Origin of the sequence: Cytobacillus sp. Hz8 (genome assembly GCF_042263505.1) — a bacterium.
Taxonomy (GTDB): Bacteria; Bacillota; Bacilli; order Bacillales; family Cytobacillaceae; genus Bacillus_BE.
The window spans coordinates 1-115343 of the sequence record NZ_JBHKFI010000008.1 but is presented as its reverse complement, the minus strand read 5'-3'; the positions used below and the strand labels follow the sequence as shown (position 1 = coordinate 115343).

At 36.7% G+C, this 115343-nt stretch carries 115 protein-coding genes, 1 tRNA gene, 4 pseudogenes and 1 riboswitch (1 of these 121 running past the window's edge); of the genes and pseudogenes, 44 read left to right on the top strand and 76 right to left on the bottom strand.

The annotated features are described in order from the left end of the window. Together ACE38V_RS11885 and ACE38V_RS11880 are read right to left on the bottom strand one after the other, a co-directional pair. Positions 1–238 carry the 5' portion of a FecCD family ABC transporter permease gene (locus tag ACE38V_RS11885; protein WP_375841460.1) on the bottom strand. 818 nt of this gene lie to the left of the window's left edge, so the window shows 238 of its 1056 coding nt (coding positions 1–238); the start codon lies at positions 236–238; its stop codon lies beyond the left edge, outside the window. Next, positions 235–1239, bottom strand: coding sequence for a FecCD family ABC transporter permease (locus ACE38V_RS11880; protein WP_375841459.1), 1005 nt, complete (start codon positions 1237–1239; stop codon positions 235–237). Before ACE38V_RS11880 ends, ACE38V_RS11885 begins: the two co-directional genes overlap by 4 nt. Positions 1240–1434: 195 nt before the next feature. Here ACE38V_RS11880 and ACE38V_RS11875 point away from each other — a divergent pair, with 195 nt between their 5' ends. Continuing rightward, positions 1435–2412 (top strand): ABC transporter substrate-binding protein, encoded by a 978-nt coding sequence (locus ACE38V_RS11875; protein ID WP_375841458.1) that lies wholly within the window; start codon positions 1435–1437, stop codon positions 2410–2412. Between the two features lie 260 nt (positions 2413–2672). Here the strand turns inward: ACE38V_RS11875 and ACE38V_RS11870 are convergent, their stop codons facing one another. From ACE38V_RS11870 to ACE38V_RS11860, 3 genes are all read right to left on the bottom strand, one after another. Then, complete coding sequence (locus ACE38V_RS11870; protein WP_375841457.1) at positions 2673–3845, bottom strand: FtsW/RodA/SpoVE family cell cycle protein; 1173 nt, start codon at positions 3843–3845, stop codon at positions 2673–2675. Between the two features lie 226 nt (positions 3846–4071). Next, complete coding sequence (locus ACE38V_RS11865) at positions 4072–4833, bottom strand: DUF4931 domain-containing protein (RefSeq protein ID WP_375841456.1); 762 nt, start codon at positions 4831–4833, stop codon at positions 4072–4074. A 184-nt stretch (positions 4834–5017) separates the two neighbouring features. After that, a complete protein-coding gene (locus ACE38V_RS11860) occupies positions 5018–5776 on the bottom strand; it encodes a FixH family protein (RefSeq protein WP_375841455.1) in 759 nt (252 codons plus the stop codon). A 278-nt stretch (positions 5777–6054) separates the two neighbouring features. On the opposite strand from ACE38V_RS11860, the gene ACE38V_RS11855 reads away from it, so the two are divergent. From ACE38V_RS11855 to ACE38V_RS11845, 3 genes are all read left to right on the top strand, one after another. Next, positions 6055–6246, top strand: a complete 192-nt coding sequence (locus ACE38V_RS11855) for a hypothetical protein (RefSeq protein ID WP_375841454.1) — start codon at positions 6055–6057, stop codon at positions 6244–6246. A gap of 49 nt (positions 6247–6295) precedes the next feature. Next, positions 6296–7042 carry a (S)-benzoin forming benzil reductase gene (locus ACE38V_RS11850; RefSeq protein ID WP_375841453.1) on the top strand — a complete coding sequence of 249 codons (747 nt, stop codon included), beginning with the start codon at positions 6296–6298 and terminating at the stop codon, positions 7040–7042. A 72-nt stretch (positions 7043–7114) separates the two neighbouring features. Beyond that, positions 7115–7267 (top strand): hypothetical protein, encoded by a 153-nt coding sequence (locus ACE38V_RS11845; RefSeq protein WP_375841452.1) that lies wholly within the window; start codon positions 7115–7117, stop codon positions 7265–7267. Between the two features lie 723 nt (positions 7268–7990). On the opposite strand, the gene ACE38V_RS11840 is transcribed toward ACE38V_RS11845, so the two are convergent. The 5 genes from ACE38V_RS11840 to ACE38V_RS11820 all read right to left on the bottom strand — a co-directional run bounded on the left by ACE38V_RS11840 (position 7991) and on the right by ACE38V_RS11820 (position 14028). Continuing rightward, positions 7991–11116 (bottom strand): MMPL family transporter, encoded by a 3126-nt coding sequence (locus ACE38V_RS11840; RefSeq protein WP_375841451.1) that lies wholly within the window; start codon positions 11114–11116, stop codon positions 7991–7993. Continuing rightward, positions 11116–11580 carry a MarR family winged helix-turn-helix transcriptional regulator gene (locus ACE38V_RS11835; protein WP_375841450.1) on the bottom strand — a complete coding sequence of 155 codons (465 nt, stop codon included), beginning with the start codon at positions 11578–11580 and terminating at the stop codon, positions 11116–11118. Before ACE38V_RS11835 ends, ACE38V_RS11840 begins: the two co-directional genes overlap by 1 nt. Before the next feature lie 184 nt (positions 11581–11764). After that, complete coding sequence (locus ACE38V_RS11830) at positions 11765–12499, bottom strand: amino acid ABC transporter ATP-binding protein (RefSeq protein WP_375841449.1); 735 nt, start codon at positions 12497–12499, stop codon at positions 11765–11767. Positions 12500–12515: 16 nt separating this feature from the next. After that, on the bottom strand, positions 12516–13217 hold the full coding sequence (locus ACE38V_RS11825) for an amino acid ABC transporter permease (protein WP_375841448.1): 702 nt from the start codon (positions 13215–13217) through the stop codon (positions 12516–12518). Next, a complete protein-coding gene (locus tag ACE38V_RS11820; protein WP_375841447.1) occupies positions 13204–14028 on the bottom strand; it encodes an amino acid ABC transporter substrate-binding protein in 825 nt (274 codons plus the stop codon). Before ACE38V_RS11820 ends, ACE38V_RS11825 begins: the two co-directional genes overlap by 14 nt. A gap of 265 nt (positions 14029–14293) precedes the next feature. Between ACE38V_RS11820 and ACE38V_RS11815 the strand changes: the two genes are divergently transcribed. Both ACE38V_RS11815 and ACE38V_RS11810 read left to right on the top strand, forming a co-directional pair. Continuing rightward, positions 14294–15088, top strand: coding sequence for a TIGR00266 family protein (locus tag ACE38V_RS11815; RefSeq protein ID WP_375841446.1), 795 nt, complete (start codon positions 14294–14296; stop codon positions 15086–15088). Between the two features lie 114 nt (positions 15089–15202). After that, positions 15203–15275 (top strand) — tRNA-Lys (locus tag ACE38V_RS11810). Between the two features lie 63 nt (positions 15276–15338). Here ACE38V_RS11810 and ACE38V_RS11805 read toward each other — a convergent pair. Then, positions 15339–15569, bottom strand: coding sequence for a hypothetical protein (locus tag ACE38V_RS11805; RefSeq protein WP_375841445.1), 231 nt, complete (start codon positions 15567–15569; stop codon positions 15339–15341). A 150-nt stretch (positions 15570–15719) separates the two neighbouring features. On the opposite strand from ACE38V_RS11805, the gene ACE38V_RS11800 reads away from it, so the two are divergent. Then, entirely contained in the window at positions 15720–16160 is a 441-nt protein-coding gene (locus ACE38V_RS11800; RefSeq protein WP_375841444.1) for a ferritin-like domain-containing protein, read from the top strand. 42 nt (positions 16161–16202) lie between these two features. Here the strand turns inward: ACE38V_RS11800 and ACE38V_RS11795 are convergent, their stop codons facing one another. The 13 genes from ACE38V_RS11795 to ACE38V_RS11735 all read right to left on the bottom strand — a co-directional run bounded on the left by ACE38V_RS11795 (position 16203) and on the right by ACE38V_RS11735 (position 31265). After that, positions 16203–17564, bottom strand: coding sequence for a PFL family protein (locus ACE38V_RS11795; protein WP_375841443.1), 1362 nt, complete (start codon positions 17562–17564; stop codon positions 16203–16205). 70 nt (positions 17565–17634) lie between these two features. Further along, entirely contained in the window at positions 17635–17910 is a 276-nt protein-coding gene (locus ACE38V_RS11790) for an ACT domain-containing protein (protein ID WP_375841442.1), read from the bottom strand. Positions 17911–17999: 89 nt separating this feature from the next. Then, a riboswitch (glycine riboswitch) is annotated at positions 18000–18077 on the bottom strand. Positions 18078–18182: 105 nt separating this feature from the next. Continuing rightward, a complete protein-coding gene (locus tag ACE38V_RS11785; protein WP_375841441.1) occupies positions 18183–19613 on the bottom strand; it encodes an amino acid permease in 1431 nt (476 codons plus the stop codon). 259 nt (positions 19614–19872) lie between these two features. Further along, the gene (gene pepF / locus ACE38V_RS11780) at positions 19873–21753 is read right to left on the bottom strand and encodes an oligoendopeptidase F (RefSeq protein ID WP_375841531.1); all 1881 of its coding nucleotides are present in this window, start codon (positions 21751–21753) and stop codon (positions 19873–19875) included. A gap of 576 nt (positions 21754–22329) precedes the next feature. Next, positions 22330–23094, bottom strand: a complete 765-nt coding sequence (aroD, locus tag ACE38V_RS11775) for a type I 3-dehydroquinate dehydratase (RefSeq protein WP_375841440.1) — start codon at positions 23092–23094, stop codon at positions 22330–22332. Between the two features lie 27 nt (positions 23095–23121). Next, positions 23122–23460 carry a DUF1516 family protein gene (locus ACE38V_RS11770; protein WP_375841439.1) on the bottom strand — a complete coding sequence of 113 codons (339 nt, stop codon included), beginning with the start codon at positions 23458–23460 and terminating at the stop codon, positions 23122–23124. Positions 23461–23863: 403 nt separating this feature from the next. Next, on the bottom strand, positions 23864–24553 hold the full coding sequence (locus ACE38V_RS11765) for a response regulator transcription factor (protein ID WP_375841438.1): 690 nt from the start codon (positions 24551–24553) through the stop codon (positions 23864–23866). 48 nt (positions 24554–24601) lie between these two features. Next, positions 24602–25522 carry a sensor histidine kinase gene (locus ACE38V_RS11760; RefSeq protein ID WP_375841530.1) on the bottom strand — a complete coding sequence of 307 codons (921 nt, stop codon included), beginning with the start codon at positions 25520–25522 and terminating at the stop codon, positions 24602–24604. 543 nt (positions 25523–26065) lie between these two features. Further along, positions 26066–26968: a hypothetical protein gene (locus ACE38V_RS11755; RefSeq protein WP_375841437.1), complete on the bottom strand. Its 903-nt coding sequence runs from the start codon at positions 26966–26968 to the stop codon at positions 26066–26068. 157 nt (positions 26969–27125) lie between these two features. Beyond that, complete coding sequence (locus tag ACE38V_RS11750) at positions 27126–27782, bottom strand: response regulator transcription factor (protein WP_375841436.1); 657 nt, start codon at positions 27780–27782, stop codon at positions 27126–27128. After that, complete coding sequence (locus tag ACE38V_RS11745) at positions 27779–30118, bottom strand: sensor histidine kinase (RefSeq protein ID WP_375841435.1); 2340 nt, start codon at positions 30116–30118, stop codon at positions 27779–27781. Before ACE38V_RS11745 ends, ACE38V_RS11750 begins: the two co-directional genes overlap by 4 nt. Positions 30119–30165: 47 nt before the next feature. Next, a complete protein-coding gene (gene comX, locus ACE38V_RS11740) occupies positions 30166–30330 on the bottom strand; it encodes a competence pheromone ComX (RefSeq protein WP_375841434.1) in 165 nt (54 codons plus the stop codon). A 20-nt stretch (positions 30331–30350) separates the two neighbouring features. Continuing rightward, positions 30351–31265, bottom strand: a complete 915-nt coding sequence (locus ACE38V_RS11735; protein ID WP_375841433.1) for a polyprenyl synthetase family protein — start codon at positions 31263–31265, stop codon at positions 30351–30353. Between the two features lie 305 nt (positions 31266–31570). Here ACE38V_RS11735 and ACE38V_RS11730 point away from each other — a divergent pair, with 305 nt between their 5' ends. Continuing rightward, positions 31571–33007, top strand: coding sequence for a PAS domain S-box protein (locus ACE38V_RS11730; RefSeq protein WP_375841432.1), 1437 nt, complete (start codon positions 31571–31573; stop codon positions 33005–33007). A 61-nt stretch (positions 33008–33068) separates the two neighbouring features. Here the strand turns inward: ACE38V_RS11730 and ACE38V_RS11725 are convergent, their stop codons facing one another. From ACE38V_RS11725 to ACE38V_RS11715, 3 genes are read right to left on the bottom strand one after another with little or no spacing between them, the layout of a single operon-like run. Continuing rightward, positions 33069–34049 (bottom strand): ABC transporter permease, encoded by a 981-nt coding sequence (locus ACE38V_RS11725; RefSeq protein ID WP_375841431.1) that lies wholly within the window; start codon positions 34047–34049, stop codon positions 33069–33071. Next, a complete protein-coding gene (locus ACE38V_RS11720) occupies positions 34042–34959 on the bottom strand; it encodes an ABC transporter ATP-binding protein (RefSeq protein ID WP_375841430.1) in 918 nt (305 codons plus the stop codon). Before ACE38V_RS11720 ends, ACE38V_RS11725 begins: the two co-directional genes overlap by 8 nt. An 11-nt stretch (positions 34960–34970) precedes the next feature. After that, the gene (locus ACE38V_RS11715) at positions 34971–35747 is read right to left on the bottom strand and encodes an SGNH/GDSL hydrolase family protein (RefSeq protein ID WP_375841429.1); all 777 of its coding nucleotides are present in this window, start codon (positions 35745–35747) and stop codon (positions 34971–34973) included. A 242-nt stretch (positions 35748–35989) separates the two neighbouring features. On the opposite strand from ACE38V_RS11715, the gene ACE38V_RS11710 reads away from it, so the two are divergent. Then, positions 35990–36187, top strand: coding sequence for an IDEAL domain-containing protein (locus ACE38V_RS11710; RefSeq protein WP_375841428.1), 198 nt, complete (start codon positions 35990–35992; stop codon positions 36185–36187). Positions 36188–36241: 54 nt separating this feature from the next. On the opposite strand, the gene ACE38V_RS11705 is transcribed toward ACE38V_RS11710, so the two are convergent. The 4 genes from ACE38V_RS11705 to ACE38V_RS11690 form a co-directional block, all read right to left on the bottom strand. Continuing rightward, complete coding sequence (locus ACE38V_RS11705) at positions 36242–37180, bottom strand: sensor histidine kinase (protein ID WP_375841427.1); 939 nt, start codon at positions 37178–37180, stop codon at positions 36242–36244. Between the two features lie 21 nt (positions 37181–37201). Then, positions 37202–37951 (bottom strand): ABC transporter permease, encoded by a 750-nt coding sequence (locus ACE38V_RS11700; RefSeq protein WP_375841426.1) that lies wholly within the window; start codon positions 37949–37951, stop codon positions 37202–37204. Further along, entirely contained in the window at positions 37944–38867 is a 924-nt protein-coding gene (locus tag ACE38V_RS11695; RefSeq protein ID WP_375841425.1) for an ABC transporter ATP-binding protein, read from the bottom strand. Before ACE38V_RS11695 ends, ACE38V_RS11700 begins: the two co-directional genes overlap by 8 nt. An 81-nt stretch (positions 38868–38948) precedes the next feature. Further along, positions 38949–39644, bottom strand: coding sequence for a response regulator transcription factor (locus ACE38V_RS11690; RefSeq protein WP_375841424.1), 696 nt, complete (start codon positions 39642–39644; stop codon positions 38949–38951). 76 nt (positions 39645–39720) lie between these two features. Here ACE38V_RS11690 and ACE38V_RS23250 point away from each other — a divergent pair, with 76 nt between their 5' ends. Next, on the top strand, positions 39721–40095 hold the full coding sequence (locus ACE38V_RS23250; protein WP_483863916.1) for a SunI/YnzG family protein: 375 nt from the start codon (positions 39721–39723) through the stop codon (positions 40093–40095). A 51-nt stretch (positions 40096–40146) separates the two neighbouring features. On the opposite strand, the gene ACE38V_RS11685 is transcribed toward ACE38V_RS23250, so the two are convergent. Both ACE38V_RS11685 and ACE38V_RS11680 read right to left on the bottom strand, forming a co-directional pair. Beyond that, positions 40147–42144: an ABC transporter permease gene (locus ACE38V_RS11685; protein ID WP_375841423.1), complete on the bottom strand. Its 1998-nt coding sequence runs from the start codon at positions 42142–42144 to the stop codon at positions 40147–40149. After that, entirely contained in the window at positions 42131–42898 is a 768-nt protein-coding gene (locus ACE38V_RS11680) for an ABC transporter ATP-binding protein (protein WP_375841422.1), read from the bottom strand. Before ACE38V_RS11680 ends, ACE38V_RS11685 begins: the two co-directional genes overlap by 14 nt. Positions 42899–43082: 184 nt before the next feature. On the opposite strand from ACE38V_RS11680, the gene ACE38V_RS11675 reads away from it, so the two are divergent. Both ACE38V_RS11675 and ACE38V_RS11670 read left to right on the top strand, forming a co-directional pair. After that, positions 43083–43754, top strand: coding sequence for a response regulator transcription factor (locus ACE38V_RS11675; RefSeq protein WP_375841421.1), 672 nt, complete (start codon positions 43083–43085; stop codon positions 43752–43754). Next, complete coding sequence (locus ACE38V_RS11670) at positions 43751–44761, top strand: sensor histidine kinase (protein ID WP_375841420.1); 1011 nt, start codon at positions 43751–43753, stop codon at positions 44759–44761. The genes ACE38V_RS11675 and ACE38V_RS11670 overlap by 4 nt, the downstream gene beginning before the upstream one ends. Positions 44762–44841: 80 nt before the next feature. Here the strand turns inward: ACE38V_RS11670 and ACE38V_RS11665 are convergent. Then, a pseudogene (locus ACE38V_RS11665) lies at positions 44842–45000 on the bottom strand (efflux RND transporter permease subunit); the annotation flags it as partial. 200 nt (positions 45001–45200) lie between these two features. Between ACE38V_RS11665 and ACE38V_RS11660 the strand changes: the two are divergent. Genes ACE38V_RS11660 through ACE38V_RS11645 form a run of 4 tightly spaced genes read left to right on the top strand, consistent with a single transcriptional unit; the run spans position 45201 to position 47150 of the window. Continuing rightward, entirely contained in the window at positions 45201–45530 is a 330-nt protein-coding gene (locus tag ACE38V_RS11660) for a PadR family transcriptional regulator (protein ID WP_375841419.1), read from the top strand. Next, complete coding sequence (locus ACE38V_RS11655) at positions 45527–45925, top strand: permease prefix domain 1-containing protein (RefSeq protein WP_375841418.1); 399 nt, start codon at positions 45527–45529, stop codon at positions 45923–45925. Before ACE38V_RS11660 ends, ACE38V_RS11655 begins: the two co-directional genes overlap by 4 nt. Before the next feature lie 13 nt (positions 45926–45938). Beyond that, entirely contained in the window at positions 45939–46577 is a 639-nt protein-coding gene (locus ACE38V_RS11650) for a hypothetical protein (RefSeq protein WP_375841417.1), read from the top strand. Positions 46578–46601: 24 nt separating this feature from the next. Further along, a complete protein-coding gene (locus ACE38V_RS11645) occupies positions 46602–47150 on the top strand; it encodes a hypothetical protein (RefSeq protein ID WP_375841416.1) in 549 nt (182 codons plus the stop codon). 48 nt (positions 47151–47198) lie between these two features. On the opposite strand, the gene ACE38V_RS11640 is transcribed toward ACE38V_RS11645, so the two are convergent. The 13 genes from ACE38V_RS11640 to ACE38V_RS11580 form a co-directional block, all read right to left on the bottom strand. After that, positions 47199–47807, bottom strand: a complete 609-nt coding sequence (locus tag ACE38V_RS11640) for a DedA family protein (RefSeq protein ID WP_375841415.1) — start codon at positions 47805–47807, stop codon at positions 47199–47201. A gap of 50 nt (positions 47808–47857) precedes the next feature. Continuing rightward, complete coding sequence (locus ACE38V_RS11635) at positions 47858–49765, bottom strand: ABC transporter permease (protein ID WP_375841414.1); 1908 nt, start codon at positions 49763–49765, stop codon at positions 47858–47860. Next, positions 49740–50510 carry an ABC transporter ATP-binding protein gene (locus ACE38V_RS11630; RefSeq protein ID WP_375841413.1) on the bottom strand — a complete coding sequence of 257 codons (771 nt, stop codon included), beginning with the start codon at positions 50508–50510 and terminating at the stop codon, positions 49740–49742. The genes ACE38V_RS11635 and ACE38V_RS11630 overlap by 26 nt, the downstream gene beginning before the upstream one ends. A 99-nt stretch (positions 50511–50609) precedes the next feature. Next, on the bottom strand, positions 50610–51587 hold the full coding sequence (locus ACE38V_RS11625) for an ATP-binding protein (protein WP_375841412.1): 978 nt from the start codon (positions 51585–51587) through the stop codon (positions 50610–50612). Then, positions 51584–52285 (bottom strand): response regulator transcription factor, encoded by a 702-nt coding sequence (locus ACE38V_RS11620; RefSeq protein WP_375841411.1) that lies wholly within the window; start codon positions 52283–52285, stop codon positions 51584–51586. The genes ACE38V_RS11625 and ACE38V_RS11620 overlap by 4 nt, the downstream gene beginning before the upstream one ends. A 408-nt stretch (positions 52286–52693) precedes the next feature. Then, a complete protein-coding gene (locus ACE38V_RS11615; protein WP_375841529.1) occupies positions 52694–53239 on the bottom strand; it encodes a YobA family protein in 546 nt (181 codons plus the stop codon). A gap of 598 nt (positions 53240–53837) precedes the next feature. Continuing rightward, positions 53838–55514 (bottom strand): acyl-CoA dehydrogenase family protein, encoded by a 1677-nt coding sequence (locus ACE38V_RS11610; protein WP_375841410.1) that lies wholly within the window; start codon positions 55512–55514, stop codon positions 53838–53840. A gap of 14 nt (positions 55515–55528) precedes the next feature. Next, positions 55529–57046, bottom strand: a complete 1518-nt coding sequence (locus ACE38V_RS11605) for a class I adenylate-forming enzyme family protein (protein WP_375841409.1) — start codon at positions 57044–57046, stop codon at positions 55529–55531. 5 nt (positions 57047–57051) lie between these two features. Beyond that, entirely contained in the window at positions 57052–57429 is a 378-nt protein-coding gene (locus tag ACE38V_RS11600) for a MerR family transcriptional regulator (protein WP_375841408.1), read from the bottom strand. 467 nt (positions 57430–57896) lie between these two features. Continuing rightward, positions 57897–58058, bottom strand: coding sequence for an MFS transporter (locus ACE38V_RS11595; protein ID WP_375841407.1), 162 nt, complete (start codon positions 58056–58058; stop codon positions 57897–57899). A 14-nt stretch (positions 58059–58072) separates the two neighbouring features. Beyond that, complete coding sequence (locus ACE38V_RS11590) at positions 58073–58270, bottom strand: hypothetical protein (protein WP_375841406.1); 198 nt, start codon at positions 58268–58270, stop codon at positions 58073–58075. Positions 58271–58423: 153 nt separating this feature from the next. Next, positions 58424–58744 carry a MarR family winged helix-turn-helix transcriptional regulator gene (locus tag ACE38V_RS11585; RefSeq protein ID WP_375841405.1) on the bottom strand — a complete coding sequence of 107 codons (321 nt, stop codon included), beginning with the start codon at positions 58742–58744 and terminating at the stop codon, positions 58424–58426. Positions 58745–58850: 106 nt separating this feature from the next. Beyond that, entirely contained in the window at positions 58851–59477 is a 627-nt protein-coding gene (locus ACE38V_RS11580) for a phosphatase PAP2 family protein (protein WP_375841404.1), read from the bottom strand. Between the two features lie 218 nt (positions 59478–59695). On the opposite strand from ACE38V_RS11580, the gene ACE38V_RS11575 reads away from it, so the two are divergent. From ACE38V_RS11575 to ACE38V_RS11560, 4 genes and pseudogenes are all read left to right on the top strand, one after another. After that, positions 59696–60151: a MarR family winged helix-turn-helix transcriptional regulator gene (locus ACE38V_RS11575; RefSeq protein WP_375841403.1), complete on the top strand. Its 456-nt coding sequence runs from the start codon at positions 59696–59698 to the stop codon at positions 60149–60151. A gap of 318 nt (positions 60152–60469) precedes the next feature. Continuing rightward, positions 60470–61405: an LCP family protein gene (locus tag ACE38V_RS11570; protein WP_375841402.1), complete on the top strand. Its 936-nt coding sequence runs from the start codon at positions 60470–60472 to the stop codon at positions 61403–61405. 120 nt (positions 61406–61525) lie between these two features. Continuing rightward, positions 61526–62856, top strand: a protein-coding gene (locus ACE38V_RS11565; RefSeq protein ID WP_375841401.1) for an IS3 family transposase whose coding sequence is annotated in 2 segments (ribosomal slippage) — positions 61526–61907 and positions 61907–62856 — 1332 coding nt in all. Because the reading frame shifts where the segments join, the coding sequence is not laid out codon by codon here. 24 nt (positions 62857–62880) lie between these two features. Further along, positions 62881–63351: pseudogene (locus ACE38V_RS11560) on the top strand (response regulator transcription factor); the annotation flags it as partial. 277 nt (positions 63352–63628) lie between these two features. On the opposite strand, the gene ACE38V_RS11555 reads toward ACE38V_RS11560, so the two are convergent. From ACE38V_RS11555 to ACE38V_RS11530, 6 genes and pseudogenes are all read right to left on the bottom strand, one after another. After that, the gene (locus ACE38V_RS11555; protein ID WP_375841400.1) at positions 63629–63799 is read right to left on the bottom strand and encodes a hypothetical protein; all 171 of its coding nucleotides are present in this window, start codon (positions 63797–63799) and stop codon (positions 63629–63631) included. Between the two features lie 21 nt (positions 63800–63820). Further along, the gene (locus tag ACE38V_RS11550; RefSeq protein ID WP_375841399.1) at positions 63821–64144 is read right to left on the bottom strand and encodes a hypothetical protein; all 324 of its coding nucleotides are present in this window, start codon (positions 64142–64144) and stop codon (positions 63821–63823) included. Then, positions 64141–64347, bottom strand: a complete 207-nt coding sequence (locus ACE38V_RS11545; protein WP_375841398.1) for a helix-turn-helix transcriptional regulator — start codon at positions 64345–64347, stop codon at positions 64141–64143. The genes ACE38V_RS11550 and ACE38V_RS11545 overlap by 4 nt, the downstream gene beginning before the upstream one ends. A gap of 118 nt (positions 64348–64465) precedes the next feature. Further along, complete coding sequence (locus ACE38V_RS11540) at positions 64466–64678, bottom strand: hypothetical protein (protein WP_375841397.1); 213 nt, start codon at positions 64676–64678, stop codon at positions 64466–64468. 2 nt (positions 64679–64680) lie between these two features. Further along, a pseudogene (locus tag ACE38V_RS11535) lies at positions 64681–65265 on the bottom strand (transposase); the annotation flags it as partial. A 172-nt stretch (positions 65266–65437) separates the two neighbouring features. Then, positions 65438–66334: a LysR substrate-binding domain-containing protein gene (locus ACE38V_RS11530; RefSeq protein WP_375841396.1), complete on the bottom strand. Its 897-nt coding sequence runs from the start codon at positions 66332–66334 to the stop codon at positions 65438–65440. A gap of 264 nt (positions 66335–66598) precedes the next feature. Between ACE38V_RS11530 and ACE38V_RS11525 the strand changes: the two genes are divergently transcribed. From ACE38V_RS11525 to ACE38V_RS11485, 9 genes are all read left to right on the top strand, one after another. Continuing rightward, on the top strand, positions 66599–67801 hold the full coding sequence (locus ACE38V_RS11525) for an MFS transporter (protein ID WP_375841395.1): 1203 nt from the start codon (positions 66599–66601) through the stop codon (positions 67799–67801). Between the two features lie 949 nt (positions 67802–68750). Next, complete coding sequence (locus tag ACE38V_RS11520; protein WP_375841394.1) at positions 68751–69551, top strand: CPBP family intramembrane glutamic endopeptidase; 801 nt, start codon at positions 68751–68753, stop codon at positions 69549–69551. 135 nt (positions 69552–69686) lie between these two features. After that, positions 69687–70109, top strand: coding sequence for a VOC family protein (locus ACE38V_RS11515; RefSeq protein ID WP_375841393.1), 423 nt, complete (start codon positions 69687–69689; stop codon positions 70107–70109). 263 nt (positions 70110–70372) lie between these two features. Continuing rightward, complete coding sequence (locus ACE38V_RS11510; protein ID WP_375841392.1) at positions 70373–70606, top strand: hypothetical protein; 234 nt, start codon at positions 70373–70375, stop codon at positions 70604–70606. Positions 70607–70613: 7 nt separating this feature from the next. Next, positions 70614–70973: a hypothetical protein gene (locus ACE38V_RS11505; protein WP_375841391.1), complete on the top strand. Its 360-nt coding sequence runs from the start codon at positions 70614–70616 to the stop codon at positions 70971–70973. Beyond that, a complete protein-coding gene (locus ACE38V_RS11500) occupies positions 70973–71110 on the top strand; it encodes a hypothetical protein (RefSeq protein WP_375841390.1) in 138 nt (45 codons plus the stop codon). The genes ACE38V_RS11505 and ACE38V_RS11500 overlap by 1 nt, the downstream gene beginning before the upstream one ends. A gap of 150 nt (positions 71111–71260) precedes the next feature. After that, complete coding sequence (locus tag ACE38V_RS11495) at positions 71261–72205, top strand: hypothetical protein (RefSeq protein ID WP_375841389.1); 945 nt, start codon at positions 71261–71263, stop codon at positions 72203–72205. Between the two features lie 156 nt (positions 72206–72361). After that, positions 72362–72529 carry a hypothetical protein gene (locus ACE38V_RS11490; RefSeq protein ID WP_375841388.1) on the top strand — a complete coding sequence of 56 codons (168 nt, stop codon included), beginning with the start codon at positions 72362–72364 and terminating at the stop codon, positions 72527–72529. Positions 72530–72641: 112 nt separating this feature from the next. Further along, a complete protein-coding gene (locus ACE38V_RS11485; RefSeq protein WP_375841387.1) occupies positions 72642–73133 on the top strand; it encodes a CBO0543 family protein in 492 nt (163 codons plus the stop codon). A gap of 143 nt (positions 73134–73276) precedes the next feature. On the opposite strand, the gene ACE38V_RS11480 is transcribed toward ACE38V_RS11485, so the two are convergent. Beyond that, positions 73277–74185 carry a PhzF family isomerase gene (locus ACE38V_RS11480; RefSeq protein WP_375841528.1) on the bottom strand — a complete coding sequence of 303 codons (909 nt, stop codon included), beginning with the start codon at positions 74183–74185 and terminating at the stop codon, positions 73277–73279. 464 nt (positions 74186–74649) lie between these two features. On the opposite strand from ACE38V_RS11480, the gene ACE38V_RS11475 reads away from it, so the two are divergent. Beyond that, the gene (locus tag ACE38V_RS11475; protein WP_375841386.1) at positions 74650–74838 is read left to right on the top strand and encodes a DUF4083 family protein; all 189 of its coding nucleotides are present in this window, start codon (positions 74650–74652) and stop codon (positions 74836–74838) included. A 795-nt stretch (positions 74839–75633) separates the two neighbouring features. Here the strand turns inward: ACE38V_RS11475 and ACE38V_RS11470 are convergent. The 3 genes from ACE38V_RS11470 to ACE38V_RS11460 all read right to left on the bottom strand — a co-directional run bounded on the left by ACE38V_RS11470 (position 75634) and on the right by ACE38V_RS11460 (position 77309). Next, positions 75634–76086, bottom strand: coding sequence for a VOC family protein (locus tag ACE38V_RS11470; protein WP_375841385.1), 453 nt, complete (start codon positions 76084–76086; stop codon positions 75634–75636). A gap of 178 nt (positions 76087–76264) precedes the next feature. Then, positions 76265–76426 carry a hypothetical protein gene (locus tag ACE38V_RS11465; protein WP_375841384.1) on the bottom strand — a complete coding sequence of 54 codons (162 nt, stop codon included), beginning with the start codon at positions 76424–76426 and terminating at the stop codon, positions 76265–76267. A 244-nt stretch (positions 76427–76670) separates the two neighbouring features. Continuing rightward, positions 76671–77309: a TetR/AcrR family transcriptional regulator gene (locus ACE38V_RS11460; RefSeq protein ID WP_375841383.1), complete on the bottom strand. Its 639-nt coding sequence runs from the start codon at positions 77307–77309 to the stop codon at positions 76671–76673. A gap of 180 nt (positions 77310–77489) precedes the next feature. Between ACE38V_RS11460 and ACE38V_RS11455 the strand changes: the two genes are divergently transcribed. Then, positions 77490–78389 carry an SDR family oxidoreductase gene (locus ACE38V_RS11455; RefSeq protein ID WP_375841382.1) on the top strand — a complete coding sequence of 300 codons (900 nt, stop codon included), beginning with the start codon at positions 77490–77492 and terminating at the stop codon, positions 78387–78389. A 192-nt stretch (positions 78390–78581) separates the two neighbouring features. Here ACE38V_RS11455 and ACE38V_RS11450 read toward each other — a convergent pair whose 3' ends face one another. Continuing rightward, a complete protein-coding gene (locus tag ACE38V_RS11450; protein ID WP_375841381.1) occupies positions 78582–78881 on the bottom strand; it encodes an ArsR/SmtB family transcription factor in 300 nt (99 codons plus the stop codon). Between the two features lie 100 nt (positions 78882–78981). Between ACE38V_RS11450 and ACE38V_RS11445 the strand changes: the two genes are divergently transcribed. Next, positions 78982–79335: a nuclear transport factor 2 family protein gene (locus ACE38V_RS11445; protein ID WP_375841380.1), complete on the top strand. Its 354-nt coding sequence runs from the start codon at positions 78982–78984 to the stop codon at positions 79333–79335. A 1115-nt stretch (positions 79336–80450) separates the two neighbouring features. Here ACE38V_RS11445 and ACE38V_RS11440 read toward each other — a convergent pair. The 4 genes from ACE38V_RS11440 to ACE38V_RS11425 form a co-directional block, all read right to left on the bottom strand. After that, complete coding sequence (locus ACE38V_RS11440; protein WP_375841379.1) at positions 80451–81374, bottom strand: stage II sporulation protein P; 924 nt, start codon at positions 81372–81374, stop codon at positions 80451–80453. Next, positions 81364–81903: an RNA polymerase sigma factor gene (locus tag ACE38V_RS11435; RefSeq protein WP_375841378.1), complete on the bottom strand. Its 540-nt coding sequence runs from the start codon at positions 81901–81903 to the stop codon at positions 81364–81366. Before ACE38V_RS11435 ends, ACE38V_RS11440 begins: the two co-directional genes overlap by 11 nt. 910 nt (positions 81904–82813) lie before the next feature. Then, complete coding sequence (locus tag ACE38V_RS11430; protein WP_375841377.1) at positions 82814–83305, bottom strand: hypothetical protein; 492 nt, start codon at positions 83303–83305, stop codon at positions 82814–82816. Positions 83306–83371: 66 nt separating this feature from the next. Further along, on the bottom strand, positions 83372–84349 hold the full coding sequence (locus ACE38V_RS11425) for an NADP-dependent oxidoreductase (protein ID WP_375841376.1): 978 nt from the start codon (positions 84347–84349) through the stop codon (positions 83372–83374). 175 nt (positions 84350–84524) lie between these two features. Here ACE38V_RS11425 and ACE38V_RS11420 point away from each other — a divergent pair, with 175 nt between their 5' ends. Next, positions 84525–85097 (top strand): TetR/AcrR family transcriptional regulator, encoded by a 573-nt coding sequence (locus ACE38V_RS11420; RefSeq protein WP_375841527.1) that lies wholly within the window; start codon positions 84525–84527, stop codon positions 85095–85097. A gap of 387 nt (positions 85098–85484) precedes the next feature. Here the strand turns inward: ACE38V_RS11420 and ACE38V_RS11415 are convergent, their stop codons facing one another. Next, the gene (locus ACE38V_RS11415) at positions 85485–86072 is read right to left on the bottom strand and encodes a GrpB family protein (protein ID WP_375841375.1); all 588 of its coding nucleotides are present in this window, start codon (positions 86070–86072) and stop codon (positions 85485–85487) included. A 103-nt stretch (positions 86073–86175) separates the two neighbouring features. Beyond that, positions 86176–86853: a hypothetical protein gene (locus ACE38V_RS11410; RefSeq protein ID WP_375841374.1), complete on the bottom strand. Its 678-nt coding sequence runs from the start codon at positions 86851–86853 to the stop codon at positions 86176–86178. Positions 86854–87256: 403 nt separating this feature from the next. On the opposite strand from ACE38V_RS11410, the gene ACE38V_RS11405 reads away from it, so the two are divergent. The 4 genes and pseudogenes from ACE38V_RS11405 to ACE38V_RS11390 form a co-directional block, all read left to right on the top strand. Beyond that, complete coding sequence (locus ACE38V_RS11405; protein ID WP_375841373.1) at positions 87257–88492, top strand: IS110 family RNA-guided transposase; 1236 nt, start codon at positions 87257–87259, stop codon at positions 88490–88492. Between the two features lie 1358 nt (positions 88493–89850). Next, positions 89851–90312, top strand: a complete 462-nt coding sequence (locus ACE38V_RS11400) for a hypothetical protein (protein ID WP_375841372.1) — start codon at positions 89851–89853, stop codon at positions 90310–90312. Positions 90313–90378: 66 nt separating this feature from the next. After that, positions 90379–91329: a hypothetical protein gene (locus ACE38V_RS11395; RefSeq protein ID WP_375841371.1), complete on the top strand. Its 951-nt coding sequence runs from the start codon at positions 90379–90381 to the stop codon at positions 91327–91329. A gap of 582 nt (positions 91330–91911) precedes the next feature. Next, a pseudogene (locus ACE38V_RS11390) lies at positions 91912–92199 on the top strand (VOC family protein); the annotation flags it as partial. Between the two features lie 380 nt (positions 92200–92579). Here the strand turns inward: ACE38V_RS11390 and ACE38V_RS11385 are convergent. Together ACE38V_RS11385 and ACE38V_RS11380 are read right to left on the bottom strand one after the other, a co-directional pair. Further along, positions 92580–92747 carry a hypothetical protein gene (locus ACE38V_RS11385; RefSeq protein ID WP_375841370.1) on the bottom strand — a complete coding sequence of 56 codons (168 nt, stop codon included), beginning with the start codon at positions 92745–92747 and terminating at the stop codon, positions 92580–92582. Positions 92748–92927: 180 nt separating this feature from the next. Beyond that, positions 92928–94463 carry a hypothetical protein gene (locus tag ACE38V_RS11380; RefSeq protein WP_375841369.1) on the bottom strand — a complete coding sequence of 512 codons (1536 nt, stop codon included), beginning with the start codon at positions 94461–94463 and terminating at the stop codon, positions 92928–92930. 507 nt (positions 94464–94970) lie between these two features. Between ACE38V_RS11380 and ACE38V_RS11375 the strand changes: the two genes are divergently transcribed. The 3 genes from ACE38V_RS11375 (at position 94971) to ACE38V_RS11365 (ending at position 97434) form a co-directional block, all read left to right on the top strand. Then, positions 94971–95825 (top strand): helix-turn-helix domain-containing protein, encoded by an 855-nt coding sequence (locus ACE38V_RS11375; protein ID WP_375841368.1) that lies wholly within the window; start codon positions 94971–94973, stop codon positions 95823–95825. Continuing rightward, entirely contained in the window at positions 95822–96709 is an 888-nt protein-coding gene (locus tag ACE38V_RS11370; protein ID WP_375841367.1) for a tyrosine-type recombinase/integrase, read from the top strand. The genes ACE38V_RS11375 and ACE38V_RS11370 overlap by 4 nt, the downstream gene beginning before the upstream one ends. Positions 96710–97272: 563 nt before the next feature. Further along, positions 97273–97434 (top strand): hypothetical protein, encoded by a 162-nt coding sequence (locus ACE38V_RS11365; protein WP_375841366.1) that lies wholly within the window; start codon positions 97273–97275, stop codon positions 97432–97434. A gap of 56 nt (positions 97435–97490) precedes the next feature. Here the strand turns inward: ACE38V_RS11365 and ACE38V_RS11360 are convergent, their stop codons facing one another. From ACE38V_RS11360 to ACE38V_RS11345, 4 genes are all read right to left on the bottom strand, one after another. Then, the gene (locus ACE38V_RS11360; RefSeq protein ID WP_375841365.1) at positions 97491–97847 is read right to left on the bottom strand and encodes a hypothetical protein; all 357 of its coding nucleotides are present in this window, start codon (positions 97845–97847) and stop codon (positions 97491–97493) included. A gap of 51 nt (positions 97848–97898) precedes the next feature. Then, positions 97899–98804, bottom strand: a complete 906-nt coding sequence (locus ACE38V_RS11355; RefSeq protein WP_375841364.1) for a recombinase family protein — start codon at positions 98802–98804, stop codon at positions 97899–97901. After that, positions 98794–100218 carry a recombinase family protein gene (locus tag ACE38V_RS11350; protein ID WP_375841363.1) on the bottom strand — a complete coding sequence of 475 codons (1425 nt, stop codon included), beginning with the start codon at positions 100216–100218 and terminating at the stop codon, positions 98794–98796. Before ACE38V_RS11350 ends, ACE38V_RS11355 begins: the two co-directional genes overlap by 11 nt. Before the next feature lie 493 nt (positions 100219–100711). After that, positions 100712–103324 (bottom strand): hypothetical protein, encoded by a 2613-nt coding sequence (locus ACE38V_RS11345; RefSeq protein ID WP_375841362.1) that lies wholly within the window; start codon positions 103322–103324, stop codon positions 100712–100714. A 1001-nt stretch (positions 103325–104325) separates the two neighbouring features. Between ACE38V_RS11345 and ACE38V_RS11340 the strand changes: the two genes are divergently transcribed. Further along, the gene (locus ACE38V_RS11340; RefSeq protein ID WP_375841361.1) at positions 104326–105333 is read left to right on the top strand and encodes a C40 family peptidase; all 1008 of its coding nucleotides are present in this window, start codon (positions 104326–104328) and stop codon (positions 105331–105333) included. Positions 105334–105443: 110 nt separating this feature from the next. Here the strand turns inward: ACE38V_RS11340 and ACE38V_RS11335 are convergent, their stop codons facing one another. Both ACE38V_RS11335 and ACE38V_RS11330 read right to left on the bottom strand, forming a co-directional pair. Then, positions 105444–106655, bottom strand: coding sequence for an efflux RND transporter periplasmic adaptor subunit (locus ACE38V_RS11335; protein WP_375841360.1), 1212 nt, complete (start codon positions 106653–106655; stop codon positions 105444–105446). 15 nt (positions 106656–106670) lie between these two features. Continuing rightward, positions 106671–107333 (bottom strand): hypothetical protein, encoded by a 663-nt coding sequence (locus ACE38V_RS11330; protein ID WP_375841359.1) that lies wholly within the window; start codon positions 107331–107333, stop codon positions 106671–106673. Positions 107334–107603: 270 nt separating this feature from the next. On the opposite strand from ACE38V_RS11330, the gene ACE38V_RS11325 reads away from it, so the two are divergent. After that, positions 107604–109229, top strand: a complete 1626-nt coding sequence (locus ACE38V_RS11325) for an SWIM zinc finger family protein (RefSeq protein WP_375841358.1) — start codon at positions 107604–107606, stop codon at positions 109227–109229. Beyond that, positions 109222–112053 (top strand): DEAD/DEAH box helicase, encoded by a 2832-nt coding sequence (locus ACE38V_RS11320; RefSeq protein ID WP_375841357.1) that lies wholly within the window; start codon positions 109222–109224, stop codon positions 112051–112053. The genes ACE38V_RS11325 and ACE38V_RS11320 overlap by 8 nt, the downstream gene beginning before the upstream one ends. A 199-nt stretch (positions 112054–112252) precedes the next feature. On the opposite strand, the gene ACE38V_RS11315 is transcribed toward ACE38V_RS11320, so the two are convergent. From ACE38V_RS11315 to ssb, 4 genes are all read right to left on the bottom strand, one after another. Further along, positions 112253–112765 carry a hypothetical protein gene (locus ACE38V_RS11315; protein WP_375841356.1) on the bottom strand — a complete coding sequence of 171 codons (513 nt, stop codon included), beginning with the start codon at positions 112763–112765 and terminating at the stop codon, positions 112253–112255. Between the two features lie 101 nt (positions 112766–112866). Beyond that, positions 112867–113346, bottom strand: a complete 480-nt coding sequence (locus tag ACE38V_RS11310; RefSeq protein WP_375841355.1) for a hypothetical protein — start codon at positions 113344–113346, stop codon at positions 112867–112869. Positions 113347–113763: 417 nt separating this feature from the next. Beyond that, positions 113764–114009, bottom strand: coding sequence for a hypothetical protein (locus tag ACE38V_RS11305; RefSeq protein ID WP_375841354.1), 246 nt, complete (start codon positions 114007–114009; stop codon positions 113764–113766). Positions 114010–114110: 101 nt separating this feature from the next. Next, positions 114111–114476 carry a single-stranded DNA-binding protein gene (ssb, locus tag ACE38V_RS11300; protein ID WP_375841353.1) on the bottom strand — a complete coding sequence of 122 codons (366 nt, stop codon included), beginning with the start codon at positions 114474–114476 and terminating at the stop codon, positions 114111–114113. 282 nt (positions 114477–114758) lie between these two features. Between ssb and ACE38V_RS11295 the strand changes: the two genes are divergently transcribed. Then, complete coding sequence (locus ACE38V_RS11295) at positions 114759–115181, top strand: YwpF-like family protein (RefSeq protein WP_375841352.1); 423 nt, start codon at positions 114759–114761, stop codon at positions 115179–115181. Positions 115182–115343 lie beyond the last annotated feature (162 nt).

Genomic DNA, 115343 nt, shown 5'->3' with positions numbered 1-115343 from the left:
CAACGATAATTCTCGGCAAACGAAAGGAAAAAACAACAAGTTTGTCCATATCATTTCCCCCACCAAAAAGAACTTTTAATACGGTTAGAGGAGTTAGATTCATTTCTCCCAGCCCTATGCTTAATATAAAAACAGCTACTGTCACTATGAGCATTACCCAAAAAGTTCTTGTCGCTCTTTTATCGATTAAAAACGAAAGCCTTCCCTTAAAAATTCTCAGGCTTTTATACTGTCTCATTTTCCATTGAACCCCCTTCTTACAATATAAAGAAAGAATGGAGTCCCAATGATGGCAGTCATTACCCCTACCGGCACCTCACGCGGCATAATCACATATCTCGCTAAAATGTCAGCAATTAAAAGAAGGATTGCCCCAAGAATTCCTGCATAAGGAATGACCCATCTGTGATCGATTCCCACAATCGACCTTGTGACATGCGGAATAACAATGCCAATAAATGCAATAGGTCCTGCTGTCGCAACTGAACTACCGGCAAGAAGAATAACGATGATGGCAACAGCCATTTTGACCATTCCTGTTCTTAACCCTAATCCTTTGGCTACATCCTCTCCCATTGCTAACACATTCATTTTCGATGAAATCAATAATGATCCAAGAAAGCCAATACCGAAATACGGGAGAGTAGCAATCAATACTTCTAATTTTCTCCCTTGAACAGACCCAGCCAGCCAAAACAAAACTTGATCGAGCACTGCATCATTCAATACTAGAAAGCCTTGTGAAAAAGAAGAAAGCATTGCTGCCATAGCAGCTCCGGCTAACGTTAACTTCATCGGGGTTAACCCCCCTCTGCCAACAGTGCCAATTGTATAGACTCCAAGAGCAGCAACTGCTGCCCCCAAAAATGCAAACCATGCTGTTGATTGTAGGCTCGATACCGAAAATAAAGTGACGGCAATAACAACGGCAAAACTGGCACCTGCGTTAACACCAAAAATTCCAGGCGATGCTAAAGGATTTTTGGTCAGGGTTTGCATCAGAACTCCAGATATTGCAAGGCTACTACCAACAGCTGTAGCAATGAGGGCTCGTGGAAATCTGACTGTTTGAATAATAATTTGTTGATTGGTGCCATTATTATTTGTAAATGCTTCCCATGCCATTTTCCAAGTTGTATTAGTATAACCGTATATAATACTTGCACACATTAATAATAGTAAGATGAACCCTGCTAGTATTAATCCAAGCAATCGCTGTGCATTACTCTTTAATAACATATTTCTTTACCTTTCCCTCGTCTTGATGATAAATAACTTGACTATTTCACTTTTAGTCTATTTTAACAAGCCATTTATGTCAATGACTTTGAAAATCATTTTCAATTAGTAGTTGACAATGCAGTTCCTTCAAATTATGATTAATTTCGTAATCGAAAATGATTATCAATTACAACAACTTTAGGAGGATCTAACGTGAAAATCATTAAATCATTATTTTCTATTATTTCTATATTGGCGGTATTTGTATTAGCCGCTTGTGGAAATAATTCTGATGGGCAAAATGCAAAAGATACAAACAATAATTCAGCCTATACAGTTAAACACGCAATGGGAACAACCACAATCAAACAAACACCAAAAAGAGTCGTAATTTTAACCAATGAAGGAACTGAAGCCCTATTGGCATTAGGCATTAAGCCTGTTGGTGCGGTTCAATCTTGGTTAGGAAATCCTTGGTATGACCATATTAAAAATAAAATGGATGGCGTAGCGGTAGTTGGAACGGAAAGTGAAGTAAATCTTGAAAAAATTGCCTCCTTACATCCTGATTTAATTATCGGCAATAAAATGCGTCAGGAAGCGCTCTATGATAAATTAAATGCCATTGCTCCCACGATATTCTCTGAAACTTTAAGAGGAGATTGGAAGGATAACTTTAAGTTGTATGCCAAAGCTTTAAATCGTGAAGATAAAGGAAATGAAGTTCTTAGTCAATTTGACCAGCATGTAACTGATGTAAAAGAAAAACTGGGAACTCAGGTGAACCAAGAGGTTTCTGTTGTTCGTTTCCTAGCAGGCAACGCCCGAATTTATTACACCGATTCCTTCTCTGGAATCATCTTTAATGAATTAGGATTTAAGCGTCCTAAGGCGCAAGAAGAGCTTTTCACTGCTGATAACAAACTCGGTAATCTCGCTATTGAAGTAGGAAAAGAAATGATTCCTAAAATGGATGGAGACCTTCTCTTCTATTTCACCTATACACCTGAAGGAGATAAGTCAGCTGTTGATACAGAAGTAGAATGGACAAATGATCCCCTATGGAAAAATTTAAATGCAGTGAAAAATGGAAAAGCATACCAAGTAAGTGATGCTATTTGGAATACTGCCGGAGGAGTACTCGCTGCAAATCTAATGCTTGATGATATCGAAAAATTATTGGTTAAATAATGATCTCTTAACTTTGAAATAGATAGCTCCTTTCCCCTATTAGGAGCCCCCCTTTTTTAGAACCTGTCCCCACAGGTTCTTTTCATTTCTTTCGCTATTCATTTTATCCCACTCTTAACAGACATTTTGACTCCCACTTCAAGATTCTTGAGAATACGAAGAATATAAGTGGGAGATCAACTGTCTGTAAAGGTCCGATAAGTTCAACAACTATGGTAATAAGAAAAGCAATGATTAAAGAGAGGAGAAAGCCTCACCCTTTAATCACTGCTTGCAAACATATACTTTTTATAATGATACCGAATCGAGAAAATGAGGCTAATCGCCAGCATATTCCCCCATAGCGAGCTGCCTCCATAACTAACAAAAGGAAGCGGAATTCCCGTAATCGGCAATAAACCAATCGTCATGCCAATATTTTGAAAGACGTGGAAGGTGATCATACTGATAACCCCCACACAAATGTAGGAATTATATTGATTCTTCGTACCCATTCCAACTTTTGTAATGTGGTAAATCAAAAGAAAGAATAAACTAATGACTACACTGGCCCCAATAAAACCAAATTGCTCGCCGATAACGGTGAAAATGAAATCCGTATGACTCTCTGGTAAATAAACCTCTCTTGTCCCATATCCTTTACCTGCTGTTTCACCAGACCCGATCGCAAGGAGCGATTTTGTTAATTGAAATCCTGTTGTGCTTTGATAGTTATAGGGATCTAACCAGGAATAAATGCGACCAAATTGATATTCTTTTACCCCTAAGTATTTTTCTAAAATTTCCGGCTTCGCAAGAACAAAATAAAAAATAGTCGATATCAGCATAATTCCAAAGCCAAAAATCGGCGTCAATATTTTCCATGAAATACCGGAAATAAAAATCATTCCCACCATTATCGCAATAAATACAAGAGAAGTCCCTAAATCCGGCTGCTGCATAACAAGCAGTAAGGGAATAAAGGTAACAATGCCAATTTTCACAAGCAACCAAAAATCAGTTTTCAACGTCTTTACCCGGTTCTTTTGATGGTGTTCATCAATAATTCGGGCGAGCGCCAAAATAATAAATACTTTAACAAATTCAGAAGGCTGAAGCGATCCCATAGCAGGAACTTTATACCAACTTTTCGCCCCGTTAATAACAGGGGCAATACTGCTTGGAGCGATAATTAAAAACGCAAGCAAAAACAACCCAAAACCATAGACATACCAAGTCAGCTTCCTAAGCTGTTCAGAATCAAGAGTAATAACAGCGGCAATAATTCCCGTACTGGCGATATACCAGAGAATCTGTTTTATGAGGAAATTATCCTTATATTGTCCTGTTGTTTGCGCACTATAAATAGCAATACAGCTTGCCAAAAATAATAAAAGTAAAATAAAGATTAAACTGAAATCCAATCGGGATTGTATATTCTTATTTGAAGCCATGCTTTAAACTCCTTCGATGAGAAAACCATTTTCATGTACCTATTATATCCTAAAATGTTTAAACCATTGTGATTTATTAACAAATCAAACAATAGAGGAATGGTTTCACGTAAAAAAATATTACTACAACTCATCATTATATTTTTAATATGGACAAAGCACAACTTTTTTTAGTGAATGGGTATTATTACATTTTCATATCATACATAGATCACGATCACCATCATCATATAAAATATTTCTTTTGGATATCATGAACCATCCATTCCAGATTATCTGGGACTTGCGGAATGGAGTATCCGATATAAATAGGGGTGGTTACAAATCGCGGGACAATCTTTGCAAAGATTTGATGATCCATATGATAAAAAAAGATATTATAACTGGAACAATGATAAGGAAATGCATTTAGCGTATAATGGGTCGCAATTTGCAAAAAAAAGGCAAAATGCTGAATTCCTCTTAAATCATTCATTTTCACATTCATTTCCGTAAATCCAATCCGAGGCTGATCAGAAATCTTGAAAGTGACCCCTTCTTCTTCATGAATCAAAAATCCTTCAAAATCCCTAGGATGCACATTTTCCTTGTAATCAATCTCCTTTAAACCCACAATTTGCATATGTGGGTGGGCAATCGAGCCACCAGATAACGGACCATGATTTTTGAAAAAAAGAACTGATTGATATTCCCCGCTCTCTTCCATTGCAAGCCAATGTCGAATGCCAAACTGTAATAATTTCATTAAATATTCCTTAGAATAACGGGAGATTTCTCCATGACAATCATCCGTTTCAATTAATACCGTTTGAAAAGAATCCTCCAACACAGGATATTTATTTTTCAGTAAAATCATCGAGTCATACACATCGATGATTCCATTTAGCTGATTGGTTGCACAAAAGGGGCAACTTATCTCTTTGTTGCGAATACTATCAGGCTTTTCCTTTCCAATTGACGTCTTAAATAATAAATGATTATATTTCATCCTCAATTCCTACCTTTAACCTTTCTTTATTTTTATATTAGAGTAAAATATGATGATTGACGAGTTTTATGCTAAAAACTTGGCGATATATTTGGACTCTTCTCCTTTCATTAGGAGACCCGCCTTGCGACAAAAGAAGCGAATCACTTCTTTAAGCGATTCGCCCCTAGTTTTCTATACTTTATTAAACCGTAACGGCTTCTTCCTGATGCTCGTGTAAACCTTCGTTATTTTCAACATGAATCTTAATCATATATTTTCCTTTAGAGGGAAAGGTGACCTCTCCTATGTATTCTCCTTGTTTTCCTGATTGAGTTATCACCCAATTAGGAACCGTTTCTCCGTCTTTTAATATCTCGTACTTCACATAAGCATTATTAATTGGAGTTTCACTTTTTTCGATATGAACGGATAAATTATATTTAACATTAGCTTGAAAATGCTCAGGTTTTATTAAATGAATAGTGATATCCCCATGATGATGTTGTTCTGCCTCAGCGTCATGATTTTCCTGTGTGCTATGGTGATCATGTGTTACTTCAGTTTCTCCTATTTGAATCGCTTGCTTTGGCATGGAATGCATGCTACGTGCCGTCACATGGGATTGTATATAATACGTTCCATTATGCTCAAATGTTTGGTTCATTTGATATAATCCATTCTTTGTATGCTTGGCTGCAACCGTTTTACTTGTATCCTTGTCGCCATCCATCCAAATCTCAAATTTTACCTCATCTGCATCATCCACTGGCTGATCATTCCGTGTTACACGAACGGCAATTGGAACCTTTTCGCCAACTTCCACTTTTTCTGGCATTTCAATCTTTGCATTAATTAAAGCTGCCATATCGCCATCAGTTTGCTCCGCTTGTTGATCATCTTTTTTCCCACAAGCAGTTAAAATGACTAACAGACAAGCCATAATAATAAAATATTTCTTCACATGATTCCCTCTTTCTTTTCAAACTTAATAATATTTTAACTATTACTATAGTAATTAATTGTGATAGAAGTAAGAAATATTGATATATATTTTACATCATTTCCATCCTTTCAGTCTTATACACAACCTATTTTGACTGAGTATGGGTCAATGATAATTTAATTAAAAATTCGGAAATATCAATGTTTTCATCTTGAAAATCGAATAGAAGAGTGATAACACTAAAATATACGAAATAGTTGAAAAATTTAAATTTAGAGAAAGAAGCGTCGATAAGGATGAAAAAAGGATTGAAGGCGCCGCATTATTGCTTAATCTGGACGGTAATAAGTACGATTGGATTTTATTATGTTGTTGGTCTTTCTCCATTAACTATTGCTTGTTTTAGCGCGGGAGTTATTTTATCCACCTTAAATTTTATTGAGGACGAAATGAAATTTTACGAAAAGGAGAATAATAGTTTAAAATAGCGATTGATTATATTATTTTTCATAAAAATAAGTTCGAGGTGAAGTCAAAATGAAACTCGCGATCATCACAGGTGCTTCAAAAGGACTAGGTTATGCGATCACTGAAAAATTAATGGAAGAGAAATTTGCGGTTATCACCATTTCAAGAACGGAAAACAAACAGTTAAAATCAGCTGCGGAAAAGCTAAAGCTATTTTATCAATTTTTCTCTTGTGATTTTACGCAATTAGATGAGATTGAAAATGCGTTCCAGCAAATTGGCAAGATTATGACATCTACAAGCTTTGATTCCATCTATTTATTTAATAATGCTGGTGTCGTTGAACCGATTGAAGCCATTGGACATTTAAATTCTCAAGCCCTGATTTCCAATATTCAAGTTAATTTAATGGCTCCAATGCTGATTACTAATATCATGCTCGAATGGGTTAATGCCCCATTAACCATTATCAATGTAACATCAGGGGCTGCAGAACGCCCATTTCATGGATGGAGTGCCTATTGTAGTACGAAGGCAGGAATCAATATGTTTTCACAAACCTTTGCCCTTGAACAGGAAATATCCGAAGGGAAACATAAAATCCTTGCCTTCAATCCCAGCATAATGGATACAGAGATGCAATCAGCCATTCGTTCTTCCTCAAAAGACGCTTTTCATTTACTAGAACAATTTCAAGATTATAAAAAAGAAGGAATGCTGCGAAGCCCGGAAGTCGTTGCCAATGCTTTAATACAATTTGTTTTAAAGGATGATTATAAGAGTGGCCAAGTCTATCATGTTAATGACTTATTATAAGATTTCTACATATTCTTTGCCTATAAACACCAAACTATTACTGTTCAATAATAAAAAGGAGTTTGGTGAGATATGACAAAAATATCGAACAAAGGAAGCAAAAATCAAAATTCGCCAAAAGCAGAAAATAGGCAAACAGAATTTTCTCAAGAAATCTCTGGCGATAACAGCAAAGGAAATAAGAGAAATAAAGATCAAAAAGCGAAAACTGATACAAATCAATAAACGAAAAAAGAGCCAAAAGCGTCATCTCTCCATATAAGTCTATGGATTGTCGTTTTATTGGCTCTTTAACATGTGAGGGACCATGAATATATTTAGCAATCGCGAATAAATGTGGGAGATCGCGAACAAATTTAGCTATCGCGAATAAATGTCCTGTTTTCGCGAATAAATTTTAAAAGTCGCGAATATTTTCCTGAAAGTCGCGAATAAAATTTCATTTTCGCGAATAAGTGCTGTGCACCCCTCTTCTTCGCAATAAAAAATGAATGAAATCGCGAGTATTTTTGAAGAATCGCGAGAAAATCGTAATTTTCGCGAATAAAACTTTATTTTCGCGAGCAAAATCCAAAAATCGCGAACAAATGTGAGGGACCGCGAACAAATTTAGCAATCGCGAATAAAAGCCCCGTTTTCGCGAATAAATTTTAAAAGTCGCGAATATTTTCCTGAAAGTCGCGAATAAATTCTTATTTTCGCGAATAAACGTCTTTTTCTATCTTATTTTTCATAGAGAGATATCCCTGAGAATCCATAATGAAACCTTTTTTGTAAAAATCAACTCAATTTCCTATATAAAAGGAGCATTTCTCATCGATGGATACGAGTTACTACTTCATTCTTGATGAAAATCAGCTTTCTCTCTCTCATACTCCAGTGTAAATATAAAAAAACTGCCCCCCAAAGCCAACGATACATAGCTTTAGTGGACAGCCTTATTTTCACTTATTTAAAGTTTTTGTTAATAAATGGCCACCAATTGGCCTTGCCGAATAATTTTGCCATTACTGGAATAAATAGCGGCAAAATGATAAATCCATAAAGGAATAAACCGACCAGAACAATCGTTGCAATTTGTAAGAGAGAAAGGACACCTGATGGCATCATCGCTGCAAATGTTCCCCCTAAAATTACGGCTGCCGAAATAATGACGGTACCCATTTTTCTCATCGAATGCAAGATGGCATCACGAACCGGCATCTCTTTATATTCATTAAAGCGATCCATTAAGAAGATACTATAATCGATTCCAAGTGCAATCAGAATGACAAAGCCGAAAAATGGAACTGCCCAACCTATCCCTTCATAGCCGAGAATATTAACAAAAATTAATTCGCTTATCGCCATAGACGTATAATAAGTTAAAACCAACGATACCAATAAATATAGTGGCATCACGAATGAACGAAGCAAGAAGAAAAGGATTATCCCAATTCCTACTAACATGAGCATGACCGTACGGGAATAGTCATTATTTGATATTGTTCGTAGATCCGCATTAGTGCTTGTAATTCCTCCTACCGCGATGGTTGCATTTTCAAGCTTCGTACCCTTTGTTACGCGATCAATTGTAGATTTTATTGTTGGAATGTTATTAATGGCCTCATTAGAATAAGGATTTTCTTTAAAGATGATATCCATTGTCATGACTTTATGATCAGCTGACATATACGTATCTAGTACTTTAGCAAAATCTTTACTTGTCAGCAATTCATCTGGAATATACATTCCTACTGTGTTTCCATCAGCAGTAGAAAGCTTTGATAAGTAATCCTGTGCACTTCCTATCCCTTTATGGACCTCATCTAAACCATTTGCACTTTGGTTTAGTCCATCGGTCAAATCAGTCATTTGATCTCCTATGTTAGCGAAACCATCCAATAACTGTTGTTGACCGTCGTTGATACTGGACAAGCCGTTAGATACCTGCGGAAGCTTCCCAATAACTTGATTTTGACCATTGGCAGCTGCTGTTAATCCTTTTTCTAGCTGATCAAGTCCTGCAATCAATTGGGTCATTCCATTATTTAATGCCTTCTGTCCGCTTGTAATTTTCGCAAATGACTGATTAGCTTTTTTTACCCCAGCAGTTGCTCCAGCAAGAGATTGATTTAATTGCGACATGCCTGCAGATAACTGGGAAGTGGTGGCTTGTGCCTGCTGCATAGCACCTTTAATAGCTTGATATCTTTGATCTGAACTTAACCCCTCGTACCTGGCATCACTTTCAAGGCTAGGGAAAGCTTGCATGGCTCCACTTAAGCCTTTTGACAAACTTGCTAAGCCGTTTGCCACCTCTTCATATTTATTTTCAATGACAGAAAGTCCGCCTGCTGCCTCTTCATAACCAGCTAAAAGTTGTTCACTTCCAGCTTGTAATTTTACGGCATTCGCTCGAATCTCCTCTAACCCTTTTTTCGCTTCATCTGAGCCCATAGAGCCTTTGCGAATCCCATCTTCAATTTGACTTAAACCCATTTGCAGCCCACCCATACCGGATTGCAATTGATTTGTTCCGCTAATCAAGCCATTAATGCCGTCCGTTGCTTGATTCAGCTTCGGAACGGATTTAGTCATTTCAGTTCCAGCTTGATGAAGCCCATTACTGATTTTTTGAATTCCATCATTCCCCTTACCCAAGCCATCCCCTAAAGTTTTAGCCTGATTAGAAACGAATAAATCATCAATTTGGTCTCCGAGTGGACGACTGACAGAACGTACCTTATCAACCTCATCTAATTTATTCAATTCTTGCGTAATTTTTTCAGCTAGGCTAATATACTCTGAATTATTCATCGCATCATCATTTTTTATGACAACCTGTGCCGCCATGGACTGACCTGGTCCAAAGCTATCCGCAATTAAATTGAAGGCATTTACTGCGGGAGAGTTATCTCCTGCTTCTTCTAAAGAGTTATAAGATAATGTCCCATCATAGGTTACTAGAAAAGGGACCGTGACGCAGGCAACAATCAGTAATGTAATGATGGGACGGGCAAGTGCAAAACGTCCTATCGTACCCCATAGTTTACTTTCCTTATGCTCAAGCTGTCCCTTAGATGGCCAAAACATTTTCCTACCTAATACCGACATAAAGAATGGGACAATTGTCGCAAGAGCCACAAGAAGAATAGCTACGCCAATAGCGACTGCTGCAGCAGATTGATATAATTTAAACGTTGATAACCCAATCGCAGAAAACCCAATCATAACCGCAACCGCACTAAAGAGGACCGTTTTTCCCGCAGTACGGTATGTTTCAACAATTGCATCTGTTAACGTTTCATGTCTTGAAAATTCCTCTTTAAAACGGCTTAATAATAAAATACAGTAATCCGTTCCAAGGCCAAATAGCACGGCGACAAGGAATATCTGAGTATATGAAGAGATTGGAAAATTAACCTTGTCTACTAAAAAGGAAACTACTGATTGTGATGCCAAATACGTAAAACCAACCGTAATTAATGGCACAAAAGGAGCGATAACGGAACGGAAGACTAAAAGCAGCACGGCTAAAATAAAGACAACGGTAATTCCTTCAGTTTTCTTCAGTCCTGCCTGTGCATTATCGTTTAAATCTTCGCCAATCATCCAACTGCTAGTAAAATAGTGATCCACTTTAATATCTTTTAAAGTTTTATAGAGTAGGTTGGTTTCCTTTTTCGCACTTTTGTCTCCCAGTTCTACTGTTAGTGCTGTTAAAATAGCCCTTTGGTCCTTTGAAACCAGCTGTGATTCTAAATCCTTTTCTTTTAAAGAAGACGTTATTTCTGTAATTCCTAATTGATCTTTATTTGCTTCAAGCTTATCTATCGCTTTTTTAACTTCATCCAGTCTGTCCCCAGTTAGCTTTTTGTCACTATGAAAAATCAAAGCAACCTGAGATTCATCTGCATTCTTCATTTTATCTAAAATGTTTTGTGCCTGAGCAGAGGAATAATTATCAGGTACATTAAGATCTCCTTTTTCACGAACAAGATTCGCCATATTCGGGGCTGTGAACATAAGAATTGCCACAACAGCCATCCAAGCTAGCAAAATAAACCATTTTCCTTTAATTATCGCTCTCATCATTTTTCCTCCAGGTTATCTTCCTTAATGTCCAATAAAATATCCGAAAGCTTTTCATACGTATGCAAAAATGCTTCGATTTCATCTGCCTCCAAGTTCTTTAAAAACATAGCGACTAAGCGGTTAATTTTCTTTTCTGTTTTCGCAAAAAGCTCACTCCCCGTTTTTGATAAAGATAAGTAAACGATACGACGATCAGCGGGATCCCGCTTTCTCTCAACTAATCCTTTATCTACAAGGCGATTAATAATCGCAGTTATGGCACTTTTCTTCACTTCAAAAATCTCTGCAAGCTCTGTTGATGTTATTTTCGAAGATCGATGGATATGCCGCAGTATGTAAAACTGATCATCAGTCAAATCATTCGCCATTTGCCCTTTTATCAACGCCCCTGCTCTTTTCGCGACGATAAACGAGACTTGCGTATAACGGTTGATAAGCTCTTTTATACGTTCTTCCTCCATAGACTTCACAACCTTCATATTTGTTAAATCATTTAACTATTAACGTTTTTAACTATAATGATGAATAGCTTGTTTTGTCAACTAATATAGATCGTTGTTTTTCCCTTTAAATAATATTCATCACTATTTTGAGCTATACAATAAAAAATACTCGCTCCACTTTGGAAAACGAGTATTTTTAAAATTATTGGATTAAATTTAAGAACTGTTTTGTTCGTTCTTCTTTCGGGTTGGTAAATATTTGCTCCGGATTACCCCTTTCGATGATAACCCCGCCATCCATAAAGATTACTTCATCGGCAACCTCTTGAGCAAAGCGCATTTCATGAGAAACGACAATCATCGTTTTTCCCTCATCGGCTAAATCCTTCATGACCTTCAAAACTTCCCCGACTAGCTCAGGGTCAAGAGCTGAGGTTGGTTCATCAAAAAGCATTACCTTTGGCTCCATGGCTAAGGCCCTTGCAATTCCAACACGCTGTTGTTGACCTCCTGAAAGCTGAAATGGATAGAAATCAAGCTTATCTCCTAAGCCAACCTTCTTCAACAATAGTTCTGCTCTCTTTCGTGCTGCATCCCTTGCTTCTTTTTTAACCGTCATAGGACCCTCCATGACGTTTTCCAAAGCTGTTTTGTGGGGAAAAAGATTATATCCTTGAAATACCATTCCTGTTAAGCGCCGAAAAACAGGGATTTGCTTTTTATCAATTTTCTTTGAAAAATCAAGCACTTGGTCCTCGATTGAAATGATGCCTGAAGTTGGCTCCTCCAATAAATTCAAACAGCGCAACATGGTTGTTTTTCCAGAACCAGATGGCCCAATAATAACAATGACCTTCCCTTTTTCAACATTAAGATCAATCCCTTTTAATACCTCTAATTGATCAAATTTCTTATGAAGTCCTTTAATTGAAATCATGTTATTCCCTCCCCACTTATCTTGAAACATAACGATCAAATCGAGATTCTAGTTTTCCTTGAGCAATAGATAGGAAGAAACAGATAATCCAATATAAAAGTGCAGCTTCACTATAGAGTAAAAGAAATTCATAGTTAGTTGAAGCAATCTCCTGTGCTTTTCTGAACATTTCCGTTAACAATATCAAGGAAGCTAGCGAAGTATCCTTGACTAAGCTAATAAAAGAATTGGATAGCGGTGGAACTGAAACTCGAGCTGCCTGTGGCAAAATAATTCTTCTCATCGTTTGTGCATAGCTCATTCCAATCGAATATCCAGCTTCCCATTGCCCCTTTGGAATGGAAAGAATCGCAGCGCGAATAATTTCAGAGGAATATGCCCCTACGCTCAATGAAAAGCCGAGAATAGCAGCTGGAAAAGGATCAATTACGACTCCAATTGTTGGTAACCCATAGAATAAAATAAATAATTGCACTAATAATGGAGTACCGCGAATGACGGACACATACACACGCGCAATAATTTCCAATATTTTAATTCCAGAAATTCTTGCTAAAGCAGTTAATACGGCAAGTACTAATCCCAAAACAAAAGAAATAAGTGTGAGTGGAATAGTATACAAAAGAGCTCCCTTCACCAAAGGGAGAAGGGAACTTTGTGCTATTGTCACTAATCGGTCTAATCTCTCAGGGTCTGCAAATATACTACTTAAGTACATCTTCACCAAACCATTTCTTAGATATTTTTAAATACGTACCATCATCAATCATGTCCGCTAAAGCATCATTAACTGCAGCTACAAGAGTATCGCTACCCTTTCTGAACATGATTCCACTTTGAGAAGCATCTTTGTGAATCGCTACTTCTTTAATTGGAGCATCTGGTTTTTTCTTCTTGTAATCTAAATAAGTTAAATTGTCATTAATCGTTGCTTCTACACGGTTAGAAGAAAGCAATTCAACTGCTTGGTTAAACCCTTCAACTCCAACTAGCTCTGCCCCAAAGGATTTCGCCATATCTCCATAATTGCTTGTAAGTGATTGAGCTGATTTTTTTCCTTTTAAGTCATCAAAGCTCTTGATGTCCTTATTACTTTTATTCGTAATAAGAACTGCTTTAGATGTAATATATGGAGTTGAGAAATCATATTTTTCTTGACGGTCTGGACGAATTCCAACTTCATTAACAATCATGTCAAAACGCTTTGCATCTAATCCAGCAAACATGGCATCCCATTGAGTTTCTTTGTATTCTGGCTTTACTCCAAGACGTTTTGCTACTTCGTTTGCAATATCAACATCAAATCCAGTAAGCTTACCATTATCATCATGATAAGTGAATGGCGGATATGTACCCTCAGTACCAATTAAAATCTTGCCTTCATCTTTAATCTTTGCAAGTAAATCTCCATTGCTTTCCGTCTTCTTCTCAGCTTTGTCTGCTGTATCTTTATCATCATTCGTACCACATGCAGCTAATACAAGTGTAAAACTTAAGAGCAATACGAAAAATAGTGATAGCTTTTTCATGTAAATCCCCCTAATCCTGATAGTTTTTGTCGGTATTTGTTATACTACCATTAAATCTCATATCCGTCAAAGGAAATTAATTTACTCTTATTTTCCTCCATTGTTTGCAAAATTACTCATCCTATCTTTAAACTGGAAAAATTTCAATTTTCACCTCTTCGATGATAATCGTTTGATGATTTTCAAGCAACTTCTCATAGCTATAATCATCATTTTCTTTTAAAATGAATATGAAAGAAACAATCCGAATAATGGAGGATAAAACATGAATAACCACGAGATTGATTACAAGATATACGGTGATGATATGCAATTTGTCGAAGTGGAATTGGATCCTCAAGAAACCGTTATCGCTGAAGCTGGCGGATTAATGATGATGGAGGATAATATCCAAATGGAAACCATCTTTGGTGACGGCAGCAGCAATGGCTCTGGCAGCGGCTTAATGGGAAAGCTTTTTAGTGCCGGAAAGCGCGTTCTTACTGGGGAAAGCTTATTCATGACAGCATTTACGAATCAGGGTCATGGAAAAAGTCACGTTTCCTTTGCCGCTCCTTATCCAGGGAGTATCATCCCATTAGATTTAAGTGAATTAGGTGGAAGAATTATTTGTCAAAAGGATGCCTTTTTAGCTGCAGCTAAAGGAGTTTCCGTTGGCATCGAATTCCAGCGCAAAATTGGTGCCGGATTCTTTGGCGGTGAAGGATTTATTATGCAAAGGCTTGAAGGAGATGGAATGGCTTTTGTTCATGCTGGAGGAACATTACATAAGAAGGAACTTGCTCCAGGCGAAACGTTAAGAGTCGATACCGGTTGTTTAGTGGCTATGACAAGCGGTGTTGATTATAATATTGAAATGGTACGTGGAATTAAAACCGCCTTATTCGGTGGTGAAGGTCTATTCTTTGCTACCCTACGTGGACCTGGGACAGTTTGGATTCAATCACTTCCTTTTAGTCGCCTTGCCAGCCGCGTCTTTGCCGCAGCACCACACCGAGGTGGATCTACAGATGAAGGCAGTGTACTAAAAGGCATCTTTAATATGTTTGATGGGGACTGATGAAATTAGGAGGAATGGGTCAATTGACTCTTCTTCCTTTTTTTATACAAAAAATAATTTTTTCCATAAAATCTTGACAAGCTATTTCAGTATGTTAATATAGAAAATGTTCACGGGATATTAGCTTAGTTGGTAGAGCAGCTGACTCTTAATCAGCAGGTCGTAGGTTCGATCCCTACATATCCCATCCAAAATAAAAAGGCATGAGCTTTGAAAGCTTGTGCCTTTTTATTTATATCATAATCAGAACTCATTCCATCCTTCTTGACAGATTCGCAGTTTCCATCAGAAATAAGAAATGAAAAAAACCGAAAATCATCATGGATGCAGCCATAATACTTAAACTAACTAATAAAAATAAATTCTCTCCGTTGAAACCGTTTACAAAAAGACTGATAAAAAAAGAAATGAACCCAATTGTTAATCCAATTCCTGAAAGTAATCTCACAATTGCCAGGTTTTTCACCATATCATTCTTCATGCTTCATCACCCTCCTATATATTCTATTTTATGTTTGTTCACAAAATTGTCAAACTTTTTCTGTAAAAATAATCCATTTTTTTACTTGCACTCCATTTCCCTTCTTTTCGTAGAATACCTTAAAGTGCTTATAGGAGGTGAAAATGAGCGATGAACCAAAATCATGTTCCTTTTACTCAAGCCAATAGAGAACCCACTCAACTAGTTTCAAATATTAAAAAGGCGATTAACGGAGAATTTAGTGCGATTCATTGTTATGAAAAACTGTCAAAGATGACTCATTCTGAGAAGGAAAGAAAACAAATTCTCGAAATTAGAAAGGATGAAATAAAGCACTTCCAACAATTTTCACAGGTATATACACAATTAACGGGAAGAGAGCCTAACCCAAAAATTAGTGAGGAATGTCCAGACACTTTGCGAAAAGGATTAAAATTTGCCTTCAAGGATGAACAAGAGACGGTTGATTTCTATTTAGATATATCCGATCAAGTTCATGACCCGTATATTCAAGAAATTTTTCGAAGGGCAGCCACCGACGAACAAAACCATGCCGTATGGTTTTTATTTTATTATCTTAAAAACAAATGAATGTGAAAAAGGGCGGAGAAAAAATTCTCACACCCTTTTTCATTAATTTATTAAAGATTGAAGCGGTGCAGGAATTCTGCCACCACGACTGATTAATTTTTCAGAGCTGTATGGATTCACACCAATCACTGGAGCACGGCCAAGCAACCCTCCAAACTCAATCATGTCTCCTTCACTTGTTCCAGGAACTGGAATAACGCGTACAGCTGTCGTTTTTTTATTAATCATGCCAATGGCTGCTTCATCGGCGATAATCGCTGAAATCGTTGCAGGAGATGCATCACCAGAAATCGCAATCATATCAAGTCCCACGGAGCAAACACAGGTCATGGCTTCTAGTTTAGAAAGCGTTAATGCATGATCGATAATTCCGCGTATCATCCCATTATCTTCGCTGACTGGGATAAATGCTCCACTTAGGCCACCCACATAAGAGCTCGCCATCGATCCACCTTTCTTCACGGCATCATTCATGAGCGCAAGCGCTGCAATCGTTCCGTGTGTCCCTACTCGTTCAAGTCCAATTTCTTCTAAAATTTCCGCCACACTATCATTCATTGCGTTCGTTGGCGCAAGCGATAAATCCATAATTCCAAACGGAACTCCTAGGCGCTCTGCCACAACACGGCCAATTAATTCACCTGCTCGTGTAATTTTAAAGACTGTTTTCTTAATCACCTCTGATACCTCACCTAAATCAGCATCAGAATGCTTCTTTAATGCATTCAACACAACCCCAGGACCACTGACACCTACATTCAGAACCACTTCACCTTCACCAGCTCCATGAAAGGCACCTGCCATAAAAGGATTGTCCTCAACAGGATTACAAAAAACAACGAGCTTTGCACATGCTAATCCATTTTGATCCTTCGACTTTTCTGCAGCTTCTTTAATGATTTCTCCCACTTTTCGGACGGCATCCATATTAATTCCTGATCTTGTCGTCGCAACAGATACCGAAGCACATACTCTTTCAGTTACACTTAACGCTTCCGGCAGAGCATCAAGAAGGGTTTGGTCTCCTTTGGCAATTCCTTTATGTACAAGCGCAGAGTATCCTCCTATAAAGTCAACACCCAATACAGTTGCCGCTTTATCTAAGGTCTTCGCTAATTCAATCGCCTGTTCTATCGTTGCATTACCTAGTATTTCTGCAATGGGGGTAATGGATATCCGTTTATTGATAATCGGAATTCCAAACTCTTTTTCAACCTCTTCCGCAACTTCCTTCAATCTGCTCGCATATCGGGTAATTTTGTCATATACTTTGCCGTTCATTTTTGCAAAATCTGAGTCTGCACAGTCATATAAACTAATTCCCATCGTAACGGTACGGATATCTAGGTTTTCCATTTGCACCATGCGAATGGTTTCCATCATTTCCTGCAAAGCGATATTCATGATTGTCCTCCTATTATTCCTCACAACAACTGAGGCAATTTTTTATAGCCTGATTATTTCATTATTCCTCTTATATCCGGTGCATTGCTTGGAAGATTTCTTCAAGCTGAATATTGATTTTTAAGTTCAATTCTTCCCCTAAATCATCCAATTCCTTTTGTAAAACATCCAGCTTATCAAAGCCTGAAACGTCGACCAACATCATCATCGTAAAAAAATCTTGGAGAATCGTTTGGCTAATGTCAAGAATATTAATCTGATTTTCTGATAACACCGTCGTTACCTTCGCAATGATCCCTACTTGATCCTTTCCAATCACACTTACAACTGCACGTCTTCTTCCCATGTCAATCACCTCATCAATGAATTAAAATGTAAAAGGAGATTGGATACACTCCAATCCCCAGTTCAGTTGAATAACGATTCAAAACTATCAGTTACTCTTCTGTCCTTTTGCCTGAGATTGTGAATCCTTCGGCGCCGCAACATGGCGGTCTCTCCAGAAGCTGCTCCTGCTATAGTTTTACCCATAGCCCTCACCGCTACTATTTATATAAAATAATTAAAATTATATCAATCTATAATGTTTCTGGTCAATAACAATTGTCTCACCCGAGATTAAACGATTTTTTTGACAGCCTCCATTTCGATTTCCTCTTTTTTAGTGCTCTCTCTCATGATAAACGGATAGAGAATAAGCCCAAATACAAAGAGACCAATTCCTAAGAAAAATGTCTTTAGATCTGCAGTCCCAGTTTTAATCACCCAAATGGAATAAATCAAAGCAAGTCCCGTAATAATCCCATCCACAATTCTTGAACCTTTTATTTCCGCATAGGTTTCACCTGAAATGACGAGCTTCATCTGATAAATGGCTGAAACAAAGTATGGAATTAAATAGGCCAGTGTCGCGACAATCATCGCAAAATTATATGCTTGTGTGACTGTTCCTGAAATCGTTGAAAAAATAAAAATTTGGGTCATAATGTTTGTTAAAGTTAACGACCGCTGCGGATTTCCCTTTTCATTGGTTTTCGCAAACCACTTTGGAAATAAATTTAATTTTGCGGCTTGATAAGGAACCTCCGAACTTACGACAACCCAACCAATATTCGAACCAAGTAAAGAAATAACAGCTAGGATCGCCATAATGGCTGCTCCCTTACTACCTATTACAGCGTCAAGTGCATCAACTAATGGTTTCTGTGATGTGACTAACTCTTCATGTGGCAGGGCAGCCATTGTTAACAACGTAATGGCTATATAAATCAGAACTGAAATCAATAATCCAAAAATCGTCGCTTTTTTGACATCCTTTTGTGATTTGGCACGATTAGAAAGCATCACCGCTGACTCAATTCCAATAAAAGCCCAAAGAGTGGCAATCGCCGCCGCGTTGATCTGTCCCCCGAATGGAACAGGATGACCCTCTGCATTCGTATAAGTTTCCCCTAATCCTAAATTACTTGCATCAAAAATAGTAAGTGTTAACACGATAAATAATATAAAACCAATTATTTTTGCCACGGTGGTAACTAAATTCAATTTTCCAACACCATTAAAATGATAGGTTAAAATCCACTGAATTCCCCATAATAAAGCGCTGCAAACAAGAAAGGTGATTAATTTCCCCAATTCAAGCTGAAAGCTGCCAATGGAGAGGAGCGTTTTTGTACTTTGCATCACAGGGAAAAAGGTGGATAAATATCCTGCTAAGGAAATCATAACAGAAGCCGTTGCCGCCCAATTCGCTGCCCAATAGCCCCATGCCATGCTATAGCCCGCAATTCGGCCATTTCGAGGATTTCGAAATAAGGCTTGAGCATAGCTTTGCGGACCAGCCTTAAGATCAGGCTTTCGAATAGCTAAGTTTCCAAATACAAGGGCAAGAGTTAATACCCCTAAACCAGTGGCGCCCCACGACATAAGGGCTCCCATTGAACCAGATACTTGTGCTAAATTGGAAGGCAACATAAAAATTCCGCCACCAACCATATTCCCGATAACAAATGTTGTTAAAATTAAAAATCCCCATTTTTTATTATCCATTTGCATGCACCTTTCTAGATGTCGTCTAGTTATTTTATAAAAATGGTCTTTCATTTTTAAAAGGAGTGAAGATAGCTTTTTAGGGATATTTCTGTTTAGCGTCTATATTATAGCAGATACTTTATTCTGATAAAATGGTAAAAAAATAAAGTGAAATAATAAAAATAGAGCTAATAATCAGATTAGTAAATCCTTTATCAGCTCTTGATATATTTGGTTATTGATAACACTCATAAAACATTCAATCTTGTACAGATGACTAATCTAATAACTTTTCCAATTCATCTAAAGTTTCACCAAATACTTCCATTGCTTCATCGATTGGCTGCGATTTCGACATATCAATCCCCGTTTCTTTTAACATGAGAATTGGAGATCTGGACCCTCCTGCACTTAATAGCTTATCCTGAATTCTTGTCACAGCGTGGGTGCCTTCCTTCATAATTTGCTGAGAAAGGGCTGCAGAAGCCGCAAAGCTTGTCGCATATTGATAAACATAAAAGCTATTGTAAAAATGGGGAATGCGTGCCCATTCCATCGCAATTTCCTGATCGGATTCCACGGCAGGGCCATAATATTTCTTATTGATATCAAGATAAAGTTTTTTTAACGTTTCTGCATTTAATGATTCGCCTCTTTGTTCTAACTCATGAATTTGCTCTTCAAATTCGGCAAACTGTGTTTGTCGAAAGAGGGTGGTTCGAAAGTCTTCAAGTCTTTGATTTAATAAGGAGATTTTCTCCTCTCTACTCTTAGCCTGCTTATATTCGTGATTCCATAAAAGAGTTTCGTTCAAGGTTGAAGCAACCTCAGCGGTAAAGGTAGTATATCCTGATGTGATATATGGCTGTTTTTTATTGGAATAGAAGGAATTCATCGCATGTCCCAATTCATGGGCAAGCGTATACACATCATTCTTTGTTCCCTGATAATTTAATAGCACATAAGGATGAGCATCATAAGCTCCCCATTGATAAGCCCCGCTTCTTTTATCTTCGGTTGCATACACATCGACCCAACCATTCTGAAAGGCCTGTTTGATTTGTTTCGTGTATTGTTTGCCCAAAGGTTTTAGTCCAGCTAAAACCATTTCTTGTGCGCGTTCATAAGGGATATAACTTGAACCCTCTGCCATAACAGGGACATGAATATCATACATATGAAGCTTTTCCACAGCGAGCATTTTTTTCTTTAGCTTCATGTAACGATGTAATTGGGGCAGTCCTTTATGGACCGATTTGATTAAATTATCATAGACTTTAACCGGAATATGATTGGCTTGAAGGGATGCCTCCAATGCGGATGGATAGTGACGTACTTTGGCATAGATATTATCAGCCTTTACTTCTGTGCCTAGGGTTTCCGCAAAGGAATCCTGAAAATTAGCAAGCGTCCCATAATAAGTCTGAAAGGCTACTCTTCGAACTTCCCGATTCTTATTTTCCATAAATGCTGGATAATTGGCCCTGGTTAAAGGAACCTTCTGCTGGTTTTCATCTAATATCGCTGGAAATCTTAAATCCTTCTCAAGCATTTCGTAAAAATTAGATCCTGTACCAAGCATAGGTGAAACTTTCGCCAAAAGCCCCTCCATCTCTTTTGACAGTGTATGTGACTTGGAGTGCATCATATTTTTCAGTACTTTTTTATACTTACTGAGCTCTACATCCTTTAAATATTTTTTCATTTGCCTTTTCGGAATGCTGATGACCTCCGGTTTAAACCAAGATGTGTTTTCATAAAGAGCTGTTGACATATTCTCACTTTTGTCCGTCATCGATTGCAGAGCTGGATTTGATTGATTGACGTCAAATGCAAGCTGAGCATATATATAAGCTTTCTCCTCCATTCTTGATAGGACAAGTAAATCGTCTAAAGCCTTTTTCATATGAGAAGGAGATTTCGTAAGTTTCCCTTTATATTTTCGTTTAAACTTCTCCGATTCCCGAACGACTTTATGAACATCCTCTTCCCATTCCTTTTGGTTTCTATACATGGTTTCGAGCTTCCATTTATATTGGTTTGGAATTTCTCTCCGATTCTCATAACTTACAATATGTTCTTGCTGCTCCTTTGCCCATCCTAAAGTAGGGTAAGTTAGAATAGCAAAAGTTATGACAACGCTGATAAGTTTTTTCATCAAATCAATATCCCCCTGTGTTCACGGATTAAAATAAGAATTCTGGTGCTACTTAGCTATATTAGGTTTGACATTTTTCGGGAAAAATATGTAAACCGTGTTGAGCAGATGGAATATGAACAGGGCATTTCCCTAAAAAAATTAATAGAAAAAATGCACCGTTTAAGACATTTAGTCTTTTCGGTGCATTTATTTTAATCTTGCATTCGCGCATTTTTTATTAATTTGAAATGATAAATCCGGTAAAGTGAAACTTCCATCAGTGGGGGTTTTCGACGCACAGGACGTGCTAGTGCAGACGTAGCGATTGACGTCGCGCTTTTAGTTTGCCATTCATCCCCTCTGATGGTTAGTCACGCAAAGCCTGATTGATTTTTCTAAGGGCTGAAGCCCAAAGAAAAATCTTATTTCACTTATCACGCTCATAGCGCCACGTCCTGTGGCTTTCGCCTGACTAGGACCTTAATCCCTCGTCGGACCTTTACGGACAGTTGATCTCCCACTTATCTTCTTCGTATTCACAGAATCTTGAAGTGGGAGTCAAAATGTCCGTTAAGAGTGGGATAAAACCTTTTCCTATAAGCTCTTATGCAAAAGAGCTAATATTTGTCGTAATTCTCTAATAGGGATTTGTCCTGGTGCGGATGCCTGTTTGGCCGCACCAAAGGTGATGGCAGAACCGAAAATTTCTCCGGATAGACGACTGATGACTCCTGTACCCGCCATGGACATGGTGATGATAGGGCGAGTGGCGAATTGTTCTTTCATCGCTAAGGTTGCATCTAATAATGTTAGGACGTCAGCTTTTTTTGTTGGCATGACAGCAATTTTGGGGATATCAGCACCTAGTTCTTGAGCTTTTTTTAATCGTGCAATGAGTTCATCCTTGTCAGGTGTAGCTTGAAAATCATGATTTGAAAGAATGACAAAAACGTGATGCTCATGGGCATGCCCAACCAAAGTTTTGACGGTCGCCGCTGCATTAAATAACTCCACGTCGATAATATCGACTAAACCCGTTTCCACAATGGCCTTATTTAATTGGATGTAATCGGCTGGGCTAATTTCTTGCTCGCCACCTTCTTTTGCACTGCGAAAGGTAAAAATTAATGGCACATCTGTTAAGATTTCTCGAATTTCTTTAAGCGCTCCTATCACTTTTTCAAGCTCAGTTAATTTCTCAAAATAATCAACGCGCCATTCCACCAGGTCTATATCAAGCGTTCGTAATTGCTGAGCTTCCTCCTGTAACTCTTTGAGAGTTTTCCCGACAAGCGAAACACATATTTTTGGTACTCCTTCCCCAATGGAAACGTTCTTAACCTGAACGACTCCTCCCATAAAACTCATCTCCCCATTATTGTTCATTTAGCCGATTACTACATAACCTAAATATAATACCAATATAAGGGCAACTACTAGCAGTGTAAAGGAACCTTTGACAGATTTTCCGTTTTTCATGCTGACAAGGACCAGCTCCATTGCCATGATAACAACTAAGCCAACAATGGATTTTATCATCACAATCCCAGTAAATTGATATACGAAAGTCAAATACCCACCCGTTGCGAGAATGAGTAGATAGAAGAGTCGTAAGCTCATATGGGTTATTTTTTGGAACTTTTCATTACCTTTTTTTCCCATGTAGAAGCTAATAATAAATAATAAAATAGCAATACCCCAAGATGTTACATGTGCATGAATCATTCTTATTTCTCCTTAATTTATATAGTGAAACTTCCATCAGTGGGGGTTTTCGACGCACAGGACGTGAAGTGTGCAGACGTTGTGATTGACGTCGCGCTTTTAGTCTGTCATCCATCCCCCACAGATGGTTAGTCACGCAAAGCCTGATTGATTTTTCTAAGGGCTGAAGCCCAAAGAAAAATCTTATTTCACTTATCACGCTCATAGCGCCACGTCCTGTGGCTTTCGCCTGACTAGGACCTTAATCCCTCGTCGGACCTTTACGGACAGTTGATCTCCCACTTATCTTCTTCGTATTCTCAGAATCTTGAAGTGGGAGTCAAAATGTCCGTTAAGAGTGGGATAAAATTATGCCGATATTTTTTAGCTGAAGGAATTAAAAATGACGGATATATTCTACCTTTTAAATCTTAAAGCGATATCCTGCCCCCCAGATTGTTTCGATATGCTGTGGATTGGACGAATCGGTTTCGATCTTTTCACGGAGTCTGCGAATATGTACAGTTACGGTTGAAACATCGCCAATGGCATCAATTCCCCAAATTCGTTCAAATAGTTCATCCTTGCTAAAAACATGATTAGGATTTTGAATTAAAAATACTAATAAATCAAATTCCTTTGATGTTAAGGAAACTTCCTGATGATGGATGAATACTTTTCGATCATCAATATCCACTTCCATGTTTCCAATTATGACTCTATTCTTCATGGGTGCCTGCTTCCCGATTAAGTGTTCATAACGAGCTAGGTGACCCTTTACACGGGCCACGAGCTCACTAGGACTAAACGGCTTAACTAGATAATCATCCGCACCAAGTCTGAATCCTCGTATTTTATCAACATCTTCCTTTTTTGCTGAAACAAATATAATCGGAACATCTTGTGTTTTGCGAATTTGTCGGCAGATTTCAAATCCATTAACGGTTGGCAGCATAAGATCAAGGATATAAAGGTCATAAGATCCTTGCGTAGCTTGTGCGAGACCCTTATGACCATCATCTTCAATATCTACTTGAAATCCTTCTGCTTCAAGATAGTCCCTTTGTAATTCAGCAATACTATGATCATCCTCAATAATTAATAGCTTTTTCATCTATATATTCTCCCATAAACTCTTTCTCTTTGAAGATTCTATTGTCATCTAGTGTTTAACCTTTTTTAAAGTAAAATGGATTTCCGCGCCATTCTTGATGTCTTCGGGAATCCAAATTTCGCCGCCATGCTCTTCAATAATTTGCTTGGCAATGGCTAATCCGAGACCGCTCCCGCCTTTATCACTATTCCTAGATTGATCGGCGCGATAAAATTGGTCAAATACATAGGGAATCGCTTCCTTTAGTATTCCTGGTCCATTATCGGCAATGACAACCTCGACCCATTCATCCCTTTCGTGAACAGATAAGGAAACAATTCCATCTGGTTTATTCATGTATTTTACACTGTTCATAATAATATTGGTAAATACTCGCATTAGTTTTTCACGGTCTACATAAACAAAAATGGGTTCCTCATTTTCATTGAAAAATTCGATCCTCATCCCTTTCTGTTTGTAGACAAAGGAGAGATCTTCTACACATTCATTCATATAGGAGAGGATATTCATTTCAACAAATTCGAAAGGAATTCTTTTTAAATCAAGTTTAGAAAAGAGAAAGAGCTCCTCAATCATCGCATCCATATCGTTTGCTTTTTTATAAATCGTGCTCATATATTGATTTGTCTTCGCAGGTGTATTCGCAATACCATCTTGAATTCCTTCAACATACCCCTTAATGGCAGTGATCGGTGTTTTTAAATCATGAGAGATATTGGATAAAAGAAGTTTACGATTCTCCTCATATTTAAGTTGTAAATCAATGGACTTTTTTAACTGCCCTCTCATTTCCTCAAATGAAGAAAAGAGCTCACCAATTTCATCCTTGCGATTAGATTGAATTTGAAAGTCTAATTCTCCTTGTTTAATCTTTTTCGTTGCCTTTTTCAAGGTCATAAGCGGATTAATAATATTTTTCGAAATTAAATAGGAGATCGCTCCATTCGTAGCAATCAGGATAAACAACATAAGGAGTAATAACCATGGATGATAATTCAGCATGAATTGCTCGAGGTTACTAGTTTGCTTGATAAAAAAAATACTGCCCTTTTTATGATTTGGAAAATAGAAATCAAATTGTTCATATTTATAGGCTTGATGATCGATAGAAAGAGAGTCATGAGCATATTTTTTAAATTCTCCAAATGGTGTTAACTCTTCATCAATAGGCAAAGTTTTGATTGCAGCCGAGCGGTAAATGACTTCATCATCCACCCTTACTAAAAGAGAGAGATTTACCTTTTGAAACTCTCTATCAAGGCTCTTTAAATATGATGGACTAGCAAGTTTATTTGGCTGTGAACTCGTCATTAATTTCAATTTGGAGATATGCGCATTTTCCAATGCTGTTTGTTTTTCATACTGTTTCGTATTAATGATATTTTCTTTTCCACCGAAGGAATAAAATAACAAAACCATCGCCATGGTAAACAATATACATGGGATCAGGATGATGGCAATATTGGAAAGAACGATTTTTCTCCGGATGGACATAGCAATACTTCCTATCTACTAAAAATGATGGGCCTCTTGTAGAGGGGAGTGATCAAGTAAAATTTGTTTATTTTTATCTATTTTCACAGAATCAAGTTTCGTTTGATTCATATCGTGATTGTCTACCTTCATATGAATCTCTAGCTCATGCTTCTTTCCCTGCTGATCTTTCCCGGAAATCTGCATCAAGAAAGTTTGATTTTTGATGATTGAATCCTTTGTGATAATCGCCTTCACTTTCACTTTATCAATTTGAATATCACTTACAAAGGCTGGCATATTGGAGATAATATCAGCGCTTAGGAATGGATATTCAGTAGTTTTCATTGTAACATTTTCATGCGCCTTTGTACCTTTTTTCACCATGTATTGCCCGATTTCACGAAAGACCACCGGAATATCCCCATTGTCTAAATCAACATCTATTTCCTTTTGGCCTTGTTCCTTATTGATCACTTTAAAATCATCATGTACAGAAACAGTTAAGGCATCAAATACATGCTCCATAATACGCATTAGTTCTGGATTGTGGATAGATTTGAAATCCTCCTTTTTTTCAGCCTGCGACTTGGCATCCTTTACTAAATAATTGACATCCTGATCACTATTTTTGATGTAGAATCCATTATTTTGGTAGGCAAGATCAAAAGATTGATTTTCCCCCTCCATATCCATAGCAGCATTACCTTGCATGAGCTTCTGTTGCAGATTGTACTTTACTTCCATTTCAATTTGGTTAATTGTGGTGTCATTATCCTTGACAGTCGATTCAACTTTCATCGTTGTGCTATTTAATGTGTGGGTTTTGATGATCGCCTCCTTGTAAAGCTCATAACCATCGTTATCGGCATAAATCTTTAGAGAGACACCTCCGACTAATACAGCACTTAAGACGGTCGCAACAAGAATCTTTTTTTTCATTTGCGGTCAACCTTTCTATTATTTTGCTACAACCTTAGATTAACGATGGCTTCTAAAATCTTTCTAAACAAATTATTAAATTATTATTAAATGAGCTCATTACTAGTTTCACCCCGTGCATAGAAAAAGGGCTAGCTATAGTGAGCTAACCCTCGGTTTATACAGTTTGTCTTGATAATAATCCGAATTCCTTCGCTTTCATTAACGCCTCTGTCCTTGAGCTAACGCCTAGCTTTGAAAATATTTTCGTTAAATTATATTCAATCGTGCGTTGACTCATAGACAAATTAATCGCAATCGCCTTATTCGTAAGCCCTTTGGCAATTCCATCAAGAATTTGCTGTTCCTTGCTAGATAACGTGATATCTCCTAAATTTTGAAGACCTTCATTCGTGGTCGGACCTGTTTCCACGCGTCTTAATTGTTTTAGTAATTGCAGTGGGATGACCGCTTCATCCCTTAATGCACAACGAATAGCGGTTACTAGCTGTTCCCTTGTTGCCGTTTTACTGATGAAACCGGCAATGCCTGCATCGATTAATAGATTATAGTGGGTGACAATATCAAAACCCGTGTAAATCAAAATGGTGGCATCAGGATCATGCTGTAGAATAAGCTTTGTAAGGCCTAAACCGTTTAATTTTGGCATATATAAATCAATTAAATAAACCTCATAGCTTTTATTCTGGATGGTATGAATCACTTGTTCGGAATCCGTAATGACATCTGCCTTCATATCACTTTCCTGTTCAATGATGGCTCTTGTCCCTTCTCCAACTGCAGGATGGTCATCAACAATCAACACATGAATCATGCTATCCCATTCCCCCCTGTATAAATATTAATCACTACGTGCATTCCATAACTCGGACTGGAATTAATAACAATATCCCCGCCAATACTCTTTACCCGTTCTTTAATCCCGGATATCCCCATTGTTTTAAAAGAATCATTTAACGTCGAGATATCAAGTCCGACTCCATTATCATCATAAATCAGCGTTAACATTTGTTGATTTCTATTTAATGAAACTTTTACCACTGTTGCCCGAGAATGCTTCATCGCATTATTGAGCAGCTCTTGGACAACTCGATAAAGTGTAAGTTCACAATCCTTCTCAAGCATATGAATGGATGGATCCAGTTTCGAATATAAAAGAAAATCGGCCCTAAGCTTTGTCTGCTCAATCAAATTTTGAATCGATTGAATGATTCCAAGCTCACTAAGAAATGGCGGTCGAAGCTCGTTACATGTCTCTCTAATCAAATGAATATTATCTAGCATTCTTTCCTTTAATTCATATAAATCATCCTTCAGAGGATGTTGTTGAACCTTATCAATCATTTTATCTACTTCTCTTAAAAGCTGGAGCTGATCCTGAAGAACAGAGTCGTGAATATCAATAGATAAGTTGGCGCGCTCCTTTTCGGATAAAGAAAATAGGAGCCTCGATAGCCAAAGAGGGTAATTGTTCTTTTCAGATTCGGTTTTCTCTTTGTAATCTTCAATCTTCTGAAATAAGCCTTCAATTAATTGGAAATTTTCAAGGAGAATGCTTGAAAAATAAGCCAATGTCTCCAGCCAGATTTTCTCCTCGATATTTAAGGTTGTTTTGAATTTCTTTAATCCACAGAAGATGACATTCTTATTATTATAATCTCCACCAATGACAATGCAAAATCCATCAATAACCTCAATCAGGGAGCCTACTCCATAGTTTTCCCATTGAATTTCTTCAATCGCCACTGTAAGATCCGGTGAAATTTGTCCCTTATTTAGTAAGGACCAGAGCTTTTTATCGGTTTCAATAATTTCAATGTAAAATACCTCTTTAACCATTAACACGTCCTTGATCTCTATCATAAGATTTTTGATCAAGCTGTTAACTTTCGTCTCATATTTCGCTTTTTGAAAAAATTTATAGAGACTCGTTTCAAAATTATGTTTTTTTGAGAATAAATGATGTCTGACCTTATAATCAAAAAACTCCTTCGTATAAAGGAAAATCGTCGTAACAATGAATAACAGAATTAAAAGCATGAAAAAAGAGCCGGAAACGAATTGAATCTTAAGCAATAAACTTATTATTAGCGTTAAAACCACTGTAAATGGAAAGGAAAGTAAAGAATAATACCGTAAACGGTTCAATAAATATTCAATATCAAATAGCTTTTCTGCTAGTTGCATATAAACAAAGACAATCGGAATCACGATGAGAAATAAAGATGTTATTTCAGCCGTGACAAAATCCTTACCGAAAAGGATCGTTGGAACCACATATAAAAACATAAAAGGCGCAAAGGCAATAAAGAGCGTAACCCACAATATTTTTAATAAGCTACTTCCCTCTGTGTTTTTATAAGTAATATAAAATTTTAGTAGAGTAAACAGCAGAAATAGGACTAAAAATGCATAAAAAACTAGTTCAGCCACTTCCATGATGGCTTGCAGGTCTTGAACGAGGAACCCAATCAGCATCATGATTAAATAGAGGACATAAAGTGAATATAAAATAATAAGTGTTTTTGTTTTAATATAGCTTAGACCATATCGAATAAAATAGCTTTTAAGAAAATGAACAAATGATACTAAAGAGCCAGACAACGTGACAGTAATCGCTACTCTCCCTATCAAATCGCCTCTTGAAGAACCAGAACCACTTAAATAACAAATTGCCAGTGACAATAAGAAATAAATTAAGATAATCGCAGATTTATCTTCTTTCTTCCTTCTATAAAGAAACATGCTTAATAATAGAGCGGTTAGCATAAAAAGGAAGGGAAGCAAAAGATAAAAGATGTATTGAGAATCTAAGTGACTGTATGTAATTTGATAGGTTTTGCTTTTGGAATGGTCATCAATAATGGTGATAGAATCAGCTAACTCCACCCGCTGATAATGTTTCACGGTCGCATGTTCTTCCGGTTTCTTACCGTTGACAAGCGTGAGAATATCACCCTTTTTAATCGATTGATTCGCTGCCCATCCTTTGTCATAAACCTTTTCAATCATCCATTGATGGTTCTCTTCCTTTACAACTAATCCAACCAACGGAAAATTTAATATAATGGCAATAAAATAGATGGTTAATCCAATAGCAAAGAGAAACGGTAAAAGCCCGATTACATTGGTTTTAATATACTGTCTCATGGTATCTCCTTTAAAAAAGCCGAGAATTGCTCTCGGCTTCCATATCATCATTTCCAGTAATAGTCATTCGGGCTCATGATTACGTCATTTGAGAAAACATCGAGAATTGCCTTAAGTTCCTCAGATGAAACCCCGAGTAAACTAGCTGTCCCTTCTTTAATCTTTGTTAAGGCATCAGCATCATTCATTAAAAATTGTATAACTTCTTGCATGTGAGAAAGCCTCCTTTCTATTATAAAATATATTTCAAAAGTTGTTGAAAGTAATCTGGCGCAATATTAAGTTTTTTTAATAGGTCAATTGCTCTATTTTGATAGATTTTTTTTATTACCTCTGTATACTGAATTGCCCCTGTTTCTCTTAGCTTGCGTTCAATTATGGCTCTCTTATGAATGATCTCATTTTTAGGTAAATGATTTTGATAGTAGTCTTGAACAAATTGAATCTCTTTGTCCTCACAATTTAGTAAGTAGATAATAGGGAGGGTATATTTTTTGTAAATCAGATCATTTTTGTCATTCCAATTCTGTAAATCTGCTAAATCATTATTAATTTGTCCGATTAATCCGATATACTTGGCATACTCTTCGATTTCCTTTGGATAATGACTGGTTGCTAGGGATGCGCCTATTAAACAGGAAAGAGCCACTAAAGAACCTGATTTCTTTATGGTCATTTCAATATAGTCTGACTCTGTTTGACAAATATTTTGCAAATCCTTATGCTGGGCATTTATGGATTGCAGACCATATTGAAATAGCAGAAATATCGCCTGATCCTTAAGAGCAAAACCACTTTTTCTAATGATATAGCCACATAAAAATTGCATAGCCGTAGTGGAATTTAGAGCAAAATTCGAATTTTGATTCCATGGTTTGATAGTCGTATCTTGATCCTCGAAATCATCTAAAATATCAAATGCTAGAATTAAGAGTTCGACTGCAGCAGCAATAAAGTAAATTTCTTCTGTTTCTTTTCCGTGGTATAGTTGATAATGTAGAACTAATAACTCACCGAAAGGAAATCCTTTTGTTAATTGATGATCGACATAGCTCATAATCAACCTTTTTAATGAATCATCCTCTATATTTTCATGGACGATCGTTTGAATACATTCCCCTATTCTGATTGTTTTTAATGTAATCAAGTGACATCCCCCCCCCTGTCCAATGCAGATATATAGATGGATTACTATCATTTTACTCTATTAATTCAGAAGTTTCACCGCAGATATATATGCGTATATCCGCAAATACGATTGCGTTGATAATGTGGGATAATATTGATAAGAAAGTTTTTGCATGTTTTCCATCATATCAAATAAATTTAACATCATAATAATCGTGAATATACATCATCATGATTTTATATTTCAGAATATTCCCCATTATCGTAACATCTAGTCATGTCATTAATTGGTCTTTACGGAATACTTAAGGAGGATGGGTTTAATTGTTTCCAGTAAAAAGTGAAAGTTCAATTCATTTATTAAAAACGGAAGAGAATGAAGAAAATGACCTTCACTTGATTCTCAATCACTCAAAGGATTTAATTTCAAGGCATAGCAAGAATGGACTCTTTCTGTATGTCTCGCCATCTATCACTACCTTGCTCGGATATTCCCAGCAGGAATTATATCAAAAGAATATCATTTCTTATTGTCACCCTGCTGAAAAGGCCGAATTAAAAGCCCAGTTTCAGGCTAATACGGAGAATTGGAAAGAACGTATCCGCTTTCGCATACGAAAAAAGGATGGAACTTATCTCTGGCTTGAAACCAATTTTTCGAATTCAAGTGACGGCGGAGAATTTCTCTGCATCTCGCGTGATATAACGGAGCATATTACCTCGATAGAAGAAATCTATGAGCTCCAGCAGCAATTTCATTTACTCCTTGAAAGCTCAAAGGACACGATTGGAATGATCTCGGAAACTGGAGAATGGACTTACATAAATAATAAAGGGAGCCTATTATTTGGAGCTGACAGTCATAATGATTTAATCGGGACCTCATTATTTCAATACTTATCATCAACGGACCAACGAATTCTTGCCGACTTCCTTAGCATGAATCAGTATATAAATTTTGAAATGAATCTTTATCGTCCAGATGGCCTTTCAAAGAAAGCAGACATTCAATTGATTCCAACCAATCACAAAGGGAGAAAGTTTTTTCAGATTATTATTCGTGACATCACAGGACAAAGAGAGACAGAGGAGCAATTGCTGAATGCAGAAAAACTCTCCATTGTAGGACAGCTTGCTGCAGGAATTGCCCATGAAATTCGAAACCCACTAACAGCGATTAAAGGATTTACCCAATTCTTAAATGAAGGGCATTCCAATAAATATGCCGATGTTATATTAAATGAATTGGTTCGAATTGAGGGAATTGTCAATGACCTTCTCATTCTTGCAAAGCCCCAATCTAATAAAGTGAACAAGGTCAATATCATTAATCTGATCAAAAGCGTGGTTATCTTAATGAATTCACAGGCAGCCATCAGTAATATAAAAATTGAAGAATATCATCAATCCTCTGATGTAATCCTTGATTGTGAAGGGGATAAAATCAAGCAATTATTAATTAATTTAATTCGAAATTCCATAGAAGCCATGCCAAGTGGTGGAATCATTACAATTACGACAAGGGAAGAAAACCAATTTTTAGAGCTTAAAATTCAAGATGAAGGCATCGGAATTCCAAGCGAATACTTAACAAGACTTGGAGAACCGTTTTTTAGTACAAAAGAAAAAGGGACAGGTCTTGGCATCATGATTAGCAATAATATCGTGAAAAGCCATGGTGGAACCATGCATATCACAAGCAAGCTAAAAGAGGGAACAACAGTCAAAATCAAATTACCAATCGCTCTTGAAGATGAATAACGAGAGACAGACTCAGGAGAAAAATCCATGAGTCTGTCTCTTTATCCTTCTTCTCCATTCACTAGTACATATCTTTTCTAACAAAAACGCCAAATGAGACTAAAAGGGCCGCTAATCCCCAGATAGAAAGAACAACTAATGAAAAGCCGAGCGTCATTCCCTCAATCGGAGGGGGGTTGCCCGCAAGATAACTGGTAAGATCCAAATTGATCATAAATAAATATTTAGCTGATTCCCACGAAGAGACAACACTGCTTAAAATAACTCCGGAAATCAATGCAGCAAGCATCACTCCCATTCCAGCCGAGGTGTTTTTAATTAATACGGACACCATAAAGGAAAGCGTTCCAACAACCACCATCACAAACCATACGAGACTATACTCCATCACAATATACTTCCACTGCGGAATAATGTCAGCTGCCCCTGCATTCAACTCCCCAGCATTGGTGGAAAATCCCGTAATAATGGGAGCATTCCAGCCTTGATAGCCAAAAACCATCCCTGATATGAAATAGGACAAAAGAGCGAATAAGACAACAATAAGAGAGACGGATAAAAGAAGAGCTAAATATTTGCTAAGTAAAATCCTCCAGCGCTTTATCGGTCTTGTGAGGAGAATTTTAACTGTTCCCGCACTAAGCTCAGATGAGATAATATCACTTCCTATAATCATCACAAGTAAAGGCAAAAGCAGGCTAATAGCATGTTCAGCAAAAGCACGAACGATGGTTGGTGCACCCGGATCTGATGGATTAATATTATGATCAAGGTAATATTGCTGCTGTTGAACTCGTAAGTTCAGTTCCTTCTTCCATTCATCTGAAATTCCACTGCTTGTTAACCGATTTTGTGTATCAATAATCTCTTGCTGCAGCGTAACACGCCAATCCACATCCCCGAATTTTTTTTGTGTCCGCTCCGTTTCGCGATATTGGGCATAGGTAAATAAGGAAACAAGAACGACAATAATCATGGCAACAACAATAATTTTCTTTTTACGAACAATCTTGAGCATTTCATTCTCAACGAGCTTAATCAACCGATTCACCTCCAACTCCAGTGATTTCGAGAAATAAATCTTCTAAGGCTGGAGTCTTTCTCGTCATTTCTTGTACTTCAATTCCATGCTCTACTAGGTGTCGATTCCACGATGCCGATTGGTCCTCTAAATAAGGGGTAATAAGGGAGTCTGCTTCACCTTCAGTCACCGTAGTCATTGTACTCAATATTTCTTTCGCCAATTTCTTTGGATAAGCCCTCCAGATAAGTTTTTCCTGCAGACTTAACAGGCGATCTACCCTGTCTACCTTAATAATTTCACCTTTTGCAATAATGGCTACTCGGTCACAAAGCAATTGAATTTCACTAAGAAGATGGCTGGAAACTAAGACCGTTAGCCCCTCCTTTTCCGCTAAATAGCGAATAAAGGCACGCATTTCTCTTATTCCCATTGGATCAAGTCCATTCGTTGGTTCATCTAAAATCAAAACCCTTGGTTTCCCTAAAAGGGCCTGAGCAATCCCCAGTCTTTGCCTCATACCAAGCGAATAGGTTTTCACAAGATCATGGACTCTATCCTCTAATCGCACAAGCTCTATTACTTCCTTTATTTGCTCATCCTTTACATTTGGAAGCATCCGAGCAAAATGCTCCAAATTTTCCCAACCGGTTAAATATGGATAAAGCTCAGGATTCTCCACGATACAACCAATTTCATTCATTGCCTTTGTAAATTGTGTTCTTACATTGTAGCCACAGATTTCAATGGTCCCTGAGGTTGGACGAATCAGTCCTACAATCATCCGAATTGTTGTGGTTTTACCCGCCCCATTGGGTCCAAGAAATCCAAAAACCTCACCCCTATGTAATTCAAAATCAAGCCCTTTAATGATCTCTCTTTTTCCAATTTTCTTTTTTAGGCCTTTAACGGAAAGTGTAATATCTTTCATATTCATGACTCCTACCATGTAATTAATGAAGCTACTCGCTCGGCAATGAGCTTATACCCTTTCGTATTTGGATGAAATTTATCAGAATATAAATAGTCGTTCACCTTTAATTGGAATAAATCAAAGGTCGGAACAAAAACAACATTTCTTTCCTTATCAAGTAGTTCGCTAGTAGCGTAATTCCGTTGTCTCACAATTTTCGTTGTAAGCTTGGAATTTTCAAGATCGATAAACGGATTATATAAACCAATCACATAAATCGTTGCCTTTTGATTATGGGAGCGAATTTCTTTGATGGTTGATTGTAAATTTTGAAGATAGACATGGCTTTGATTGGTTACTTTTTCAAGACTTAGGTCCTTTATCGCTTGTCCCCCTTGAAAAAGATCATTTCCGCCTATCGAAATTAAAATATCATCCGCTAATCGTATTTCCCTTTGAACGCCTTTTTGCTTCACCTGTTTAAGCAATTGCTTGGATTGATAGCCTTTCACACCAAGATTGTAGAGGGTAATTTTTTCCTTGGATTTATCCTGAAGCTCATCGACTAAGTATCCTATATATCCCTTGCCACTTTCATCGCCAGTTCCTCTCGTTAAAGAATCTCCTAGAGCAACGATGGTTTTCCCTGTACTCTTCACCTTTTCTTCCTTCGTCACCGTTTTTTCCGCTCCATTCGAATGATGATCGAAGAAATGATACTGAATGGTCCAGCCAAGTCCAGCTAGCGCTAGAATAAAGATTACCGTTGATATTAATGTGATGATTTGAACAAGATATTTCCTCACCAAATCACGTCCTTTTTAATAAATCAAATAAAAACGATCCAATCTCACCTATGTATATATTATTCATCATACTTCTTAACTCATAGAAAATCGAATTTTTCCATGATAAATTGCACTTCCCATTGGTTTATGTTTTTCCAAATTAAAGGAAATATTATTTTTATATAATATTTTTTTAAAAAAGAATTGAATTATCTGATTATTCTTGATATAATCTAAAAAAGCTTAAGGAGTTGATTTCCATGGAAAAGAAATTTCTAAATGATCTACCACATTCTGATTTGAATTACACGGACGCATTATTTGCAGAGATGGTTTTAGACAGAGCATTACTAAACTTTCGCAAAGAGACGCTCCAAAAGGAAATCGACCAATCCTTACGGGAAAGAAATAAAAAAGAATTCCTGCGGTTAACCGAGGAATTGAAAAAATGTCTCTAATAATGAGGTAAAACCTTTCATTGATTTGTTTCACCTTTTGAAGTAAGCCTGGTTTCAAGATTGTCGTTTGAAATCAGGCTTTTTGTTTTGCTGTGATCCATTTGGCCATTCACAAATCATCTCCAATTGATTTCCTTTTAATTTCGCAGTCAAATCCCCATTCATTTTCTTCATCAAGGTTTTTGCAATGGACAGCCCAAGTCCTGTTCCTTTACCCATTCTTGTTTGATCTGCCTTATAAAAGCGATCAAAAAGATGTTCTAAATCCTCCTGACTTAACTGGTAAACAGAATTTCGAATTAATAGTTGCGCTTTATGATCCATTGTTTGTAGTTGAATCGAAATATTTCCGCTTGAATGTCGAATCGCATTCAGGATAATATTTTCCATTACACGTTTGATTGCTGAAGAATCCGCATGAATATAAATTTCTTGTTCTGATATGATGAGGACCGGCTCCATTTGCCTTTGATGAAACTCCTCATAAAACCCAATCACGACCTCCATTAATAACTGATTCAATTTTATTTTTTCATAAGATAACGGATAGTCCAGTGATTCAATGACGGAAAGTTCAAAGAAATCTTCTAATAGCACCTTTAATCTTAATGCACTGTTCTTTACTATCCTTGTATATTCGATCCTTTTTTCAGGGGATAAATCATTCATTTCTAAAAATTGTACATACCCTAGTATGGAGGTCATGGGTGTCCTGATATCATGAGAGATGTTGGCAATTGTCTGCCTGATTTCATTTTCACTCCGCCTTTTTTCGGCAAGTGATTGCTTTTTGATATCGATTTGCTCGTTCATTTCTTTCGCTAAGTTTTCTATATCGCGATCATAAAACTGAAGGGTTAATTTACTTTCCAGTCTGTGACCATTGATTTGATGTAATTGAATCACCATTCTTTTTATTTCTTTTTTCAATAAATGGAGGCGTAAGAGCAGTATCAATGCAATGACCACCACAACTAGTAATAAATACAACATACCCCATTCCTCCATCTTCTCTTATCTAATTTCTTTCTTTTGAAAAATATAGCTGCCCATATATCCAAAGACAATATATGATAGGATCGGAATCATAACTAATCGAGTTATTTCCCCATGATTCATAGCAGGAATATTCACAACATCCAGAAATAATTTAAAAATCGAGTAATTATAAACTGGTTCAAAAAAGGATATCTTTGAACTAATCCCATGTAAGATACTATCAAAAAGAATAAAGAAAAGGAGTAAAAACCCAATTGTTTTCCCACTATCTGTGAAAATAGTTGCAAAAATTGCCATAATAGATGCAAAAGAAACAGAGTAAAGGGCGATAGAACCAACTGTTTGCAAATAAAAACTTAATTCCGGCATCCCTTTAAAATGAAAATAGATGGCGCTTGAACCAGTCATGAAAATAGGAAAAATTAACGAAATCGTCATCATTCCAAGGGAGAACACCAATAATTTAGCAAAATACGCACGAATGCGACTATTACCAGAAGCTACTATACTTTTCATCGTTCCATTTGAATATTCACTTGAAATGAAAAAACCTGCCAAAATACATGGGACTAACTTCAAAACATAGCTATTTCCTCCGATGATATTGTATTGATAAAACTCACTCACCGTCACTTGATCTGAGTTAGCATTAAAAACAATTAGCAATGGGTAGAGAAAACTAACAGCAAGCAAGAGTAATGTCAGTGTTAAAAAAACGCGGTCCTTCCTCAATTTAAATAACTCAGATTTTAAAAGATTACCCATGCTGAATACCTCCAATTCGATTCATAAAGTAGCTTTCTAGTTCTTCCCCCATAGGCATAAATTGTTCGATAACCAAACCTTCCTTTACCAATATGGTGGAGACCTTCCCTGGTGCATCAAGATATTGGAATAACTTGATGGTTCCATCTGGCATCACTTCAAAATCATTTGTTTTCAAGGTTCCTTCTAAAATCGTTGCGGCCTTTTCAGGATGATCCACTTTAATATGCAAATATTGCTGGCATTTCTCATTTAATTCTTTGGCACTTAATTGCTCAATGATTTCTCCTTTATGAATGATGCCATAATGAGTCGCTAATAAGTGCAACTCACTTAAAATATGACTTGATATTAAGATTGTAATGCCATACTCATGATTGAGACGCTTTAAAAGTTCCCTTATTTCTACAACTCCCATTGGATCAAGCCCGTTAATTGGCTCATCCAAAATTAAAAATTCAGGATCCCCTAAGAGAGCAATAGCAATTCCAAGCCTTTGCTTCATCCCTAAGGAAAAGTTCTTCGCCCTCTTTTTCCCTGTATGCTCTAAGCCAACAAGTATTAGCAATTTTTCAACACATTCTTTTCCAGGAATTCCTTTTAGCAAACGATGTGCCTCTAAATTTTCAGTTGCTGTCATTTGCGGATACAATGCCGGGCCTTCAATTATAGTCCCAATTCTCTTTCTAGCCAGAACTAAATTCTCGTTACCGCTAGCTCCAAATAGTTCGATACTTCCTTCAGTTGGAAAAGCTAGACCTGTAACCATTTTAATCAAAGTCGACTTTCCTGCCCCATTTTGTCCGATAAACCCATAAATGGATCCTTTTTTGATTGCAAGGTTCACCTTATTTAGGGCATATTGCTTTTTATACTTCTTGGATAATTGAGTCGTTTTCAGAACATATTCGCTCATCAAATATCCCTCCCTCGCGTGTTTACCTTCAGTTTAAAAAGGAAACCATAAGAAACTCTTAAGCAAATTCTTAAAAAAACCTTAAGATTTTAGACGATAGCCCATTCCCCAAATTGTTTCAATATATTCTTCTTCAGGATTGGCTTTGGTGAGCTTACTTCGCAAATTGCTCATATGGACATTGATAATATTATCATCACCAAAGTATTCTTCCTTCCAAACACTTTCAAAAAGGTTTGCCTTTGTGAAGATCTTTTTGGGAGAGGATAGTAATAATAATAAAATGGCGTACTCTCGGGCTGTTAAGTTCAATTCCCTTTCCCTCACCCGCACAATTTTAGCTTCTGTATCCAAATGGATATCCTTAAAGAGGAGTTCCCTATTTGTTTGTGAGGCTATTGTTCTCCGATATCTTCTAAGATGAGAGTCAATTCTCGCGGATACCTCCTCAATATCAAAGGGCTTTGTAATATAATCATCCGCTCCCGTTCTCAATGCCTCAATTTTCGTTTGCTGCTCTAATTTTGCTGAAATGATGATAACTGGTACATTGCTTTGTTCGTCGGTTATATGTGCAAGCAGTTCCTCCCCTGTCATTCCCGGAAGCATTAAGTCCAGGAGAACCATATCCCAAGCTTGCTTTTCCAAATAAAGCATCGCTTCTGTTCCAGAATAAGCAGGCTGCGGATTATAGCCGCTTTTGCGAATGATATTGCATAATAATTGATTGATATCGTTATCATCTTCAACAACCAAGATATTTATAGATTCCCTCATTTATCAACACCCTATTTTTTTAAGTAGTTAGTACCTATGGATAAAGTTATCATATCAAAGTTGATTAGATGTTTACATGCTTGCGATTTATCCCTTTTTTATTAATATAAACACTATTTATTTTACTTTTATCTCTATTAAGTCTCGATCCTCTATACTACGATATTATGGTTGGAAAATATTTAAATTCGTTACAAAAAATATATGTAGCCGATATAAAAGTAGAAAAAACAAATATCTCTTTATTGAATGGCAGCTAGCCAGATATAAAATCTTCCTAAATGATATTTTAGAGGTCTATCTCGATGATACATATGGTGGAAAAGAGGAAGCTACTATTAGAATTGGGGCAATTTATGGAACCAATGACCGAATCGTCATCAAAACAAAAAAAGAAACCTATATCCTATTTATCAATAACATCGCTTTACTAAAAAAAATCAACGAATAATCCAAAACGAACAGCAGTCATCGAAATTTTCAATGACCGCTGTTCATTCTTCTAGTTAACGATATTATTATAAGTTTTAACCGTTAGTACATAATACCCAAAATAAATCATGATATACGCAATCATCGAAGAGATGATTGGAATGGTTAAATTAACCCCTATAACATCCGAGAGCATATTGTTCAAAACTTCTAAAATAACAAAACTATGCATTACTCCAACTATGAGAGGCAGAGCGAAAACAAAGAGAGATTGCTTGGCTATAGAACGATAAATTTCTTTCCTGCTCACTCCAATTTTACGCAAAATTTCATACCGGCATTTATCGGAATTAGCTTCCGTTAGTTGCTTGAAATAAAGAATGCTCCCGGTTGCCGCTAGAAAAACGAGCCCCAAAAATCCAATCGTGAAAATATTTAATCCTGTCTCTTCGACGCCGGCGCGATAAACAGTATAGTACGTAGAAATTTTGCTATCTGTTTTATACATATTAAAGAACGTCACTTTTTGATTTTCAGACGTATCCAGCTTTTCCAGCCTATCTGACGTCTCCTTCGTCGTTTTTTGATTTTTCACCTGATAAGCTTTAAAAATACTAGGTTTAACTTGCTTGGCAATTTGATTATAGATTTGATCAGTTACAACTATATAAAAGTCCGGGTAAGTCCAGGCCATTACTCTTTCTTCTAGCATGTCAGTAAATTCTAATGTCTTCTTTCCTTGAGGAAGCTTTAAAGTGACCTTATGCCCCTTATAGTCAGATAAAGAAGGATTTGTTGACATCGGTTTAATGACTGCCGTTTGGTTTTCCTGTAAATTCACAGATTCCTCTTTATTTAATACTTTCAAAGCTTGACTATAAGTGCTTTCAGAAATTAACCGAATCGGCTTTTCTCCTGGTTTTTCTTTTGCGACATCCATAATTCCAGCAAGATATTCTGGCAACTCTTCTGTTTTTTTTCCATCCAGTTTAATGACAGGGATATCGATTTCTGCCGTTACCGGATGATTTTTATCAGACATAATAATGTCTCTGATTCGCTGATCAAAGTCTGCCCCTTTTGAGAGATGGGAATAACTAAAGGGCATCGCGGCATCAGCGTGTTCTTTTGTCCCATAATACTGACTATAAGTAATGCAAATCGCACTTAAAGTTAAAGCACTTAACAGAGCAATCATCGTAAAGGTTTGTGCATTGGCCTTGATTCGATACAAAAGCTGAGAGATCCCTACTAAGTTCATTCCCCGATAATAGCGGGATTTATTTTTTTGTGCCACCTTTAACAGGTAAACCGTAACGGAGCGAAATAATAAAAACGTTCCAATCACAATTCCACCTGTAATCCAAGATATTTTTCCTAATACATATGCATTGGTTAAATTGGCAGGGAATGGTTCAAATGCTTGCCAGTAGCTAACTCCAAGGCAAACGAGTGAAATGACGGCAGCAACCATAGATCCCTTTAGTACTGAGTCTCCTTCTTTTTCCGCCTGAAATAATTCAATTAACTTAAACCGATAAATCAATCGATAGCCTTGAATCGAAGTAAATATAATAATGATGGCAAAAACAATCAGTGTATTGGCAATTGCTTCAAACGATAAGCTAAAATGAATATTAACCTCAGCATCCAATAACTTCATCAGCATCATGGAGAATAGCCTAGTTAAAAACGAGCCAAGAAGAATTCCCATGAAAAGAACAAGTATACCCATTATCAGATTTTCATAAAATAGCATTTTTCCAATTGATTTCTTCCGCAATCCAAGTAAGGAATACAACCCAACCTCTTTTTTTCTTTTTTTTGTAAAAAAAGAATTCGAGTACCAAATAAAAATCGTAACAAACAAAATAAGGATGATCGATGACACCAAGAACGTGGATTGCATTTGTTTAGATGATTCGATTACCTCTTGTATTTCTTCACTATACTGCAAGGAAACAAAAGTGTAGTAAATAACCACACTGAATAACATCGAAATAAAATAAATCAGATAGCTTTTAAAATTGCCCTTTATATTTTTCATGGCTAGACTAAATAACGTCACTTGCACCACCTCCAAGAGCAGAGAGCACATCTAAAATCTTTTGGAAAAATGGCTTGCGCGAAGTATTTCCTTTAACGAGCTCCGTAAATAATTTTCCGTCTTTGATAAAAATCACGCGCTGACAATAGCTGGCCGCAAAGGCGTCATGAGTCACCATCAAAATCGTGGCTTTTTCCTGCTCACTTAAATCCGTCAAGCTCTCCATTAAGTCGGTTGCTGACTTGGAGTCCAGTGCACCTGTTGGTTCATCTGCGAGAATTAAGCTTGGATTGGCAACAATGGCCCGTGCCGCTGCCGTTCGCTGTTTTTGCCCGCCGGAAACCTGGTATGGATACTTTTCTAAAATCGAAGTAATTCCAAATTTTTCTGCAACATTTTGGACTCTTTGCTCCAATTCTTTCACATTCATTTTTGCTAGGGCTAAGGGCAAGAGAATATTCTCTTTCACCGTTAAGGTATCAAGCAAATTGTAATCCTGAAAAATAAACCCTAATTTATCACGTCTGAAGGAAGATAGCTGTTCTTCTTTCATATTAATAATACTTGTCCCCTCAATCGTTATATCTCCTGAGGTGGGCTGGTCAATGGTTGCAATCATATTGAGTAGGGTGGACTTTCCTGCACCTGATGGACCCATTATGCCGACAAATTCACCTTCATGGATAGTTAAATTAATATGATCAAGAGCCGTAAAGACAACTCCCTTTGCTCCATAAACTTTTTTCAATTGTTTCACTTCTACTATGGTTTTCATTCTTTTTCCCCCAAGAAATATTTACTTTTCTATGGTTTCATTTTAAAACAAGCAATCGGTTTTCAAACTTACAGTTTCTATATGCAATCTTACAATTTTGTCACGATGCTGCAAGAAAGCTTTCTAATCGATTAAGATAAAGAATAGAAACGAATCCTATTGAAGAAGTTCCTGGAGGGTTACAATGAAAATCATGATTATCGAAGACGATCCCACCATTAGAGAGATGCTCGGGGAAATGCTGGAAAAATGGAGCTTTGAACCTGTGATTCTCACAGAGTTCGATCAAGTCCTTCACGTTTTCTTGAAAGAAATCCCTCATCTCCTATTATTAGACATTAATCTGCCATCCTTTGATGGGTTTTACTGGTGTCAGAAAATTAGAGAGGTTTCAAAGGTACCCATCATCTTTATATCTTCACGCCATACGCCCATGGATATGGTTATGGCTATGAATATGGGTGGAGATGATTTTATCCAAAAGCCTTTTTATTCTGATGTATTGATGGCAAAAATTAATGCTCTCTTACGTCGCTCATACTCTTATGTTGATTCGCAGCCTCATGTTTTAGAACATGATGGTGTAATCCTAAACCTGAAAGATTGGGAGGTTTTATACGGTGAAGAAAGAATGGCAATCACTAAAACGGAATTTATTATTTTAAAACTTCTCATACAGCATAAAGGTTCCATTGTTAATCGGAATACACTAATGCGCCATTTATGGAAGGATGAGAGCTTCATCGACGACAATACACTTACCGTCAATGTCAATAGACTTCGCAAAAAACTGGCTGAGTTAGGAAAAGAAAATTTTATTACCACTAAAAAAGGAGAAGGGTACATCGTCCAATGAGCTTATTATCCTTTTTAAAAAACAAACGTTATTTTATCCTTTTCTATTGTGTGATATTATCCTTTTCTTCCTTAATCATCTTTTTTAGCGAAGGAAAAGGGATGGCAATTAGGAATATCCTCTATCTCAATTTTACTTGCCTCTTTTTTGTTTGTATTTATTTAGGAATGGGCTATGTTAATCACAGGCGATTTTCCCGTGAAATAAACGAAATACTCCGTAATACTCAGGATGATTGGATTGTATTACTTCCTGAGGCTCAAAATGAGCAACAAAAACTGTTTCTTCAAGTCATGAATAAATTGTATCAGGATCAGCAAATGCAATTAGCGAGATTACACGATGAAAAGCGTGATCAGCAGGAATTTATTATGTCATGGATTCATGAAATCAAGCTTCCGATTTCAGCAAGTCGTCTTCTAATGGAAAATAGTTCAGGAAAATCAATTGACTATCTTGTTGATAAATTCGAAGATGAAATGGATAAAATTGAGCAATATGTTGAGCAAGCCCTCTATTATTCAAGGATTGATTCCTTTTCACAGGATTACTTTATCTCTGAGCTTTCTGTTAGTAAAGTTATAAGAACAAGCGTGAAAAAGTATGCAAAAATATTTATTAATAAAGGCATTCACCTAAATATCGAAGAGGCTGATATTTTCGTTCATAGTGATAGCAAATGGCTTGGATTTATTATCGATCAAATCCTAGCTAACTCATTAAAATACACAGAAAAGGACGGGATGATTTCGATCTCTTTTACAAAAAATTTAAAGGAAAAGATTGTAACCATTGAGGATAACGGAGTTGGTATTTGTTCTGAGGATATTCCCCGTGTCTTTGACAAAGGGTTCACCGGTTCTATTGGTAGAATCAATATCAAATCAACAGGAATGGGACTTTATTTAGCCAAGCAATTAACTAAGAAATTAGGGCATGAAATTTCCATTGCCTCTGAGGAAGGACACTATACTAAGGTGAGCATTCATTTTCCTAAAAGAAAATAATGCAGGCACCACCAGGCACCACCTATATTGGATGGTGCCTTGACTGTCTATTTTTCCTTAATGAAAAATAACTCACACAAGACAGGAATTAACACTGCAATCGTTGCAAAGTCAGTCATTAAAATCGGCCTTAGCCGTGTTTTCTCTGACTTGATTAAGGACTCACGCAGGGTTAATTCTTTTTCTTCCCGATTTTTCGTGATTCGGTCTGTTAAGACAATTGCGTTCGTCACTACAATTCTCATGGATAATGGTTCTCTTCTACTTTTTTAGCAGTAAGCTGTAAATCATTCAGATTATAAGAATACAAACCAATCGTACTATTACATTACATCCCAAATATGAAATCTTTATATTTGCAAAAATTACTTTGACACATAGAGTAATAAGAGGTATTATTACTCTATCAGATAGAATAGATATACAAGGAAGTGTCATGATGATCAGAAGTGATATCATTCGCGGACATTTGGATTCAATTATCCTGCGCCTCATCCTAGAAGAAGATCGGTATGGTTATGAAATTTCAAAGGAAATAAGCGTTCGAACAGATAATCGATTTCAAATAAAAGAGGCAACACTCTATGCCGTGTTTCAGCGATTGGAAAAAAAGGAATTAATCGAGTCTTACTTTGGGGATATCTCCCATGGAGGAAAGCGAAAGTATTACCGCATTACTCCCCTCGGAAAGGCTTATTTAAAAGAAATGGTTGAAGAATGGCAAGAAACGAAAGCAATTATTGATTTGTTTATGGAGGGATTATTGTGAAAAAATTAATGAATCATGTTGATGAATTATTTAAAGATGTTCCTGAAAGTGCCGAAAAACAAGCCATCATGCAGGAAGTTTTACAAAACCTTGAAGAAAAGGTTTGGGATTTAATGGAACAAGGAAAGGAAGAGGAAGATGCCATCAATAAAGCCATTGTCGATTTTGGCGATATTGAAGATATCAAGAAAGAATTAGGCTTTAAGCAGCCGATGAAAAATCATTCAGCCAAATTAAATTTAGGATATTCCATCTGGGGAAGTCTTTTGATTATTGCCTTAATGATGTTTATCAATTTTTACTATTCACCACATATCATCTGGTTTGTTTATCCGACATTTGCCGTCCTATGGTGGCCATTAACGATGTATTTTAGATGGTTAAAATTGAGATAAGGAGGAAGAAACGATGAAAAATTATAATCTTGGATTTGCTGTTGCTGGCAGCATCATGACGATTGTTTTCTTAATAATTGTGAATTTAATAACAAGCTCTATGTATCTCTGGTTCTTCTATCCGATGTTTGCAATTCTTTTTTGGCCAATTGGTGTGTATTGTGCGAGAAAAGGAAGATTTGAGCTCTTATCTCTTTTATATAGTTTATTAATCATTGGATTTCTTGTAATAGAAAATATCGTCTATTCACCTGAACATCCTTGGTCCCTGTACACGATTCTACCCATTCTTTGGTGGCCCATTCTCATGTATTTAAAGGAATATGCCAGAACTCTTACCACAGCAATTATTGGAAGCATCAGCATCATTCTCTATTACACGATTCTAAATATGGCCATATCACCTGAATTCCCATGGGCCATCTTCCCAGCATTTGCCGTACTCTGGTGGCCGTTATCCTTATATCATGCACGAAAAAAGACGTTTGTGGCCTTTTCTGTATCTGCAAGTCTATTTATCAGCATATTTTTTATCATTGTAAATGCCGTAACCACTCCAAATGATATCTGGGCTGTGTATCCCATCTTCACAATTTTATGGTGGCCGCTAAGTATGTACTATTTCGTTTACAAAAGGAAAACAACCAGGTAACTCTTTTAAAGGGAGGGAATAGCAATGGACAGAAAAGTATATTTACTATTCACCGACACGGGGACCATTTTTACAAGAATGATAAAGCTTTATACGAAAAAGCCCTATAATCATGCATCTATCTCTTTGGACAATCAATTAAGATCTGTTTATAGTTTTGGTCGAAAAAACCCGAGTAACCCCTTTATTGGAGGATTCGTCAAAGAAAATCTTCAATCCAATCTTTTTCAGCATGCCAGTTGTGCAATTTATTGCTGCCGTGTTTCCGAGAAACAATTTGAGGAAACATGTCGGTACATTCAAAAGTTTGAAGAACAAGAACAGGATTATCGTTACAATCTATTAGGATTATTTGCTTTTCTATTTCGAATTAATCTTAATAGAAAAAACTGTTTCTTTTGTTCTCAATTTGTTGCAACAGTTTTAATGGAATGTGGCATTAGTCAGATAGAAAAACCCCTTTCCCTTGTCACACCGCATGATATACAAGAACTCCCTAGGTTTCAATTAATCTACCGCGGGAAAGTTGTCGACTATTTCAAGAAAAGAAAAAAGTTAGTTTCAGGATATTAATAAAAGGGTTTGAGGTACAATCCATCATGGATGATCCCTCAAACCCTATTAATTTAACTTTCTCTTTCTCACCATAAAGGCAATTAGAAATGCAACTATTCCCATCCCTAACACCAGATAAACAAAACGAGAGTAAATATCCATGAACTGAACAATTTCCTCCCACGACTCCCCAAAAGCAGCCCCGACAGTAACAAGAATGATATTCCAAACCAAAGTTCCAATTGTTGTAAAGAAAAGAAAAAGAGGAAATTTCATTCTTGACATCCCCGCAGGAATTGAAATCAGACTTCTTACTAACGGAATTAATCGGCAAATGAGAACCGTCCAATACCCATATTTCTCAAACCAACGAAAAGCCTTGTGAATATGTTCATGCCTAACTCTTAAAATCACTCCAAAACGATCAATTATTTTTTCTAATCTTCTTATATCCAGAAGATTTCCTATTTTATAAAGTATTACAGCACCCACAACTGATCCTAATGTTGCTGACAAAATGACTCCCGTAATTGTTAAATCTGATCTTGTCGTCATCATTCCCCCAAAAGTAAGAATTACCTCAGACGGAATCGGCGGAAACACATTCTCAAGGGCAATCAACAGGAAAACTCCGATATATCCATACTGTTCAATAAATTGTGTCAGTCTTGTCACTCTCCCCATTCATAATTTTTTACACACCGCTATCGCTTTTTATTCATAAGCTATATTAGAGCTCTTTTCAATTTATGCAGATACCTGTTTCGAATCACGAGAAAATAGAGTACTTGGGCAACAAAGAAGCTGACAAGCACAACAATCATGTCAGAAGCGATTGATAAGGTAAAATAGCTCTGCAGTGCCATGAACGCAAATGCACTATGAATGATGGCAACAAGAATGGGAACGAAAAATAATAGCATCAGCTGTCTTGTCACTATTTGACTCAATTCCTTATCCGTTAGCCCGACCTTCATAATTATTTCATATTGATGCAAGTCGTAATCTAAATCAGCATATAAGCGGAAATATAAAAAGCTGCCCGCAGCGATAAAGAACACCGCTCCAACCATTAAGGCAATAAAGAGCATCATACTAAATAAGCTCTTCTGTACTTTCAGTAATGTTCCACTGACCGCCATCGCATAATTTTGATCTTCGTCATACCAAATATGTCCATTATCCACTAAATTCTTAAACATCCCATTTGTTTTCACAAAATCCTTAATAAAAAAGCCGGTAAACTGATTCGTTTTCGTCCCCTTTATGTGTGCAAAGAGCTCATCACTGACAACGAGTCCTTCATTCCCAACCAATTCTCTTGGAATCACAACATGTTCTGTAAAAGCCTTTTGACGCAAAGAAAGATCGTTTTGTTTTAAAGTATAGGTTGCATCCTGTCCATCATTTTCAAAACGATGAGTGGTCATTCCTAATACTTTTTTTCCCTCTAAAGGTTTCTCTTTAAATGTAAATCCCGAATACTGGACAATTTTTTTATAATCTGAAAAAGAAATCAGCGGAATGATTGATACAGCATGAGAATCTGCAGCAGAAGTAATCTCGACATACTTAATTGGGAATTGATTGCTATGATAAGGAATCCCTTTCTGCTTTAAACCATGCTGAATCTCAGCTAAATGCTCCCCGTGAATAGGGTTCTTATCCTTGGCAACATAACTGATTGCGGCAGGATAATCCACTTCAAATTGTTTATTAATAACATTCATGGAAGCGAGAGTTCCAACTGCACAAAAAGCCACCGTGGAAACAATTGTCACCATAAAAAACATCCTCGCATTATCCTTTAAGCGATAAGAGAGACTTGATAATGTCACAATATTCGTCTTTTTCCAAAACCATAACCGATTTTTTTGTAGCCTTCTGACAATAAAAACGGATAATTGGGTAAAGAAAAAATAGGTCCCAATAATGGTCATCAAAATCACCGGTAAAATTCGATAGATCAAGGTCATCATCGTCGTCGTTGCTGCAAGATAATAGCTGGTGATCAGTAAAACCGCAGATAAGAGGGACAGCCATATAGAAACTTTCGGTTCCTTCTTCGGCCTTTGACCCGATTGGAATAAATCAAGTAGTTTATTAGTGCGAACCAAAAAGGTCGTGAACATTGAAATAAACAAGAATAAGAGAAAAAAGGCAATGATGGTTAATCCTAAAGCACCCCATGACAAATGAAAGCTAATTGCCTTCACATCAAGCATCTTTGACCCAATCATAAAAAACAGCTTTCCGGTAATCATGCCAAACAGAATTCCAAAAAGCATTGCCCCTGTACCAATCAACATATTTTCTAAAAAGACGAGCAAGTTCAACTGTCTTCTTGTCATCCCATGCATCATCAATATGCCGAATTCACGCTTTCTCGTTTTTAAGAATGAACCAACGGAATACAATACAAAGAAAAACGCAAAAAAATACATAATGACTTCAGCGGCAATCATTAATTGCACAGCAGCTATATTCGTCACACCCTTTTGAATATCCGGGTGAAAAATAAATTGCGCAAAGACAAAAAAAATCATCACAGAGAAAGCACTGCTGAAGAAATAAGCCGCATAGGTACGCTTGTTGCGCATTACATTTCTATAGGCGAATTGTCGAAAGGTCATGACTGTCTCCTCCTAATAAAGAAAGCATATCGATAATCTTTTGAAAAAACGCCTGACGCTGTTCACCACAATAAATTTCGTTATAGAGTCTGCCATCCTTTATAAAAATGACACGATGGCAAAAGCTTGCCGCAACCGGATCATGGGTAACCATTAATATCGTTGCTTGTTCATCTCGATTAATCTTTTCAAGAATCAACATGACATCCCTGGATGCTTTTGAATCCAGATTTCCGGTAGGTTCATCTGCTAAAATGAGTGATGGCTGATGAATAATTGCCCGTGCAATAGCCGTTCTTTGCATCTGTCCACCAGAGATTTCATAAGTCCGTTTTTTTAAGATTGTTTCTATCCCTAACTTCTTAGCAGCTAGAACAAGCCTTCTCTCCATCTCCTTAACATTCATGCCATCTAAGGTAAGCGGAAGAACGATATTTTCCTCCACAGTTAACGTATCCAGTAAATTAAAATGCTGAAAGACAAAACCAAGTTCAGCCCGTCGAAACAGAGCCGTCTCCTTGCGATTCAGTTGATGGGGATCCTTCTGATTAATCATAATCTCCCCCGAAGTTGGTTGGTCTATCGTAGCAATCATATTTAAAAGGGTAGTCTTTCCACTCCCAGAAGGACCCATAATTCCAACAAACTCACCTTGATTGATGGAAAAATTGATATCATCCAATGCCTTTTGTTTAATGCTTCCTTCATAAATTTTTGTTAAATGTTTAACTTGCAGGATTGCCATAAGCTCCCTCCTCGTTCATCGATATCCTTATCATAGCTTGAACGATAAAAACCAACCATTTCATTAAATTACAGTTAGCTTACGATTTTGTAAGGAAACTTACATGGAGAAAAAAATTTGCACCGTTGTCCCTTGTTCTAAGTCTGATTCAATTTTCACCTGATGACCTAACTTATCACATATTTGCTTCACCAAATAAAGCCCCATCCCTGTTGATTCCTGAAATTTCCTGCCATTCTCTCCTGTAAAATAGGGATCAAAAACACGTGGTAAGTCACTTGTCGGTATCCCAATTCCGTGATCCACAACCTCTAAAAGGATATGCCCATTTTTCTTTTGCACACGATAAAGAATTCGTTCACCCTTATTCGCTGTATACTTTACTGCATTGGTTGTCAGCTGAAGCAGAACAAAAGAAAGCCATTTTTCATCTGAAGTAATAACGATATTTGGATCTATGTCGATTTCCGGATAAACCCGATTGCGAATAAACAAACGTTTTTGTGTTGAAGTCATTGTTCGGACCAAGGATGAAAGCTGGATTGTTTCGACATGAAAATCTCTTTCGAAAGATTCTAACCTTGAATTATACAAGACCATCTCCAAACCTTTACGTAAACGATCCAGTTCTTCATCAATGGAATCCTTTACCTCATCCTCTAGATCTTGAATTAATAAATGGATGACCGAAATCGGCGTCTTCATTTGATGGACCCATTGATTCATGAATTGCGTATGATGATCAAGTTTATGCTTGTAATCATAAATTTCTTGCTCATAATGATGGATAAGATTTTTTTGCAAACGGTCAAAGCTCTCCGGGAGCGGGGCAGCTTGCTGCTTCATACTTAAATCATGGAGTGACAAAAGTGGAGTGGATAGCCGTTGATAGAAGGATTTATTGGCAAAATATCGAAAAAATAAATACCCCACATAGATGCAGGTGCTCAAGAAACAAGCATACCCAATCGTTGCTCCATTCTCTTTCCCATCCAAGCAAAACACAAGAATGACTGCTGCTAGCTGAAAAAAATAAATGAACGTGAGGGCTAAGTGATCACGAAAAAATAGCTTCATGATTCCTCACTCCAATTGGCTTTTAGCTGATAGCCCTTTCCCCTTACCGTTTGAATGGCATCTTGTATTTGCAAATGAGCAAGTTTTTTCCGTACTCGAGCGATATACACATTCAAGGTATTTTCATCTACAAATACCTCATCATCCCATATTTTCTCAAGAAGACGTTCTCGGCTTACCACCCGATCCACTTTGCTCATTAATTCTTCCAAAATTCTCGCTTCTGTATGACTCAAATCGATTTGCTGTTCTCCAAAAAGCAATTCCAGTCTTTCGATATCGAGTATTAAATCTTGAACTTCTATCTTTCTTTCCACTTGACTCAATGCATACGATCCATAGGCTCTTCTTAACTGACTTTTAATTTTGGCTAAGACAATTTCATAGTCAAAAGGTTTCGTAATATAGTCATCAGCCCCGTTTTCAAGTGCCATCACCTGATCCATTTTGGCGTCTCTTGCTGAAACAAAAAGAATCGGACAGGTCGAAAGATTTCTCACTTGCCGACACCAATAATAGCCATCAAACTTAGGTAAATTCACATCCATTAAAACGAGATGCGGATGAACCTGCTCAAATTGTGACAACACCTGATCAAAATCCTTCACAGCATAGGTTTCATATTCATATTTATTTAAAAAATCCTCTAATAGAGAAACTAGTTTTAAATCATCTTCCACTATAAAAATTTTTTCCATGGTTAGGACTCTCCTCATATGAACTATTAGTTGTATTGTAGCAAAAAAAAAGAACATCCCCAATAAAGTGAAACTAGCTGTCAGTAGGGATTTTTCTTCATCCTCACTGATGGTTAGTTCAACCACTTGGGGCTTTATTTACGGCCTGCCTTCTTTGTATACGCGAAAATCCTGAGGTGAAAGTGTTACTGCACTTTATGAGTAGGAATAAGAGTGAAACGCTTGTTTGGAGTATTTTTTTAAATGGGAAAAATGGCGGTTTAAAATTCTATCGGACACTTCCTCAAAAGCACGAAAAGGATTTTTGTCCCCGTTGAGTCTACTTGTAAATAAATGAAAAACCATTACTTGTCCTATGAAGCACTTTCTTATTTCCATTTCATTCACTTTTTTTCACAAAAATCCCTGCTATCTTTTATCCTGAATCACTATACGAGTAACGCCTGTTCCCTCTTCATCTTTTATTTCAACCTTCCATGAATCGGACTCTTTATCAAAGGTAACGCTTTTAATTACGGGAAGAAAAAAGTCTTTCACATTTTCCCTTTCAGAAGATAGAGCTTTTCTGATGACTTCTTCCTCTGATAAATCAGCTCCAATCTGATTATCTGCTATTACCGGTATTACCTTATCCGCCTTCGCTTGAGCCGGATAGGATTCCATAATTGGTCCATCAATCCATACCCGAACTTTTTGCCCTAATTCTACCTCATTAGTGATATCGGATACCCAAATGGCCTCATAGAATTCCTCCTTGCCCGAAGTAGAACTGAAATCTTTTGGTTGAGAGCGAACCACCAGAATCCGATCTCCCTGCTTTTTCATGATATATCCTTCAATGGAAAAATTTGTTACCCTTTCATCAATTGAACCAATTTTGTCTTCCTTTTCCTTGATGTCGCATCCAAATAGGATGATGGAAAACAGAGTGATGAGAGACGCCCTGAAAATCATTCTTTTCACTTTATCCCCTCCTTATCATAATGGACTGATGGGGAATTTAATTGGTTACAGTTTATGGAATTCTTTTTATATTTAAGGAGAAGGTTCTCTGAGAAACTAGTGAAGGATTTTGAAGGAATAGATCATCGGTAGAAGGCGTATTATTTTGCGAATTACAAATGAAATTTGAGAGAAAGAAAGTCTTCGTGAGTAAAATTCAAAAGCTGCGAATAAATGAAAGCAGCCGCGAATAAATTTTGAAAGTTGCAAATAAGTACTTTTCGCCGTCTTCTTTTCAGGAGAAATATGAATGAAATCGCGAATATTTTAAGAGAATCGCGAACAAATCGAAATTTTCGCGAGCAAATGAGTGGAATCGCGAATAAAAGGCTTATTATCGCGAATAAATTTCAAAAGTCGCGAATATTTTCCGGAAAGTCGCGAATAAATTTTGATTTTCGCGAATAAATATAATCTAGTGTTTTTTTTACTAATAGCAGATACAGAATTCCTTTTAAGGAAGGAAAAAATACCTTTTATCCAGTTATTTATCAAAAATTTTCCATCTAAAAGCCCTGCAAACCTATATTTTTGCAGGGCAAAGAACAATTTATTTTTGCGTTTGTGCCTGTTTGACAATCTCATCGAAATACTGCAAAGCAAGCATTTCCTCATCAACAAATTCATTACGCTTCCATGTTTCATTAAGGAATATCCTCGCAATGATTTCCTTTCGATCACCTCCGATGCTTGCATCCTTCAAGGCAATGACACTTTCATAAATCTTGGTCATTAGTTTTGCAATCCGTTTGCTATGGTAGGTTTGAACATCGCGATTTCCTTTCAGTAATGTGATCAGCTGATGCTTTAGTTGCACAATGCCTTTTTGAATTGGGGCGGTATATGGCTGCAAGTTCAATGGAAGTTCCTCTAACTCTTGGTCCATTTTCTCTAAAAACAATTGATGGACATTGAATTTTTCAATCAACCGCAAAACCTCTAGACCTAAAATATTGGCAGTTCCTTCCCATACAGTTAATACTTGGGCATCGCGCAGTAATCTTGGAGTAACAAAATCCTCCATATACCCATTGCCCCCGCGCATTTCAATCGCCTCATGAGCAAAATGTATGGCCACCTCTGCTGTTTCCATTTTTAATAGAGCAATGAGCAAGCGATTCATGGCTTCTTCTTTTATTGAAACATTTTCAGGATTAGCTGTCATTTCATCAAACAAAGAGATAAGTGAAAAGACGGCACTTGTCTCTACTTCTTGCTTGGCCGCCATCTTCACTAACGTTTCTTTGACCATTGGGAAATCAGCTAAATAATGGCCAAAGGTATGCCGAGTAACCGCATAATTTCGCGCTTCTAAGTAAGATCTTTGCATAATCCCTAAGGATGCCACAGCATTACAGATGCGTGATAAATTCAAGGCCTCCATCATATAATAGAACCCCTTTTTCGGATTTCCTACTAAATGGGCCTCTGCTCCATTGAATAAGACTTCCGCTGAAGGAACTGCTCTCACCCCAAGCTTATCTTTTAATCTTCGAATTTCAATATGATTAAGCTCAGATGTTCCTTCCTTTCGCCACGGAACAAGAAAAAGGCTCAATCCTTTCGTGCCATTTGGTGCTCCTTCTATTCTTGCTAAAATCATAGCTACCCCACATTGGCCAGCATTCGAGCCAAAATATTTTTCACCATAGATTCTATAGGTTCCATCCTCCTCTAGCACTGCCTTCACTTCATTTGCCCCAACATCAGAGCCGCCTTGTCGTTCTGATAAAAATGTCGCCCCTTCAAACATCTCCACTTCACCAGTTGAAACCACATGGGGCAAATATTTAGCCCTTAATGCATCATCTGCATAATGATCGATTAGATAAGCGGTTGCCATTGTTAATGTCACCGGACAGTAAAAACCCGGCTCTGCATGAGATAACAAATAGCCTTGGGCATAGGAATAGACGTAATTCCCCTTTCTCCCCAATTCAGAGATCTCTTTATGAACATAGCCAACAATTCCTGAATGGTATGTTTCTTCAACAGTCTTTTTATATCCTTCATTGACCCAAATCTGCGAAATATCATTGCCCATTTTGTCATATTTAATCAATCGCGGCTGTCCCTCTCGATCGGTATGAACAGCACGTTCATCAATTTTTGTTCCACAAAGGGCCCCAAATACATCAAGTTCTTTGTCGGCCCAAGCCAAAAATTCATCATCTAAATATTGCCTTAAAATAAATTTCAAGTTGGCATCTTCCTGGTAAAAATTCATTTCTAACCCCTCCTTTATACCGATTGTTCCTGTTTCCGCAGCACTTGCTTTAAAATTTTACCAGTTGCATTGCGTGGCAACTGATCCATCTCTTCAAACAGTTTTGGAATTTTATAGCTTGCAAGCTTGCCATAGAGATAACGCTTACATTCATCAGCAAGCTGATCTATCGATTCATTCAATACGACGAATGCCTTTACGGTCTCTCCCCACTCTGGATGCGGCACTCCAACAACAGCTACTTCTGCAATTTTCGGATGGGAAGAAAGGACCTCTTCAATCTCCTTCGGGTAAACATTCACTCCTCCAGAAATAATCATATCCTTCTTTCGATCCACTACCCATATATAGCTATCTTCGTCATATTTCGCCATATCACCAGTATAGAGCCAGCCATCCTTCAAGCTTTCCCTGGTTTTCTCATCATCCTTGTAATAGCCCTTCATAACTGCTTCGCCCTTTAAGACAATTTCACCGACGATATTTGGTTCTACTTTCTCTCCTTGATTATTGAAAATGGCAATTTCTGTACCTAAGGCAGCTCTTTTGCCAATACTGCCTGCTTTTGTATTATGCTCCTCTGGCAAAAGGATGGTTCCGCTTGGCCCTGCCTCGGTTAACCCATAAACACAGAAGAGGCGATCTGTTTTAAAGCTTTCTTTAACAAAGCGCACTTCCTTTTGACCAAGTGGTGCCCCACCGTAAACCCAATAGTTCATCGATGATAGATCGAAATCCTGAAGATTTGGCTGCTTTGCTGTCAATAAATAGGCAACAGGAGCTCCAAAAAAGTGAGTGGCTTTTTCCTCATGGATGAGTTGGAGTAATAGCTCAGGTGTAAAGGTTGGAGCGATGATGTGAGTGGCGCCAACATAGGTTCCCGCTACCAAAAACAAATGAAGGGGAGCGGAATGACTGAGGGGCATTAAATGGAGCATTCTACTTTCTGGCTTCATCGACATTTCCACCGCCATCATAATCGCTGATGTTAAAATGTTGCGATAAGTAAAGAGAACTCCCTTTGGTTTCCCAGTCGTTCCCGAGGTATAGAGAATGGTTGCTTCATCATCTTCCTTCAGCTGACAGACAATCTCCTCCTCACTCCCTGAAGCCACTAAATCCTCATAGCTTTCCCAAAACGGTTTCCTCTCTCCGGTTTTAACAAAAAGGAGATTGGCATTTTCCGTTAAGCCCTTTGCTTGCTCAAAAAGCCAATCATGGATAAAAATGGCCTTAGCGTCCGAGTGCTTAATAATATAAGACAATTCACTTTCCGTCAGTTTGGCATTTATGGGAACAATAATCGCTTCAATTCGTAGAACGGCAAAATACGTCATAATAAACTCTGAAGTGTTTGGCATGAAAAGAATCACTTTATCGCCTTTTCCAATTCCTTTTTTCCTTAAAGAATTCGCTAATTTATTGACGCATTTGTTTACTTCTTTATAGGATAATCGATCTGCACCTACCACAATCGCTTCTTGAAAAGGATATTTTCTCGCATTACGAGCCAATAATTCTGAAACATTCATTTCAATTATTTCCCTCCATTTTTAATTCGCTCTTCAAAATCACGCATCAATTTCTCCATTTCTTCCTTTAAAATCGTTAGTTCCTCGATTCGTTCATTCACCTCCTTAATTTTCTCTTTCCCAAAAGCAATCGTTTTTTCCAGTTGCTTAATTCCTGTTCGATCTTTATCAAAAAGCTCAATCATTTCTTCAATTTCCTCTAATTGAAAGCCATAACGTTTTCCACGAAAAATCAGCTTTAATCTTGCATAGTCCTTTCTTGAAAAAATTCTTTTTCCTGTTTCCGTTCTAATCGGTTTCAGCATCCCCAACTCTTCATAGTAGCGAATGGTTCTAGTGCTGACGTTGAACTCTGCAGCCAATGTAGAAATATCATATCTCATGAATGATCACCCATTTTTTTAATCTTCTGTTCATTTATTCTACCATTTACGTTAACGTCAACTTCAAGCATAAAAATAAAAAAGCTTGGGGTAATCTTAAGTCAAAAGATGCAAATATAAAACAGTGTATTTCCCAATGATTTAGCAGGTTCTGGAACAATTTTTCATCCTACTCCATTTTTTTGGTTGGTATCAAGCCATAAGCAATCAATAATGACTCTAAAACAACGAAAAACCTCCATTAGGACAATGAACATTCTTATATGGAAAAATACTTAATTAATTCTCAGCAAAAATAGAGACCGAATCAATAGATGATTCAGTCTCTGTTTTCCTATACAACTTCTAGTGTTTGTCACCTGTAATCTTTTATGGATTTCTCAATTATCCTCCGCCGTAACAGAAAATGCTCTAAAAGAAAGGAAATAAGTCACTAATAATCCCACTAAAAAAATAATCGAAAAACCCTAAATAAAATGGTAACCAGCAAGGCCTTCTAGCATTCCGAGACCGATAGAACCAATAGCCATTCCCAAGTCCATACAGGAGAAAAACATCGCGTTAGCCGTTCCTTGTTTTTCCCTTGCGACGAAACTAACGGCAAGTGCCTGAAGTGTTGGGGTTACCACCTATAGGCAATTCCCTAAAATACGGCTGCCAGCAGCAACGTAAACGCACCAGTGGTAATGGCTAATAAAAATAACCCAATCATCCCACTGATGACCGCCGGAATAATAATCACCTTATGGCCCAAGCGATCAAAGAATCTACCGGAAATAGGGCGAACCACAGTCATAACAATTGAAATGATTAGGAAAAAGAACGAAACCGCTCCTCCCAAGTTTGCTTCCTTTCCTAACTTTCTAGCTGTTTAATTCTTGTTGGATGACATCTATGCTATTTTCAAATAAGAGTAATGTTTCTTGGTAAATTTTTAACTTTTCAGATTCAATTCCATCGATAATCTTCTCGAACATCTCTTCAATATAAGGAATTAATATAATTTACGGGAAAGCTCGCTCCCTTTCTCCGTAATTGTAATCAGGTACGAACGACGGTCAGAAGGATTTGGCATACGTGATGCATATCCATGCTTTTCTAATAGATCCAATATTTTCGTCAAGGTCGCTTGGTCTTTATCTGCCCGTTCGGACAATTCCTTTTGGGAAATTTGATCTGCTTCATTCAATGTACGAAGCACACTCCACTGTTCAGTTGTAATCGAATATGGCTTCAAATAATGATTCAATATTCGAGTTAATTTTTTACTTAGTCGAACAGTACTCGATCCAATTGCTTTGTCTTTTGACATCATGAATGATGCTCTCCTTTCCATCACACCTATATTAATATACAAATTATATACGTGAATATAATTTGTATACAAACTAAACGTCTAACTGTACCATGAAAGATACTAGTCAGCGATAGCGTTCAAAAACCCAAATACAAATGGCGAGCCAGCAACCACTTGCCAAGTATCCCCCAAGAATATCGGTTGGATAATGCACGCCCAAATAAATTCGGCTCAAACCTATTCCAATAATCATGCAGCTACTAAAAATCACTAAGAAAATCCGCCCAAAACGGTTAGATATATGGCGCCATAGAAGATAGGTAATCATTCCATAAACCATAAAAGCACTCATCGCATGCCCACTTGGAAAGCTATATCCACCTATTTCAATCAAACGATGAAAGGCAGGACGAGCCCGATGGAAATAAACCTTTAAGAAGTGGTTTAGTAAAACAGAACCCATAAGTCCGCCGATAAAAAAGACTAATTCTCTGCGATGTTTTAAGACGGTATATAGAAAGATAATGACGAAAAACGAAATAACAATCACCGGAGTAGTAGAACCAATGAAGGTGAAAAACTTCATGATCTTGGTCAATATTGGGGTTTCAAATCCTTGGACGAAAGCGATGATATGTCGATCAAATTGAATAATGTCGCTGGCACTAACCCAAATTGCTATGGAGCTAAAGCCAATAAGAAAAAGCACACTTAACAGGAATGCGATAGAAAGCCGGAACTTTAAATTCAACAAATGAGACACCTCGGAAATTATTCTTCAAATAGAAAACCATTTTTACTACTATACCAAATTTATCACAAATAATTCTCATTCCATGATAAATGAGTCATGTATTTTTAGCCTACCAGTCAATATAGTAAGTTATATTTTACTTTGCCCAAATATCTAACTTGTTTTAGTTGTAAAATAGTAATAAAATAGCGACTACATTGAGAGGATGATGCCTCATGAAAGATGAAATTACAAAAGAATATATCTCTTTAATCCCGACGCTATTTAGTAGTTTCAGCGAATTAAACAAGGGTTCTGTTGAACTTTCTCATATGCAAAACCATGTCATTGAGTATATTTTTATGCAGCAAAGGGCCTTAAATATCAAGGAAATCAGTACTGGATTGAGGATAGCGAAGCAGCAATTAACCAACATGATCAGTGATTTAGAAGCTAGTGGCTATTGTAAAAAAGAACCAGATGTTCGAGATAAGCGTGCGGTCTTAGTCTCACTAACACCATTAGGCAATGAATTGATGAATCAAAAATGGATTAAGATCTATCAAAGGCTAGGTCAGCATTTAACGAAATTAAATGAAGAAGAGCTGATTGATTTACACTATGCCCTTCATAAAGCAAATTTTCTCCTAAAAAAAATGGAGGCCAAAGGCAGCGAAATGCCATCATCGTGATCGTGTCATGTAGAAATCGTTGACCTAATCTTTATTGATTTTCACAGATGTCTCTTCCCTGGTGCAGTTGCTGCTTTTAGCTATTACCATTATGTTAAACCAAAAAGAGTCCTCATAATAAAAGAATAGGTGCTTTTTAAGAATAGAGCCCAGGATTGCGGCTCTTTTTTATTCCTATTGATCGCCAGAGTGCATATTCCAATTTTTGTTTTTTTATCAAAAAATAGGTATAATGACTCTAGCAAGACACATGAAGAGTTTACAGAATGATAGTAAAACCAATCTATTTTAAAATTATTTATAGAAATGAGGTTTCTCATGAATGAAAGGATAACTCGCTCCAAAAAAATAAAAAAGAAACGAAGATTTTATAAACTATTATTCCCTCTATTCCTGATTATTTTAATATTTTCCAGCTATAGTATATGGCAATATTATTCTGGAAAACAGCTGGCCAAAAATGATAAGATCCTTCACCAAAGTACCTTCAACGGAGAGCAAGCAAAAAACGGAAAGGTTAATGTGCTACTTCTTGGAATAGATCAAAGGGAAGATGAAAAAACAGCCAATTCAGATACGATGATTGTTGCTCAATATGATACAAAAAATAACAAAATTAAGATGATTTCTTTAATGAGAGATATGTACGTAAGCATCCCAGGATATCAAGACTACAAAAAAATGAATTCGTCTTACCTCTTAGGCGGTCCGGAATTAGTGAGAAAAACGATTAAACAAAACTTCCATCTCGATATTCAATATTATGCACTGATAGACTTCAAAGGATTTGAACAAGTCATTGATACTCTAGCACCAGATGGAGTCGAGGTTAATGTGGAACATGCCATGAGTAAAAATATCGGTGTTTCCCTAAAGCCAGGGTTACAAAAGCTAAATGGCAAGGAATTATTAGGTTATGCCCGATTTAGGCATGATAGTCAGAACGATTTTGGAAGGGTAAAAAGACAGCAAGAGGTCATTAAAATCGTGTCCGACCAAGTATTGAGTACGAACGGTCTCCTTAAAGCTCCAAAATTACTTGGAATGATTGAGCCCTATCTTGAAACCAATATGAGCAGACTTAGTACCCTTAAATATATGAAGGACTTTTTACTAAAACAGCCAAGCATTTCGCAAACCATGTCTCTCCCGATTGAAAATACTTATACGAATGAGAGTGTTCCAGTTTTTGGTGAGGTTCTTAAGATAGATGAAGCAGCAAACCGCGAAGCCGTTGAGAAATTTCTAGAATAAAGGGTGTCCTCCTTTAAAATGTACCCTATAGAATAGACACTTAAAAAAGTGCTCTTTCTATAGGGTATTTTTTGTATAATTTAAAGAACAACATAGAGAAATACGCGGAGATGGAGAATTATGAGTAAAAAATTGTTTACAGAGAAAGACATCACAACACTATCTAAAAACCGATATGTTAAAACAGTCAGTTCAAAAGGTATTACATACTCTGATGAATTTAAACAACACTTTATTACTGAATATAGTGAGGGGAAGTTGCCAAGAGAAATTTTTGAAGAAGCAGGGTTTAATGTTGATGTTATTGGCATAAAGAGAGTTAAATCTGCTTCAGATCGTTGGAAAGCCGCTTATAAAGCCGAAGGAGTCTTGGGCCTTAAAGATACCAGAAAAGGCAATTCTGGTAGGCCACGGATTAAAGAATTGTCTATTGAGGAGGAGTATGCCAGATTGGAAGCGCAGATGAAGCTTGTACAGGCAGAAAACGAACTCTTAAAAAAGCTTTGTTTGTTGGAAAGGGGGCTAAAGAAGTAAAGCTGCCTGCCAGCCAAAAATATATTTTCATTCGTGAGGTCATTAAAAAATACAATCTTATCCAAATGGTGAAATTCCTTTGTGAAGTTGCCAGAGTTTCAAGAAGTGGTTACTATTATTATTTCTCAGCCAAGTCTATTGAACAAAGGAAACGCAAAGATAAGAAGGATGAAGAAACGAAAGAAATGATTCTGAAGGCTTTTAACTTCAAAGGCAGAAAGAAAGGGGCACGCCAAATTAAAATGACATTGGCAGGTCAATTTCAGTGTGTCTTCAACTTGAAGAAGATCCGTAGAATTATGAAAAAATACGATATCGTCTGCCCTATTAGGAAAGCAAATCCGTACCGGAGAATGATGAAAGCCACTCAAGAACACCGAGTGGTTCCGAACTTACTGAACCGCGAATTTAAACAGGAGAAACCTGGAAAAGTCCTCCTAACGGATATCACTTACCTGAACTATCATGGTGGACAAAGAGCCTATTTGTCCGTCATTAAAGATGGTTCTACAGGTGAAGTTTTGGCACATCACATGTCTAGTCGCATCACCATGGATTTGACCACAGATACCCTTACTAAATTAAAGAAGAACAGAAACTTTAAGAAAGCTAAAGAGGCCCTCATTCATTCTGATCAGGGTACCCATTACACACATCCAGATTTTCAGAAACAAGTAAAAAAACTTGGATTGCACCAATCCATGTCCAGGAGAGGAAACTGTTGGGATAACGCCCCTATTGAATCATTTTTTGGCCATCTCAAAGATGAAGTAGATATAAAATCATGTAAAACGTTTGGAGAGCTTCAACAAGAAATTGATAGGTATATCCGACACTATAACCATACTAGATACCAATGGAACCTAAAAAAGATGACTCCTGTACAGTACAGGAATCATCTTTTACAGATAGCCTAGGCCTTTTTTTTAAATGTCCTTTACAAAGGGTACACTTTAAACGTACCGACCATTTTTTTATCGGCTCGGAAGGACATCGATAGCAGGCTTAAAGGTTTAACGATAGGAGAAGATTATTTGGTAAAACCATATGATCCAAGAGAACTATTATTAAGAATCCAGAAACTGTTAAACTATAATTATGGTCACTATACACAAATCAAGCATCTGTACATTTATCCGGACAGAAGGCAGGTATTTAAAGATAGCCTTCATAGTGAAGTGGAATTTACTCCTATTGAGCGGAAAATCTTTTTTTATCTGTATGAAAACTGCAATAAGATCCTTACAAAAGACCACTTCTTCGAATATTTATGGCAGCTTGAAGATCGTAACCCAAATGTGATTAATGTTCATATTAAAAAGATAAGAGACAAAATTAATGATAGTAATGGGGAGATTATACAAAATGTTTATGGGGAAGGGCATCGTCTGAATACCCATATAAAGAAATGAAACTAAAGAAAAAATATCAGATAACTTTATTTACTGTTATTATAAGTGTGCCTGTTTCAGTACTGTTGATAAATTTCATAATGTTGGAGGTTTATAAGATTGCTTCCAAAATCAGAGGTACCCACTCTCCTTTTTATAAATCATTTGCTTATCCAACTATGCTTGTCCTATTTGTCATTTCCTTTTTTCTCTTGTCCCTTATTTTTTCTAAAACGATTCATTCACTTTTAAAAAAAATAAATACATTAAATCAAACTATTTGGGGGCTACTTAACGTTTACTTTGCAACTCTAAGTCCAAATAGTTTTTCTTGATTTTCTAATTGTGGATACATTGATTGTCCAGATACATTTATTGGCATCAATATGAATTTAAAAACGATAAAAATACCTATTATCCAGATTAGGAAAAACAAAATATCTTTTTTATAACTTTTTCGTTTGTTCATTCCTCCTCTCCCCACGATAAACTATATTCTTTTGTCGTAATATTTTAGAGCAAAATACTCTACAATATTACTAGACATTAGAACCAAAGCTATAATAAATAAAACAGTGGATAATGTAACTTTAATATTTAAGTCAACTACCGTTCCGAGAAGATAGCCTAACACAACTAACAAAGAAAATAATTTATAGAATTTGAGAGTAACATTATTCACTTTAATCAAAATCATTTGCCATCTTTCATCATTTTTGTAAGATGTTTGACTCTCTCTCCTTATGCGATCGTTTTTCAATATGAAAACCATTAAAGTAATCAAGACAGCTAAACCCAATAATTTAAAAGTCATTGTTCTTCCTCCTCAAATGAAAATACATCTACTAAACTTAAATCAAATGCTTTCCCTATTTTAAATGCAAGTTCAAGAGAAGGTGTGTATTTATATTTTTCTATTGATATGACAGCTTGTCTTGAAATACCAACTTTTTCTGCTAAGGTTTCCTGTGTCCAATTTCTTTCAACTCGTAAAATCTTAATTCGGTTTTTGATCAAAAATAAACACCTCCAACGCAACCAACATCTTACATATATTGTAAACAATAAACCACTTTTTGTAAACAAGTGATTACATTTGTTTGTGTTCGATTTCTGTTCTAGTTATCCTACTAACTCACCTGTATTCTGAATATTGCTTTTTTTGATTTCCTTCATTGATTTGATAAAGTTTTTGGTAATATATATTTTCTTCTAGTAATTGTTTATGTGAACCGATACCTGCCACTTGCCCTTCATGCATCACAATAATCTTATCGAAATTTTCAATTGTAGATAAACGATGAGCAACAACTATAAGTGTAGCATCTAGTTTAAACAAAGTTTCCATTACGTATTAACTCCTACCTCCAATATTTTCCCTGCATTTTTTCCATTTATGCACTGCTCTCTTAAAGGACAGCTTCTGCATTTTTCCTTTTCAAAATAATATCGATAAGTTTGTTTTCCATTCTTACGTACCTTATGACCTTTTTTAACGGTTTGATTTCCCTGATCACAAAACCACTCATCTGAATCTTTGTTGTAGCTGTATATTTCTTCATCTACACGATAGACCATTTCACTTACAGGTATGTATGGCTTAGCTTCTATTTCTTTAATATTGTCTAAAATAGACTTTTTAAAATAGGCTTTATCTCTGTATACTTCTTTAATAATTACACCACTTTTTTTCGTTTGTTCCATTAGTTCATCGAATTGTGTTCCATCCACATAAGCTCCACTATTTACTCCTACAGCTGTGATAATTCGTTCCTCAATGGTCATCATAAATTCCGTTTTATATCCAAAAAAGTGATCAGTTTTACTCTTGTGTCCTACCCGTGCATCCTGATCAGCAATCGAACGTACGTACCCCTTTTTATTCAATAAGTTGGGGTCGGCTAATATTTGTTTTGCGCTTTCCTTGATTTCCCTGTGTCCTTTTTACAATATCGGTTGCAATACCATTCAAGCATAATCTTATTCACAAATTCAGCCTAAGATTAAAAGAAAAGCCCATTCTGAGATTTCTCCAGAATGAGCTTTCCTTTCAATCAGCACTTACGTACTGGGACAAGGAACCTGTCCCCTTGTCCCTATTACAAAGCTATATTTCGACATATTCCAAAAATTTCTTTATTAATCTGTATTGACTTCGATTTTTCAAATAAATTCCACCGACTAAAAGATTAAAGTTAAATGGGTAACCCAAGGGAATAGCACTAATCTTCCCACTTTCCAAATAGGGATCGTCTTTTAGCATTAAACTAGTCATCAAACCTATACCCAACCCCTCTGATACAGTTTTCTTAACTACCTCCGAGTTGGTTGTTTTAAAAATAATATTTAGTGGTCCATAATGTTTCTCAAAATCCTCAATTAAATTATTATATATACTTCTATCATAAATAACAAAGGGATAATCCTTAACATCCATTAGCTGTAATTCTTTGCTTAGAGCTAGCTCTGAGTTTTTTGGGACTATAATATTAATTTTCCCTTGATAATGAAATGATTGAAATGTAATATGTTCTGGCAACTTTTCTCCGACATTATTAAATAATGTAATTAATCCCACATCAACTTTGTCTTGCCCCACCTCTTTTATAACATCTTTACTTTCTATTTCTTTAATCATTACATTTATTTGTGGAAAATCTTTTCTAAATTTAGACAGTGTTCTAGGCAAAAATGTTATAAATATGCTTGGACTTGTAGCAATTTTTAATTCCCCGCTATAAGAAGATGTTATAGATTGAACTTCTTCTTTTAATTCATCAGCCTTTTTTAAGATTTCAAGTATTTTTCTAATAATTTTCTTCCCTTCTTCTGTTGGAATGGTCCCAAGCCGTGACCGTTTAAATATTTGGACTCCAAATTCTTTTTCTAATAAAGAAATCGATTGACTGATTGCTGATTGTGAAACGTGTAGATTATCCGCTGCAATAGACATTGATTTCGTTTCAATCACTTCCTTTATATACTCCAGCTGTTCAAAGTTCATTAAATCCCTTCTTGTATCAGTTTTGCTTATGTTATCATCACTAATTATAATTTTACATTAATATTAATTAACAATATAATCAAATATGTGATTCGATTAGGAGTGATGAAAATGAAACTTCAAACTTAAAACCCACTCATTTACTTTAATGAATAAAAATATTATATATGTAGAATTTTAATGTTTATACCAATATAAAATGGCCTCAAAAGAAGAACAGGTCAAATAATTAATGGTAGAAAAGAGAAAAGAGGTTCATGAAAATTGGATAAACCGAATTTATGGACAAAAGATTTTTTTATTGTATCTTTAACTAATTTTTTTCTTTATTTTATTTATTTTTTATTAGTTGCAAGTATTACTGCATTTACAGCAGATAAGTTTCATGCCTCTACAAGTATGAGTGGGTTGGCAGCAGGTATTTTTATAATAGGAATGCTTTTTGGCCGTCTTTATTCAGGTAAATATATAGACCTTATTGGATGGAAGAAGATGCTCTATATCGGAATTATTTTTTCGATTATAACGATACTCCTATATTTTACCGTTATAAACCTATCCATTCTTTTAATTGTCCGCTTTTTACACGGTATCGGATTTGGAATAGCCTCGACAGCAACAGGGACAATAGTTTCGAGCGTTATTCCAGATGAACGTAGAGGTGAAGGCACCGGTTACTATGCATTAAGTACAACCATTGCTTCCGCAATTGGTCCTTTTTTCGGTATATTTATTAATCAGCATATGGGATTTAAGATGAACTTTGTCGTGTGTACTGTGATAATTGTGTTAAGCTTCTTATCTTCCCTTTTTCTAAAAGTACCAAAAATGGAATTTAATCAAGAGCAATTAAACAACATGAAGGGCTTTAAGCTAAGTAACTTCTTCGAACTGAAGGCACTTCCAATTTCAATTGTAAGTATTTTCATTGGTATTGCTTATTCCAGTATTCTTTCGTATCTTAACTCATATGCGCAACAAATTCATTTAGTTGATGTCGCGAGTTTCTTCTTTATTGTTTATTCTATAGCTACTTTAGTATCAAGGCCATTCACAGGACGGTTGTTTGATCTTAAAGGAGAAAATTTTGTGATGTATCCCACTTTTATTATTTTTGCTATCGGTTTATTGATGGTAAGTCATGTTCATCATGGAGCTATGCTTTTGTTATCTGCCGTTTTTATCGGGCCAGGCTATGGGACATATCTTTCTAGCGCTCAAGCTATAGCTGTTAAGGTTTCACCTCATGATCGAATGGGCTTGGCAACATCCACATTCTTTATGTTTGCAGATTTTGGTGCAGGTTTCGGCCCGTTTTTACTTGGACTTTTAATCCCTGTCATAGGTTTTTCAAACTTATATGTAATAATGGCCATCGTAGTTTTAGCTGCTGCTATTTTATATTATTTCTTGCATGGAAGAAATAAAGGTTGTGTAACATCATTACGAGAAGAAACCTCAAGGTAAATAAATGATAACAGGTTTCCTAATTTTAGTAAGAATATCACCAACTAATTTTTCTTTTGGTGATGAAAATTCATCGATTTAAGAAAAAGCACTTCATAGTTAGAGTGCTTTTTACTTTGGAATAGGTGGATGAACTATCACTCATAAAATAAAACTAAAGAGTGTTCTCACTCTTTCGGTATCCTATACAATCTGGCTTGATTGTGGAAGACTGCTCTTATGGAAATCAATTAACCTTGTATAATAGCTAAAACATTTTTGATTATTTCAAATGTACGAAGTGGTAAGCTGTCTGTCATTCATTGGTACACTTTTTATCATACAGTGGTAAAAACTATGACAAGGATGGTACATTTCATTGGCCGTAATCAATTTGGGGCACGTTCAAACCTGTCCCTATGTCCCTTTGCGGGTTTGGTAGCTCTTCTAAATGTTCTGCAGGAATTAACAACTCGTCCAAATCCTCGTGATAAAATTCATAGGCTTCATAACTTACATCCTCCTTTTTTACTCGATATTAAAGGTAGTTTTCATTCTCACTACAAACCATTCAACATAAATCATCCAAAATCCCCCTCAAATAGAAATAGCCCTAACTCCGCAAAAAGGAATTAGGGCTGTTATTTATCTTACATGATTATAATATAAGCTTATCTTTCTATTTGATTTGGTTGCCAAGTTAAAAAGAAAAGCCCATTCTGAGATTTCTCTCGAATGAGCTTTTCTTCCAATCAACACTTACGTGCTGGGACGAGGAACCTGTCCCAGTGTCCCTTAATAATGCTATAATTGGGCTTAGAAGCAAATCGATAAATTAGAATTTGTAATGGAGATTATTTATATTTTGTGCGGAGCGCAACTTTGCAGAAAGCAAACATTAGGTGATAAAAGTCAAAGCGTCCATCCATTAAAATTTAATGTATACTTCAAAACGTGAGGTGAAGAAATCGTGACAGACAAAAAAATCACAGTACAATTTACGATGCTGACATTTTGCATAGCCTATCTTGTGTCAGGTACTTTGATTGTTCTTGGGCAATTCGGATATTCGGTTCACAATTGGGTTCACTCGTTACAGCAATTCGGGATGAATATCCCTTTTGCAATCTATATTTTGTCGCCCGCTATTGCTTCATATATCGTTCTGAAGAAAAATAACAAAATAGCCGGTTTCAAGGAATGGTTGAGAACTGTTTTTTATGCCAAAAATAGCATATCTCTCTATTTGTTCGTTGTTGCAGGACTTGCACTGTATTTTTTGATACATATTGCAGTTTCAGGCCGCACGGAAATGGTGCTTCCATTTTATACGTTCTTTCTTTCCCTGCTTGGTAATCTTATTATCGGTGGCTTGGAGGAAGCTGGCTGGATGTACATACTGCAGCCTGAGCTTGACAAAAAATACGGTTTTGTTTTGTCTTCTGTTTTTACTGGAATCATTTGGATTTTATGGCATATCCCTCTCTTCTTCATTCCGGGGACGAATCACGGAGAGGGACTCATTAACTTTTGGATGTTTGCAGTTCAACTCATTGCGTTTCGGTTTTTCAACGGGGCAATCTACAAAATATCAGGAAAAGGCCGTGTGTTTATGTGCGTATTATTCCACACCATGTTCAATGCGGCATCCCCCATCTTTGGCACCATGACTATGACTTGGGCGGGAACCATTGCCGCAAATGCTGTGATTGTTCTTGTTTCAATTGTAACCGTTGTGATATACAACAAAAAGAACAGGCGAATAGTATAAGCATAATCCGTGTTCGCCAAATTCCAGTTTGTTGAATATCAGTTTACATAATAAAAAGTTGTATTTAACGGTATAATTTACCTATCATATATTGAAGTTTGGCTTTATTTATAACAAGAAAGGATGGTTAGTAAAATGATACAATCTGTTGTTCATATCGCTCTGGTAGTTAAAGATTATGATGAAGCAATTGAGTTTTACACGAAGAAACTACATTTTTCGTTAATTGAAGATACATACCAACCCGAACAAAATAAACGTTGGGTAGTAATATCACCACCAAGCTCGTCTGGAACTACTATATTGCTTGCAAGGGCTTTAAATCCAGAGCAAATATCTTTCATTGGAAATCAAACTGGTGGAAGAGTCTTTCTCTTCCTCGGGACAGATGACTTTTGGAGAGATTATAATGAAATGGTAGCCAAAGGAATTGAATTTGTTAGAAAACCAAAGGAACAATCTTATGGTATTGTTGCAGTATTCAAAGATTTATACGGGAACTTATGGGATTTAGTTCAATTTAAAGAAAGCCATCAAATGTTTCAACGTGTAAAATAGACTAAACTAACAAGATAACCTTATTACATAAATTTATAGACAGGTTGTGGAGAATAGGGAAACCCAAGAGAATTGAGTTTCCTTTTTTTGTTTAGATTATCAACATTAAAATTTAACAGAGCCTATTAAAAAAGAACCCCAAACAACCCTTACGGGCAGTTTGAGGTTCTTCCTCATAACTTATTTTAAAACTATTAAGTTATTTACCAATAATAAATTATTGGATATTGAGGAGGGACAAGAAACCTGTCCACGTGTCCCTTTTGAATTTAGTTGCTAAAATTTTCTTCACATCTTATTCACACACTGATGGAGTTGGTACATGGCGATATAAATACTCAAGAATTATTGATATTTCTATGGCATTAAATCCTATTAAAGTATCAAAATATATGTCTGTGATTCATGGTGTCGCCACAAATACTGTAAATCCAGGACAAAATGTAAACTGTGTTTTAGGACCTACCGCAAATACAGAGTTTTTATTAGGAGGATGATTATATAATGGCTAAAAGTATTCTTGTAACAAATGAAGGTATTGTAATTGGGTATTCTGATAATTTACTAATAATTGATGAAAATACTGTAGCAATTTCCCCAAATAAGAGATTTGCAAAATCTGCTTATAGTGAAATTATAGAAATGAACGAAATACCTTTAGACTATCAAGATTATAAATATAAATATGATAAATTAAATGGCTTTATCCTAAATGAAAATAGTGTTGAGCCACAAGAAATAGTAGATCCTAATCAATTAAGAGAAGAAAACGTGGCTTTAAAACAGCAAGTGCAAGAATTAACAGAAAAACAAGCGTTAATGCAACAAGCCCTAGATGATTTAATTCTAGGAGGTACTTTATAATGGCAGATTATATGGGGCAAAGAATCATTGACGAAGCCTACACTTACGAATATGTCATATCCAAGCGCCCAGACCTTAAATCGGGTATTGACGTTTATTTAATGGAAAAGGAAAGACAGGATTTGATTACTCAGTAATTAATTTGCAGGAAATTCCCTCCTTTTGTCGAAATTAGTAGGCGAATGGAGGATTTGATTACACAATAAACAAACAATGTTTTTAATTGAAAATAATATTTTATTTGCCGATTAATATAGTAAAGATAATTTACTATTAGGGGTGGAAAAATGGGATTAAAGATGCCTGAAGCATTTTATAAAGTGGAAAATGAAAAAATAACAGTTGATGAAGCGAGAGAACGTGGTATTAAAAAGGATTTACAATGTATTTCCAAATGTTGCAGGGTTGAGCTTTCATATGTTGGTCCATATAAACGTAAGTATAGTGATAAGGTAGTCATCGTTAGAGATTATTTTAAATTGGCAAGTAACAAGCAACATGATGAAAATTGTAAATTTAATACAGAAGGTCAAGTGAAAATTATTGCTCGTAATTCTGATGGAATATTAACGAGTATAAATAACAAAGAATATAATTTTAGATTGAATTTGCTTGCGTCGTCTTTGAATAAAATTAAACAAAATCGCCAATTGGATAATAATACTATACTTGATGAAGCTATTAATAGTGGACAAAAAAACAAAACATATGAAAATCAGGGTAAACTTGATTCTTATTTATCAACGATGAATAAAATAATGAAATTACGATCCGAAATTGAAGAAAATAAGGAGTTAAGTGGTCTTGTTAAGTTAGAATTTGGTGATCAAAGTATTAACTGGAACAAGTTTTATTATTCAACCGAAGAGTATATTAAATGTTTTAATTACTTAAACAGGAATAAAATAAATCATCCAATTTGTATTGAAGGGAAAATAGGTGAAATTAAAAAACCATCTGCCAGTTATCCATATTACTCAATCGAACTAAAGAAACCATGGATCGAGGAAGCTGATCCAGATGGATTTATTAGAATACCTTCTGTTTCGATTACTGTATTTAATGAATCAATTGCCAAAGATATTATGAGCAAAATGGAAGAAGGAAATGAGTATATTGCATTTTATTCTTTCATAAAAGTAAATTCTAATAGTTATGGAGAAAGAACAAAATTTTTAAATATAAGAGGTTCTATTTATCATAGAAAACAGGTTCATGTTTTTTCCATCTAGCTAATATATCGTTATTGAACTATATTCGTTGAAAAGAGCGCTAATTGCGTTCTTTTTTAATTCATATCATGATACACATTAATACTTATTAATGTGTATTGATAAATATTTATCGTTGATGGACAATATTACCATACATAAATGGAGGTGGTAATGTTGGCATCAAAGCGACATAACATCACCTTAGATCCGGCTGTTTATGAAGAATTTTGTAAGTACGCCGGCAAGAAAGGTATTAAAGTTTCAACTTGGATTGCAGTAAAAATGAAGGAGTTCATTGAAGAAGAACAGATGATTGAAGAAATGAGGAAGAAGCGCTCTTGATAGAGTGCTTTTTTCATGGACTTTTTTATGTATGAACTAATACTTATAACCACCCTTGGAGGACTAAAAATGTAATTGTAGGGAATAATACACTTTAAAAGGAGGGTAAGGTATGAGGAAAAGGAGGGATAAAGTCATCTTGATTTTGTGTTTAATATTAACGACCTTATCGTTAATTGCATTCATACCTAAACATAAAATAAGAGAAGCTCAGGTAGCATTTCTATTTAAACAGGTTGTGACTTGGCTTTTTGGGCTGTTTGTTGTTGAAAAAAATCTTATTTCTTATCCAACTCGTCTCTTTTTTAAAAAGGCAAATAAATCAAGTTTTTCGTTTGAATACTATATCTACCCAGCACTTTGTGCATTGTTCAATGTTTATTATCCCGAAAAGAGTAATAAAACAATAAAGTTTCTTTATAACCTTCTTTACCCATCATTCATAACTATTTTTGAAATACTTGCTGTTAAATACACAAGTCTTATTCGCTATAATAAATGGAAATGGTATTGGAGTTTTATCACTCTTTGGATTACCAATTATATTTCACGGATTTACCATAGATGGTTTTTCAAAGTAGAATGCAACACATATCACACTTAAAAAATTAATAGCAGTGAGATTTCACTTTTCGAAATCTCTGCTTTCTTGTTTATAATTATCGCAAATGTCTTTTACTCTTCAAATACTAATTACGCAAAAGATATGGATTAGTTAATCCGTTTTTAGTCTTCCACCTCAAATAATCAATTTAATAATAATTCAGACTTAAATGCTATTACAGCGTTTCCTGAAACTTTAACTTCTTCAGGCTCATTATTTTCGATCTTAACTTCAACTTCAATAGTCCCTGGACGTTTAATAGCTTCTCCTTGTTTAGCTGTAAATTTAAACAATGAATTATTGTGATTTACCAGCTGATGATGAACCAAATAAGCTCCTAAAGGTCCATTAGCATTTCCAGTTACAGGATCTTCATTTATGCCTATAGCAGGAGCGAGCATTCGTCCGTGTACTAAAGTATTACTATCCTCAAAATCAACAGTGAAAACATAATACCCGTTACAGCCGATAATACTGCTTAGATTTGCTAAACCATTGAAATTGGGTTGTAATGTGTTCAAGCATTCAATACTTTTAATACCGAGCATTACCTTAGAATGACCAGTTGAAACGATCTGTATTGGATAATTTTCCAATAGGTCGTTATCGCTTATATTTAAGTAAGATACAAGACTATCTTTATGTATTCCATCAATTATATCGCCAAATTCAATTTTCCCCTGTGTCATAATAATTCGGTAATCACTCTGTTCCTTAATGATATCAACAGGTAAAATTCCAGCTCCAGTTTTTTGATAAACCCTGCAAGATTCTAGTTTGTTCTCAATCGCACGAGCATAATGTGCTGCTATAGTAGCGTGTCCACATATGGGAACTTCATTTGTTGGAGTGAAAAATCGTACATGAACATCATACATGCTATTATCTGAAGATAAAATAAAGGCTGTTTCAGAGTTGTTTAGTTCTCTGGCTATTTTCTGCATTTCATTTGATGTTAACCCATCAGCATTTGTGATTACTCCAGCTGGATTACCAGTAAGTTTCTCCTTTGTAAACGAATCAATTTGGTACAAATTGAATTTTTTCATTATATCGTCTCTCCCAACAACATTTTCTTAGAAAGATTATTCAGACGAATAACAGCAAGTTTTATATATAATTATGATATTTTCTTTAGAATTGTCTATAATCAAAATATTTTTATGACAAAACAATATTTTTCAATGAACAAATAATTTTGGCTTTTAACTCTTCATTGTACTTTCTTTTGAATTTATTTATTTAAATTTATCATAAAAACACACCAATTTCCTTCTTAAAGTATTCTGTCAGTTAGTTTAAGTTCAATCCTTCATCATCCTGTTGTATTTTTACATAAATATGGCAGTTTTCTTAAAGAAAGTTCTTCAATTAAATGGCCCTTTTCATGAAGAAAGACGCTTTTCTTATTTTAGAAACGCGCCCTATTCTTGAATTAGATACTTAATTATCCACAGAATACGGTTATTGGAAATATAGTCCAATTCTGATAAACTTCATGGGGGGGGGATAAATTTTGAACATCAATTGGGGCGATATACTTTTTCAGGCTTTTAGCTTAATATGGGTATTTTTTATTATTGTTCTAATGGTTTACGTAATAAGGTTTTTTAAGAATAAAAGACAAGAGAGCCAAAAAATTACGACCTTAGAAAAGAAACTTGATAGGATTATTGAATTACTCGAAAAGGATAAGAGCGAATAATAAAAAGGCGCAATTTCTTACTCCTGAGTTGCGCCCTTAAATGGAATAACTATGATATGGACTCAGCCTTAAAATCAAATAATTGTTCTTCTACTAACGCCCTTTAGCTTAATGAGAAGAAAGAGAAAAACCATTCAACTCTTGTTTCAAAGTGTTTAAGAACATAATGAAAGCCTCACATACTAATTAAAAAGTTCAAAACTATATACTTCTTCTTTACAATTTACGCAATATCCTTTTCCATTTGTTAATGGAACTGGGCAACCACAATCACAATACTTCAATTCTTTTCTATTGGTTTCTAAAGATAAAAATCTATTGCCGCAATATTTACATTTTGTTAAGTAGCTATTATTTTCTTTATTGCATTTAGAACATTTCAATTTTTATCTTCTTCCTCAACAATTCATTTTTTCCAAATACTACCTTATCCTTAGATTAGCATAACAACCCTATCACATCAATGAAAAGAGTATCTGCTGCTTATTGTAGATACGCGCCCTTTTATTGAATAAGAATTTTCTTCAAATCGAGACGGATTGGCATATAACGTTTTCGCATTCACAAACCCTTCGAGCCTTAGAACGAAGTTCTTAGGCTCGAAGGGTTGTCGCTTGAATCTGCTTCCCTGCTTCTTCTCCTGGCGACCAAGGGGCTCGGAAAGTCCCACAGCGTGAATGCTGTGTTATATGACGTACCCGACTTCTTCGAGTTACTTTCACACTGCTTTTCTGTTTCAATTTTTACTTCAGTAATGTATATTTCAGTAAAGGCTTTTTATAAAACGTCACTTACTTATTTGTTACCGAGTTGTTCCGCCAAACCGATTAGAAGTCCTTCGGTTCCACGAATGTAGCAGAGCCGATACGAGTCCTCGTACTGAACCACTTCGCCAACGAGCTGAGCACCATACTTAGTAAGTCTGGATACCATTTCGTCAATGTCTTCAACGGTGAACATGACACGTAGATAACCGAGGGCGTTTACAGGAGCAGTCCGGTGATCTGATATAGTAGGTGGGGTGAGAAATCGCGAAAGTTCAAGTCGGCTGTGGCCATCTGGGGTAACCATCGTAGCAATCTCTACGCACTGAGAACCCAGTCCGGTTACGCGACCAGCCCATTCACCTTCGACAGTGGCTCGCCCTTCGAGGTTCAAGCCAATCTCCTCGAAGAAAGAGATTGCGTCATCAAGGGATTCTACAACGATGCCGACATTGTCCATTCTTAGTAATTTGTTTTTTGCCATAGTTTTATCTCCTTATGTGTAAAAATTTATTACCTGATCATCTTCATAATTATTCTATTCAAAAATTACAAATTCCTTCCAAACAAAAAACACCTTGTCACAGTTCATGATAACAAAGAAAAGTCACAGTATAGGAAAATGTGAAATTGGATTTTCGGGTATGTCATATAACATCTTGTTAACGAACAACACTTCGTAAACCCTCTGCTATTGGATTATTCGCGAACCTAATTTCGTGAATGCCATCATGTTCAAATAGTTTCAAAAATTCAATACCGTAGTTGCTATTCGATAAAACAACTTGGACTTCCCCACAAAATATTCCTGCTCTGTACTCCATTAAATGGCCCTTTTCATGAAGAAAGACGCTTTTCTTATTTTAGAAACGCGCCCGATTGTTTAATATCATTATTTAAGATACGTTACGGTTCACTCCAATTAATCCTAAACAACCTTTATATGAATTACCAATAAATTTCTTGAACTCTTCCTCCACAATCTGGCTCTTTACATGAAGAAAGAGCACAATTCTTATTGCAGAATTGCGCCCTATTGCTGAAGACAATCTGAGAGCGCAAACATGATTATGAAATGGTTTGTAAAACTTTAGAAACCTCTTTTTCAATAACGGAATCATCTACGGTATCTAAATGTTCAGGCTTAAGCAATTGATATTGCTTCATTTTATAAAAATCTATAATCGCTTGTTTCAAGGTAACATCATACTGAATTGAAAATGAGGGTTCCATGAAACGCCGCAACACAGCGTCATCTTGAACCATAAACAACACCGCATTCAATTTGTTGAATATCTTCTGCTTCATCCCGGATTCAAAAAAGGTTTGTAATTTTTTAATTCGACTTTGTTGTGCAGCTGCAAGATCCTCAAAATGGTGCGGGTAAAATTCTTTGAGATCACTTAAGAACAAATCAGATATAAAAGTTACACATATCAACGATTGCAAAAACGTCATTTGAAAGCGTTCAACATAAGAGACGGAATCATCTTTTACAACGGTATCAGCCCCTTGCAAGTAATTAATATAATACATTACAACCCGTTGAATGATTTCATCTTTGGATGAAAAATGCTTATAAAGTGTCACTTTGCTGATATCCATATATTTTGCGATATCGTCTATTTTTAGTTGGCTGAATTTGTTTCTTCTTATAACGGGTTTTATTTTTTCAATATATTGATCGACGCTCACGGTTTTTCTCACGAAATGAAACCTCCTTTGACACTTATATTATACCGAAATCGCTTTGTTATCACAAACGCATTTTACGTGGATTATTAAATTAACTATTTTAATTAAAATAGTTTACTTTGTTAATTTGGTGTTGTATAATTTTTTTGTAACTGAACATTCTGATTGGAAATATCCAAAGGAGGTAAGAATATGCGTGTTTTTGTTACAGGAGCGACAGGCTTCATCGGAACTGCGGTTGTCCGTGAACTCATCGAGGCAGGGCATCAGGTCGTCGGCCTTGCTCGTTCAGACAAATCTGCCGATACATTAAAGGTTGCAGGGGCCAAGGTGCACCGCGGTTCCCTCGACGATCTTGACAGCCTTCGCAGCGGTGCCTCTGCTGCGGACGGCGTCATTCATCTAGCGTTTAAGCACGACTTCTCAGAATTCGACAAGGCGGTCGCAGACGATCTACGTGCCGTCAAGACAATGGGGGAAGTGCTTGAGGGTACGGGCAAACCGTTCGTGATCACCTCGGGAACATTGATGCTCACATACGTACTCCCGCCAGGGCAAATCGGGACGGAAAAGGATGTGGTCGACAACTCAGTGCCTCGGGGTGAAGCGGAGAACGTGGTTATCTCGCTGGCTGAGCGCGGGGTACGGTCAGCGTTCCTCCGTCTTCCACCTTCTGTGCACGGCGAGACAAGGGCTGGTTTCGTCTCAAGTCTGATCGACATTGCTCGTGACAAAGGCTTCTCGGCGTACATCGGTGACGGATCCAACCGCTGGCCAGCTGTGCACTACCTCGATGCGGCGCGTCTGTTCCGGTTGGCGTTGGAAGACGCCCCAGCGGGATCTATACTACATGGGGTTGGCGAAGAGGGTGTACCAGTCCGTGACATCGCCCAAGTTATCGGTCGCCACCTGGACCTACCGGTGGTTAATCTTTCCAAAGAAGAGGCAGCCGCCCACTTCGGCTTTTTCGGTGCCTTTGCATCGATCGACAACACAACGTCGAGTGCACTGACTCAGGAACGCTTTGGATGGCAGCCAGTGCATCCTAAGCTCATTCCAGACCTCGAAAAAGGACATTACTTCAGCAACTAAAGGTACAGAGGGCAGAAAAAAATCTGCCCTCTGTTTCATTAAAAGGAGATGATTCACCTTTCGCCTTATTCTATTAAATGGTCCTTTTCATGAAGAAAGACGCTTTTCTTATTTTAGAAACGCGCCCGATTCTGGAATACGCTACTACATATTATCATCGTACTGCGCAACATTTTACCTAAATTGCGTTTCTTACTTTGCTTTTACTACGCTCTCCAAGAGTCCCGGAAATCGTTGATTCATTTCTTTTTGCCGCAGTGTCATGTAACTATGACGCCCATCACGTTTTATATGTATAAGACCGCACTCCCTTAATGTACGGTAATGATGGGATAAATTACTCTTTTTTCCCAAGTCCTCAAATACAGCACAGCTTTGCTCTCCTGACTTATAAAGGCGCTTAACGACTGTTAAGCGAATGGGATCACTAAGAGCATATAAAACTTGTTCAACTTTAATGCCATCTAGATCAGGATGAAAAAACTCACGCATTGAATTATCTCCTCTATTACTTGATATTTGCATTCTACACAATTAACTCCTATACTTCAATTGTTCGATAATTTATAAACAATTGAAAGGATGATGTGACATGAATTCACTTGATACTTATTTTAGGTTATCTGACACCGCTGGTAGCAATAGTGATGACTTTAATAGCCTGATTGCTTTGTTTGATCCAAATGGAACTATTGAACCTGCAAGTGGTTCTTCATTTACTGGACGTGAAGAAATAACAAATTTCTTCCATGAATTTTTCGAAAAAAATGTAAAATTAAGACATGTTTGGATCACAACAAAACAAGAAGATGGCTACCAAACAATGTGGGCAGTTGCGGCGTTAGGAAAAGATGGTCATGTGTTTAGCCTGGAGGGAAATGATTATGCCAAATTGAATAAAGATGGTCTTATTTCTCACCTAAAAGTGGTCATTAAAAGTAATTAATTTGGGTCGTAAAAATATACTATTTCAACCTAGGGGTGCTAGATGGCATCCCTCTAATTATTATTAGCTACCTTCATTTAGTTTTTCTTCATCCCTTCCTCTCTTATTTCGCAATATATTTTCAAATGTGCAGTACTCTTGTTAAAGATGATAACTAAAAAGGACACAATCCCTTGCACCTGAAAAGCACCCTTTTATGGAATATGGTCTTAACCCAAAAATCATTTAATTCTTGTGTTGGTGCCTCCCGTGGGAGGTAAACCTCTATTAGTCTTACAAGAACCTTATTAACCGATAAAAATTTGCCTTGCATGATTAAATAATTCTTTATTAGTCTAGTGGCTATCCCTCCACGTTCATTACACGCTTCAACGGTACTGCCACCACTTTCACTGATATGAGGAAAAGTTATATAGTCGCTATTCTCACGATTATTTTCCTTTTCAACGCTTCACCGAGAGTAAGCTCTCCACGTTATCAGCTTACAACGTTGAGTTCCATCTATTATGGAACAAACTTAGGTGCTTCCTATGAGCCTGTTAGCATTACATGTGCCTGTAACACAAGATGGATTTTTATATTCTTGATTCTTACTCATCCACAGCTAACCCTACATTTAGTAGTAAATACATTTCTATATAACGCGCTTAAAGACCCGTACAATCAGAAGTTCGTCAGCAAAACATTATGTTATTATATTTCATTGCATTCTCACCATATTTGTTCAACCCAAGCACCATGATCTACACCACCCCATCGGGTAGGCTTTCGTCAACCGGACTGTTACGGTAAATTCTCATGCCTATTAGTCGAGCTTATAACACGATTTCCCCTACTAAACAGCGTGCTAATCGACGCAGGGGGGCCTTTCAGAGCGTTACCTCCTCATTCGATTCCTCGATATAACCCTTCAGTTTTAGGAATCTAAAACTGCCTGACCTTTACCGAAATTGCGTGACCACATTTCATTTGAGCCAGGAACATTTCGCACCAAGGATAGCGCCCGATTGTTGAAGATCGTTCTTGAAGTAAAGCCCCCGTTACATTTAAGTGTAATTCTTCACAATTAGTTCTCTTAAAAAAAGAAGCTGCCGTAGCAGCCACTTATGAAAACACTATTGTTTTTTTTGTTTAGTCCAATCTGAAAGGATTTCTTTAATAATTTCTGAAAGAACATCTACAGTTCTATATTCCTCATCCAATGTGTTTTCATGTCCACCAATTTCTAATAAAACAGAGTTACCAAATAGGTCTTGATTATAAGTATTTTGATTTGGTGGATTGTCTTTAACAAAAACTCCTCTTGATAAGTGAGGATATCTTTCTTCAATATATTTATGAAGCAGCTCAGCAAACTTTAAATTTACTTCGTAATTGACACTTGTTTTGGATACTATAAATGCAATCCTTGGATAATCTTTTCCATCCAAATTAATCGTGGTCTCACTTCTCTTTCGTGAATCCCTGTGTATATCAAAAACCATTTGAATCGTCTTGTTATTTGTTAAGGCTTCTTCCAGTGGCTCTCTAGAAACTTTATATGAATCCATGAATGGTAAGTTCTTTTCTTTTAGAATTCCCATTATGTTGGTATTATCATGGATGGAATTTATACCTCTATTTCTTAATGATTGGCTTAATCTCTCGCCAACTAATGTAATATTTTTCGTATCGTGAAACGCTTCAATAGGGTCATTTGTTTTAGATTCCGTGAAAAAAGATTCTAAATTGTGTGATTGATAAATAAAAACTAAAGGGTCTTGATTGTTTACAGTTGTTGTTGATGAATTTCTTTCCTGAAGGGTATTATGATTGTTGGAAATAACATCTTTTCCGCCTAAAAAGAAAAACCATGAAATAGCTACGACACATATTACAATACTGGTTGAAGTGAAAGAGAATTGTTTAATCCTTTTTTTTCTATTTATTTTCCTGGCAGTTTGTTTAAGATTAGTTGCTGTGGCTGAGACAAACTCCTCTCTAGGGTTGAGTGGATATGCTTCTTTAATTAAATCAAATAAGTCTTTATCAGTTTGCATTTCCAATAACCTCCTCTGCATCCAATTTCAATTTCTTTTTAAGTTCTTTTAAGGCTCTGTGATAATCTACCTTGACCTTAGACTCGCTATATTGAAGGATTTCGGATGTCTCCTTAATTGAGAATTCGTTTATACCTCTTAATATTACTACCGCCCTATAGTTTGGTTTTAACTTTGAAATTGCTCTGTGAACAAGCCTTTTCATTTCGTTTTGTTCATATACTTCATTTGGTTCTTTTTCAGTTGATACCATATATTTAAAAAATCCATCCGTGAAGAGGGAAGAAAATCTTCTTTTCCGATAATGGTCAATTGCAACATGCTTCGCGATTGAAAATATCCAAGTTTTTAAGTTAACAATACTGTTAATGTTAGACAGGTTATTTAGGACTCGAATAAACACTTCTTGGGTTAAATCCTCAGCATCGTTTTGATTACCAGAAAAACACATAAGAAACCGATACACTTCTAAATAATAGCGTTGATAGATAATATCAATCTGTGCCTCTAAATTTTTATTATCAAACAAAGCGTTCCCCCCTCGTTTTGGTTTACATATATTAATCGTTTGAGCCCCAAAAAAGGTTACAAGTATTTATTAACACCTATAAAAATAGACCGCCATTTTAAACGGTCTTTATGTAATATGTAAAAAGGAGCCATTTTAAGATTTCTCGAAAAGAAAGTATTTTACCTCTAATTTTTTTCCTCTTCTTGTTCCCTAACTTGCCCCATTAGTCAAGCGAAAACTTTCACAAACTCCATGCTGATGTTGATACAAATATCCATTTTTCTGGAGAGGCTTACTCCATTAAAGTGGCCCGATTGTGGAAGACTGCTCTTATGGAAATCAATTAACCTTGTATAACACCTAAAACATTTTTAATTATTTCAAATGTATGAAGTGGTAAGACAGTCTGTCATTCATTGGTACACTTTTTGTCATTCAGTGGTAAAAAATATGTCAAGGATGGTACATTTCATTGGCCGTTATCATAAGTTTTAATGTTAAATTGAATGTTACTTGTGAGACATTGTGTTTTGAAATTAATAAAATTATAATTAATATACATCAGATTAACTCGTATCTAGTATGATGAAAATTAATCTGATTTAAAAAGTTAGCTTTCCTCCGCTACCGTTTTGGGCAGGGCTGAGTTGATTTATGCCAATAATGTATTATTGGGTACTTTAGAGAGGGACATGGAATCTCTCCATGTCCCTTACATTTTATCCACTAAAAAGAAAAGCCCATTCTGAGCTTTCTCTCGAATGAGCATCAGCACTTACGTGTTGGGACGAAGAGCTGTCCCTGTGTCCCTTCTTGGATAAAGGGTTGTAATGTTGTAATCTATTGGATCGCCTATTCTAACCCGTATTAAAAGATTCTTTAGTTTAATAGATACTAAAGACTTCCACAATTCTTTATAGTTCAATATCTATATCATTCCATATGCAGTTGGTCTTGTATCTCCTACACCCCATTCCACTGTTGGCGCATTAGTAGAATCAGCAGCTTGGTCAGCTGTAGAATTGTCTAATACACTGTTTGAAGTTAATGATACTGATCCAGAGTTAGCTCCAAAATCGATTGTATAACTGAATGCATCTGATTTATTAGCGGTTTCAGCACGGTCAGACACCAATTCTGCTCCAAAAGAGAATGCTAACTTACCAGATGGTTTACCTGGAGTAGTTACGCTATAAGTAACTTCTTTATCTCCAGCAGTAACTGCATCTGAAGTTAAACCACCTAAGAATGATGAAACAAGAACCCCATTAGAATCTACAATAGTAGGGTTAGTAACTGCTCCAGCAGCAGCTTGAGCTAAGCCTTCACTAAATTCAACAACGATATCAGTTACATTACCTTGATTATTTTTTACTACCTTGTAGCCAGTAGCTACTGGTTTAGTAACATCTTTAGTCAAAGTTACTTTTTCTGTAGTTAATGGTAATGCATTTCCAAGACTATCTTCAATCTAAAGTCATATGCATTACATCCTGCTTTTTGTAATGACGATTTTTCCCCGTTTCGGCTGCCCTTCGCTTTTGCGGTACGCTTGGAACAGACCTTGAGCGCTAAAGGAATAGACCTCTTCGACATGGATATTCAACTTGTTCTCTCGCATGTGGCGAACAATGGCTTCGAAATCGGCCCGATTCGGTTTTGCCTCGAAGAAGTGCGCTTCAATGTCGCGAACCTGCGGAAATTGACCCGCGAAGGCCACCACGGAAACGTAGGTCCCGGCATCCTTGATGACCGAGTAGTTTTTCTCGCCGATTTCGCCCAATGCCCCTGTTCCGAATGTGGACGGGTTCATGGCGGTATCCAGCACGATATCTACGGGCTTGGCTATTTGAGCGGCGAAATCGACTTTCGTGTAGTCGATCACTTCGTCCGCACCGAGTCCTTTAACTAAATCGTGATTATCATCCCTCGCGGTTGCAATTACATACGCGCCATGCTGCTTGGCCAATTGGACTGCCGCATGTCCCACACCCCCGGCGCCGGCTTGAATGAGAATGCGTTGTCCCTGTTGAAGGCGGCCATGCTCGAACAACGCTTGCCAAGCCGTGAGAGCCACTGCGGGCGCGGCGCCTGCTTCTTCGAAGGAAAGACTTTCCGGAATGACGGCAAGATGATCTTCCTCCACCGCCACATAGTCCATATAGGACCCCATCGGAACTATGCCCATGACTCGATCTCCTGGCTTGAAATGGCGCACTTTGGCGCCAACCTGTTTAACGACGCCGGCCACATCGTAGCCAAGAACGAGCGGCAGCGGCACCTGAAATTTCTCGGCCATCGGGCTCTGAAGAATGGCTCCGCTGCGCAATAGACTGTCTGCGGGATTGATGGAAGAAGCGTGCATCTCGACGAGCACCTGGGTGTCGGTAAGCGCGGGAATGGGCATTTCCAACTCCTCCAGCGTTTCCGGGGTGCCAAAGCGGGTCAAAGCGATAGCTTTCATGATGATTCCTCCCATAATTTTGATCATATGTTGAATTTTAAACATATGTTTTATAAGATGAATATACTTGGGCAGCGGCACGTTTTCAATCGCTAAAATGAACGCCGTTGTTGATAAATCAACAAATGGTGTCGAAATGTCTATTCACATGGAGGCGAAATGGGGGATGAGCAAGATGGACAGGCGTATTCAAAAATCCCGGCAAGCAATCATGGACGCGTTCATGAAGCTGATGTCGGAACAGGATTTCGAAAAAATCACGATCAACAAAATCGCGGAGGAAGCGAACGTCAATCGCGGAACGGTGTATTTGCATTTTGCGGACAAGTACGATTTGCGCGATCAGTGCACAGACGCTCATTTGAACGAATTGATCCGCAACTGCATGCCCGAGGAGAAAGGCCAGTTGACTTCGAAAGCTGCGCTGCTGCGCACTTTTGAATATTTGCAGCGGCATGCTTCCTTCTATTCGATCATGTTGACAAGCCGGGGGAACCCCATTTTTCGAAATCGAATGGAGGAGGTGCTTCAACAAAGTCTGAGCGAACATCTGGATTCGATTGGTCTCAATCGAACGCTCTACAAAGACATTACGGTACAATTTCTCGTCTCGGCGGGGGTGGGCCTGCTGGAATGGTGGATCACCCGTTCGATGCCTTACCCGGCTTCGGTCATGGTCGAGCAATTTTGGCAGCTGTTGGAACGAGTACAATTGCAAGTCCCGGACGAAGGAGACAGGAAAGCTTGAATCAAGCTTTCTTCCATATACTATGCATGTTCTTAGAAATGTAATGGGTCACCCAGGTGTTGTACTTAAACAAAGTTTAATTGTTTTGAATAAAGTCGTACCATTTATAAAAAAGTTGCGATGTTTTGAAAAAAGTTTAACCGTTTTAGAAGGGTGATTTTAAAGGAAACATTGTTGTATCAAGTTTTATGGAAACTTTTGATTAAACTTTTTTTATATAAATTTGTACACTAATTCACAAGAATGAATCTATTTTGATCAATCTTTTTTCAAAATGGATTCTTTTCTTTTGTAGTAAAATATGGGTTTGTCGAACGTTTTTGCTCAAACTTTATTATTAAGCTACAACATAAAAATAATGTGCAATAAGTTTACCCTGTATTTTACTTATTTTTTGGGGTTGTATTTGTTAGCATATTCCTCTTTTGCTTTCTCTGTATATTTCAAAATAAAATTAGATTTAGCATCTGTATATCTATCTCGGTCATGTTCGTATTTTTCTAAAAGTCCTATTTTGAGTTTAGCATATTCTTTAGCAACTTCTTTATGTTCACTAAGATAGTCTCTAAAATACAATTCATTCCAGTTTTGGTAGTAGCGAACATGTAGATGATACACCTTTTCTGCAAATCCTTCTTTTGTATATCCTTTATTGAATGTCATTTTCATACATGGATTACTTTGGGATGACATCAATAACCAACCATTATGTAATAAAGTATTTGTTAATTGTTCAATATTACATCCATTATCTATTTCCAATAAAATATCGACTATTGGCTTGGCTATCAGTCCTTTAACAGATGTACTTCCTATATGACTAATACGTATAATACTTTTTTCATCAAAACAACTTAAAAGTTTCCGTTTTTCAATCTCATACCACTTTTTATAATTTGGATTATGTTCTTTCAAAATGATGGGGAATAATTCCCACAATTCTTCTTGCGTCATTTCAGACAATTCTTTACCCATATATAGTATCCTCTCCTTTACAAATAATCTCTACTTCGCATTTTACTACTAATGAAAAAACCTTGTTAAAGAATACTGTCCATTAGCTCAATAGAAAAAGGGCTTATTGCTGCCCCAGTTTTTCATCTTTCTTTTTTATTTCATCAGTAACAATTTTTAATGCTTTTGTATGTAATTCTAAAAAATCTGTATTAATTTCTTTTTCTATATTTTTTAGCTTAAAAATATTCGTTTTTACCGAATTTTGCTCGAATAAAAGTCCCTTTATTTTTTGTTCAAATGTTGCCTTTTCCTTAGCTGTATAGTTTTCTTCTGGTGAATGAACAAAACGGTTTCTTATTTGGTTATAAGCATATATCTTTTGCCATAATATTTCGGTATCGTTTATATTTAACCCAACCACTTTATGTAAGTAAAATAAATATTTTTTTACGCCATTATGCCTAATATCTTCAGGACTTATTGATAAATTATAAGTCCTTTCACATACTTTGGAAATTGTATTAAGTGTTTTTTCCAGATATGCATACTGTGATATTAAAGCTGACGTTCTCAATATCTTTGGGAAAGTCTCACTAATATTATAAAACCTATTCTCATACATATATTCAAAAATTTGTTCGTGATCCTCTGGTGGGTAATTTTTTATATATTCCTCATAAGATTTTTCTAGTTGTGACTGTTCCTTAATAATATTTTCTTCCATAAACTCAATATAATTATTAAAGTTTTCGTTTTCTAAATCAATCCTAAATTCAAGCCAAGATAATCTTCTCAGCATTAGTAATCCCCTATTATCTGTTAGTAATATAATAACACTGGAGAATGGAATTCTTGTTCAACTAAACTGCACCTATAGTTTTAGTACAATTCTTCACCATCTCTTCTTAAACTTTAATATCCATTATTATAAAAATAAGTTACTCCACAATCTGGCCCGATCGTATTATAAGGTCAGCCAGATATTTCTGGTTGAGAATTTTTTATATCGATATATGATTACTGTAGTCGGGGTAGAACGTATGGCCCGTGGGACCATGATCCCGTCCGCAAAACAGTTCACCCCCTACTTGTAGAAACATGTTTGAGGCTGGTTGGGACCTAGATCTCGTATAACAAGCGAAGCTATGACACTACATGAAGGATTAGGGGTACCGGTAATTATTTTTGGAGGAGGAATTTGAATGAATCCAGTCATTGGTCTGGATGTAGCGAAAGGTGAAAGTCAGGTTCAGGCATTCTTGGATAAAAAGAAACCATACAAAAAGAGTTTTAAAGTACAACATAACTTTGAAGGTTTAGCTAGTTTATTAGACTTTATTAAAGAGTTAGAGGATGTGGCAGGAGAACGACCTCCGATCGTATTAGAATCTACTGGACACTATCACAAACCCGTTGCTCAATATTTTGAGGACAGAGGATATTTAATCATTATGGTGAATCCACTTATATCTTATAAAGCAAAGAGTTCTAGTTTACAAAAGGTAAAAACAGATATAATAGATGCTGGTCACCTTTGCGAGCTGTACTATAAAGAGGATTTAGAGCCTTATAAAAAGAGAGGTATCCAATTATTGAATCTACGTAATCTTACAAGGCAGCACGATAATATTACACAAATAGTTGTAGAAACCAAACTTCAATTTCAGGCAGTTTTAGATCAAGTATTTCCTGAATACAGTAAGGTCTTTGGGACCTTATACTCAGATGTATCGTTACTAATTTTACAAGCTTATCCGACTTCAGAAGAAGTCTTGAAAGCTGATATAGAATTATTAGCGACTAAAATAAAGGAATTCTGTAACACTCGATCATTACAATGGGCATATAAACAAGCTGAAAAGTTACTAACCGCCGCAGCTCAAAACCCATTTCAGAAAAATTTGTATTCTAGTCTTACACTAAGTCTAGACATGTATATAAAAATGCTTCTTGCATACAAAAAACATCTATCCACGCTTGAAAATGAGATAGATGCTTTAGCGAAAAGTGTTGAAGAATATGAGATTATCCAATCAATACCTGGTATCGGTGAAAAAATCGCCGCCACGATTATTTCCGAAATTGGTGAGATTGAAAAATATAATCACCCTAAAAAACTAGTTGCATTTGCAGGCATTGATCCAACTGTCTTTGAATCTGGAACATTCAAAGGTACTCAAAATCGAATTACTAAAAGAGGATCCAGTAGACTAAGACAAGCCCTATATATGGCTGCGAAATGTGCCATTCGTGACTGTCGTAAACAAAAAACAACGGATGAAATCATCCCACGCAACAAGCGATTACGCGCCTTTTATGATAAGAAACGCGAAGAAGGAAAGCCTTATAAAGTAGCTTTAATTGCCTGTGCCAATAAACTCTTACATTGGATCTATGCACTATTAAGAAACAAAAATTCGTTCCAAAATTTAGCTTGATTTAATCACTTTACTAAATAAACTAAAACTTTCCAAACATAGTATTTGGAAGGTTATTTGGCATATACAAATTTAGTATAACATGAATTTTTTTAAGTTTTTATTAAAAAATGTTGACAACTATTGGCTGGTTTTGTTGAACAAGAAAAAATCCTGCATATCAACACAGGATTTAATCTATCTTTGTTTTAAATAATCAAACTTTGTTTTAAATGATCAATCTTTTTTATAAAACTACAGAACGCTGTCCCCTTGTCCCTTCAAAATATATTAAGGTAAATATAACCAATAAAACTAACACCAAATGCAGTTGCATATGCAAAATATGCAATTGTGCGAAATGGCTTTGATAGTTGATAGATTAAATGTAATACTACAATGCTCAACAATCCCAAAAGGCTAAATATTACTAGACATTTTAAAATCAACATAGTTTTCATCTCCTTTTTAATAAAAAAAGAACCTCAAACAACCCTTACGGGCAGTTTGAGGTTCTTCCTCATAACTAACTTTTTATCAATGACGTATTATTAGATATTTTTGTGGAACGAGGAACCTGTCCCCGTGTCCCTTTTTTAAAGCAGCCATCTACTCAATTAACTTACATATATTTTAAAAATACAGACAAAAGTCTCCATTTTCCAGTTGTAATCAGGGAAACGGAGACTTTTTAGTCCTCAAACAAGCGTACTTTTTCAGTGGTCTCTACCTCTCTCTGTGTCCCTAAAAAAGGGGCTCCAAAAATCAGCTTTCACTGACTTTTTGGACAGCCCCTTATCTTTCTATTTGATTCAGCTGCCAAGTCAAAAAGGAAAGCCCATTCTGAGATTTCTCCCGAATGAGCTTTCCTTCTAATCAGCACTTACATGCTGGGACGAGGTACCCTTGTCCCTTCTAATAGTTTTGTAATATTTTGAAGAGTCCTCTGAGATTATAGTGCCTGACACCATCCAACGCTGTTGGTTTATGCTGAAAGGCCATATGGAATGAACAAAAAATGGAGCCAGATTCTAATGATGAATCTGACTCTATCAATTTAGATAGTGAAATACGATTATATATTTAGTTGAATTGACATCCTATGTTCGTAACCCTGATTTGTCAATCTGACTTTGTTTAGCAATATGATGCTACTCTTTTTCTTTACAAACTCTAATAGAAATATAGTAGTACAAGTAGAAGATGTTTGAATCTTCCTTCCAAATAAATGCAATAACTGAAGTTTATTACAAATAGACTATACAGTTAGTAAATACTCGCACTAGAATAATATGGTAATTTTCCTGTAATTACCTTATAATAGTAATATCTTACAAGAATAACTTTCATGTATACAAATTATATAGGAGGGAATTGTTATGTCTTTAAAAAAAATTGCTTTAAGCTCTAGCGTTGGGTTAGGAATATTCTTAAGTTCCATGCCGGTTTTTGCTGCTGAAGCAGAACCAACATTAATTGAATTTGGAGAGCCGGTAGAACAGTATCAACTTCCTTTAAACATGGAAGGGGTTTTATCCGCTCAAGCAACAATATCAGTTTCTTCAAATTTAGAATGTAAAGAACCTTTATTTTCTGGTAATTATGCTCTTGGATCTTCCTCAGCTACTGTAAAGGAAGATTCTATCTATGTTAAAGTTAGGACTTTCAATGGCGATGGTAGTTTAATTGACAGTGGTAGTGCGACTGAAAAAAGTTCAACATTTGTATCAGCAAAAGCTAATAGTTCTATCTTTTTTGGTGATGATTATGCGATTAGTAATCACACTTATAAAAAGAGTGGTTATGAGACTATAACTAGCGAACTAAAAGCTTATTGGTAATAAATATATTACATTCGAAAAGGCTAGAATAAATATTCTAGTCTTTTTTTGAAATGAGGACTAATTATGTCTTTGAAAAAAAATACAATTATTTTGCTAATATTGGCACTATTAATCATGGTAGTAATATATACAACATTTATTTATTATGATAATAAGAAACGGGATTCAACAGAACAAAATAAAGGTATTCACAAAAATGTGCAAGTGGATACACAAAATAATAGTAATAAAATATCATATGGATTGTATAATTCTAATGGGAACTTTATAACAGAGGGTTCAAATTTAAAATATGAAAAAGGTGTTTTGGAAACGACTATTTCAATTGGTCATTACATAAACGATAATAGAAATTATATGCTTCTGATAATGAAAGATTTTAAGCAGACTAAGTTTAAAGTATCAAAAAAGACTTACAGTTCATATCTGATAAATATAAAACCTAATTCTGAAAAAAATATTACTGTGCATGTTCCAATTACTAAATTAGATAAAGAGATTGATTTTATAATTGTAAAAAAACCTGAGTATTTAGTTGAAGATCAAGATCTTAATAAAGCTTCAATACTACAGGAGGTTCTTCCATTAAGATTTATGCTGAATAATACTCAAGAAGATATTAACCTTACATATGAAAAGCCTCAATACACATACAATCAAGGACCAATTGACAATGTATTTCTTAGTAAACAAAAAGATAAATTAAAAGTGTTATACTCAAATAAAGGAGATAAAGAAGTGTTTTTGTCGTTAGGTGCACCTGAAAATCAAAATATGGAATATGCTGCTATTGCTATGTTGAACTGGAATCAAGTTCCTCTAATAAATAATAATGTTGTAAATTATATGAAGATATCTCCTGGTAAAAGAGATGTCTTTAGGTTAATTTTACCAAATGTAAAAAAGAAGCAAAATTATCAAATTATTATATTTCCAAAACCATATCATGTTAATAAGAATGATTATGAAAGCCAAAGCTCTTATTGTTCGTTTAGAACCATAATTACACCTTAAAAATGACAGGGAGTGATCAAATAATGGAGGAGTTTCTTTCAAATATTGGCCTCCTTTTTATTTTATTTATTTTTTTTATCTTTGTAATGTTGTTTAGAAAGAAGTAATTTGAAATATAATCATAAATGGATTAATAATATTTAAATGTTCAGGATTCTAAAAAGGGGAATTAACATGAATTTCATGAGATGAAGCAATTTCATTTATGATCTTTTCTTCCTTTAGGACTTGACATGGAGCCTCTGCGGGCATGATTCTTCTGCCAAGAAGCCAGCTACTAGTACAGTTGGTATCGCCAAACAAGGCTATCATGCCCGCCATTCCAAATCAAGCTGGTGCTCGGACTTTATTAAGCCCATCTACACCCGAACTTCCTTTATCGTCAACGCCCCTTACTTTTCATAGAATTCTTTTGGTGATAAATCTTGAATACTGGAATGCATTTGGCGTTCATTAAAGAATTTCATAAACCATGCTATTTCTGAGTAACTTCCTCGTATGTTTGGAATTGAAATCTACTAAAACATTCATCTTCTAAAATTTGATGAAATGACTAAATATGAGAGTTCATATTTTAGGTTTTTATCACCACCAAGCTCGTCTGGAACTACTATATTGCTTGCAAGGGCTTCAAATCCAGAGCAAATATCTTTCATTGGAAATCAAACTGGTGGAATAGTCTTTCTCTTCCTCGGGACAGATGACTTTTGGAGAGATTATAATGAAATGGTAGCCAAAGGAATTGAATTTGTTAGAAAACCAAAGGAACAATCTTATGGTATTGTTGCAGTATTCAAAGATTTATACGGGAACTTATGGAATTTAGTTCAATTTAAAGAAAGCCATCAAATGTTTCAACGTGTAAAATAGACTAAACTAACAAGATAACCTTATTACATAAATTTATAGACAGGTTGTGGAGAATAGGGAAACCCAAGAGAATTGAGCTTCCTTTTTTTATTTAGATTATCAACATTAAAATTTAACAGAGCCTATTAAAAAAGAACCCCAAACAACCCTTACGGGCAGTTTGATGTTCTTCCTCATAACTAATTTTGAAACTATCTAATTTTTTATCAATGACGTATTATTAGATATTTTTGTGGAACAAGGAACCTGTCCCCGTGTCCCTAATTCAAAATCCTCCTCAAATAGAAATAGCCCTAACTCCACAGAAAGGAATTAGGGCTGTTATTTATCTTACACGATTATAATATAAGCCTATCTTTCTATTTGATTCGGCTGCCAGGTTAAAAAGAAAAGCCCAATCCAAGATTTCTCTCGAATGAGCTTTCCTTCCAATCAGTACTTACGTACTGGGACAAGGAACCTGTCCCCGTGTCCCTTTTAACATTCAAAAATTTACCTGACCTTCTATCTTTAATAACCATCCAAACTTTCACATTCCTAGTTTGCATTTCTCTTTCCTCCTATTTAATTATTTATAAAAAAAAGAACCTCAAACTAACCCTATTTTTCAAGGGCAGTTTGAGGTTCTTCCTCATAACTTATTTTAAAGCTATTAAGTTATTTACCAATAATAAATTATTGAATTTTAGTGGAACAAGGAACCAGTCCCCGCGTCCCTTTTTTAATAATTATTTATTAGAAACTGAAATTGCTTTTAATGTATTACTTGCTAAATCCTGTGCAAGACTTGCAGCATCTAATACTTTTACAGTAACAGTATCTGTAAGTGTAAATGCATTTGTTAAGTTTACTGTCATTGTAGTTGCGCCAACTGTATTGTCATCAGCTGCGTCAACACTTGTAACAGCTACTTTTGCACCATTTACATATACCTCAAAATCACCTTGAACATCTGTTGCAGTTGTAGCAATTGTACCATCAGATACTAGTTCATTGAAGGTAAGTGTTAAAGTTTTATCATCTACTACAGCTACTTTTGTTAGAGAAGCTTTAGTATTATCTTGAACATTTACAACTTGAGTTCTATCAGCAGTGTCTACTGAGTTTCCAGCTAAGTCAGTTACTGCCGGTTTAATAACTAATTGACGATCTCCAGTTGTAGCAATGCTATCAGCAGGTAATTCAACTCTAACTTTATTTTTTGCTCCATCAAAATATAAATCAGTTCCAGTTGGTAGAGCTGCACCAGAAAGAGTGTAGTTAGAAACTTGTAGAGCACTTGAGCTTACTTCTTCATCAAATAAGATAGTAAATCCAGTTCTATCTGGAGTTACAGAAGTGACATCTGGAACATTAGAATCTGATGATGATCCAGTTTCAGTATAAGTCAATACGCCAGATGATGAACCATTCGGAGTAGTAGCAGTATCTACAACATAGCCTCCTGGTAAAGTAACTTTAAAGGTACCATTATTAAGTTTAGTACCATCAGTCATATTTGTATTTCCTGTTAAGTCAATTTGAATGTACTCATTATCAACTACACCATCACCATCAGCATCATAAGCACCAGCAGTTGGAGTGAATGTATCTGAATAACGTAAACCGTCAGCAGTAGTATAGTCTACTGTTGCATTTCCTGTACCAGCAGCTACATCCTCATTAAACTTAACAATTAGTTTTCCGTCTTTAGCTGTAATTGATTGCGCAACAGGTTTAGTTTCATCAAGATTGAATGTTACAGATTTAGTATATTTCAATCCTGCATTATCTTGCATATCTTGGTATCCTGCAGCAACTTCAACATCAGTGTTAACAAATTTGCTTGTACCATAACCTACTTGTGCATTTGTGAATGTTGCGATGTAAGTTTTGTTTGTTTTATCATCAGAATCTTTAGTAGCTGTTACAGTTGTTGCTCCAATTTTCACTGAAGGCGCAGCATTTAATTCCTCAGAAAATACTACTTTTACTTTGTTTTCGCCAAGAACTGAAAGTGAAGTAACTGTTGGTGCAACATTGTCATCACCCACAACAAAAGTAGCTGATGTTGGATTTGGATCTAAAAGATTTAGAGAGTTGATATCTTTAGTACCAGTAAATGTTACAGTGTGGCTACCTGCAGCTAAACTTAATCCTGTAATCTCAACGTTTTTACCATCAATAGTAATGCCTGATGAAACTACATTTCCATCAATTGTAACTGATCCAGGAGCAGATAATTCTTCACTAAATTCAGCATTTAAAGTTGTAGGAGTTTTCATTGATGCTTTAATTAGTTTTGGTGCAACTGTATCTTTTACTAAAAACTTATCTTCGAATGATAATGCATTACCATAATTATCTTTTAAACCAGAGATTTTAATTTTTGAATATTGGTCATCTGTTGCGAATGCAGCAGCACCAAAATGTAATGTAACAGATTTACCGTCTTCTGATAATGTTGCTGAAGCATCAGGATCAATCTGATCTAAACGTTCAGCACTTGGAGTACCTGCTGCATATGCATTATCTTGGTTAAGATCAATAACATAATTTCTTGTATCTTCTGCAGTAGCTTTTGTGATTGCCTTGTTGAAAGAAACTACAACAGTTTTAGCGTTAATCGCACTTACACTATTAGTTTATTATTCTCAACAATTTTGGACTATTGTTTAACTGAAAAAATGATTAGTTAGCGGAAGGTTTTTTGTTTCTGGGTTGTGGTATTAAAGCAACTCTTTTTGGCAATAAATTACTAATGTATCTTATTGCAGAAGGAGGTGATTGTGATGAATGGAAGTAACAAAAAACAAACAGGAGATGTGAAAATGAAGAAGAACCTTCTTGGAAATTACTTGCGTAATCTTCGTGAGCAACATGGCATAACCCAACCTGTTTTAGCCGAACAGTTGGAAATCAGCAATGCGTTTATTAACTATATTGAACTTGGAAAGCGAACGCCAAGTGTTGAGACACTTGAGAAATTCTCGAAGTTCTTCAAAGTGGACCTTGATCACTTAAGAGATTTACTAGAAAAGCAAAAGCTGTTAAACAAACAGGTAAAGGGTGAGGCTACACCGGTTGAATTACCAGAGCCTGTTCAGAAACTAAATGAATTACTGCTGAAAATGGATCAACCCCTACTGGATGAGCTAATTTCGAGTTTTATGAATCAAGTAAATGAGCATTTAATTAAGATGACACCGAATTATTCACTTACCGACCTTCGCGAGAAGTATCAAAAGGTGTTGTCTTTTGAAAATAATCAGGAAAAGTCGGCTGTCTTGGAGGGATTTCTTAAACTCCCTGAAGACAATCAATTGTTCTTCAAATTTAACCGAGTGGAAGATTCACTTAAATTAGAATTGTTACAATCCGACCGGGGTAAAATTGATCTCTTTGAAAAATGGATTGGTCCCCATGTGTTTAGTAACTTATGTAACCTAACCGTCCCCCAGGTTCTTGAACCTCAAAGGGGAGTATCTTTTTGCTGGTTTTCACCAAGTATTACGATTCAGAATCAATATCAGTATTTACTGAATCAAAATCTTGATATTGATTCTGTTCTGTTAAATTCAAGTCAATTGGCCTGGTTTATTCAGCAAAATTATGAAGATCCAGAAATCGAGTATGATGCCGGATGATCTTCCAAGTAAAAAATAACTACGAGGTATTCGTTAAGAAATTTCTTATGTATTTATCTAGGAATGGATACTCCGAAGAAACCATAGTTGGTTACTCGAAAGATTTAGCTAAATTTAATCAACACTTAATTGATACTTATGGTTCACAGGTAACTGTTTTGGATATCACAAAAGAAGATATTCTTGATTATCAAGATGCTCTTACCCGAAATGGATATGCAAAGAATTCAATTGCCCGGCATATCTCAACTATTAAATCCTTTTCCAAATACCTGTTCAATGAGGTTGGGTGTGGTGATGACCCTGGAAGTAAAGTAAAAACACCAAAAGTTTATACACCCTTAACAACGGTTTTAACAGAAGAACAAATGAAGCAGTTGATTGAAACAGCTAAGAACTATTCACCGTTCTATCATGTATTGATTAGCTTCCTTTATTACACAGGAAGCCGAATCTCACCCGTTATTACCTTGTTAAAAGAACATGTTTACTTGAATGAGAAAAAGGTTTATTTTCCAAAAATCAAGGGCGGAAAGGATTTATATCTACCTTTACACGATCAATTAGTGAATTTACTGGAACAGCATATTTACTCGTATCGTAAGGAATCAAGGTATGTATTTCCTTCACCAAAGTTTTTAGATAAACCAATTAGTGCAGCCGATGTTAGGTTTCATTTAAAAAAGATCCAAAAGGCAGCAGGAATACAAGTTAAAATTACCCCGCATTTGATCCGACACTGTACAGCAACCCATTTAACTTTAAAGGGAGCTGACCAAAGATATCTCGCAGCTATTCTTGGCCATAGTGATTTGAGATCAACCATGCGGTATCAACACTTAAATGTTGATAATCTTAGGGATACCCTATCAACTTTGGATTAAATTTTCTACTGAGCACTGTCTTAGGCAGGGCTCTTTTTTTGTATAATTCTTTTTATTACTTCTGATAATTCCACATATCCCAGGATATGTGGAATTATCATGAGCTTACAAGATTATTATTGACAAGAAGAAAATCTGTTAAACATTAACTTTTCATTTATGTTATATTAGAGAATTATTTTGAAACTGTATATTAGATCATTTAAAACGCTGGTACAAGCACTGTTCTCATGGGTTATTTCCCACTATTCCCCAATCTCCTAAATAAAAACCTTATTAATTGTGTGTTCTCGAACCAAATTGTTTATTGTTCAACAAACAGCGAGAACTTGCAGAGATACTTAACAACAGCTAATTCATGACAATTTGGTTATTAAACAACCAGAGGTTTTCATGGAATTGGTGCGTACTGATTTTCTATTTTTACAGAGCCTACTTAGCTGTTAAAGGTTTAAAAAAATGAGAAGTTCAGTATAGTCAACTTCTCATTTTTTTAAACCTAGTATCAGTCTATTTTTTTCACTTTCTGTCCATAATGCTTTAAAGATAGGAGGTGAGACTGAATGAGTAAAGAAAATAAATGGATTGTTCATTTTTTAAACGAGGCAACAGATGAACAAATTTTAAACCTGTTCCAAACAGGAATTGAAGATTCTGTTCGTGAAGATATTGAAGGATTGCTGCTCGGTAGAAAAAATAGACAATCCGAAATTAACTTAGAGTAATTGCCCATCACTCTAGTCTTATTGTATCCTTGTTGATTTACAATAAAACCTTGCCACTACACTAATGGCAAGGTTTTGTTTTGTTCAAATATCACTTGTTGTTCTGGATTGTATAAAAACTGTAGATTTGTGGTTTTGATAAACCTTTGGAATTCTACTCTTTTTCCTTCTCTGTATAATCGAGTCAAATTCTGTATTGCATAAACCCCAGTATCCATATCCTCTTGCTCTAAAAATGACAGCTGTTCGTATAATCCCTTTCTTAAACGGTTGTATGTGGCCTCACTTATATTACAACGTGCAAAACGGATATTGATTTTTATTATCTCTTCAAGAATTTGTTCCTTTTTCCCCTCATAGCTAGATGATTTTTTATTTTTGCCCTCCATTAACTGTAAACACTCTAACCACATCTGATGAATCTCCTCTATTGGCATCTGCTTTTGGCAATTACATCTGTAAAATCATTTGTTGCCTCGAAATGGTTTCCTACAGATTTCACATTCAATCACATTTGCCAAAATATAATTCGCGTATGGTCTTTTAGTTGAGGTTTTATATTTTGATTCAATCTTCTCAATAACATGAAAAACTTGAAGAAACATTTCTTCACTAATAATAGGCTCATGTTGTTGTGGGGATATAAGTTCAAAATCCACTGTTCCATCCGACTTCCTTTCAAAAATGCAATCTTTCCCGATATATAATCCCTTTAATAAGGTATTTTTAATACTAATTATTGTTGTTATAGGAAAAGATGGATACTTGGCCTTAATCAATTCATAGGTCCTCGTGAAATTTTCCTCACGAATAAATGTTTCAAATAGTTCCTGTACGATAGGTGCTTCATGTGGATTAATTACGAGGTGGCGGTTTTCATTCAGTTGATATCCATACGGTACAAGTTGAATATTGAACTTTCCCAATTTCCGCACATGTTCTCTGCCTGTTTTTAATCGTTCAATGCGAAATTTATTTTCCATTTCAGCTTGGATTCCGGACATGGCTATTTGAATGGTTGACATATCTATACTGTTAGACCCTTGTGAAACACTAATAACACCAACACCTATTTTTTTCAGGGATACAATTGTTTTAGTAAACTCAAGTGAATCTCTACCGAAACGGTCGTAATTGCTGACAACAACTGTGTTTATATTTTCTTTCTCCAATGCATGTTTCATTTCTAAATATCCATCCCTTCCTTCCACCCTGGTACCCGTTTTACATTCATCCATATAGATTTTTCGTAAAATGATTTGATGATTTTGACAGTATTCCTTAATCGCGTTAATTTGATTGGGAATACTAGTCTTTGGATTTATTTCTCCAGAGGTTCTTGCATAGCCAACTGCGATTTTAAAGTCCATCTGCAGTTCCACCTTTCAGGATATCTTTTAGAAATAGGAGATCAAGTTTTTTATCAACTAAATCAATGATTGTAATAAACGGTAATTGAACAAGATTTTTAGTTGCCCTTTTTGAAAACTCTTTGTTAAGCTCTTCTGGATTTAAGGATTGAAAAAACAAAAGAATTCCTTTTGCAATTCCACTTTCCTTCATAATTTCTTTGATCAATTTGGAGTTTTCAATCATCATTTTTTCTCTGCTGCTTAAACCTACATCCATCATCCGAATCCGATTCTTCCTTTTCAACAGCTCCTTAAGCTTGGACTCCATCTTCCAGAATTTAATCTGATATTGTAAAATAATTTTATTTCTTAGACTTTCATTAACCTCCTGTTTAAACTTTTGTTTTGTATATCTTTCCAGTTCAATATGAATTGCTTGAATCACTGCTTCTACATCTTCAATGGTCACGCATCGTTTACATGAGATCCGCCCCTGGTTATACTCCATGGAATTACCACAAAATCTGCATAACATAAGAGCCGGTACATGTTGATTGTCTTTTCTTTTTCTGCCTGTGCTTTCATACTCTAATTTTTTCTGTACTAGAGCAAATACGACAGGGTCTATGAGAACTTCAACATTACTATCTTCTCTATAATAATGCTCCGTCCCCTCCAAAACTCCAGACAAGGCCCCAATGTAAGTAGAATTCTTCAAAATATATTGCACGGATTTATAATTCCATTCACATCCTCGCTTAGTAAATCCAAATCGATCATTTAAATCCTTGGCGATTTGCCGAAGTGATTTCCCAAACAAATATGAACGATAAATAGTTTCTAAAATGCTCAATTCTTGCCTTGCTAATTCATCTGTCGAATAGTTGTTTCTCTTGGCAACTAATCTTTTTGAAGGTGGTTCAACAGAGTACCCAAGCGGTGTATAATTACCATCAAAATTGCCGTGATTGAGAATCTTTGCCTTTCTTCCATCTTTAAGATTTCGCAACAAATTTTCACGATCACTCTGGGCTACTCCCGAATAAATTAGAAATAACGTGTTAAACCATTCTACACCGGTGGACAAAGACTCTCTAATAAAGGTTGCTTTTCCAGCCTTTTCAACAACTTTTGTTAATAACTCGATGTTAATCAGCGTATCTCTTCCAAACCGGTCGATAGAGTAAAATAAGATTTCTTGTATTTCCTCTCCACTTTGTTCCAAGTATTGAAACATCTTTAATAATTCCGGCCAATCATCAATTATTCCTGTTACTCCAACATCAATAAACTCTCTAACAATCAATAGTTCATGATCCTCTGCATATTCTCGGATCCTGCTTTTTTGGTACGCTACACTTTCTTCATCACTTTTCTTACCTTTAGGATTGGTTGATTTACGGTAATAGGCGATGACACTCTTCTTATTCAATAAGTTTAGACCTCCTCACCTTCAATTTTGTTAGCGGTTAACAAAAATAGTAGTTAAATAGAATCTTGTTAATCATTAACTAATATTCTGGTTGATTCCTTGATTCAAAGAGCATTACGATTATTTATATTTAACTTCCAGTAAAATTTTATACACAAAAGTTGGAAATTGAAGGTGAATTTCTTAGAGAATTTTATTAAATAAAAAAAGCCCTGCAGAGATTTCTCTCCACAAGACCCTCTCCTATTAAATAAAATTTTGGTGGTAGATGGAACCTTTTCCTTGTCCTTAACGGCTTCCAAGTAAAAAAGAAAAGCCCATTCTGAGATTTCTCCCGAATGAGCTTCCTTCCACTATCAGCACTTTCGTGCTGGGACAAGGAACCTGTCCCCGTGTCCCTTCTTGAATCTATTTATTATTTATCAATGACGTTTTATTTGATAATTTTTGTGGGATAAGGAACTTGTCCCTGTGTCCCTTTCTAAACCATCTATTATTTGCTAACGGTAAATGTGCCAGTAGCCCAAACGTTACCTAAAGTATCTTTAACATTTGAACCTTCAGTTCCTACAGTTAATGATTTACTTAAATCGCTAACAACACCAGATGCTAATTTAATATATACTGTATCTACTGAATCGCCAGCTGCAATAGGAGTTGTCATTGCTGCATCAGAATAAATACCTTCTACTTGTGGAGTTCCTGTCTCAGTTAATTCAGTTCCATCATACTTAACTGCTAAATCAGAAACAGTGATACCATCAGTAGCATCAGTAACATTTTCGTTAAATGTTACTTTAATGCTAGTACCTGATACTAATGCCGCTGTAAATGTAGGTGCAACATTTTCATCAAGATTTACAGTGCCAGCATAAGCTGAAGACATTGCAACTCCATCTTTAGTTTTAACTCCATTGATTGAAACATTTCTTTCACCAGTTAATGAATTTGAATTAGCTTGTAGAGTTAAGTAAACTGCATTAGTTTCACCAGCGCGTAATTCAGCTTTTTCTACTACAACACCATTGATGTTATAGTTTGAAGGGTTAGTAGCTGTTGCTCCATCTACATCTTGACCAAATATTACTTTAACTATACTTGGAGTTCCTACAACTTTATTGACACTTGTAACTGTTTGAGCAACTGTTAAAGTATCAGTTCCACGAACAAATTCAATTGAAGAAGTTCCAAGAGCTACGCTAGAAGTATCAGAGAATGCACCTGTTAAAGTAAGTGTGAATTTCGCACCAGTTGCTAAAGCATCAGCTGTAGCTGCACCAGTTGGATCAAATTCTACATCCGCTAATTTAACTTTATATTCTTTATTTCCAGTATTTGCTACAGGAGCAATTCCTGTTAAATCAATAGTACCAGTTGTAGTAACATAATCTTTAACTGAAGTAGCAGTTAAAGCGGTTACTGTTCCTGGATTTACTGCTTCATCAAAAGTTAAGTGAAGATACTCTAAACCATTTTCATCTTTCTTAATTTGTGAAGATACTAATTTTGGAGCAGTTGCATCTGCTTTAAAATCTAATACTTTTGAGAATACTGCACTTTGTTCACCAGATAAATCAGAAACTGCATTTACCGGAAGACCTACAGTATGAATCCCTGCAGATAAAGTTGTTCCTAATTCTACAGTATATTTAGTTTTATCAGTTGTATCGCGAGTTACTTTAGCCTCTCCAGCTTCTAAAGTAGCAGGTGTACCAGCAGAAACATCGTTCAATGCTGCCGCACCGTCGATACTGATATCAGAGCCGTCAAAACCTTGAACTTCTTCACTGAACTTCACTTCAAATTTATTTAATCCAAGTGAAGTAATAGAAGTTACAGTTGGTTTTGTTCCATCAAGTTGACCTTTAGTAATTTTTAAAGTATTTGGATTAGGATTTACTAAGTTACCAGCGAAATCTTTTGCACCAATAACTGTAGCAGTAATTTCTTTTCCAGATACAACACCAGGATCGATTGCTAAGTCAACATATCCTTCAGAAATCTTTAAAATACCTGGTACTACTGTTGCTGTAGTGCCATCAGCATATTTAAATGACCAAGTTCCACCGTTTGAAAGTGGTTCAGAGAAGTATACACGAACGTTTGAAGCATCAAGCTTTTCAACATTAGTAATTGTTGGTGCAACTGCATCAGTAGCTTCTAATACGTTAGAAACAAATTTAGGTACAAATTTACCTTCAGTTGTTTTAACAATATCTCCATTTACTGTTGCTACATATTTAAGGTTGTTGAAGGCCCCACCTGTTGCAGCAGTTACAGTTAAAGTTTTACCATCTTCACTTAAAGTTGCAAGAGAACCAGCATCAGTTACTGATACAGTGCCTAAGCCATCAACTTTAGCTACAGAAAGTACACCAGCTTTGATAGTTCCATCTGCATCAATTACTGAGTCTTTATCAATAGATTTGTTAAATTTAACTTCTAGTTGTGCACCGTTAATCGCACTTACAGATTGAACTGCAGGAGCAGCTAACTCTTCTTTAAGTGCAGCAACATCAGCAGCTAAATCTTCAGCTTGTTTAGCTAAAGGAGCATTGAATGCTTCTAATACATATTTCTCAGGAGCTGTTCCAACAACTTTAACCTTGATGTTGTAAGCTTGGTCATCAAGAGCTTTAGATAAAGCTGCTTGAGTTTCTTCAGCTTTTGCAAGATCTTTAGCAGCTACTGCAGCTTGACCTTGAGCGATTAAATCAAGGATGTCTAATTTTGCGTTATAAGCTTGTGTGATTCCTCTTTGATAGTTGATTGCATTGTAAACATAGTGTTTGTAATCTTTTGTAAGATCAGAAATCCATGCAAGTCTTTGGTTGTAGCTGTATTTTGATTTTTTTACAGCTGCTTTCGTATCTTCGTAAGCTTTTTTAGCTTTTTGGATAGGAGCTTCCATAGCCGCAGCTTTTACGTAATGAGGAGCATTATAGTATGCTACCATTGCGTTTCTCATTGTTGTTTTTGCGTTTTTCACTTGAGTGCTAATGCTTGTGCTTGCAGCGTCCGCATTGTGTGGAGCTGCTACAGCTGCGAATGAAGATGCAGCTACTGCAGAAGCAGCGATGACTTTAATTGCTTTCTTTTTCGTCATTGATTTGTTTCTCCTTTCGATATCTAAAGTAGTGCATTAGGATTAAATATGTATTTTTTTTTAATAGAATCCTAATGACTTACAAACTAACACTAATTGTACTAGATTAGTAAGGAAATGTAAAACATTATCTCCAATATATCCTAATTTATAGTACAATAATATGATAACCAAGAATAATCTAGATTTTTTCCCAAATCATTCTTGTAAACCTATAATAATACAAATCTCAACCAAATTCTAGCTTTTATTTGCTTGTTTTCGGCATAATTCCCAAAAAAATGGTCGAAAATATTGGTAATGTTTCTAGATATATCCCATCTACCCATGATATGGAAAAAACCACTTTATCTTTTTATGGTTTTTCTTGGTTTAATATTCCTATCTGTGGGAAATTCGACTCTAAAACTTCCGCCATATCAATTTCCTAACATATCCACGATTTTTACTAAAATATAGAATCTAACAGATTTTTACTGGAAAATCCTCTTATTTCATAAATGTTAAATATTTTTGAACTTTTCTTGAAACTGTTTAAAAAGGTAAGTTATCTTCGGGTTCTTAGTGAGCCTTTAGAATGATTCTCTATAAGCACCTGTTTCTACCTAATAATTAAATGAAAGTAGCTAATCCAATATTCCGATGAATTTTTACCTATTTTTCTACAAAATTCTCAAACCTTGACGAGAAATTATGATAAAATTGTAATCAGTGAAAATATTAACAATTAATCCGAATGAACGTCCTTTCAGCTGGAGTGAAAATAAAGTGAAACTTCCATCAGTGGGGGTTTTCGACGCACAGGACGTGCTAGTGCAGACGTTGTGATTAACGTCGCGATTTTAGTCTGCCATTCATCCCCCACTGATGGTTAGTTGAACTAATCGGACCTTTACGGACAGTTGATCTCCCACTTATCTTCTTCGTATTCTCAGAATCTGAAGTGGGAGTCAAAATGTCCGTTAAGAGTGGGATAAATAAAACCAGGAGGGTGACGAAACATGAAAAAGAAGGTCGCTTCACTCGCCGCGGTAGTCTTATTGTCGTCTGCAATCGCTTCGAATGCTTATGCAGCTACATATACCGTGAAAAAAGGAGATACTCTCTCAAAAATAGCGAATAAATATCATATTAGTATTAAAGATTTAAAATCTCTTAATCACTTAAAATCAGATGTGATCCGTATTAATCAAAAATTAACCGTAACAAAACCTACCACTTCCAAAAAAGCGGCCACAACGACAAAACAGAAAACCTATAAGGTGAAAAAAGGCGATTCCCTTAGCAAAATCGCAAAAACTTATAAGGTCACGGTTGCTCAGTTGAAATCTTGGAACAAACTAAAATCAGACGTCATCAAGGTGGGACAAACTCTTAAAGTATCCAAGCCAGCAAGCAGTACAGCTTCAGAAGCTGCCTCACCACAAGTCAAAACCTATACATACACAGTTGTCAGCGGAGACACATTAGGTGCAATTGCACAGAAATCTAACACTTCCGTTCAAAAGCTGAAGGAATTAAATAATCTGAAGTCGGATTTGATTTATGTTGGTCAGAAGCTGAAGGTGACTAGCCAAATCAAAGCGGGAAATGATGATAATAACAATGCTGTTAATGATGATCAAGCGGACTATTCTATGACGAAACTTGTATCTACCGCAAAAAGCTTAATCGGTGTTCCTTATCTGTATGCCGGGACGACGAGTAAGGGATTTGACTGCAGCGGCTTTATCTATTATGTCTTTAACCATGCAGGAAAGGATCTTGATCGTCTCTCCTCTACCGGCTATTATGACCATTCCACCAGCGTGAGTAAGTCTCAAGCACGAGTGGGCGATTTAGTATTCTTTAAAGATACAGATGATTCTTTCAAAGGGATCTCTCACTTAGGGATTTATTTAGGGAATAATGATTTCATTCATGCAAGCTCATCTGATGGGGTAACAATTTCTGATTTGGAGAGCAAATATTATCAAGATCATTATGCAGGTATTCGGAGATTAAAATAGGAAGATGTCAGCTTCATTATTTTGATGGGGCTGACTTTTTTTATTGGCTTCTTTTCAATCGATAAAAAGAGGTGCCCGTATCTTGAGCACCCCTCTATCCCATAATCCAATCATTGTCTAGCTAAAAAGCCTTTACACATATACCGCAAAATCTCCTTCTTTCGCATTCCATCCACCGCGGTCTTCTTATGTAACCTGCTCACCTTCAACGGAGTGAAATACTCGGAATTAACAACTAGCTTCTCTGGAGCATCCGCCACTATATCCCCTTTCTTCACGCCACTTGCTAGCCCTTGCCGATCGCTAAAGTGAATCCCTGTCTTGACCTTGCGCTTATCAACACTTCCATTTGCCCTCAATACATAAAGATAAGCTTTTTCTTCATTTTTATATTGAAGAACTCGTGCTGGAACAGTCAGGGATCCAGGCTCTTCCTTCGTAATGATATTTAACTGAACGTGAGAGCCATAGGCGAGTCCTTCTGCTTCCCCATTAAGCTTGACGACAAAGGGGTACTCACTTTCTGTCTTCACATCAGGATTTTCTTTTGGTAGAGCAGCAATACTTGAAATCGTTCCTTCTAATCTTTGTTTCGCACTCTCTGTATAGGCGTAAACCTTCATGTCCTTAGCAATCAGGCGGAGTTCTTTTTCACTCAACACTCCTTCAATTTGCTGTTCATTGGACGCGATGGTGATGACGGGATTTTTCAAGCTACTGCTAATCTCCTTCACGACTCCGGCGATTTCACTTGTTACCGTAAGATTCGTCAAGGAATCATCCTCTGCTGCGATCAGGTCATTATATTTATCTACTTCTGCTTGGAGTCTCGTCTTCTGTTCCTCTCTTGCTTGAATATCCTGTTCTAAAGAAAGCCTTAAGGCTTGATTGGATTCTTTGTCCTTTTTCGATTGCTCCGGTAGATCAGCCAATAAATCTTCCAGCTCGCTGATATGATCCTCAATCCCCGTTATTTCTTTTTCCAGCTTCGTCACTTCTGCTTCAAGCTGCGTCTTTCGCGCCTCTCCGTTTGCAGAAGAGTATTCGAATAGAGGAGTTCCCGCCTGCACCGTGTCGCCCTCTGCTACGAGGAATTTTCCGAATGAACCTACCTTTTCATCGAAATAGACATGCTTTTCTTCAGCTGGAGTAATGACTCCTTTTCCCTTCTTTGTTGAGACCAGGTCCTCCTGTTTGACAACCGTCCACTTATCAACGGCATTCGCCCGCTTGACCTTGCTGTCCGATCTAACAATTAAATAGGTGTTTCCTACAAAAAAAACGCAGATGGCTCCTGCTATCGTCCATTTCTTCCAATTCATCTCTGCTCATCCCCCTTAAATCAGCTTATCCAATGGAATCATCGAGAGGATTGCTGTAAAAATCCAGAAAAAGAGATTAATAGATAAAATAATGAATATAAGCTGCTTCGAGGTTCTATCTGTTAGGATTTTGAGATAATGATATTGCAAGAACATGATTCCCACTTTAAATAGCGTAATCGCCCCGAAAAAGCCGATAAGAAAACGATTGTTCGTTATGTATTGGGCCAGAACTCCTAAGGAAAATGGCGATGATTGCACGTCGATTCCAAGTTGATATTGAAACGGAAGAAGCACTAATTTTTCCAATAATAAAATGACCCCTGCAAAAAGCTGCAACACGAGAAGTTTCCGATATTCCAGATCGGTTAAGATCCAATAAAGAAGCGCGGGAAAAAAAAGAATAAAGCCTGTCCATATCACTCCCCACACAACCTGTCCTAATGCAAACCATAGCTTACGCGCCTCAAACTCCTCCGCTGACCAATTGTTTATCGTTTTGGAGATTGATTCATTTCCAATTCCGAAATAGGCGCTTAATGCAAATAGAAGGAGGCTTGAGAAAAAAAGCAACATCATCTTTTTCACTAGCGCTGAAATCTGTTCCGCCTTCTGTAGCTGGTATGCACTGATTTTGGGATGAATGATTCCGCGAAAAAGCTGCACATGATAATCCATAGGGCCCTCCTGTTTTTGACTATGCTAGATTGGAATAGTTCAAGGAATAGATTCTTACAAAAATCCATTTTTCTCCAAAAACGGAACCAATTCAAAAGATTCAAATTTTAATCGTCAGAATCCTGCCTTTTCCCCATTCCTTCGATGAACGTAGAAAAACTAATTGACAACATATGACAATATTATTGTACCCCATAATGCGGACTTTGCCCAAGAAATGTTATAATTGAATTTTAGAAATCGGATAATTAAATGAGGGGGTGCACACATATGCCTCAGGTTCCAGAGCAGACCGCAGAGCTATTGAGAGCTTCTGCTGAGCAGTGGAAAGAAACATTGCGGCCAGAGAAAGAAGAGGACGCTCGTCTTGTGCAAAAGGGGCTGCTTTTATATAGACAGGGGCTAGTTTCCAAGGCACGATTGGATAGCGAACAGATTACAGCTACGATTCAAGATGTGACGCCCGTTCACGTCGTGGTGGATTTGAATTTTTTGTCCATAAGTAAATGTACGTGTCCGACTGGGGAGCTTTGTCGGCATCAGCTTGCTGCTTTCTTCTTTGTATATGCAAATGTGGAAAGTGTTTCGGAATGGGTCGAGGATTGGCGAAAACCCATTCGCGAACGTCAGGCAGCCTCCAGATGGGGCATGGAACAGGCAAAGGGTTTGCTGAAGAATACGGGTGTGCTGCCGCCAGATTATGACCGTTGGATCGCGAGCTTCAAGGAGAGCTTTAAGACCATCATGCGTGGGAAAAAGTCTCTCAATCCATATATCGTCCCGGAACTTTTTCATATGTATCGAAGAAGACTGCATGCCGATGCCCCAAGGGAAGCGGAATGGAAGCAGCTCTATCTATTAATAAGTTCCATTTATTCTTTTCGCCTACTGTATCAATTGAGCCATGAGCTTGGTCATAGTGAGGAGGATATTAACCGCTATTACCACCATGCCTTTTTAAAACTAATGGATGATATTGAGGATAGCATTGATTCCCTGCATGTTCAGGCTTTACCCTTTGCCTTCGATCCATTTCTTGAAAGATTGCGGAAGGATTGTGCTGCGCTTTTAATGGAAAAGCAGGTATTGGAATTTGAAAGGGTCGATATTTATCGCATTCTCTGGACCTCCTTTTTTAAAAAGAAAATTTGGCGTGAGGAGGAGCTTGAGCACCTGCAGGAAAGGCTGCCAGCGGAAAAGGAGAATGCTTCTCTCTTGGTCGGAATCATGCATCAGCAAATTTTATTAGGGCAAGATGAGGATGCTTTATCCCTCATGAAGAGAATGGATACGCCTATCGCTCCCTACTTATTGTATTGGTTAAAATTATTGGAGTCGCAAAAAGAGTGGAAACGGATGGAACGCTATATTGACCAACTGATTGCCATCATCCGCCCTTATTTAGATGAACTATATGATCCGTATAGCTGCATTGATTTTAGCAAATGGGCTTTGAGTGCCATAAGCGAATATAGTGAAGGGAATCATGATACGGAACGTTGGGAGAAGCTGCTTGCGCAGACACTCCCCTACAGCGCGCGAAACTACGAATATTTTCTCATCGACCAGGGGAATTATTCCAGATGGAGTGAGTTGATTGCCTATTTAGGCTTTGATATCAGCTCGGTATCCAGTGATATTGTGAAACTAATCGCTAAAGAAAGACCAGCGGAACTCCTGCCGCTTTATCACCAATCGATCCAAAAAAATATCAATTTAAAAAATCGCGCGAATTACCGCGAGGCAGTCAAGCAAATGAAAAAGCTGCGGACACTTTATAAAAAAATGAAGCGGCTTGAGGAATGGAACACCTTCCTCACAGAATTATTACAATCCACTAAGCGATTGCGCGCATTTCAGGAAGAATGCAAAAGGGGTAAGCTGATCGATGCTTAAGACGAGAACAATTAAAATTAATATTCAACCGTTAAAGGACGAGTACTATATCACTGCGCAAAACCATAAGGAACAATTTATCGAACCGGGCGGATGGAGATATCTCCTTTTCTCTCGCCACGCAGAAAGCTTTTATGGCACGATGCTTTCGGAAACAAAGGTCAATGGTATTCCAGGTATTGCTGTTAATGGTTGGCAGCTTGTGACGATGCTTTCGAATGAGGAATTTAATACGTTCATTGATTGGCACTGGGACGAAAATGCCCATATTTGCTTATCCGCTGCTCCCGTGATTTATGAAGCAATTATCGAAAAAGACTGGCTTCCTGACTTTCATGCTTGGGAAGAAGGCAACTTTCGCTGGGCACTGCCTGAACGGGTGCAGCAAGAATTCGGCGCCTCCTTCTGGGAGCAAGCGATCGAAGCCACTGATGGCGAAATTTCCGTCCAAACCTTTGTTCATCAATGGTTCCATCATGCACTTCATTCCTATTTAGAGAGAAATAAAGAGCTGAAGGAGCATTTTGGCGATAAAATTGAAGCCCTGCAGCAGCAGCAACTGCCGCAGGAGGCATTAGCTGCCTATTTTGATGAGGAAACTTGGTCAGAGTGGCTTGGTTTAAAGGAAAACGCCACCCCATTTACGATTGGGCTTCGCTTAGAAGAGCCGGCGGAGATCGATGGCTCCTGGGATTTAGGAATCTTTTTACGAGGAAAAGCGGAGCCTGGCTTCGTTGTGGATGCAGGCAACGATTCCAATATGCCTTCTGATTGGCTGGATACCCTCGATGTTGTCGATCGCGAACAGGAGCGTTGGATTCGTCTCTTCCCTTGGCTTCGCGGGAAGCACGGGATTGCGAAGGAACTGACGGAAACAGAAGCATGGGAGTTTTTGACGGAGGCAAGTGAAATCCTGCTCGCATTAGGCGTGGAGATCCTTCTTCCCGCGTGGTGGCAGGCGATGAAGAGTGCTTCATTAAAGATTAAGGCACGCGTCAAAGGCAATAGTGCCAGCCATCGTCCGTCCTTTGTCGGGCTGCAGGCGGTTCTCGATTATGACTGGCGCTTCTCCATGAATGGTGTCGATCTTTCCGAGGATGAATTTTCACAGCTTGTTGAAGAAAAACGCCGACTCGTGTTTATTCACGGCCGCTGGATTAAACTCGATCCCGGATTTGTCAAGCAGATTCAAGACTTAATGAAGCAAGCCGAAAAAGAAGGACTGCATGTTCGGGATTTAATTGCCCAGGAGCTCATGAACGAAGAGGAAGTCGAAACCGATTCGCTCGATGATCCGAAAGCCTTTGCCCGGATTCAAATCGAAATGAATCGTTCGTGGAAGAAAATGGTCTCCCAACTCCGTGATATAAAGACCTTGCCAGAAGAACCAGTTTCTCAAAGCTTTCGCGGAGAGCTTCGCCCATATCAGGTTCTGGGAATGAGCTGGATGCTATTTTTGCGGAAGTATGGATTTGGGGCTGTGCTCGCAGATGATATGGGACTCGGTAAAACAATTCAGCTAATTTCCTACTTGCTCTCCGTGAAAGAACAAGGCGAAGCGGCAGGGCCCGCCTTGATTATTTGTCCGACCTCTGTTTTAGGGAACTGGCAGAAAGAGATCGAGCGCTTTGCCCCTTCGATGAAGACTCATCTTCATTATGGCTCGAATCGGCTAAAGGGAGAAGATTTCGCACGCGAGATTACCGAGGTGGATGTGGTTCTTACCTCTTATGGTCTAAGTCATCTTGATTTAAAGGATTTTGAAGCCATCACTTGGGGAACGATTGCGATCGATGAGGCGCAGAATATTAAAAATGCCCACACGAAGCAGTCCCGTGCGGTTCGTAAGCTGCGCGGCCAACATCACATCGCCTTAACCGGAACACCGATGGAAAATCGCTTGTCCGAGCTATGGTCCATTTTTGATTTTACCAACCATGGTTATCTCGGCAGCCTCGGACAATTCCAAAAGCGTTTTGTCCTTCCCATTGAAAAGGATGATGATAAGGAAAAGGTTCAAGAGCTCCAAGCCCTGATTCGCCCATTTTTACTGAGACGGTCGAAAAAGGATGAGGAAGTTGCTTTGAATTTACCTGATAAGCTGGAACAGAAAGAATATTGCCCATTAACGGTTGAACAGGCTTCCCTTTATGAGCAATTGGTGCGCGACACCTTTGACGGCCTGGAATCCCTATCAGGTTTTGAAAGAAAGGGCTTGATTTTACAAATGCTCGGCCGCTTAAAGCAGCTCTGCAATCACCCTGCTCTTTATTTAAAGGAAGAAAAGCCGCATCAGGTCTTGGAGCGTTCAACTAAGCTCGAAAAATTAAATGAGCTCGTCGAAGCTGTCCTCAACCAAGAGGAAAGCTGTTTAATTTTTACCCAATATATCGAAATGGGCAATATCATCAAGCGCATTCTTGAAAAAAAATACGGGATCACCGTTCCGTTTTTAAATGGCAGTGTGGCAAAAAGTCAGCGTGACTCGATGATTGCCTCCTTCCAAAACCGAGAGTTCCCCGTCTTTATTTTATCATTAAAGGCAGGCGGAACCGGCTTAAACCTAACGGCGGCCAACCATGTGATTCACTATGATCGCTGGTGGAACCCCGCTGTTGAAAATCAAGCAACCGACCGCGCCTATCGCATCGGTCAAGATCGCTTCGTCCACGTTCATAAATTCATCTCAACCGGAACGCTGGAGGAAAAAATCGATGCGATGCTTGAAAAGAAGCAGTCGCTGAATGATCAAATTATTCAGAGCGATAATTGGATTACCGAGCTGTCGACAGAGGACCTGCGGGAATTGGTGCTGTTGTCGTAAGATAAAGCAGAGAGGATTTTGGGATTTCTCTCTGCTTTTTTGTGCTTGTTTTCACTTTGGTTTTTTGCGTCTAACATTTGAGAAAGCTGATTGATTGTGTATTATCTCTCCGTCACAAAATAAAAGCTGAGATTTTTTATCAAAATCACAGCTTCTTTACCATATTCATCTCATCATCCTATTCATACCAGGATTGAACTTAATATTCTATTCGCTTTTCAAGATGAAACAGGCGCTTGTCCATTTCTGTTAATCTGTTATTGAGATATTCTACTTCAAAATCTGTTTTCTTTTTCTGTACCTTCAGTATACTGATAACATCTTCTGTTAGAGAAATTTCAATTCTATTTACAGTTTCTTTGATTTCTTGGATATCTGTATTTACTTTGGTGATATCCGTTTTTACCTCGGCCATATCCGCTTTTACTTTGGTGATATCCGTTTTTACTTCGGCCATATCCGCTTTTACTTTGGTGATATCCGTTTTTACTTCGGTCATATCCGTTTTTACTTCGGCCATATCCGCTTTTACTTCAGTCATATCCGTTTTTACTTCGGCCATATCCGCTTTTACTTTGGTGATATCCGTTTTTACTTCAGTCATATCCGCTTTTACTTTGGTGATATCCGTTTTTACTTCAGTCATATCCGTTTTTACTTCGGTCATATCCTTTTGAAGCTCCAATAAAATCGCTAAAATTTGTTTATCCATCCGTTCACCTTCCCTAGATTTATTATAAATTGATTAAATGATTTCAACCACTTTTCTTTTCCCTCAAAATTTGGGTAAAAAGACAGCAAAATCTCACTATCTCACTTAAATAGATCCGAATTGCAATCTCCTATTTCCTCTTTCTCTCCTTTTCCCCTGCAATAGGCGCCCATTGTTGGCAGAGGCTCCTTTTTCCTTCGTTTCGCTTTCAAATCATCCCGCCTCGGCTTTTGCGCCATATAAAGAACCTTATTGCCCCTTTTCATCATTAGATAGGAAAGCAGATGACACACTTGCTCGCTAGATGACTGATTTTCGACAACAATCGATTTTGAAGGCAGATTGAATGTCAGATTGATGGTATTTTGATTTAGAGAGGTCTGGTGGAGAAATTTGAGTGAGGTTTTCCTAGCCAGAGGGAGGATTTGAAATTGCGTTTTTCTGTTGGCTTCTGGCTTTAATGCTTGTAAAGCATCAAAAAATGTTGGTGATTCCTTAATTTCGATTTGCTGATCCATTTGTCGGTCATTGATGTAAAGTAAACATACTTCCCATTCCTTAGGGACTTCATGACCTTCCATTAACAGAACACTCCTTTTTAGTAAAATTGTACCATATTTTATTTTTCGACGATTTCCGTCAATTTCCTTCTATTATCTGGATTGTTCATAATATTCACAAATCTATTTGCTTGTATTATGCACACTAACCCCGTTTTACCTTGTTTCCCGTTAAGTTTATTCTTATTAATTACTTAACGGTGGTGCAAAGTGATGGCATTATCAGATAAGCTAAGACTGCTTCGGAATGAACGGAATTGGGTATAAAAAAATCCCGGCATGTGATTACCGGAATAGATGAGGATATATTGAGGATATCATTGATTCTCTCTAAGTGAAGGAATGTCATTTTACATGAAGGTTAATCGAAAACTGCCTTTCCCACTCCCCTTCCTTCGCTAAAAAATTTTCGTACCATCAACATAATGTAGTGCCCCTTTATTGGTGAATATGAATAGAAGAATGTCTGTGAATTTCCTGTGTGGCTGGTTGATTAGAAGTTGTAATGACGGTGTATGGCCGTTTCTTAGGGGCGTTTAATTGGACGGATTGGAGTACAATCAATTCAAGCTGACTTACCCGTTTACTGAGCTCGATGATTTTCTCATTGGATTTCCCCAACATTTTAATGAGATGTTCCGTTAATTGTTCCATGCTTTTTTCCCGACTGTTTAAATCGATCATCCAACACATACCTCCTTATCAAGGATAAAGTTCGCATACGCTTAATAGGTAAAAACTCATATCGATTGTTTATAATGTCCCCTCCTTTAACACGATTGGTTTCACGAAATAAAAGCCTCCTTATCCTGCTTATCTTGGTTATCTGCCTTTTTGGGACCTAAGAAACGAACAAATTCAGCGATAACTTCTGTGACATAAATCCTTTTGTTATTTGGATTCTCATAAAACCGCGTTTGAATTCTTCCCGTGATGCCAATTAATGAACCTCTTTTACAATACAGCGCTGTGTTCTCCGCATTTTTTCGCCATAAAGTACACTGAACAAAATCCGCTTCGATCTCCCCATTATGATTCCGAAAATGCCGATTAACAGCCAGTGTAATATTCACCACAGAATTCCCATCAGAAGTGATTTTCAGGTCGGGATCCCTCGTTAATCGGCCCACTAACGTGACTTGGTTGATCATACTCTCTCTCCTTTCATATGGGATAGGACTATCATACCAACTTAAAGCTAGGGTGGTAAACTTGCCAAATTTACATTTCTGGGTCTATTTAGTGTTGGGAAAAAGAAAAAAGGGACGTCTTTCCTCATTTATTTTTATAAAAAAGATAAGAAATTCTCTATTTTGCAAATTTCTACAGATTTTTTTCGACAAATGAAATTTCGCCCAGGTCCAATTCGCTTTCATTTCTTTCTATGATATAATTAAGCAAATGTTCGGAAAAATGGAGTGGGAGGGAAATAGGTGAAGACTTTCAAATTAGTCTCGTTACAGATCGAGGAGCAAGCCGGATTAAAAGATATCGTGCTTGAGGATGGATTAATTATTAATAAAGAAGACGAAAGCAATACTTGGTTAATTGAAGCTTATACCCTCGCGACCTATCATGATTATTTTCAGCAAATTGTCGAAAAAGCTCAAACCATCAACATTCAAGTCGTCATTACGAAGAAGGATAACTTCCCTGCCCCGTTCACAGCCACCATTCATTGCATTAAAAAATTGGACCAGCATATCAGCGTCATTTTAAAAGGAAATCTTCGGAGACTGAGAAGCGAATATGCAGAACTATTGCTTCAGGACCTTATGCAAAAAGGCTTATCCGGTGACGAGCTTTTAAAGGAATTTAAAGAAAAAATGCAAACGAAACCGCGCTTGTCTCGATGAGTGAGTCGGAATTCAAAAAAGAGGCTTACACAATGTAAAATGTACCCTATAGAATAGACACTTAAAAAAGTGCTCTTTCTATAGGGTATTTTTTGTATAATTTAAAGAACAACATAGAGAAATACGCGGAGATGGAGAATTATGAGTAAAAAATTGTTTACA

Coding starts and splice junctions, on each gene's coding strand:
- ACE38V_RS11880 (WP_375841459.1), bottom strand. CDS start 1,239: ATGTTATTAAAGAGTAATGCACAGCGATTGCTTGGATTAATACTAGCA.
- ACE38V_RS11870 (WP_375841457.1), bottom strand. CDS start 3,845: ATGGCTTCAAATAAGAATATACAATCCCGATTGGATTTCAGTTTAATC.
- ACE38V_RS11865 (WP_375841456.1), bottom strand. CDS start 4,833: ATGAAATATAATCATTTATTATTTAAGACGTCAATTGGAAAGGAAAAG.
- ACE38V_RS11855 (WP_375841454.1), top strand. CDS start 6,055: ATGAAAAAAGGATTGAAGGCGCCGCATTATTGCTTAATCTGGACGGTA.
- ACE38V_RS11850 (WP_375841453.1), top strand. CDS start 6,296: ATGAAACTCGCGATCATCACAGGTGCTTCAAAAGGACTAGGTTATGCG.
- ACE38V_RS11845 (WP_375841452.1), top strand. CDS start 7,115: ATGACAAAAATATCGAACAAAGGAAGCAAAAATCAAAATTCGCCAAAA.
- ACE38V_RS11840 (WP_375841451.1), bottom strand. CDS start 11,116: ATGAGAGCGATAATTAAAGGAAAATGGTTTATTTTGCTAGCTTGGATG.
- ACE38V_RS11835 (WP_375841450.1), bottom strand. CDS start 11,580: ATGGAGGAAGAACGTATAAAAGAGCTTATCAACCGTTATACGCAAGTC.
- ACE38V_RS11830 (WP_375841449.1), bottom strand. CDS start 12,499: ATGATTTCAATTAAAGGACTTCATAAGAAATTTGATCAATTAGAGGTA.
- ACE38V_RS11825 (WP_375841448.1), bottom strand. CDS start 13,217: ATGTACTTAAGTAGTATATTTGCAGACCCTGAGAGATTAGACCGATTA.
- ACE38V_RS11820 (WP_375841447.1), bottom strand. CDS start 14,028: ATGAAAAAGCTATCACTATTTTTCGTATTGCTCTTAAGTTTTACACTT.
- ACE38V_RS11815 (WP_375841446.1), top strand. CDS start 14,294: ATGAATAACCACGAGATTGATTACAAGATATACGGTGATGATATGCAA.
- ACE38V_RS11805 (WP_375841445.1), bottom strand. CDS start 15,569: ATGAAGAATGATATGGTGAAAAACCTGGCAATTGTGAGATTACTTTCA.
- ACE38V_RS11800 (WP_375841444.1), top strand. CDS start 15,720: ATGAACCAAAATCATGTTCCTTTTACTCAAGCCAATAGAGAACCCACT.
- ACE38V_RS11795 (WP_375841443.1), bottom strand. CDS start 17,564: ATGAATATCGCTTTGCAGGAAATGATGGAAACCATTCGCATGGTGCAA.
- ACE38V_RS11790 (WP_375841442.1), bottom strand. CDS start 17,910: ATGGGAAGAAGACGTGCAGTTGTAAGTGTGATTGGAAAGGATCAAGTA.
- ACE38V_RS11785 (WP_375841441.1), bottom strand. CDS start 19,613: ATGGATAATAAAAAATGGGGATTTTTAATTTTAACAACATTTGTTATC.
- pepF (WP_375841531.1), bottom strand. CDS start 21,753: ATGAAAAAACTTATCAGCGTTGTCATAACTTTTGCTATTCTAACTTAC.
- aroD (WP_375841440.1), bottom strand. CDS start 23,094: ATGGGAGGAGTCGTTCAGGTTAAGAACGTTTCCATTGGGGAAGGAGTA.
- ACE38V_RS11770 (WP_375841439.1), bottom strand. CDS start 23,460: ATGATTCATGCACATGTAACATCTTGGGGTATTGCTATTTTATTATTT.
- ACE38V_RS11765 (WP_375841438.1), bottom strand. CDS start 24,553: ATGAAAAAGCTATTAATTATTGAGGATGATCATAGTATTGCTGAATTA.
- ACE38V_RS11760 (WP_375841530.1), bottom strand. CDS start 25,522: ATGTTGTTTATCCTGATTGCTACGAATGGAGCGATCTCCTATTTAATT.
- ACE38V_RS11755 (WP_375841437.1), bottom strand. CDS start 26,968: ATGAAAAAAAAGATTCTTGTTGCGACCGTCTTAAGTGCTGTATTAGTC.
- ACE38V_RS11750 (WP_375841436.1), bottom strand. CDS start 27,782: ATGATTCATGTGTTGATTGTTGATGACCATCCTGCAGTTGGAGAAGGG.
- ACE38V_RS11745 (WP_375841435.1), bottom strand. CDS start 30,118: ATGAGACAGTATATTAAAACCAATGTAATCGGGCTTTTACCGTTTCTC.
- comX (WP_375841434.1), bottom strand. CDS start 30,330: ATGCAAGAAGTTATACAATTTTTAATGAATGATGCTGATGCCTTAACA.
- ACE38V_RS11720 (WP_375841430.1), bottom strand. CDS start 34,959: ATGAAAGATATTACACTTTCCGTTAAAGGCCTAAAAAAGAAAATTGGA.
- ACE38V_RS11710 (WP_375841428.1), top strand. CDS start 35,990: ATGGAAAAGAAATTTCTAAATGATCTACCACATTCTGATTTGAATTAC.
- ACE38V_RS11705 (WP_375841427.1), bottom strand. CDS start 37,180: ATGTTGTATTTATTACTAGTTGTGGTGGTCATTGCATTGATACTGCTC.
- ACE38V_RS11700 (WP_375841426.1), bottom strand. CDS start 37,951: ATGGGTAATCTTTTAAAATCTGAGTTATTTAAATTGAGGAAGGACCGC.
- ACE38V_RS11695 (WP_375841425.1), bottom strand. CDS start 38,867: ATGAGCGAATATGTTCTGAAAACGACTCAATTATCCAAGAAGTATAAA.
- ACE38V_RS11690 (WP_375841424.1), bottom strand. CDS start 39,644: ATGAGGGAATCTATAAATATCTTGGTTGTTGAAGATGATAACGATATC.
- ACE38V_RS23250 (WP_483863916.1), top strand. CDS start 39,721: ATGCTTGCGATTTATCCCTTTTTTATTAATATAAACACTATTTATTTT.
- ACE38V_RS11680 (WP_375841422.1), bottom strand. CDS start 42,898: ATGAAAACCATAGTAGAAGTGAAACAATTGAAAAAAGTTTATGGAGCA.
- ACE38V_RS11675 (WP_375841421.1), top strand. CDS start 43,083: ATGAAAATCATGATTATCGAAGACGATCCCACCATTAGAGAGATGCTC.
- ACE38V_RS11670 (WP_375841420.1), top strand. CDS start 43,751: ATGAGCTTATTATCCTTTTTAAAAAACAAACGTTATTTTATCCTTTTC.
- ACE38V_RS11660 (WP_375841419.1), top strand. CDS start 45,201: ATGATCAGAAGTGATATCATTCGCGGACATTTGGATTCAATTATCCTG.
- ACE38V_RS11650 (WP_375841417.1), top strand. CDS start 45,939: ATGAAAAATTATAATCTTGGATTTGCTGTTGCTGGCAGCATCATGACG.
- ACE38V_RS11645 (WP_375841416.1), top strand. CDS start 46,602: ATGGACAGAAAAGTATATTTACTATTCACCGACACGGGGACCATTTTT.
- ACE38V_RS11635 (WP_375841414.1), bottom strand. CDS start 49,765: ATGACCTTTCGACAATTCGCCTATAGAAATGTAATGCGCAACAAGCGT.
- ACE38V_RS11630 (WP_375841413.1), bottom strand. CDS start 50,510: ATGGCAATCCTGCAAGTTAAACATTTAACAAAAATTTATGAAGGAAGC.
- ACE38V_RS11625 (WP_375841412.1), bottom strand. CDS start 51,587: ATGAAGCTATTTTTTCGTGATCACTTAGCCCTCACGTTCATTTATTTT.
- ACE38V_RS11620 (WP_375841411.1), bottom strand. CDS start 52,285: ATGGAAAAAATTTTTATAGTGGAAGATGATTTAAAACTAGTTTCTCTA.
- ACE38V_RS11615 (WP_375841529.1), bottom strand. CDS start 53,239: ATGATTTTCAGGGCGTCTCTCATCACTCTGTTTTCCATCATCCTATTT.
- ACE38V_RS11610 (WP_375841410.1), bottom strand. CDS start 55,514: ATGAATTTTTACCAGGAAGATGCCAACTTGAAATTTATTTTAAGGCAA.
- ACE38V_RS11605 (WP_375841409.1), bottom strand. CDS start 57,046: ATGAATGTTTCAGAATTATTGGCTCGTAATGCGAGAAAATATCCTTTT.
- ACE38V_RS11600 (WP_375841408.1), bottom strand. CDS start 57,429: ATGAGATATGATATTTCTACATTGGCTGCAGAGTTCAACGTCAGCACT.
- ACE38V_RS11585 (WP_375841405.1), bottom strand. CDS start 58,744: ATGATGTCAAAAGACAAAGCAATTGGATCGAGTACTGTTCGACTAAGT.
- ACE38V_RS11575 (WP_375841403.1), top strand. CDS start 59,696: ATGAAAGATGAAATTACAAAAGAATATATCTCTTTAATCCCGACGCTA.
- ACE38V_RS11570 (WP_375841402.1), top strand. CDS start 60,470: ATGAATGAAAGGATAACTCGCTCCAAAAAAATAAAAAAGAAACGAAGA.
- ACE38V_RS11555 (WP_375841400.1), bottom strand. CDS start 63,799: ATGAACAAACGAAAAAGTTATAAAAAAGATATTTTGTTTTTCCTAATC.
- ACE38V_RS11550 (WP_375841399.1), bottom strand. CDS start 64,144: ATGACTTTTAAATTATTGGGTTTAGCTGTCTTGATTACTTTAATGGTT.
- ACE38V_RS11540 (WP_375841397.1), bottom strand. CDS start 64,678: ATGGAAACTTTGTTTAAACTAGATGCTACACTTATAGTTGTTGCTCAT.
- ACE38V_RS11530 (WP_375841396.1), bottom strand. CDS start 66,334: ATGAACTTTGAACAGCTGGAGTATATAAAGGAAGTGATTGAAACGAAA.
- ACE38V_RS11515 (WP_375841393.1), top strand. CDS start 69,687: ATGATACAATCTGTTGTTCATATCGCTCTGGTAGTTAAAGATTATGAT.
- ACE38V_RS11505 (WP_375841391.1), top strand. CDS start 70,614: ATGGCTAAAAGTATTCTTGTAACAAATGAAGGTATTGTAATTGGGTAT.
- ACE38V_RS11500 (WP_375841390.1), top strand. CDS start 70,973: ATGGCAGATTATATGGGGCAAAGAATCATTGACGAAGCCTACACTTAC.
- ACE38V_RS11495 (WP_375841389.1), top strand. CDS start 71,261: ATGGGATTAAAGATGCCTGAAGCATTTTATAAAGTGGAAAATGAAAAA.
- ACE38V_RS11485 (WP_375841387.1), top strand. CDS start 72,642: ATGAGGAAAAGGAGGGATAAAGTCATCTTGATTTTGTGTTTAATATTA.
- ACE38V_RS11470 (WP_375841385.1), bottom strand. CDS start 76,086: ATGGCAAAAAACAAATTACTAAGAATGGACAATGTCGGCATCGTTGTA.
- ACE38V_RS11465 (WP_375841384.1), bottom strand. CDS start 76,426: ATGGAGTACAGAGCAGGAATATTTTGTGGGGAAGTCCAAGTTGTTTTA.
- ACE38V_RS11455 (WP_375841382.1), top strand. CDS start 77,490: ATGCGTGTTTTTGTTACAGGAGCGACAGGCTTCATCGGAACTGCGGTT.
- ACE38V_RS11450 (WP_375841381.1), bottom strand. CDS start 78,881: ATGCGTGAGTTTTTTCATCCTGATCTAGATGGCATTAAAGTTGAACAA.
- ACE38V_RS11445 (WP_375841380.1), top strand. CDS start 78,982: ATGAATTCACTTGATACTTATTTTAGGTTATCTGACACCGCTGGTAGC.
- ACE38V_RS11440 (WP_375841379.1), bottom strand. CDS start 81,374: ATGCAAACTGATAAAGACTTATTTGATTTAATTAAAGAAGCATATCCA.
- ACE38V_RS11425 (WP_375841376.1), bottom strand. CDS start 84,349: ATGAAAGCTATCGCTTTGACCCGCTTTGGCACCCCGGAAACGCTGGAG.
- ACE38V_RS11420 (WP_375841527.1), top strand. CDS start 84,525: ATGGACAGGCGTATTCAAAAATCCCGGCAAGCAATCATGGACGCGTTC.
- ACE38V_RS11415 (WP_375841375.1), bottom strand. CDS start 86,072: ATGGGTAAAGAATTGTCTGAAATGACGCAAGAAGAATTGTGGGAATTA.
- ACE38V_RS11410 (WP_375841374.1), bottom strand. CDS start 86,853: ATGCTGAGAAGATTATCTTGGCTTGAATTTAGGATTGATTTAGAAAAC.
- ACE38V_RS11405 (WP_375841373.1), top strand. CDS start 87,257: ATGAATCCAGTCATTGGTCTGGATGTAGCGAAAGGTGAAAGTCAGGTT.
- ACE38V_RS11400 (WP_375841372.1), top strand. CDS start 89,851: ATGTCTTTAAAAAAAATTGCTTTAAGCTCTAGCGTTGGGTTAGGAATA.
- ACE38V_RS11395 (WP_375841371.1), top strand. CDS start 90,379: ATGTCTTTGAAAAAAAATACAATTATTTTGCTAATATTGGCACTATTA.
- ACE38V_RS11385 (WP_375841370.1), bottom strand. CDS start 92,747: ATGCAAACTAGGAATGTGAAAGTTTGGATGGTTATTAAAGATAGAAGG.
- ACE38V_RS11380 (WP_375841369.1), bottom strand. CDS start 94,463: ATGAAAACTCCTACAACTTTAAATGCTGAATTTAGTGAAGAATTATCT.
- ACE38V_RS11375 (WP_375841368.1), top strand. CDS start 94,971: ATGAATGGAAGTAACAAAAAACAAACAGGAGATGTGAAAATGAAGAAG.
- ACE38V_RS11370 (WP_375841367.1), top strand. CDS start 95,822: ATGATCTTCCAAGTAAAAAATAACTACGAGGTATTCGTTAAGAAATTT.
- ACE38V_RS11365 (WP_375841366.1), top strand. CDS start 97,273: ATGAGTAAAGAAAATAAATGGATTGTTCATTTTTTAAACGAGGCAACA.
- ACE38V_RS11360 (WP_375841365.1), bottom strand. CDS start 97,847: ATGTGGTTAGAGTGTTTACAGTTAATGGAGGGCAAAAATAAAAAATCA.
- ACE38V_RS11355 (WP_375841364.1), bottom strand. CDS start 98,804: ATGGACTTTAAAATCGCAGTTGGCTATGCAAGAACCTCTGGAGAAATA.
- ACE38V_RS11345 (WP_375841362.1), bottom strand. CDS start 103,324: ATGACGAAAAAGAAAGCAATTAAAGTCATCGCTGCTTCTGCAGTAGCT.
- ACE38V_RS11340 (WP_375841361.1), top strand. CDS start 104,326: ATGAAAAAGAAGGTCGCTTCACTCGCCGCGGTAGTCTTATTGTCGTCT.
- ACE38V_RS11335 (WP_375841360.1), bottom strand. CDS start 106,655: ATGAATTGGAAGAAATGGACGATAGCAGGAGCCATCTGCGTTTTTTTT.
- ACE38V_RS11330 (WP_375841359.1), bottom strand. CDS start 107,333: ATGGATTATCATGTGCAGCTTTTTCGCGGAATCATTCATCCCAAAATC.
- ACE38V_RS11325 (WP_375841358.1), top strand. CDS start 107,604: ATGCCTCAGGTTCCAGAGCAGACCGCAGAGCTATTGAGAGCTTCTGCT.
- ACE38V_RS11320 (WP_375841357.1), top strand. CDS start 109,222: ATGCTTAAGACGAGAACAATTAAAATTAATATTCAACCGTTAAAGGAC.
- ACE38V_RS11315 (WP_375841356.1), bottom strand. CDS start 112,765: ATGGATAAACAAATTTTAGCGATTTTATTGGAGCTTCAAAAGGATATG.
- ACE38V_RS11310 (WP_375841355.1), bottom strand. CDS start 113,346: ATGGAAGGTCATGAAGTCCCTAAGGAATGGGAAGTATGTTTACTTTAC.
- ACE38V_RS11305 (WP_375841354.1), bottom strand. CDS start 114,009: ATGATCGATTTAAACAGTCGGGAAAAAAGCATGGAACAATTAACGGAA.
- ssb (WP_375841353.1), bottom strand. CDS start 114,476: ATGATCAACCAAGTCACGTTAGTGGGCCGATTAACGAGGGATCCCGAC.